The organism is Streptomyces sp. NPDC094032, assembly GCF_040303965.1.
In the GTDB taxonomy this organism is placed as follows: Bacteria; Actinomycetota; Actinomycetes; order Streptomycetales; family Streptomycetaceae; genus Streptomyces.
In genome coordinates this window covers 112,445-224,157 of record NZ_JBEOUE010000011.1, presented here as the reverse complement: position 1 = coordinate 224,157, position 111,713 = coordinate 112,445, and the positions used below count along the sequence as shown (strand labels likewise).

Below are 111,713 nucleotides of genomic sequence, written 5' to 3'. Positions count from 1 at the left end.
CGCTCCGGGTCGGCGGTCAGGGTGAGGGCGTCCTCCGTCACCGGACCGACGCCCTGCACTCGGTGATCGCCGTCCGCGCCTTCGGGTCGTTCGCCGCGCCGCTGAGCTGCAACGGCCTGCCCGGCTCCGGATCCGCCACGTCCAGGCCCTTCTCCCGCAGGCAGCGGGCCAGCCGGACCGCCTTGTCCTGGGCCGTCGCGTCCGTCCCCTCCTTGCCGCCCGCGCCAAGGAGTCCCTGGCACTCGGCGAGCGCCTTCTGGGTCCGCTGGTCGCCCTTGGTGCCCGGCGGCAACTGGACGTTCTCGTCACCCGGGGCCGGGTCGGCCACCTCGATGCCGTGCTCGCGCATGCAGCCCGCGAAGGCCACCAGCTGGTCCTGCCGGCTGCCGCTGGGGGACGCGGACGCGGAGGCCGACGCCGACCGCGTCCCGCCGCCGCTCGCCACCCCCGGCGTCTCGCCGCCACCGCCGCCGCACCCCGTCGCCAGGGCCGCGAGGGCGGCCACCGCCAGGGCTCCGCGCCGGAGCCGTCCCGTGATCGCCATGTGCGCTGCCTTCCTCGGTCGTTCGTTCGGTCGTTCGTGGTTCGCGATTCGTGGTGACAGATCTACCGAGGGCGGGGTTGCCGGGCCGTCTCCGTACCCGCATACGGTGGCGAAACATCGCGGCGGGTATCACGGGCTGCGACGGGCGCCGACGGGTGACGACGAAGGGACACGCACATGCGGGTACTGGTGGCGGAGGACGAACGGATGCTCGCCGAACTGGTCGCGGAGGGCCTGCGCGCCCACGGCATGGCCGTGGACGTGGCCCTCGACGGCGACGCCGCCCTCGAACGGCTCACCGTCAACGACTACGACGTCCTCGTCCTCGACCGCGACCTGCCCGGCACCCACGGCGACGACGTCTGCCGCAGCCTCGTCGCCTCCGAGGCCCGCACCCGGATCCTCATGCTCACCGCCGCCGGGCAGACCACCGACCTCGTCGCCGGATTCGCGCTCGGCGCCGACGACTACCTCTCCAAGCCCTTCGAGTACCCCGAACTCGTCGCCCGCGTCCAGGCGTTGGGCCGACGCGCCACCCGCGCCCTGCCGCCCGTCCTCGAACGGGCCGGGATCACCCTCGACAGCCCGCGCCGCCAGGCCTTCCGCGACGGACGCTATCTGCGGCTCTCGCCCAAGGAGTTCGCCGTCCTGGAGGTCCTGCTCGCCGCCGAGGGAACCGTCGTCTCCACCGAGGAGCTCCTCGAACGCGCCTGGGACGAGAACGCCGACCCCTTCACCAGTGCCGTCCGCATCACCATGAGCAAACTGCGCGCCAAACTCGGCGAGCCGCAGCTCATCGAGACGCTGCCCGGCAGCGGCTACCGGATCTGAGGGCCCGCGCCCATGCGCTTCCTGCGACCCGCGCAGCGCTCGCTGCGGCTGCGGCTCACCGCGCTCTACAGCGGCCTCTTCTCCGTCACCGGGCTGCTCCTGCTCGGCCTCACCTACCTCCTCTTCCGCGAACGCCTCACCGGCACCACGGTCCTCGTGCTCCCCAAGGACGCCCCGTACGCCGACACCGCGCCCTCGCTGTCCAAGTCGCAGATCGCGGCCCTCGCCCAGCGGCTGCGCGCGGACGCCCTCGACCAGCTCCTGCTGATGTCCCTGCTGGCCCTGCTCGTCATGCTCGTCGTCTCCGTCGCGCTCGGCTGGCTCGTCGCGGGCCGCGCCCTGCGCCCGCTGCACACCATCGCCGCGACCGCCCAGCGGCTCTCCGCCGCCACCCTCCACGAGCGCATCGGGCTCATCGGACCCGACGACGAGCTGAAGAACCTCGCCGACACCTTCGACGCCCTCCTCGACCGGCTGCACGCGGCCTTCGAGGCGCAGCGGCGCTTCGTCGCCAACGCCTCCCACGAGTTGCGCACCCCGCTCGCCGTGCAGCGGGCCGCGATCCAGATCCGGCTCGGGCGGGCCCGCCCGGAGGACCTGCCGCGCATCCAGGAGGAGTTGCTCGACACCAACCGGCGCAGCGAGCGGCTGATCGAGGGCCTGCTCACCCTCGCCACCAGCGACCGGGGGCTCGACCGGCGGGAGCCCGCCGACCTGGCCCTGATCGCCGCCGAGGCGGTGGGGCAGAGCAGGCCCGCGATCCACACGGCCGGGCTCCGGCTCGCCCTCGACCTGCGCCCGCTGCCGGTCACCGGCGACCCGGTCCTGCTGCACCAGCTCGTCGGCAACCTCGTGCAGAACGCCGTCCGCCACAACGTGCCCGGCGGCTCGGTCGAGGTCGCCACCGGGCCCGACGGGGCGCTGACCGTCCGCAACACCGGCCCCGTCGTGCCGCCGGGCGAGACCGACGGCCTGCTCGAACCCTTCCGCCGGCTCTCCCGCAGCGGCGACGGCGCGGGCCTCGGCCTGTCCATCGTCCGCTCCATCGCCCAGGCCCACGGCGGCACGGTCGGCCTCACTGCCCCCGCCGACGGTGGCCTTGTGGTGCGGGTGACGGTGCCGGTGTGACGGGGGAGGGGTTACGGGGTGGGGTGTGGGCCGGTTTACGGGACGGCTTACGGGCCGGTTTACGGGACGGCTTACGGGACGATCTTGCCCTTGGCGGCGAGTGCGGCCGCGAGGGCGGCGGCCTTGGCGGCGTTGGGGCCGGGGCCGGGAGCGGTTACGGGGGGAGCGGAGACGGGAGCGGCCCCCGGCGTGTCCGTGTACGCCGACGCCTGGAGGGCGAAGAGGCGGGCGTACGAGCCGCCCCGGCGCATCAGCTCCTCGTGCGTGCCCTGCTCGGTGGCGCGGCCGTCCTCGATGAGGACGATCAGGTCCGCCCGCCGCACGGTCGAGAAGCGGTGCGAGATGTAGACCGTGGTGCGGCCCGCCGCCAGCTCGCGCAGCCGGGCGAACAGCTCGTGCTCCGCCTCCGCGTCCAGCGCCGACGTCGGCTCGTCCAGGACGAGCAGCGCCCCGCGCCGCATGAACGCCCGGGCCAGCGCGACCTTCTGCCACTCCCCGCCGGACAGCTCCACCCCGGTGTCGAACCACTTGCCGAGCGCCGTCCCGTACCCCTGCGGCAGCCGCTCCACGAGCCCGGCGGCCCCGGCGCGCCCGGCCGCCTCGGCGATCCGCTCGTCGTCCTCAAGACCGGGCAGGTCGCCGAGCCCGATGTTCTCCGCGACCGTGGCCTGGTACGTGACGAAGTCCTGGAACATCGCGGCCACTTGGCCGCGCAGCGCGTCCGGGTCGAGCTCGCGGATGTCCGTGCCGTCGAGCAGGATGCGGCCGGAATCGGGCTCGTACAGCCGGCAGAGCAGCTTGATCAGCGTGGACTTGCCGGCCCCGTTGCGGCCCACGACGGCCAGCGTGGACCCGGCCGGGATCTCCAGGCTCACGTCGTCGAGCGCGGGCCGCTCCGCGCCCGGGTAGCGGAACGTGACGTGCTCCAGGACGAGATGCCCGCGCACCGGGCCCGCCAGCGGACGACCGCCGCCGGAGCCGGTGCGAACGGCCAGGAGCTCGTACAGCTTGCGCAGGTACAGATGGTGCTCGTACATGCCGGAGGCGCCGCCGAACATCCCCTGGACGGCGGTCGCCACGGCGGTCGCCGCCGAGGCGTACAGGATCAGGTCGCCCAGGCTCAGCCGCCCGCGCACCGCCTGCACCGCCACGTAGAGGTACGTCAGCGAGCCGACCAGGGTCGTCAGCAACGACCAGGCGTTGCCGACGAGATGACGGGCCGTCACCACTCCGCGCAGAGCCCGGTAGGCCGCCGCGCCGAGCAGCCGGAAGCGCTCGGTCAGGAACGGCGCGAGACCGAAGACCTTGATCTCCTTCGCGTACGCGTCGGTCGACACCAGCCGCGACAGGTACTCCATCCGGCGCCGGATCGGCGAGGACCACAGGGCCACCTGGAAGCCCCGCATCCCGTACCGCGCGTCCGAGACGAACGCCGGGACGGGCGCGAGCAGCGCCACCACCGCGACCAGCGGCCCGAGCCCGAACAGCAGGCCCACCATGCTCGCGAAGGTCACCGTGTGCTGGAGCAGCGTGAACGCCCCGCCGATCATCATCACCGGCCGGGTCGACGCCTCCTGCTGGGCCTGCCGCAGCAGGTCGTACGAGGCGGAGTCCTCGAAGAACGACAGCGGCAGCCGGCCCGCGTGCTCCATCACCCGCACCTGCACGCTCTGCGTCGCCCGCTCCTGGAGCAGTTGCTGCGCGATGCTCCGCACCGCCGTCGCCAGCGCGCTCAGCGCGAACACCGCGCACTGCACGGCCGCCAGCGCCACCAGGGCCGTCACGGTCGTCGTCGCGGGCGGATGCCAGGTGAAGCCCGGCAGGTCCACCGCGAGCGCGACGCGGTCGGGGCGGCCCGAACCGTGCAGCGCGGCACCCCGCACCACCGTGTCGACGAGCAGCCGGGCCGTCATGGCGACCGCCGCCGGGACCAGGCCGACAAGGACCGTGGAGAGCGCGAGCGCCACCGTGAGCCCCGGGCTCGCCGCCCACACCAGGGCCATGACCCTGCCGAGTCCCGCCACCGTACGGGCCGTGGCCCGCCCCGCGCCCCGCAGCGCCGCCACCGGACCGCGCCGCGCGGCCCCCTCCGGGCCCGGGGCGGGGAAGTCGACCGGGCCGGTCAGACCGCTGCCGCCGCTGCTCGCCGCCTCCCGGGCCGTGAACACCATCTGCCGCATCAGCACTCCTCCCGCTCGCCCGCCGCATGGCCCCACACGACAGGACGTGCTCCATGACGACCGCCCCGCCCCCGATACCCCTGATCCCGCGCTCCGTGCTCTTCGGCAACCCGCACCGCATGAGCCCGGCCCTCTCCCCGGACGGCGAACGGCTCGCCTTCCTCGCGCCCGCCGCCTCCGGCGTCCTCAACGTCCACGCCGGGCCGTGGCGCACGGGGGAGTTCCGGCCCGTCACCGCCGACACCGGACGCGGGGTCCGCGCCTTCGCCTGGTCCGCCGACGGGCGGCACATCCTGTACGTCCAGGACCGCGACGGCGACGAGAACACGCACCTGTACGCCGTCGACCCGGCCGGCGACCCCAGCGGGGCCCGCGACCTCACGCCCTTCGCGGGCGTCCAGGCCAGGATCGTCTCCCTCGACCCGCGCCGCCCCGACCGGCTGCTCGTCGGGCTCAACCTGCGCGACCCGGCCGTGCACGACGCCTACCGGCTCGACCCGGCCACCGGAGCGCTCGAACTCGCCGCCGTCGACGAGGGGTTCAGCCGCTGGATCGCCGACGACCGGCTGCGCGTGCGCGGCGCCCTGCGCCCGTATCCCGACGGCTCCGTCGCCCTTCTCGTACGGGACGAGGAGACGGCCCCGTGGCGCGAGGTGCACCGCGCCGGGCCCGAGGACGCCCCGGCGCTGCGCCCGTTCGGCTTCACCACCGGCGGCCGGACCCTGCTCGTCCTCTCCTCCGAGGGCGCCGACACCGCCCGGCTGCTGCGCCTGGACACGGTGACCGGCGCGACGAAGGTCGTGTACGCGGACCCGGAGCACGACGTCGAGGGCGTCGGCGCCCACCCGGCCACGGGGGAGCCGCAGTTCGTCCTCGTCCGGCGCGCCCGCAACGACCTCGAACTCCTCGACCCGGCCCTCGCCCAGGACTTCGCCGTCCTGCGGGCCGCCGCCCCGGGCGACCTGAGCGTCCTGGGCCGCGACCGCGCCGACCGGCACTGGCTGGTCCAGCACAACACCGACGACGCGCCCGCGGGCTACCGGGTGCTGCACCGGGGCGGGGGCGGGCGCCCGGCCCGCCTCGCGTACCTCTTCAGCCATCTCCCGGCCCTGGAGGGCCGCCCGCTCGCCCACATCGAACCCTTCTCCTTCACCGCCCGCGACGGGCTGCGCGTCCACGGCTACCTCACCTTCCCGCCCGGCGCGGGCCGCGACCGGCTGCCGACCGTGCTGTGCGTCCACGGCGGACCCTGGACCCGCGACCAGTGGGGCTTCCGCGCCGAGGCGCAGTGGCTCGCCAACCGCGGCTACCTCTGCCTCCAGGTCAACTTCCGGGGCTCCACCGGCTACGGCAAGGAGTTCACCCGGGCCGGCGACCGGGAATGGGGCGGCCGGATGCAGGACGACCTCCAGGACGCCGTCCGCCACACCGTCGCCCTCGGCCACACCGACCCGGAGCGGGTCGCCATCTACGGCGGCTCCTACGGCGGTTACGCGGCGCTCGCCGGGGCGGCCTTCACCCCCGGCGACTACCGCTGCGCCGTCGCCGTCGCCGCACCCTCCTCGCTGCTCACCTTCATCGAGTCCGTGCCCGCGACCTGGGGCCCGATGGCGGCGATGCTGCGCCGCCGCGTCGGCTCGCCGGAGAACGACGAAGACTTCCTCCGCGCCCGCTCCCCGCTCTTCGCCGCCGACCGCATCCGGATCCCGCTGCTCATCGGCCAGGGGGCGCGGGACCCCCGGGTGCGGCGCGAGGAGTCCGAACAGCTGGTCGCCGCGCTGCGGAGCGGCGGCGTTCCCCATGAGTACCTGCTCTTTCCCGACGAGGGGCACGGCTTCGTCCGTCCCCGCAACCGACTGGCGTTCTACGCGGCCGCCGAGCGCTTCCTCGCGGAGCATCTCGGCGGCCGGTACGAGGCGTAGGGGCCCCACGGCAGGGGGCTCGCCCTACGCCAGTGGGCTCGCCCTCCACCATGGGGCTCGCCCTACGCCAGGGTCAGCAGGCCCTCCTGGAGGAGCCTGCGGACCAGGACCAGGCGGCCCTCGACGTCGAGCCTGCCGGTCACGTCGCGGGCCGTGAACGGGTCCACCGCGTCGAGCACGTACCGCAGCTCGGGCTCGATCCGGGCCGGCAGCCGGACCACCTTGCCGTGGAACTCCAGCTGGAGGCCCGTGTCCTCCGGCCGCAGCGACCACAGCAGCTCGGCCCTGCGCCGCACCCGGGTGTCGGGGCCGAGCGTGCGCAGCCCCTCCAGGTCGAGGAGGTGTCCGTCCAGGACCGGGCGGCGGCCCACCAGGGCCCGGCTCGCGGCCCGCTCGACCAGGTCGGCCGGGTCGACCGCCCCGGCGACCGAGGCGAGCAGCTCCGCGAGGGTCGCGGCGGCCCCGTCCCGCAGCTCCGGGTCGAGCGCGAAGCCGGGCGGCAGGGCGCCCCGGTAGCGCGGGTCGCCCTCGATCGCCCGGTCGAGCGCGTCCTTGAGCACCGTCGACCAGAGCACCGGCAGCACGCCGAGCGTGATGTGCAGCGAGGCCTCGTCGTTGGAGGTGGCGTCGTGCACGGTGCCGCGCGGCATGTACATCAGGTCGCCGGGCCTCAGGTCGAACTCGCGGACCGGGGCGCCGGCACCGTCCTTGGGCCTGCGGTACGGCTGGTTGGCCAGCGGCAGCTCGTCGGGCGACTCGTACAGCCGCCAGTGCTTCGAGCCCCACACCTGGAGCACGAAGACGTCGTGGGTGTCGTAGTGGCTGGTGAGGCCCTGCGCACCGGCCGGGGTCAGATAGGCGTTCGCCTGGAACCCGGCGCTGAACTCGCCCGACAGTGTGCGGCACAGTCGGCCGAGCGGCTCCCAGCGCTCGTGCAGGAACTTGAAGACGACGGTCGAGCCGCGCCGGTAGAGGTCGTAGAGGACTTCGAGCCCATTGCTCGGACCGCCGGGTCCCGACGCCGCCATTTCGACGAGCGGAATCTCCTGCCCGTTCACCACGACTTTGAGTTCGGAGGAACGGACACTGGAAGTCGAAAGAATATGGTCGACGTCGCGGAAACTCAGCGACGACGCGAAATGGTCGGGATTCTCCCGGTGCACGACAAGGGGTTTCTTCTCCCAGTACGCGCGCTTGAACTCGTCCGGGGTCACGGGGGACAGGAGGCTGCTGAGGCCGAGCGAAGGCTGCGCCTGGGGCGCAGCCTTCCACCCGCCGTGGGTCACGGCCATGCGGTCAGATCACCGGGTCCGACGGGTCGTTGTCGGCGATCACGAAGACCGGGTCGGTCGGGTCGTTGTCCGAGATCACGAAGTCGGGCGTCGCGATCGGGGACGGCGAGACCTCGATCTCGTCGGGCCGCAGCGAATTGCGCTCTTCCATGTTCCCTCCCGTTTCCTGGTGTTTCAGGAACTCCGTACAGCTGTGCGGAGCGGCACCGATACTCGTCAGCGCCCCGGAGCGCTGTCAACGCCGCAAGGTTCACTGTCCAATTACCTTCGCGGGTGGGTTCGGGGCGGTGGTCCGTCAGGAGTTCCACGACATTCTTGACACGGTTCCCCCGGAGCGGAGACATCGCTGAAACGTGCCGTGGTCTACACCGATGGGTGGGAGTCGGACGGGAGCACTCCGACACGAGGAGGGGGATCGGTGACCCGACACGCGAGTGCGGCACAGCGCCACCGGGCCGTGCGGGAGGTGCTCGCCGGGCGGCCCGTCGCCGAGGTCGCGCGGCGCCACGGCGTCTCGCGCCAGACGCTCTACGCCTGGCGGAAGCGGTACGCGGCGCACGGCGAGGGCGGTCTCGCGGACCGCTCGCGCCGCCCGCACGAGAGCCCGGCGCGCATCCCGCCCGCCGTGGAGGCGCTGATCTGCTCGCTGCGCGAACGGCACCCCGGCTGGGGCGCGGGCCGCCTCCGCGAGGCCCTCGACCGCCTCGGGGTACCCGACGCCCCCTCCCGGACCACCATCCACCGGGTGCTGATCCGCAACCGCCTCCTGGTCCGCCGGGACCCGGCGGTGGGGGAGGAGCTGGGCGGGCTGATCGCGGCGGCGCGGGAGGCTTTGCGGCGGTTGGGGGCGGCGTTGGACGGGTTGGAGGCGGAGGCGGAGGGGGAGATGGCGGAGGTGGGGTCGGTGTCCGTGGCGGGGCCCGGCGTGGAGCCGTCCGGGCCGGCGGCCGCGCCCGCCCTGTCCGCCGAGTCCGCCGAGTCCGGCGCATCCGACACGCCCGCCCCGTCCGGCGCGTCCGCCGGCCCCGGTGGGGAGCCCGCCGCCGTGCCCTGTGGGACCTGCGGGCTGTGTGCTCCGCCGGTGCGTCTGTTCGAGGGGGCGCCGGCGCAGGCCGCGTCAACCATCTCCCGGTACGGCACCCTGATCCCCACCCCGCGCGAAGTCGGCCGCAGGGCGGGCCCGTTGACCGAAACCGCGCGGTGCGCGTCCGACGGGTGAGACCGGTCGGGCGGGGCTCGCGGGCCGGGGTCAGGTCCCGGCGGGAGCCGGCTGGAGGAGGTCCCAGCGGTTGCCGTACAGGTCCTCGAAGACGGCGACCGAGCCGTAGGGCTCGTGGCGCGGGGCTTCGAGGAAGCGGACACCGGCGGCGGTCATCCGGGCGTGGTCGCGGGCGAAGTCGTCGGTGTGCAGGAAGAAGCCGACCCGGCCGCCCGTCTGGGCGCCGACGGCCGCCGCCTGGACGTCGTCCTTGGCGCGGGCGAGCAGCAGCCCGGTGCCGTGCGCGCCGCGCGGGCGGACGACGACCCAGCGGGTGCCGTCGCCACGGTCGCTGTCCTCGACGAGGTCGAAGCCGAGGGCGCGGGTGTAGAAGTCGACGGCCTCGTCGTAGTCGCGGACGACGAGGGTGATGAGCGCGAGCGCGGGCAGGGGGGAGGGAGACAGGTCGGTCATGGGAGCAACGTAATACGTATGACGCGAGACGCGCCAACGGACGCGCGGTGCGACAATGCCCCGCATGGACGTGACGGCACTGGACCACCTCGCGCGGCGGGCGCGGGCGCTCGCCGAGACCGGCGGACGCCGGGTGCTCGGGATCGCCGGGCCGCCCGGCGCGGGCAAGTCGACCCTCGCCGCCCGGCTGGCGGACCGCCTCGACGGGCTGGCCGTCCTCGTGCCCATGGACGGCTTCCACCTGGCCCAGGCCGAACTGGAGCGGCTCGGGCGGGCCGGCCGCAAGGGCGCCCCGGACACCTTCGACGCCGCCGGGTACGCGGCCCTGCTCGTCCGGCTGCGCGCGGCCGAGCCGGGCACCACGGTCTACGCGCCCGCCTTCGACCGCACCCTGGAGGAGCCCGTCGCGGGATCGGTCCCCGTACCGCCCGAGGTCCCGCTGGTGATCACCGAGGGCAACTACCTGCTGCACGACGAGGGCCCGTGGTCCGCCGTGCTGCCACTGCTCGACGAAGCCTGGTACCTCGACCTCGCCCCCACCCGCCGGGTACCCCGACTCGTCGCCCGCCACGTCCACTTCGGCAAGTCCGAGGAGCAGGCCCGCCGCTGGGTCAACGACTCGGACGAGGCCAACGCCCGGCTGGTGGAACGGGGGAGGGGTCGGGCTCACTTGGTGGTGCGCGGCGAGTGACCCCGTTCATCTGAGGGGACCGGGCCCACCTCGTCGTGGGCGGCGACCGGCCGCGCGGGTACCGTGGGCCCATGACCCACGCGCCGGCGCTCCTCGTCATCGACATGCAGAACGCCCTCGCGGAGATCGCCCACCGTGCCCCCGAGACCATCGCCGTCATCGCCGGGCTGCGCGCCCGGGCCCGCGCCGCCGGGGTCCCCGTCGTCACCGTCCAGCACCACGGCCCGCCCGGCGGCGAGCTCGCGCCCGGCAGCGACGGGTGGCGGATCGTGCCCGAACTGGCCCCGGAGGACGGCGAGTCCGTCATCGCCAAGACCAGCGCCGACAGCTTCCTCGACACCGGCCTCGACGCCGCCCTCGCCGCCCTCGGGACCACCGAGCTCCTCGTCACCGGCTTCGCCACCGAGATCTGCGTCGACACCACCGCCCGCCAGGCCCTCAGCCGCCGCTACGACCTCGTCCTGGTCGCCGACGGGCACACGACCTCGGTGCGCGACGCCGAAGGCCCGTACGCCGAGCCCGACCGCTCCGTCGCCCACCACAACGAGATCTTCCGCCACCTCGACTTCCCCGGCCGCAGCATCCGCGTCATGCCCGCCGCCGACGTCGACTTCGGCGCGCCCTAGCGCGCCGCGTGCGCGACAGCCGCCCGGGCGAGCGCCCGTACCACCGGGTGCGGCCTGCTGCCGTCGCCCGACAGTTCCGGCTGGAACAGGGTCGCCAGGAAGAAGGGGTGCCCGGGCAGTTCGGCGATCCGGATCTGTCCGTCGTCGTCCGTGCCGGTGAAGCGCATCCCGTGCCGCTCCAGGGTGTCCAGATGACGCCCGTCCGGCCCGTACGCGCAGTGGTAGCGCTCGGTCGTCCGTTCGGCGCCCATCACCGACTCCGCCAGCGAGCCGGGCGTCACCCGCACCGCGCCCTCGTGGCCGACGAGGGAGCAGGAGAGCGGGGCGAGCAGCAGGTCCTCCGGGTCCGCCTCGGGGTCGTTCTCGGCGTGCGCGGCCCGTTCGAGCCCGCACACGTTGCGCGCGAACTCGACCAGCGCGTGTTGGAATCCCGCGCAGGTGCCCAGGAAGGGGATGCCGCCCTCGCGCGCCGCGCGGATCGCCGCGAGCGCCCCGGCCTCGCTCGCGTACGGGCTCCCCGGCAACAGCCACACCGCGTCGAACCCGCTCACCGCGCCCGGCTCCGCCGCGTCCCCGGTCGGGATCCAGTAGGCGTCGAGGGCGATCCCGTCCCGGGACGCCAGCGCGTCGAGGAGCAGCGGGACGCGGACATGGGACTTCACGTGCGGGGAGCGGTCGCCGACCAGCGCGATCCGGGGGATGCGCGGGCCGCGGGAGAGGAGGGGGACGTCGGGGCTCTGCGGAGTGCCGTACGGGGCGGTGGAGTTCATGAGGACCATGCTCGGCGCGGGTCCTCGTTCACGTCCAACGATGATTCCTGCACTGTTCATCACGATCACTGATCTCGCGGTCGCTAGGCTGACACCATGACGATCAAGCGCGGCACAGGGGACACCAGGGACACCACCAGCGACACCGGCGACTGGGAACACCGCGTCGGCGCTCTCTGGGCCACGCTCGACACCTTCGACGACCCCGCCGAGTTCCGCGCCCGGATCGCCGAACTCGCCGACGAGCGGCCCGCCGACGACCCCGCCGCCCTCTTCGAGCGCGGTGCCGCCCACGACTCCACCGGGCTTCCCGAGGAGGCCGTACGCCTCTACCGCCAGGCCCTCGACGGCGGCCTCACCGGACTACGGCGCCGCCGGGCCGTCATCCAGCTCGCGAGCAGCCTGCGCAACCTCGGGCGCCCCGACCGGAGCGTCGAACTCCTCACCGAGGAGCGGGCGATCCCCGCCGAGCGGCTGGACGCCGACGAGACCGCCCTGACCGGCGCCGTCGACGCCTTCCTGGCCCTCGCCCTCGCCGACACCGGCCGCGACCGCGAGGCCACCTCCCTGGCCCTAGGCGCCCTCGCCCCCCTCCTGCCCCGCTACAACCGCTCCCTCGCGCACTACGCCCAGACACTCCTGACGACGAAACCCGACGCGTCCTGACCGCCGGAGCCCCGGGGGCCCTGCGGGCCCCCGGCCGCGCGAGCTCCCGGGGCCGCCCGAGCCCCCGAGGTCGCGCGAGCCCTACGGGCCCCGGCCCCCCGAGGTTGCCCGGGCCCCCGAGCCTCCGGGGTCGCGCGAGCTCCCGGGGTCGCGCGAGCTCCCGGGGTCGCGCGAGCCCCGCGGGCCCCAGGCCCCCGAGGTCGCGGGCGCCCGAGCCTCCGGGGCCGCGCGAGCCCCGCGGGCCCCCAAGCCCCCAAGCCCCGAGCCCGCCCCGGGGCCCCCGCCCCCCACCGAGCACCCCCGAGCCCCCCCGAGAGCCCCCATGGACCCCCACCTCCTCCGCACCTACCTCACCGTCGCCCGCCTAGCCTCCTTCTCCGAGGCGGCCCGTACGCTCGGGTACACCCAGTCCGCCGTCTCCCAGCACATCGCCGCGCTCGAAGCCGACCTCGGCCTTCCGCTGCTCAGCCGCAGGCCCGTGCGCCCCACCCCGGCCGGCGAGCGGCTCCTGGAGCACGCGGGGTCGTTGTTGCTGCGGCTCGACGCGGCGCGGGCCGATCTCGCGCGGTTCGCCGCCGCGCCGCGCGAGACGCTCAGCCTCGTCGCCGCGCCGCTGGCCCTGGCCCCGCGTACCCTCGCCGTACTGCCCGCCACCGGGGTCACCCTGCGGACGCTGGCCCGCGACGAGGTGCCGGTCGCCGTCGCCACCGGGGTCGCCGACCTCGGGCTTGTCGACGGGATCGTCGCCCCCAGCGACCCGCTCCGCCTCCCCGACGTCGCCCCCTACACCGCCCGCCGCGTCGCCGAGGAGCCGCTCGCCGTCGTTCTGCCCGCCGCGCACCCGCTCGCCGGGCGCCCCGGGCTGCGGCTCGCCGACCTCGTCGACGCCCGCTGGCTCGACGCCCCCGAGGCGGGCTTCCCGCTCGACCGGCTGCGCGCCGCGCACGCCGGGCCCGCGGGCCACGGCTTCCGCCCCGCCCTGCGCTACGAGGGCACCGACGCCCGGACCGTCGCCGCCCTGGCCGCCGCCGGCCACGGCCTGGCCCTGCTGCCGCTCCCGGCCGCCGCCGGGGTCCCGGGGGCCGCCGCCGTCCCGCTCGTCGCACCGCGCCTCGTCCACCGCACCGAGCTGCTGTGTCCGGGCGGTGAACCGACCGGCCCGGCCGCCGAGTTGATCGCCCGACTCGACGCCACGCCCCCGGCCACTCGCTAGTCTGACCCGCACGGCACCAACGCAACGCACGGCGACGAGAGGCGGACGGACGTGGGGTGGTTCCGGCGAGGGCCCAGGCGGGACGGCGAGGACGCCCCCAGGGACCCGGAGTTCTCGTACTTCTCCGAGCGCGAGGCAGCCCTCTTCCGAGGCCGGGTCCGCGAGTCCTTCGCCGAACTCGGACTCGAAGTGACCGTGTACGCCGACGCCGTGACCGACGACTCCGGCCGCCGCTTCGGCCTCGGCACCCTGGCCGCCGTCTGCCACCAGGACCCGCGCGGCACCCCCGTCTGGCCCGCGCTCGTCCGCCGCCACGTCCGGCTCTGGGTGCGCGCCCTGGACGGTCCCTCCGCCCTCGACACCCTGCCGCCCGACCAGATCCGCGCCCAGCTCTACCCCCGGGTGGTCAGCGGCGAGGGCATCGACCCGGCCGCGTTCGGCTACGCCCGTACGGTCGCCCCCGGCCTGTACGAGGTGCTCGCCCTCGACCTGCCGGAGAGCGTGATGACGCTCACCGACGAGGCCCTGGAACGCCTCGGCGACCCGGCGCGGCTGCGCGAACGGGCCCTGCACAACCTGCGCGACCTGCCCGTGGAGGGCCACGAGACCGTCAAGGACGCCGACGGGATGCGCTTCGAGGTCATCCTCGGCGACTCCTTCTACACCGCGAGCCGCGTCCTCGACCTCGACGCGGTCGTCCGCCGGGTCACCGGCCGGCCGCTCGGCGCGGACGGTGCGCTCGTCGCGCTGCCCTTCCGGCACCAGCTCGCCTTCCACCCCATCCGCGACACCAGCATCGTGCCCGCGCTCGGCGCGATGGCCTCCTTCGCCGCCTCCGGCTACGAGGACACGCCGGGCGCCATCAGCCCGTACGTCTTCTGGTGGCGGGCCGGCACGCTCACCCAGCTCAGCGAGCACGCCGAGGAGGACGGACAGCTCCGGATCGTCGTCGGCGACGACTTCCACGCCCTGCTTGAACGGCTCATCGTGCAGGGCCCCTGACCGGAGGGACAGGTCGCGCCGCCCGCCCCGGCGGGGCAGGATGCTGTACGTCGACGAGGAGATCCCCCATGCCCGAGAGCACCGCGCCCACCCCCTTCACCGCCGAGGACTACCGGGCCAGGATGGCCCGCGCCGCCGACTCCGCCGCCGAGGCGGGACTCGCCGGCGTGCTCGTCGCCCCCGGCCCCGACCTGGTCTATCTGACCGGCTACCAGCCCACCGCCCTCACCGAACGCCTCACCGTCCTCGTCATCGCCCCCGGCCGGGACCCCGTGCTCGTGGTCCCCACCCTGGAGGCCCCGGACGCCGAGAAGTCCGTCGGCGCCCCGGCGCTGACCCTGCGCGACTGGACCGACGGCAAGGACCCGTACGCCGTCACCGCGCCCCTGCTCGACGCCGCCGGGCGCTTCGGCGTCAGCGACAACGCCTGGGCCATGCATCTGCTCGGCCTCCAGCAGACCCTGCCCGGCACCTCGTACGTCTCCCTCACCGAGGCCCTGCCCATGCTGCGGGCGGTCAAGGACGCGCACGAGCTGTCCCGGATCGCCGCCGCCGGGGCCGCCGCCGACCAGGCGTACGGGGAGATCCTCAAGGTCCGCTTCGCCGGCCGCAAGGAGACCGAGGTGGCCGCCGACCTGGCCCGGCTGCTCATGGAGTTCGGCCACTCCCAGGTGGACTTCACCGTCGTCGGCTCGGGCCCCAACGGAGCCAACCCGCACCACGAGGCCGGGGACCGGACCATCGAGCGCGGCGACATGGTCGTCCTGGACTTCGGCGGCCTCAAGCACGGCTACGGCTCCGACACCACCCGTACCGTGCACGTCGGCGAGCCCACCGACGAGGAGCGGCGCGTCCACGACCTCGTACGGGAGGCACAGCAGGCCGGTTTCGAGGCGGTACGCGCCGGGATCGCCTGCCAGGACGTGGACCGGGCCGCCCGTAAGGTCATCGCGGACGCGGGCTACGGCGACTACTTCATCCACCGCACCGGCCACGGCATCGGCGTCACCACCCACGAACCGCCGTACATGATCGAGGGCGAGGAGCGGCCGGTCGTCCCCGGCATGTGCTTCTCCATCGAGCCGGGCGTCTATCTGCCGGGCCGCTTCGGCGTCCGTATCGAGGACATCGTGACGCTGACCGAGGACGGCACGGGGCGCCGCTTCAACAACACGCCTAGGGAGATGGCGATCGTCGAGTGACCGCCCGCAGCCGCAGGTCGCGCATCTCCAGCGTGACGGACGGGGCCAGCCGGCCCGGGTGACCGGGCACGGACTCCAGGCGCCAGCGGCTCGCGAGGGTCGCGAGCACCAGGGTCGTCTCGATCATGCTGAAGGTGTCGCCGATGCACTTGCGGGCGCCCAGCGCGAACGGCAGGAACGCGTGCCGCGGCGGCTGCGCGCGGGCCGGGTCCCAGCGGTCCGGGTCGAAGCGGGTGGGGTCCGGGTACAGCTCGGGCCGGTGGTGGATCAGATAGGGGCTGTACGCGACGCTCGTCCCGCGCGGCAGGCGGTGGCCGCCCAGCTCCGTGTCGGCGGTGACCGCCCGGGTGAAGAACCAGCCCGGCGGGCGCAGCCGCAGCGTCTCGGTGACGACCCGCCCGGTCAGCGGCAGCCGCGGCAGGTCCGCGTGGGTGGCGGGCGCGCCGTCCAGGGCGGCGTCCACCTCGGCGTGCAGCCGCGCCTCGAGCTCGGGGTGACGGGCCAGCAGGTCGAGCGCCGAGGTCAGGGTGGCGGCGGTGCTCTCGATCCCGGCCAGGAAGAAGGAGACCACCGTGTCGACGATCTCGGCGCCGCTCATGCCGGGCCGCTCGTCCTCCGGGTCGTGCGCCGCCACCAGCGCCGAGAGCAGGTCGCCGTAGTCGGTGGCGTCGGCGCGGCGCTCGGCGATCACCCGCTCGACGGCGGCGTGCAGGCGGGCCCGGGCGGCGAGGTGGGCGCGGTTGCCGGGCGTGGGCAGCCGGTCCAGCGGCGGGACCAGGAGCATGCGCCGGTAGAGGCTGTGGACCACGGTGGTCACATCGCCGAGGAGCCGCCCGTGGGCGGCCGGGGGCAGGGCGTCGGAGAACAGCGTGGCGGTGGCGATGGCGGCGCTGACCCGCATCATCTCGGCGGGCACGTCGAGCACCTGGCCGGGGCGCCAGCCGTCGCTCGTCTCCCGGGTGCGGGCGGTCATCGCCCGCGCGTACTCCGGGAGCCGGCCCGCCTGGAAGGCGGGCTGGGACAGCCGCCGCAGCCGCCGGTGGTCCTGGTGCGGGCAGGAGATGACCCCGTTCCCGATCACCTCGCGCAGACGGTCGTAGAGCGGCCCGCCCTTGTCGAAGGTCCGGTCGTCGAGCAGCGCCTGCCGAGTCAGCTCCGGATCACAGATCACGACGACCCCGATCGGCCCGAGCCGGACACGAACCAGCTCACCGAGGGCGGGCAGCCCGTTCAGAAACGCCAGGGGATCCCGCAGCAGCGGCACGACGTGCCCGAGCACGGGCAGGGCACGGGGAGCGGTGGGGATCGATCGGATGTCCTTCATGTCGGATGTGTCTAGCGGGAGGGGGCGGTTCCGCGTCCGGGGGGAGGGAGAAAGGGCAGGTGGGGGGTGGGTCACCCGGGGGCCATGGGGTTGACGCGGGCCCACCGCCCGCCCCGTTCCCGGCCCCCCTGCGCCCTGGCCTCCCCGCCCGCCCCCCTCACCCGTCGGTGAGAACCACCGCCGACTCGGCCGGCAGCCGCAGCACCCCGTCCCGGCCGGGCGCCTCCGTCCGTTCCCACGCGGCGAGGACCCGGTCGCGGCCGTTGGAGCCGAGCGCGATGTCCGCCGGACGGTCGGCCAGGTTGACCGCCACCCGGACGTCGCCGCGCCGGAACACCAGCCAGCGGGCGTCCTCGTCGAACGCCACCTTCACCCCGGCGAGGTCGGGGTCGGTGAGGTCCGGCAGGGTGCGGCGCAGGGCGATCAGCTCCCGGTACCAGGCGAGCAGCCGCTTGTGGGGGTCGCGTTCGCGCTCGGTGCGGTCCAGGACCGAGCGGTCCCGGGTGGCGGGGTCCTGCGGGTCGGGCACGTCCTCCTCCGCCCAGCCGTGCGCCGCGAACTCCCGCCGCCGGCCCCGCCGTACCGCCTCCGCGAGCTCGGGATCGGTGTGGTCGGTGAAGTACATCCACGGCGTCCGCGCGCCCCACTCCTCGCCCATGAAGAGCATCGGCACCGAGGGCCCGGTCAGGACGAGGGCCGCCGCGCAGGCGAGCAGACCGGGGGAGAGGGTGGCCGAAAGGCGGTCGCCGGTCGCCCGGTTGCCGATCTGGTCATGGGTCTGGGCGTAGCCGAGGAAGCGGTGCGCGGGGGTCCGCTCGCGGTCCACGGGGCGCCCGTGGTGGCGGCCCCGGAAGCTGGACCAGGTGCCGTCGTGGAAGAAGACCCGGGTCAGGGTCTTGGCGAGCGCGGCCAGCGGGGCGCGCGCGAAGTCCGCGTAGTAGCCCTGCGACTCGCCGGTCAGGGCGGTGTGCAGGGCGTGGTGGAAGTCGTCGTTCCACTGCGCGTGCACGCCGAGGCCGCCGGCCGGGCGCGGGGTGGTGGTGCGCGGGTCGCCCGCGTCGGACTCGGCGATCAGGAAGTGCTGCCGCCCCTGCTCCCTGGCGAGTTCGTCGACGGCCGCCGACAGCTCCTCCAGGAAGGTCAGCGCCCGGGTGTCGACGAGGGCGTGCACCGCGTCGAGCCGCAGCCCGTCGATCCGGTAGTCCCGCAGCCAGGCGAGCGCGCTGCCCAGGAAGTACGCCCGGACCTCGTCCGAGCCGGGCGCGTCCAGGTTCACGGCGGCGCCCCACGGGGTGTGGTGGGTGTCGGTGAAGTACGGTCCGAAGGACGGCAGGTGGTTGCCGGACGGGCCCAGGTGGTTGTGCACGACGTCCAGGACGACCCCGAGACCGAGCCCGTGGGCGGCGTCCACGAAGCGCTTGAGCGCCTCGGGCCCCCCGTACGGCTCGTGGACCGCCCACGGCGCCACCCCGTCGTACCCCCAGCCGCGCACCCCGGGGAACGGGCACAGCGGCATCAGCTCCACATGGGTGACGCCGAGCCCGGCGAGCTCCCCGAGCCGCGCCGCCGCCGCGTCGAGGGTGCCCTCGGGGGTGAAGGTGCCGACGTGCAGCTCGTACAGCACGCCACTGCGCATCCGCAGCCGGGGGGCCGCGTTCCGCCAGGTGTACGCGTCGTGGTCGACGACCGAGGCGAGGCCGTCCGGGCCGTCGGGCAGGCGCCGGGATCGGGGGTCGGGCAGCGGGTGGCCGCCGTCGAGGGAGTAGCCGTAGCGGTCGCCGTCGGCGGCGGGGACGACGCCGGTCCACCAGCCGGGCCGCTCGGCGTCCCGCTCCAGCGGGTGTCCTTCGCCGTTCAGCTCCAGCGTCACCCGGTCACGGGCGTGCGGCGCCCACACCTCGAACAGCACGGGACGGTCCCCTCGTCGACTGATCAACGGCTACGGGACCATCCTGGCAGTCGGAGCACCGCCCCGCCCGGCGCATCGGCGATCTTGTCCTCACGGCCGCGCCGGGGCGTCCCACACGTAGTTGACGGCCCGCTCGAAGGTGACGTACCCCGCGCGGGCGAAGGAGTTCGCCATGGGGACGTTGCCGAGGTCGGTGGCGGCCCGGATGTTCGGCACGCCCTCGGCGGCGAGGACCCGGGTGCCCTCGGCGAGGATGTCGTCGATGTGGCCCCGGCCGCGGTGGGCGGGCAGGACGCCGAGGTACGCGATGATCGGGTGGTAGTTGTTGCGCGCGGGCACGACGAAGCCGACCGGCTCCCCGGTCCCGGGCAGCTCCGCGATCCGCCACCACTCCCGGGGCGTCGAGAAGCGTCCGAGCTCCTCGTCGTAGTGCAGCTCGGCCGCCTCGCGCGGCGAGAGCCCGGAGGCCAGGTCGGCCTGGCCGTGCGCGTCGAGGGTGCCCTCCATGACCGGGGTCATCAGAGTGAGCAGGTCCTCGCGGTCCCGCACCGGACGGAACACCAGCCGTCCGCTCGGCTCCGGCACGGGCGTGCCCGCCCGCCACTCCAGACGCAGCCGCTCCACGAGCGGGCGGGCGCCCGAGGCGGTCAGCACGCCGAAGAGCGTCTCCAGGGCCGCGCGGGTCTCCGTGACCTCACGCCAGTCCGCCGGAATGAACCGGCTGAACTCCGGGCGGGCCGCGCCCGCCGGGACGACGGCGGCGGTCGCCGTCTCCAGGAGACGCAGACCGACCGCGGCCGCCTCCTCGGCGGGCAGCGCCGGGTCCAGGTCGAAGAAGTCGAGCGCCTGCGGGCCGGCGCCCGCCCGCCCGGTCCACCACGAGATCCGCCCGAGCAGGCGGTCGCCGCGCAGCGCCACCCACATCCAGTCGGGGCGGCGGCGGCCGGTGGCCAGGTCGTCGGCGAGCTCGTGGTCGAGCACGTAGTCGAGCCCCTGGAAGAGCTCCAGCTCGTCAGATCCCGAGAGCGGTCGGACAACGAACGTCATATACGGGTGTCCCCCTGGTAGTAAGAGTCGGCAGACCGTATCAGCGCAGGTGGACGGGGCGCCCGCGAGTTATCGGGGCCCTTCTGGACACCCCGGGGCCGTCCGTCCGACAATCACGGGGTGACCACACCCTTCGAGCTCCCGGCCAACCAGCCGGACGTCCCTCGGCTGACCGACGCCGAACGGGACCGCGCGCTCGCGGTGCTCCGTGAGGGTGCCGCCCAGGGGCGTCTGTCGCACGACACCTTCCTGTTCCGCATGGAGCGGGCCCTGGCCGCCCGCCGCTCCGACGAACTCGCCCTGCTCACCGCGGACCTGACGGCCCCCTCGCCCTGGACCCGGCGGGTGGTGGGCGCGGTGGAGAAGATGTCCGCGTTCACCGTGAGCGTCCGCCGCGCCTGGCGCGCCGAGCGCCTGCCGAAACTGCTCCTGCCGATCCCGGGCCCGCATCCGCTGCGGATCGGCCGCGACCCGGTGAACGGACTGCGCCTCAGCCACGAGACGGTCTCCCGCCTGCACGCCGAACTCTCCCAGCAGGGCGGCCTGTGGGTCCTCCGCGACCTCGGCTCCACGAACGGCACGACGGTCAACGGACGCAGGGTGACGGGCGCGGTGGTGGTGCGGGCGGGGGACATGGTGGGGTTCGGACAGATGGTGTTCCGGCTGTCGCCGGGGTGACCCGGGGTGACCCTGGCCGCCCCGGGCTGGCCAGAACCGGTCGGAACCGGTCAGAATCGATCCGAAACCGTCCTGGCATTGGCCGATGCTGGCCCCACATCGGTCCAGTATCGCCCCCGACTTGACGCGGACCTGACCGAGGCGTGACCCGGACCTGACCCGCCACCCCCTCCACGCGTCACCCGAACGGCGGTATACCTGCTGCGTCCGGGTCTGCCCGGTGATGGGCTGGGGAGACGCGCGCCGCTGACCGACGAGGGGGCGAGATGAGCGACGAGCCGAACCAGTCGCACGCACCGTGGCGGGACCACTGGGCCGCTCTGCCGACGATGACACCCGCCGGGCGGGGACCCGCCGACGGGACGAGGGACCGCGCGGTCCGCCGGATCGCGCCCAGTCCCCTGGAACCGGGCGCCACCCGCGACCCGTACCGCGTCTACCGGGTGCTGCGGGAGCAGTTCCCGCTCACCCACGACCCGTTGCTGCGGGCCTGGGTGCTCAGCCGGTACGCGGACGTGGCGAGCGCCCTCACCGACGCCCGCTTCACCCACGGGCACCGGCCCGGAGACCCGCCCTGCGCGGAGACCCACCGCGACCTCGACGGGCCCGCCGGGGCCGAGCTGCGGGCCGTCACCGAACGCACGGCGTTCGTCCTGGCCCGCCGGATCGCCGACCGGCCGCAGGCCGACCTGGTCGCCGACTTCTGCCACTGGCTGCCGGCCGGCACCGTGGCCGCCGCCGTCGGCGTGCCGTACCGGGACATGATGCGTCTGGTGCGCGGCCGGGCCGCGTCCGCGCTCGTGGGGCAGTGCACGGGCCAGATAGCGGTACGGGAGAAAGCCCTGGCGGCCTTCCTCGCCGCGGTCCTGAGCGACCCCGACCAGGTGGCCGCGCTGCGGGACGCCCCGCCGGGCCTGGTCGCCCGCGCGTGGACGGAGTCGCTGCGCCGCGATCCGCCGGTGCAGATCGTCATGCGCCGTACCCGGGGCGAGGTGCGTACGGGATCGGGCGTCCTGCCCGCCGGGGCCCAGGTCGCCCTCCTGATCGGCGCGGCGGGCCGCGACCCGGAGCGCTTCCGCGACCCGGACCGTTTCGACCCGCTGCGCGACGACCCGGGCCAGCTGACCTACGGTACGGGCCGGTGCCCCGCCGTCGACCTGGCCGCGCTGGAAGCGGAATACGCCCTGCGGGCCCTCTTCCAGGCCATGCCGCGCCTCCGCCTGGCGGACGGCTTCCGCCCGGAGTGGACGGGCGTGATCACCCGGGCGCCCCGGAGCCTGATCGTACGACCGGGAGGCTGAGCCGCTCCGGAGCGGCGAAGGCGCCACGAACAAGCCATCTCTGACGGACCGTTAGATTCCTGTGGCGGGCGTCTGCCAGCATGCGTGACCGAGTCGAGTCATCGAACCGTCATGCTGGAGGACACATGAACGCCCGTCCGATGTTCAGGACCCTCGCCGGCCCGGCCTTGGCGCTCGCCGCCGCGACAGCCCTGCTCCTCGGTACCGGAGCCCCGAGCTCCGCGGCGGGGAGCGCGGCGGAGAGGCAGTCCCCCGCCCCGTCCGCCAAGCCCGTCCCCCGCCCCGGGATCTCGCCCCTCGGCACGACGGCGTACGGCTGGATCAGGAACTACAACTCCAACAAGTGCCTGGCCGTGCCCGGCGCGACCCAGCAACCCGCCGCGCGCCTGATCCAGTGGACCTGCGGAGCGAACACCGACCACTACTGGGAGATCCGGTACGAGGGCGAAGGCGACGGCGAGAGCTGGTACTCGATACGGAACAAGAACAGCGGCATGTGCCTCTCCATCGACGCCGCCCAGACCGGGGACTACGCCCCCGCGACCCAGTACTTCTGCGGCAACGCGACCGAGCACCTGTTCGTCGACCAGTACTGGGCCCTGCGCTACGACAGTGCGAGGCAGGCCAACCAGTTCGTGAACTGGAACAGCCGCAAGTGCCTGGCCGTCCTGGGCGCGGCCACCAACGACGGGGCCTCGGTCATCCAGTGGACCTGCGGATCGAACCCGGACCACTACTGGCGCTGAACCGGGGCGGGGCCTGTCCCGGGTCCCGGCGGCGTCGAAGCGCGTCACCCCGCCCGCACCAGCAGCCCCACCGGCCTCCCCTCGAACAGCTCCGCCAGCTTCACCGGCGTCCCCGGCCCGCCCGTGAACTCCCGGGACCCGTCCAGGAGGTCGAGCCAGCGGCCCCGGGGGAGGGTGAGGGTCGTGTCCCGCCAGCCGCCGGTTTCCGTGAGGCGGAGGGAGAGGCGGGTTACGGCGGTCAGGGTGTGGGTGGAGCGGGTGAAGGCCAGGCAGTGGGGGGCGGACGGGCCTGTGGCGGGGAGGGGGTGGTAGGGGGAGTCGGGGGCGAAGAGGGTCGGGTGGGTGCGGCGGAGGCTCAGGGCGGTGCGGACCAGGTGGGTCTTCTCGTCGTCCGGGCCCGGGGCGAAGGGGGCGCGGTTGTCCGGGTCCACCAGGGCGCGGTACAGGCGCTCCGTGCCCTGGTAGAGCTCCGGTACGCCCGGCATCGTGAGGTGGACCAGGGTCGCGCCGAGGATGTGGGCCTTGATGTGGGGTTCCAGGGTTAGGGCCGACGGGGAGGCGGTGCGGAGGGGGAGGCGGCCGGGGCCTGCCGTCACGAAGTCGGTGACCGCTCGCTCGTACGCCTCGTCCGGCTCCGTCCAGCTGGTGTGGAGGCCCGCCTCCCGTACGGACTTCAGGATCGCCGGGCCCAGCCGCGCCGCGTCCGGGGTGCCGAAGCCGAACGCGGTCTGCCAGGCCGTCCACGCCAGATGGGGGTCGGGCGCGGGCACCCCGGAGGCCTCCTCCAGGAGCTCAGCCCAGCGCTGCGGGCACTGGGAGAGGACCGCGATCCCGGCCCGTACGTCCGCGCTGCGTTTGGTGTCGTGGGTCGTGAGGACCGTTCCCGTGGCCGGCCAGTCGCGCGCGATACGGGCGCAGTACGCGTGGAACTCGTCCGGGGACACCGCCGGACGGCCCGGGTCGCCGCCCACCTCGTTGGCCGAGAGCAGGGGCGTGTAGCGGTAGAAGGCCGTGTCCTCCGTCGACTTGGCCCGCAGCGCGGAGGAGGTCTGGGCGAAACGGGCCCGGAAGGAGCGGTGGTCGGGGCCGTCGCCGCGTGCGCCCAGGGCGAGGTCGCGGATCGTGTCCACCGCCGTCGCCTCCTCCGGCACCGCGAACGCCGCCTTCGCGCCCCGCGCCGCCTCCGGGGTCAGCACCAGCTCGCCGCCGGTGCGGTACGTCCGGTACACCGGCATCCTGACCAGGAGTTCGCGCACCGCCGTGTGCAGCGCCCACGGCGCGTGGTCGCGCAGCTCCGGGTCGGCGGCGCAGATCCGGCCGGCGAGCCGGGTCAGCGCGGCCGTCTCCGAGCCCAGTTCATGGGTCACCACCTTGTACGCCGCGCGGCGCGCGGTTGCCTCCCAGTAGCCGCCCCGGTCGCCCGAGCGGCCTACGAACTCCCGGTAGATGTCAGCGAGTTCGTCGACTCCCAGTGGGTCGGTGAATACGCCGTCCACGTGGCGTAGTGCGTCGTAGCCTGTCGTGCCCGCCACCGGCCAGGAGGCGGGGAGCGGTTCCTCGCCGGTGAGGATCTTCTCCACGACCGTCCAGCACCGCCCGCCCGTCGCCGCCTCCAGGCGCTCCAGATAGCCCTCCGGGTCCGCCAGTCCGTCCGGGTGGTCGATGCGCAGGCCCTCGACCACCCCGTCCGCCACCAGCTCCAGGATCTTCGCGTGGGTGGCCTCGAAGACCTCCGGGTCCTCCACGCGGACGCCGATCAGGTCCGAAATGGTGAAGAAGCGGCGGTAGTTCAGGTCCGTGCGGGCCAGGCGCCACCAGGCCAGGCGGTACCACTGGGCGTCCAGGAGGGCGTCCAGGGGTAGTTTCTCCGTGCCTTCCCTCAGGGGGAACTCCTGGGTGTCCAGGGTCAGTACGCCGTCCGCCACCCGCATCCGGTCCCGTACGTCGGGGAGTCGGCCGGGCAGCACCGGCAGCAGCATCCGCCCGTCGCCCGCCGTCCAGTCGATGTCGAACCAGCGGGCGTACGGCGAGTCCGGGCCGTCCCGGAGCACCGCCCGCAGCGCGTGGTTGTGCCGGGGCGCCGCCGCCATGTGGTTGGGCACCAGGTCGAGCACGAGGCCCAGGCCGTGCCCCCGCGCCGTCGCCGCGAGCGCCCGCAGCCCCGACTCGCCGCCCAGTTCGGCCCGTACGGCACGGTGGTCGGTCACGTCGTAGCCGTGCGTCGAGCCGGGCACCGCCTCCAGGACCGGCGAGAGGTGCAGGTGCGAGACCCCGAGGCCGGCCAGGTACGGCACGGCGCGCTCGGCGGCGGCGAAGGGGAAGTCCGGCTGGAGCTGGAGGCGGTACGTGGCGGTGGGCAGCGTCCGCTCGGACGAGGGGGCTCCGGGCCGGGCCGGCGAAGAGGACGTCATGCGAACGTACGTACCCGGCACGGAGGCTTCTGTGTCATCGACGCATGCGCCCGTTCGAGTGCATCGCGTTACGTTCGCGTGATGCTTCGGATGTATCGCGACACGCTGTCCCTGCTCGGACCGGTCCTGCCGGTCGTCTCGTTCCTCGGGCGGCTGCCGACCGCCATGTGCCAGCTCGGCAGCCTCCTCCTGGTCGCCGAGACCAGCGGCTCGCTGACCACCGCGGGCCTCGCGGGCGGCGCGCTCGCCGCCGGGCAGACCCTCGCGGGACCGCTGATCGGCCGGCTCGCCGACCGGCACGGCCAGCGGCCCGTGGTCCTTGCCGCCGCGCTCGCCAACGCCGTCGCCGTCACCGCCCTCGTGCTCGCCGCCCTCGACCGCTCCGGCACCGGCACGCTCATGCTGCTCGGCGCCCTCGCCGGGGCCACCGTCCCGCAGATCGGCCCGCTCGCCAGGACCCGCTCGGTGAACCTGGCCCGCGCCGCCGGCGCCGACGACCGGGCGGTGGGCACCGTGCTCTCCTTCGAGGGCACCCTCGACGAGGTCTCCTTCGTCCTCGGCCCCGCCCTGGTGGGCCTCGCCGCGTCCGTCGCCCACCCGGCCGCCGCCCTGCTGACCGCCGCCGCGCTCCTCGCGGGCTGCGGCACCGCCTTCGCCCTGCACCCCACCGCCCGCTCGGCGGCCGTCCGCGACACCACCCGTACGAGGGCCGCCGAACGGACGCGGCTGCCCGCCGCCACGTACGCCCTGCGGATCACGATGGTCCTCCAGGGCGCCATGTTCGGCGCCTCGCAGGCCGGGATCACCGCCCTCACCGAACGGCTCGGCACGCCCGACCAGGCCGGCCTGGTCTACGCCGCGATGGGCGTGATGAGCGCCGCCGCCGGGTTCGCGATGGCCGCCGTGCCCGCCCGGATCGGCCTGGGCACCCGCTGGCGCGCCGCCACCGCCGCCCTCGTGGTGCTCGCCGCGCCCCTGGTCCTCGTCGACACGCTGGGCGGGCTGTACGCGGGCGTCGTCGTCCTCGGCGTCGCCTACGCCCCGCACCTGATCACCGTCTTCGGCCTCACCGAGCGCATCGTGCCGCCCGCCCGGCTCGCCGAGTCCATGGCCTTCCTCACCAGCGGGATCGTCGGCGGCCAGGCCCTGGCGCTGGCCGGGGCGGCCCGGCTGGCCGACACGCACGGCGCCCCGGCCGCCTTCGGGGTGGCGGCCGGGGCGGCCGTGGCCTGCGCCGTGCTGTCCTGGGCGGTCCGGGTCCGTACCGCCCCGGTCAGGCGGGCCGTCGCAGCACCGTCAGCGTGAGCGGGGCGAGCGCCACCCGCTCGCCCGCCGCCACCATCGGGCCCACCTCGGGCGGCATGCCCTCCGGATGGGAGGTGTCCACCACGACCTTCCACGACTCGCCGTGACTGTCCGGCACCGCGAACTCCAGCTCCTGCGCGGAGGCGTTGAACATCAGCAGGAAGGAGTCGTCGGAGATCCGCTCGCCCTGCGGGCCCGGCTCCGAGATCGCGTCGCCGTTGAGGAAGACGGTCAGCGCCTGCGCGTGCGCCGCCTGCCAGTCCCGGGAGGTCATCTCCTCGCCCTCGGGCGTGAACCAGGCGATGTCGGTGAGCTCGTCGTGGGTGCCCTCCACCGGCCGCCCGTGGAAGAAGCGGCGGCGCCGGAAGACCGGATGCTCCCGGCGCAGCCGCACCATCGCCCGGGTGAACTCCAGGAGCGTGGCCTCCGGTTCGCCGCCCGGCTTCGGCCAGCGCACCCACGCGACCTCGTTGTCCTGGCAGTAGGCGTTGTTGTTGCCGCCCTGGGTGCGCCCGAACTCGTCGCCGTGGCTGAGCATCGGCACGCCCTGCGACAGCATCAGCGTCGCCAGGAAGTTACGGGTCTGGCGGGCCCGCAGCTCGCCGATCCCGATGTCGTCGGTGTCGCCCTCGACGCCGCAGTTCCAGGAGCGGTTGTGGCTCTCGCCGTCCCGGTTGCCCTCGCCGTTCGCCTCGTTGTGCTTGTCGTTGTACGACACCAGGTCGCGCAGGGTGAAACCGTCGTGGCAGGTCACGAAGTTCACCGAGGCGAGCGGGCGCCGCCCGTCGTCCTGGTAGAGGTCGGAGGAGCCGGTCAGGCGCGAGGCGAACTCGGCCAGCGTGCGCGGCTCGCCGCGCCACAGGTCCCGTACGCAGTCCCGGTACTTGCCGTTCCACTCGGCCCACTGCGGCGGGAAGTTGCCCACCTGGTAGCCGCCCTCGCCCAGGTCCCACGGCTCGGCGATCAGCTTCACCTGGCTGACCACCGGGTCCTGCTGGACCAGGTCGAAGAACGACGACAGCCGGTCCACCTCGTGGAACTGGCGGGCCAGGGTGGCCGCCAGGTCGAAGCGGAAGCCGTCCACGTGCATCTCGGTCACCCAGTACCGCAGACTGTCCATGATCATCTGGAGGACGTGCGGGGAGCGCATCAGGAGCGAGTTCCCCGTGCCGGTGGTGTCCGTGTACGTCCGGGGGTCGTTGCCGAGCCGGTAGTACGACGGGTTGTCCAGGCCCCGGAACGAGAGCGTCGGGCCCAGGTGGTTGCCCTCGGCGGTGTGGTTGTAGACCACGTCGAGGATCACCTCGATGCCCGCCTGGTGCAGCGCCCGCACCGCCGCCTTGAACTCCAGGACCTGCTGGCCCCGGTCGCCCCAGGAGGCATAGGCGTTGTGCGGGGCGAAGAAGCCGATCGTGTTGTAGCCCCAGTAGTTCGAGAGGCCCGCGTCCACCAGCCGGTGGTCGTTGACGAACTGGTGGACCGGCATCAACTCCAGGGCCGTGACGCCCAGTTCCTTCAGATGGCCGATGACCGCCGGGTGCGCGAGCCCCGCGTAGGTGCCGCGCAGCTCCTCCGGCAGGTCCGGGTGGAGCATGGTCAGGCCCTTCACATGGGCCTCGTAGATCACCGTGTGGTGGTACTCGGTGCGCGGCCGCCGGTCGTCGCCCCAGTCGAAGTACGGGTTCACCACGACCGAGGTCATGGTGTCCGGCGCCGAGTCGAGGTCGTTGCGGGCGTCCGGCCGCCCGAAGGGGTAGCCGTACACCGACTCGCCCCACTTCACCGCGCCCGACACCGCACGCGCGTACGGATCGAGCAGCAGCTTCGCCGCGTTGCAGCGCAGCCCGCGCTCCGGCGCGTACGGGCCGTGCACCCGGAAGCCGTAGCGCTGACCGGGCATCACGCCCGGCAGATAGGCGTGCCGCACGAAGGCGTCGGTCTCGCGCAGCTCCACCGCGGTCTCCGAGCCGTCGTCGTGGAGCAGACACAGCTCGATCCGGTGCGCGGCCTCGGAGTAGACCGCGAAATTCGTTCCCGCGCCGTCGTAGGTGGCGCCCAAGGGGTACGCCTGACCCGGCCAGACCTGCATAGACGAACTCTTCCACTTCTGATCCGGGTGCAAGGGGTGTACTTCGGCCAGATCCTGCCCGAAAGAGGGGCAACCTCCTAGGACTTCGCACCGTCCTACCGGGTGACCACAGATAAATAGGGGAAATCCTGCTTCAAGGGGAGAAGTGTGTACGAAATAGTGCGCCGTCACCTGGGGAAGGTGGTGGCCGGCACGGCCATGGCGGTGACGGGGACCGCCATCGCCGTCGCCGTCGCGGTACCCGGCATCGCCGGGGCCGACGAGTCTCCGCCGGGCCGCGCCGCGGCCCAGGGCGCCCAGGGCGCCGGCGGGGGCGGACAGCAGGGCGGGGGAGCGGGGGAGCGCGGATCCGAGCCGGGCCCGGCGGCCCTCGCCTCGGCGCCGCCCGAGGGGGCGAAGGGGATCGGCACCGACCCGCTCACCGACGACGAGCTGCGCCGGGCCGAGGCGCTGGCGCTGACCCCGCCCGGCGCCGCCGCCCAGAAGAACGTCGAGGGCGGCCGAGGCCCCCAGCACCTCGCCACGGAACTGGCCGATCCTCTGCCCGGCGAGCCGTCCTCCGGCCCGCGCCGCGCCGAGGTCCGCTTCTACGACTACGGGCGCGACGAGCTCATCACCCGTACGGTTAACCTCGACACCGGCAAGGTCGAGCAGTCCGGCGCCCAGCGCGGGGTGCAGCCCTCCGCCCACCCCGAGGAGCTGCGCGAGGCCCTCGGGCTCATCCTGGCGAGCCCGCTCGGCAAGGGCGTCAAGGAGGACTACAAGGACGCCACGGGCAAGGAGCTCACCTCCGCCGGACAGCTCTGGTTCAACGGCGACGTCTACCGCACCTACCGCGAGGCGAACGTCCCCGCCCAGCTCGCCAAGTGCGGCGAGCACCGGTGCGTTCGGCTCGTCACCAAGGTCCTCAACGGCGCCTGGATCGACACCCGGAACCTGATCGTCGACCTCAGCGCCAGGACCGTCACCCGCGTCGGCTGACCACCGGCCCGCACCACCCCGCGTCGGCCGACCACCGGCCGGGGAGACCATCCGCACATCCGTACCGAGGGAGTACGCACCCATGTCCGAACCGCGACTTCGGCGTGCCCGCAGGCGGGGCGCCGTCCTCGCCGCCGGCGCCCTGCTCGGCACCACCGTCGCCACCACGACCGCCGCCACCCCTGTCAGCGCCGCCCCCGCGCCGCCCGCCCCCGACTGCTCCGCCGCGTACCGCATCGAGCAGAAGCTGGACGGCGGGACCGTCTGGCGCATGTGCTGGCGCTACGACACCGACTCCGGGCTCGTCCTGGACAAGGTCACCTACCAGCCGCCCGGCGAGCCCGCCCCGATCCGGGTGCTCAACAGCGCCAAGCTGGCGCAGATCCACGTCCCGTACGACGACGGCAACGCCGAGTACGACGACCTCACCGGCGCCGGCTTCGGCTGGGGCCTCCAGGGCCTGAAGCCCGGCGAGTGTCCCGGCGGCACCATCACCTCGGTGAAGGTCCCCGAGATCGGCAAGGTCGACGGCCTGTGCACCACCACCCGGGCCCGCGGCCACGCCTACCGGATGGCCGCCGACGAGCCCGGCAAGGTCTGGCAGGCGCAGGGCAAGGACCTGCTCGTCTACACGGTCAACAAGGTCGGCTGGTACGAGTACATCACCGAGTGGCGCTTCTCCTCCGACGGCACCATAGGCGCCAACGTGGGCGCCACCGGCAGCCTGTCGCCGGTCGACTACAACGCCACCGACGGGCGCGGCTGGCCCATCGGCAAGGGCGCCCGCGACTACGCCACCAGCCACGCCCACAACGTCTTCTGGAAGCTGGACTTCGGCCTGGACGGCAACTCCAAGGGCCGGATCGAGCAGTACGACTCCAAGGTCACCCCGCCCGCCCGGGACGGCAGCCCGACCGTGAAGACCACCCGCACCCCGGTCACCAAGGAACTCGCCGGCGACGCCAAGAACATGCGCTGGTGGCGGGTGGTGAGCGCGACCGGCAAGAACAAGGACGGCCACGCCCGCTCGTACGAGATCGTGCCCGGCCACACCAACAGCTACGCGGGCCGCCCGTTCACCCAGCACGACATCTACTTCACGCAGGCGCGGGCCTGTGAGCAGTTCGCCAGCAACAACATCCTCAACTGCGGCCCGAACGCGCCGAACAGCGTGGACAAGTGGGTCAACGGCGAGACGCTGACCAACCCGGCGGTGTGGGTCAACATCGGCTTCCACCACATCGCCCGGGACGAGGACCAGCAGCCGATGCCGGTCCACTGGCAGGGATTCCAGCTCGCCCCCAGGGACGTAACCGCTATGAATCCGCTCACTCCGGCCGAACTCGCCGGGCAGAACGGAGCTCCCGTTCCCAGCAGTTGAGCAACGGGCCGGTCGATCCTGCTGCACCGCCTCCCGCTCCCGGAGTACCCTTCCTTGATCGTTGTGTCCGGGAGCAGAAGGCGGTGCGCGGGTGAGCTCGGGAGGTCTGGAGCTGCCCCCAGGGGAGGCGGGCCACGAATCGGAGCCCGCGGACGCGCCGCCGGGCGCGGTCTCCGTGGCCCGCCCGGTGGAGATCGGGGCCGAGCTCGACTGGGGCGCGGACGCGTGGAGCGAGGTGCGCACCCGGGCCCAGCGGGCCGGCCGTGCCTACATCTGGCTCAACCTCGTCGAGCAGCGGCTGCGGGCCGTCGTCGCGGCGGTGCTGCGGCCGGTCTACGAGCCGGTGCACGGCGAGGAGTGGGTGGTGGCCGCGGCCGGGCCGGCCGGCCAGGAGTGGGTCCAGCGGGCGGTGGCCGTCCGCGAGGTCTCGCGCCGCAAGGGCTATCTGCTCGACCCGGCCGACGACAACGTGCTCAGCTTCCTGACCCTTCCGCAGCTGCGGGAGCTGATGGTGCAGCACTGGCCCTGCTTCGAGCCGTACTTCGACGACCGGCGCGAGGTCGAACTGGCCCTGGACGAGCTGGAGGTGACCCGTAACGTCGTCTCCCGCAACCGGGCCCTCTCGCTGACCGTGCTCGCCCAGTCCGAGCGGGCCTCCGCCCGGCTCCTGGAGATCCTCGGGAGCGGGGCGGGGGTGCCGTCCGCCGACCGGCTCCCGGTGGACGCCGTCGAGGACCTGGTGGGCGACCGGTACGCCGATGTCGTCTCCGTCCACCCCGACCGGGTCAGGCTCCAGCGGCAGCTGCCCGCCGAGGACCTGTTCGGCGGGGCCCGGCGGCTCGACGCCACCGGCATAGGCCTGAATCTGCTGGTGCAGAACTTCTCCGGGCGCCGGATGATCCGGCTCGCCGAGTCCGGCTGCCGGATCCGGCTGCTCTTCCTCAACCCGGCCAGCAGCGCGGTCAAGCGGCGCGAGCGGGAACTCGGCCTCAAGAAGGGCGAGCTGAGCCGCGCGGTGGAGATGAACATCCTGCACATGCGCAGGGTCCGCTCCAAGCTGCGCGACCCGGGCGCCTTCCAGATCCATGTCTTCGACGAGACCCCGCGCTTCACCGCCTACCTGGTCGACGGGGACGGGCCGGACGGGGTGGCCGTCGTCCAGTCGTATCTGCGCAAGGCGCGCGGCATGGAGGCGCCCGTGCTGGTGCTGCGCGGCGGCGGGCGGACCGTGGTGCGGCCCGGGCACGGCCCCGATCGTGACGGAGAACACGGACTTTTCTGGACATACCGGGAGGAATTCGAGTCCGTGTGGCTCGATTCCCGGCCTGTCTCCTGACCGCTCGGGCCGCCCCCCGGCCGGATTGTCAGTGGCGCGTGCGAGGGTGTTCAGCACCACGGGGGAGATCACGTAAGGAGGACCCGATGGCTTGGCACGCGGAACCGCTGGTCGGCTTCGACCTGGAGACCACCGGCACCGAACCGCTGGAGGCCCGGATCGTCACGGCCTCGGTCGTCGGCGTCCACGGCGGCCGGGTGGTCCGCCGGCACGACTGGCTCGCCGACCCCGGCATCCGCATCCCGGAGCAGGCCTCCGCGATCCACGGCATCAGCAGCGAGCGCGCGGCGGCCGAGGGCCGGCCCGTGCGCGAGGTCGCCGACGAGATCGCCGAGACCCTGACGGGGTACTGGAAGGAGGGCGTCCCGGTCGTCGCGTACAACGCCTCGTTCGACCTGACCCTGCTCTCCGCCGAGCTGCGGCGGCACGGGCTGCCCTCGCTCACCGAGCGCCTCGGCACCCCCTCCATAGGCCCGGTCATCGACCCGTACACCATCGACCGGGCCGTCGACCGCTACCGGCGCGGCAAGCGCACGCTGGAAGCGGTCTGCGCGGAGTACGGGGTGGAGCTCACCGCCGCCCACCAGGCGGCCGCCGACGCGCTGGCCGCGGTGGGGGTGGCCGTCGCGATAGCCGAGCGGCACGCCTCCGTCGCCGCCCTGGCCCCGGCCGAGCTGCACGAGCGGCAGATCGGCTGGTACCGGGAGTGGGCCGAGGACTTCCAGTCCTTCCTGCGCCGCAAGGGCAGCGCGGACGCCGTCGTCGACCCGTTCTGGCCGCTGCGCGCCCCGGCGCCGGTGGCGGGCTAGATCCGCTGGAGCTATCCGTTCTCCTTCAGGAAGGAGAGCAGCAGCTCGTTGACCTTCTCCGGCTGGTCCAGCTGGAGCCAGTGGCCCGCGTCCTCCACCCGCTCGTAGCGCCAGGACCCGGCGACGAACGCCTCCGTGCCCGTCATCTGCGCCTCGGTGAGGAAGCGGTCGCCGGTGGACCAGACGCCCATCACCGGGATCTGCTCCGACAGCGGCGGCAGCGGCAGCACCGGGGCGAACTGGACCTCCGCCGGCAGGCCCGAGCGGTAGATGTTCAGCGCCGCCGTCAGCGCGCCCGGCGCCCGCAGCGGCTCCAGCACGGCCTCCGCGTCGGGGTGCTCGCCGAGCATCTCGCGCAAGTGGGCGAAGTCGTCGTGGGACAGCCAGTTCTCGGCCAGCTCCGGCAGCTGGAACAGCAGCATGTACCAGGAGCGCTGCCGCTGCTCCCAGCCCGCGTCCCGGATCGCCCCGAAGTGCCCGACGGACAGGATCGACAGGCTCCGCACCAGCTCCGGCCGGACCTGGGCCAGGCCCTGCACGATGCCCGAGCCCCAGTCGTGGCCGACCAGATGGGCCCGGTCGATCTCCAGACGGCCGAGCAGCTCCACCAGGTTCGCCGCCGACGCCGCCGGGGAGTACGCCTCCGGGCCGCCCTCCGGCCGGTCCGAGGCGCCGAAGCCGCGCAGCGTCGGCGTGATCGTCCGGTATCCGGCGGCGTTGAGCACCGGTACCTGGTGCCGCCACAGCTCGCGCGAGTCGGGGAAGCCGTGCACCAGCAGCACGGCCGGCCCCTCGCCGCTCACCTCGACGTCCAGCGTGACGTCCGAAAGCTCCATCCGCATCACAACACCCCGTTCCCGGCAGCCGTTTCGACAGGGGGCCATGATGTCAGGACGACTCTCAGAAGGGGTACCAGCACACCTCCGGGTCGCCGTCCCGCAGCGAGGCGACCCGCCGCTCGAACTCGGCGAGCGCCTTCGGATTGGCCGGCGCGTGCTGGGCCACCCAGGCGCAGCTCGCGGTCTCCCGCGCCCCGCGCAGCACCGCGCAGCCCTCCCAGTCGCGCACGTCCCAGCCGTACGCCTCCGTGAAGGCCTCGTACGCGGCCGGGTCGAGGCCGTAGCGGTCGCGGGACAGGGCCAGCACCACCAGGTCGTGCTCGCGCAGATCGGAGGAGAAGGTCTCCAGGTCCACCAGGACCGGCCCCTCGGGCCCGACATGCACATTGCGGGGGAGCGCGTCGCCGTGGATCGGGCCCGGCGTCAGACGCGGGGCGAGGGCGGCGGCCGCCGGGGCGAAGGAGTCGCGCCGCTCGCGCAGGAAGGCCGCGTCCGCCGGGTCGATCGCCTCGCCCGCCAGCCGCAGCCAGCGCTCCACCCCGCCGAGCAGCTCCCGGCGCGGCAGCGTGAAGCCGGTCGGCTCGGGCAGCGCGTGCACCTGCCGGAGCAGCGGCGCCAGATCCCGGGGCTCGGTGGGCCGGACCGCCTCCGGCAGCCGGTGCCACAGGGTCACCGGGTGCCCCTCGGCCACCAGCGGCTTCGGCTCCGCCGCCCGCACGGCCGGGACACCGGCCTCCGCGAGCCAGCCGGCCAGGGCCAGCTCCCGCTCGGCGCGCGGCAGCAGCTCGGCGTCCCGGCCGACCTTGACCACCAGCTCGCCGAGGGCGAACACCGCGTTCTCGCCCAGCGCCAGCAGCGTCGCGCCGTCCGCCCGCAGTCCGGCGGCGGCCAGGATCTCCCGGGCCCGTGCCTCGTCCATCGTTCTCTCCCCACAGCCGTCGCTATCGCGCCAAAGTCTCGCATCCGCGCAGGTCGCCTTGACGAACCGACGGCCCCTCAGGACGATGACCGCCCTGGACAGGGTGACCGACGCGAGGCGGCGCACCGGACGGACCGGCCGGGCCGGGACCGTCGGGTGGGCCGGGCGAAGGGGGCGGGCCGGTGAGTACGACGACCGCGGACAGGCGGCCGGCGGGGCGCCGGACGCCCGCCCGGGACCCCGGGCCCGGCCGCCCCCGCCCCGGCCTCTTCCACAGCCCCTGGTTCCTGGTCCTCCCGGCCCTCCTGCCCATCCTGCTGCTCAGCGTCGGCCCGATCCTCTACGGCATCGCGCTGGCCTTCACCGACGCCCAGTCCGGCCGCACCCAGGCCACCGGCTGGATCGGCGCCCTCAACTTCCGGGACCTGCTCCACGACACCCTCTTCTGGGACTCCTTCCGCATCGGCCTGCTCTGGGCGGTGGGCGTCACCGTCCCGCAGTTCCTGCTCGCCCTCGGCCTCGCCCTGCTGCTCGACCAGAAGCTGCGGCTGCGCTGGCTGGCCCGCGCCCTCGCGATCGTCCCCTGGGCGATGCCCGAGGTCGTCGTCGGCATCATGTGGCGGCTGGTCTACAACCCGGACGCGGGCATCCTCAACGAGACCCTGCGCGACCTCGGCCTCGGCGAGGGCACGGTCTGGCTCGGCGGCCTCGCCACCGCCCTGCCCGCCGTGCTCGTCGTCGGCGTCTGGGCCGGGATGCCGCAGACCACCGTCGCCCTGCTCGCCGGACTCCAGAACACCCCGCGCGAGCTGCACGAGGCCGCCGCCCTCGACGGCGCCGGAGCCTGGCAGCGCTTCCGCACCGTCACCTGGCCCGCGCTGCGCCCGGTCGCCCTCGCCATCAGCGCCCTCAACCTGATCTGGAACTTCAACTCCTTCGCCCTGGTCTACGTGCTGACCGGCGGCGGACCCGGCGGCCGGACCCGGCTGCCCATGCTCTTCGCCTACGAGGAGGCCTTCCGCTACGGCCAGTTCGGCTACGCCGCCGCCATGGGCTGCGTGATGGTCGCGGTGATCTCGCTCCTCCTCGCCCTGTATCTCGTCGGACGCCTGAAGGGGGACCAGGACCGGTGAGCGCCTTCCGCACCAGCGGGCCCGCGCGGTTCGGCCAGTACCTCGCGCTCCTCGCGTACCTGGTCTTCCTCGCCTTCCCGTTCCTCTGGCTGATCTCCACCGCCTTCAAGCCCGCCGCCGAGCTCGGCTCCCCGCACCCCACCTGGATCCCGCGCGACCCCACGCTCGACAACTTCCGGCAGGCCTTCGACGAGCAGCCGCTGCTCAGGGCGGCCGGGAACAGCCTGCTCGCGGCGCTCGCCGCCGCCCTCGTCGCGGTCCTGGTCGCCACCCCGATGGCCTATGTGCTGGCCCGGCACCGCTCCCGGCTCACCTCCGCCGCCACCGGCTGGGTCGTGGTCAGCCAGGCCTTCCCCTTCGTGCTGCTGATCATCCCGCTCTTCCTCGTCCTGAAGCACCTGCGTCTGGTGAACAGCCTGGCCGGCCTGACCGCGGTGTACGTGGTGTGGTCGCTGCCCTTCGCGCTGTGGATGCTCACCGGCTACGTCCGCGCCGTCCCCGTCGAGCTGGAGGAGGCGGCGGCCGTCGACGGCGCCGGACGGCTGCGCGTGCTGGTCTCCGTCACCGCCCCGCTGCTCGGCCCCGGCATCGTCGCCACCGCGCTCTTCGCCTTCATCACCGCGTGGAACGAGTTCTTCTTCGCGCTCGTCCTGCTCAAGACCCCCGAGAAACAGACCCTGCCCGTGGTCCTCACCCACTTCCTCGGCGCCGAGGGCGTCGCCGACCTCGGCCCGCTCGCCGCCGCGGCCTTCCTCGCCACCCTCCCCTCGCTCGTCGTCTTCGCCCTCATCCAGCGGCGGATCACCGGCGGCATGCTGGCCGGGGCGGTGAAGTCATGAGGTACGCGCGCCTGCTGACCGCCGCCGCGACCGCGCTCGTCCTGCTCCTCACCGGCTGCGCGGCCACGGGAGACCGGACACCCGACGGCGTGGTCCGGCTCCGCTTCCAGTCCCTGGCCTGGCAGCCGGAGTCCGTCGACGCCAACAAGCGGCTGGTGCGGGAGTGGAACGCGGCCCACCCGGGCATCCAGGTCGACTACGTCCAGGGCAGCTGGGACTCCGTCCACGACCAGCTGCTCACCTCCTTCGAGGGCGGCGAGGCGCCCGACCTCATCCACGACGCCTCCGACGACCTGGCCGACTTCGCCTACGGCGGCTACCTCGCCGACCTGCGCGGGCTGCTGCCCGACCGGCTGCGCGCCGACATCCCCGCGCGCTCCTGGCAGAGCACCACCTTCGGGGACGGGATCTACGGGGTGCCGTTCCTCCAGGAGCCGCGCATGATCATGGCCAACCGGACGATTCTGAAGGACGCCGGGGTCCGCGTCCCCACCGCCGAACACCCGTGGACCTGGGAGGAGTTCCGGCAGGTCGCCAAGGACCTGACGGCCGCCATGGGGGAGGGGCGGTACGCGGTCGCCTGGCCGCTGCGGGAGCCGGTGTCCGTCTCGCTCAACCTCGGCCTCTCGGCGGGCGGCCGGCTCTTCCACCGGGACCCCGACGGCAAGGCCGTGCTGCGCTTCGAGGCCGGGGACGCGGTCGTGCCGGGCACCATCCGCGCCATGGTGGACACCGACCGCACGGCTTCCCCGGCCACCCTCGGCAGCGGCGGCTCGGACACCCTGCCCGGCTTCTTCGGGGGGAAGTACGCCATGGTCCCGCTGGGCTTCTCGTACCGGCAGCAGATCGTGCGGCAGGCGCCGAAGGACTTCGACTGGACGGTGCTGCCCGCCCCCGCCGGGGCGGCGGGGCTCGCCCAGGGGGTCAGCCCGCAGACCCTCTCCATCGCCGAGGACAGCCCGCACAAAAGGGAGGCCGCGCTCTTCCTCGACTTCTTCCTCCAGCCGCGCAACACGGTCCGGCTCGCTCTCGGGGACTGGATGCTCCCCACCTCGACCGCCGCCCTCGCCGACCCGGCCCTGCGCACCCCCGCGTACGGCTGGGCCACCGGCGTGGCCGTCGCCCGGCAGCTGAGCCCGGCCCCCGCCCAGTCGGTGCGCGGCTATCCGGAGTGGAAGGACAAGGTCGCCACCCCCGCGTTCCAGGAGTACTACAGCGGCGCCATCGACACCGCCGAGCTGCGCGCGCGCCTGGTGGGGGACGGCAACCGGGTGCTGGCGCGCTACCAGCGCGGATGAGGAGGGGGATCAGGAGGAGAGGAATTAGTTAGACGAGACGTATCGTCTCACTTATGGTGGGGTGCATGACCACGCACCCCCGCTCCCACATCGCCATGTTCTCCATCGCCGCGCACGGGCATGTGAACCCCAGCCTCGACGTGATCCGCGAGCTCGTCGACCGGGGCCACCGGGTGAGCTACGCGATCCCCGCCGCCTTCGCGGAGAAGGTCGCCGCGACCGGCGCCACCCCCGTCGTCTACGGCTCGACCCTCCCCACCGACGACGACCCCGACGCCTGGGGCGCCGAACTCATCGACAACATCGAGCCCTTCCTGGCGGACGCGATCCAGGCGCTCCCGCAGCTCGACGCGGCCTTCGAGGCCGACCGCCCCGACCTGGTCCTGCACGACATCACCTCGTACCCCGCCCGCGTCCTCGCCCACGCCTGGGGCGTCCCCGCCGTCTCGCTCTGGCCGAACCTCGTCCCCTGGGAGGGGTACGAGGAGGAGGTCGCCGAGCCGATGTACGCGGAGCTCAAGGCCACCGCGCGCGGCATCGCGTACTACGACCGCTTCACCGCCTGGCTCACCGCGCACGGCGTCCGCACCCACCCCGACGCCTTCGTGGCCCGCCCGCGCCGCGGCCTCGTGCTCATCCCCCGGGCGCTCCAGCCGCACGCCGACCGGGTCGACGAGTCCGTCTTCACCTTCGTCGGCGCCTGCCGGGGCGAGCGCGCCGAGCCGGGGGAGTGGCGCCGCCCCGAGGGCGCCGGGAAGCTGCTCCTGATCTCGCTCGGCTCCTCCTACACCAAGCAGCCGGGCTTCTACCGGGACTGCGTCGAGGCCTTCGGCGGGCTCGACGACTGGCATGTGGTGCTCCAGATCGGGAAGTTCGTCGACCCGGCCGAACTCGGCGAGATCCCGGACAACATCGAGGTGCGCTCCTGGGTCCCGCAGCCGCAGATCCTGGCGCAGGCCGACGCGTTCGTCACCCACGCGGGCGCCGGCGGCAGCCAGGAGGGCCTCGCCACGGCGACCCCGATGGTCGCCGTGCCCCAGGCGGTCGACCAGTTCGGCAACGCCGACATGCTCCAGGCCCTCGGCGTCGCCCGCCATCTGCCGATGGAGGAGGTCACCCCCGCCCGGCTGCGCGAGGCCGTGCTCGGCCTCGTCGCCGACCCCGAGGTCGCCCGCAGGGCCCGGGCGATCCAGGAGGAGATGGCCCGCGAGGGCGGGACCCGGCGCGCGGCCGACCTGATCGAGGCGGAACTCCGCTGACCCCGGCCGTCCTCGCGTGCCGACGGCCCGCACCCGATCGGGGGTGCGGGCCGCCGGGTGCTCGTGCCGGGTCAGACCGTGGTGGCCAGCCAGCCGACGGTCTCGGTGGCGTGGAGGCCGTCGCTGCGGAAGGCGCCGCCGTTGAGTTCGTTGAAGCGGATCTTGAAGCCCGTCACGGTGACGTCGTGGACCCGGATGCCGGGCGTCTCGGGGCCGTTGAAGGTCTGCGTCAGCGGCAGGACCACCACCGAGGAGCCGGCCGGGAACGGGGTGGGGAACGTGACCTGCGTGAAGGTCGACGTGTCGCCTCCGACGGTCGCCACGGGGTGCGTGGAGTTCAATTCGATCCTGCCGGTCTGGATCATGCTCATGGTCCCGCCTCCTGGGTCGAGAACTTCGCGTCGGGCCGTCGGCGGACGGCCCAGGAGAGGCTCACCGCCCCGGACCGGCACCATGCCGAGTCACCTGATCGAGCGATGCCGAACCAGTCAGTCCCGCCCTCCCCGGAAGTCCCGCCCACCCCACGCGCCCCGGTGCGACCGGCCGGACCGGCACCGGGAATCGGACGGCTCGTCCTGATTCCTCATTACGAAACGTCGTTGAATAAGTCACAGCTGCGCGGAGCCCTTGATTCGGCCCCTCCCATCGGCCAGGGTTTCGGCGAGCTACCGGAGAGTCCGCTTCCGGTGGCCCCACGGCCGGCGGCCGTCGCGCCCTCCCCCACGGGGCACGGCGGCCGTCCTAGGGTGTGGACATGACGACGACCTACGCGGCCCTGCTCCGTGGCATCAACGTGAGCGGACGCAACAGAGTCCCCATGGCGGAGCTCCGTTCCGTCCTCGAAGGACTCGGCCACCGCGAGGTGCGGACCTATCTCCAGAGCGGCAACGCCGTCTTCACCACCGACCGCGAGAACGCCGAGGGCGCCGAGGGTGCCGAGGACGAGCTCGCCGCCGCTCTCGAAGCCGCGATCGAGCGGCACTTCGGCTTCCGCGTGCCCTGCCTCGTCCGCGACCACGCGTACCTCGCCGCCGTCGCCGGGGCCTGCCCCTTCCCCGCCGTCGAACTGGAGGGCAAGCAGCTCCACGCCCTCTACTTCTCCGGGCCCGTCACGGCGGACCGTTTCGCCGGGATCGACCAGGAGGCCTTCCTGCCCGAGGCGTTCGCCCTCGGCGACCGGGTGCTCTACCTCTACGCCCCCGGCGGCCTCGGCACCTCGAAACTGGGGGAGGCCGTCTCCCGGCCCTCCCTCCACAAGGACCACACTGTCACCGCCCGCAACTGGAACACCGTCGCCAAGCTGGTGGAGCTGACCGCGCCCGGCGCGTGATTGGCCCAGTCCCGTGCAGCGCGAATGGCCCGGGCCCTCGGGCCATCCGCTGACTAGGGTTGCTCCCATGACGACCACCGTGGACTTCTACTTCGACCCCGCCTGCCCCTTCGCCTGGATCACCTCCCGCTGGATCCTCGAAGTCGAGCGGCACCGCGACCTCGACCTGCGCTTCCGCGTGATGAGCCTCTACTTCCACAACGAGGGCAACGAACTGCCCGACTGGTACCGCACCCTCGTGGACGCCTCCATCGGCCCCGTCCGGGTCGCCGCCGCCGCTGCCGAACAGCACGGCGAGGAGATCCTGCGCCCGCTCTACACCGCGTACGGCACCCGCATCCACGAGCGGAAGAACAAGGACTTCGACGCCGTGATCGCCGAGTCCCTCGCGGAGCTCGGCCTGCCCGCCGCGCTCGCCGAGGCCGCCCACGACCCCGCGTACGACGAGGCCGTCCGCCGCAGCCACGACGCCGGCAAGGACCCCGAGGCCGAGGCCTACGTGGGCACCCCCACCCTGCACGTCGACGGCACCGCCTGGTTCGGCCCCGTGCTGCGGGCCATCCCGCGCGGCGAGCGGGCCGCCGAGCTCTTCGACAGCTACCGCGTGCTCACCGGTCACCCCGACCTCTTCGAGATCAAGCGCACCCGCACCGGCGGACTCGACTTCGCCTGACTGTCGCGAAAGTTCAAGACCGGGCCCGGCGGCCCTCCGTAGCGTCGACGGCATGAACGAGATCCACGCACACCTCACCGCCTGCGCCGCCGAAGCCGCCCGCGTCACGCGCGGGATCACCCCGGGGCAGCTCGCCGCGCCGTCCGTCTGCGCCGACTGGACGGTCCGCGAACTCGCCAACCACCTCGTCCTCTACAGCGCGCACGGCCTCGAACACCGCGCCCTGCGCACCCCGTTGCCCGAGGAGACCGTCCAGCGCGACTTCACCGCCGACGCCGACTGGCCCGAGCGGTACGCCGCCCAGCTCGACCGGGCGCTTGCCGCCTGGGCGAAGCCGGAGGCGTGGGAGGGCGAGGTGGACCTCGGCGGCAGCTCCGTCGCCGCCCCCGAGATCGCCTCGATGCTCGTCAAGGAACTCGCCCTGCACGGCTGGGACCTGGCCACCTCCACGGGCCGGCCCTTCGGGATCCCCGAGGACACCGCCGTCTTCCTGCTCGACGTCGTCGAGCGCTACGCCGAGGTCTTCCGCCAGTACGACGGCTTCGCCGAGCCGGTCACCGTCCCCGCCGACGCGGACGCCTTCACCCGAGCCCTCGCGCTGAGCGGGCGTACGCCGAAGGCCTAGCCGACGGCCGTCAGCCGGTCGGCCGCGGCGCCCACCGCCGCCCCGTACCGCTCCAGGAGCAGCCGGGCCAGTTCCGGGGCGGGGCCCAGGACGTCCGCGAGGACGTCCGCCTCGGCCGCGCCCGCCGCGATGCGGTCCGGGAGGCGGCCCGGCGCGATCACGTACGGGGCCACGGCCACCCGGCGCACGCCGGGCTCCGCGCGGAGCGCGCGTACCGCCTCGTCCGTGCGCGGGAGGGATGCGGAGGCGAACGCGGGCCGCACGGAGCACCAACCGGTGCGCCGCAGCTCCCGCGCCGTTTCTGCGATCACCGCGATCGCCTCCGGGTCACTGGAGCCCGCCGAGGCCAGGACGACCCCGGTCGAGCCCTTGTCGCCGGGCGCGAGCCCGGCCTCGTACAGCCGCCGTTCGACCGCCGCGAGCAGCAGCGGCGAGGGGCCGAGGACCTCCGCCTGCCGGACCCGCAGGCCCGCCGGGGCCTGCCGCAGTACGGCGGGGATGTCGGCCTTCGCGTGGAAGGCGCGGGTCAGCAGCAGTGGCAGCGCCACCACCTCCCGCACCCCGTCGGCGGCGAGCCGGTCGAGCACCCCCGGTACCGAGGGCAGGTTGAAGTCCAGGAACGCCGTCTCCACCCGCAGCCCCGGCCGCAGCGCACCGGCCCGGCGCACCAGCGCGTGGACGGTCGCCGCGTGCCGCGGGTCGCGGCTGCCGTGGGCGATGACGAGGAGGGTCGGGGCGTTCATGGTGCTCAGGCCTTCACCAGCAGGCCGCGGCGGCGCAGGACGGCACGCTCCACCGGGCTGAAGATCAGCAGGTCGATGGCGACACCGACGAGCAGGATGAGGAAGATCGCCAGGAAGATCCCCGGCATGTCGAAGTTGTTGCGCCCGTTCTCCAGGAGCTGGCCGAGGCCGAGGCCCAGGTCGGGCGAGGAGGCGATGATCTCCGCCGCCATGAGTGACCGCCAGGAGAACGCCCAGCCCTGCTTGAGGCCCGCGAGGTAGCCGGGCAGCGCGGCCGGCATCACGATGTGCCAGGCGCCCTTGAGTCCGGTCGCGCCGAGCGTGCGCCCGGCGCGCAGGAACAGCGGCGGCACCTGGTCCACGCCGGCCACCAGGCCGTTGGCGATGGACGGGACCGCGCCGAGCAGGATCACCGCGAACATCATGCTGTCGTTGAGGCCCAGCCACAGCACCGCGGGCGCCACCCAGGCGACCGAGGGCAGCGACTGGAGTCCGGACAGGATCGGGCCGATCGCCGTGCGTACCACGCCGACCCGGGCGACCAGCAGGCCCAGCGGCGTGCCGATCGCGAGGGCGAGCAGGAAGCCCAGCAGGGCCCGGGAGACGCTGGTCCACAGGACTTCGAGGAGGGTGCCCTCCAGCCACATCGTGGACAGGCTGTCCCAGACGGCGCCGGGGGAGGGCAGCTTGCCCTCGTCGGCGACCTTCGCGGACACCAGGATCTGCCACACCACCAGGACCAGCACGATGGCGAGGACCGGCGGCAGGACCTTCTTCAGGAGGACCTCGCGCACCGGGGCCCGGCGCAGCTGCACGCTGTCGAGCGCGTCCAGGCCGGCCTCCAGACCGGCGAGGTCGTCGGTCTTGGCCCGGGCGGCGGGCGGCGTCGTGTCAGTGCTGGCCATGGCGGCGGATCTCCCCACGCAGTTCTTCGGTGATCTCGACGGACAGCTCCGCCACGGCGGCGTCCTCGATGCGGCGCGGCTGCGGAATGTCGATGGTCCACTCGCGGGCGATCCGGCCCGGCCGGGAGGACAGCAGGACGACGCGCTCGGCCAGCCGCACGGCCTCGCGCACGTTGTGCGTGACGAAGAGGACCGAGAGCCGGGTCTCGCGCCAGATCCGGGTGAGCTCGTCGTGCAGGACGTCCCGGGTGATCGCGTCGAGCGCGGCGAACGGCTCGTCCATCAGGAGCAGGTCGCTGGCCTGGGCGAGCGCCCGGGCCAGCGCGACGCGCTGGCGCATGCCGCCGGACAGCTCGTGGACGCGCTTGCCGTACGAGCCGCCGAGCCGCACCAGGTCGAGCAGCCGCTCGGCCTCCGGGCGGCGCTCGGCCTTCGGGAGCCCGCGCAGCTTCAGCGCGAGCTCGATGTTCTTGCCCGCGGTGAGCCACGGGAACAGGGCGTGCTCCTGGAACATCAGGGCCGGCCGGCCGCCGGGGGTCTCGATGGACCCCGCGGACGGCCGGTCGAGCCCGGCGACCAGGTTGAGCAGCGTGGACTTGCCGCAGCCCGAGGCGCCCAGGAGGGTGACGAACTCGCCCGGGGCGACATCGAGCGAGATGTCGTCGAGGACGAGCTGTCCGCCGGCGGGACCGCCGAAGGACTTCGAGACGTGCTCGATGCGCGCGGCGTGACCCACCGCGCCGACGCGGTCCTCGGCCTTGGCGAGCGTCGTGGTCGTGGCCATGGTCGTCACCTCCTGGGAGAAAGCTGCGGCTGGGTTACTTCGCGCCGAGACCGGCGTCGGAGACCTCGGGCTTGCCCGCGGCCTTCAGGACCTTGTTGAGCGGCTTCAGGTCGTAGATGCCGTTCAGGTCGGGCTGCTTGAGGAGACCGGCCTTGACGGCGTGGTCGGCCTGCGCCTGAAGGGTGGCCGCCAGCGGGTCGTCGATGAACTGGATCGACGGCCAGGCGCTGTCGATCACCTTCGCGCCGAGCGGCTTGCCCGACAGCTCCTTCAGCTTGGCGTTGGCCGAGGCCTTCGCCTTGTCCTGGTTGGCGTTGATCCACTCGTTGGTCTTCACCGAACCGCGCAGCACCGCCTCCACCACGTCGGGGTGCGCCTTCAGGAACTTCTGCGACACGATGATGTTGGTGATGACGAACTTCTTGTCCGGCCACAGGTCGGACTCGTCGAGCAGCACCTTCGCGCCCTCGCTGACCAGCTTGGACGCGGTCGGCTCCGGCACCCAGGCGCCGTCGATGGAGCCGGACTTGTAGGCGTCCGGGGTGATCTTGTTGTCCGTGCGGACCACCGAGACGTCGCCCTTGCCGCTCTGGGCGTCGACGTTCCAGCCCTTCTCCGAGATCCAGTTGAGGAAGGCCACGTCCTGGGTGTTGCCCAGCTGCGGGGTGGCGATCCGCTTGCCCTTGACCTCGTCAAGCGACTTGATCTTCGCCGGGTTGACGACCAGCTTCACGCCACCGGCGGCCGAGCCGCCGACGATGCGCAGGTTGGTGCCCTTCGACTTCGTGAAGCCGTTGATGGACGGCGAGGGGCCGATGAAGCCGATGTCGATCGAGTCGGCGTTGAGCGCCTCGATCTCGGAGGGGCCGGCGTTGAAGGTCGACACCTTCAACTGGGTGCCGCCCAGCTCCTTCTGGAAGATGCCCTCCTGGTCGCCGACCAGCGCGGTGGCGTGCGTCAGGTTGGGGAAGTACCCGAGCCGTACGGTGTCGGCGGAGAGCTTCGCGCCCTCGGCGGCCACCTTCTTCTCGTTGTTCGCGGAGTTCTTGCTGTTCTTGGCCTCGGAGCCATAGCCGCAGGAGGCGAGCGCCCCGATGAGCAGGGGCAGGGCGGCAGCGGCGGCCAGGCCGCGGCGCAGGGTGGTACGGGTGGTGGCAGGCACGGGAGGTGTTCCCCTCGGATCAGCTTCTGCGAAGTCTGCGTCTATGTCGATGTCGTACGGGGTGGAGCGGGTCGAGCATCGAAGCGCCGCGACAGCGGCGCGCGGAGGTCAGCACGCACATCGCGCGACACCTCCCCGGCCCGCGCCGAGCGCACCGGAACCCACCCGGCCGCCCTCCTTCGCGAAGGTGGCCCAGAAGTCCTGAATCATCGTCAGAAGTCCCATCCTTCTTCGGTGTCCGCAGCCTCGGCGGCGGCCACGGGCTTGGCCGAGGCGAACGACTCGCCCGCCATGCCGGCCGCGAGCGTCGTGCCGTCCGCGGGGTCGATCAGCAGGAACGAACCCGTACGGCGGGAGTCGGCGTACGCGTCGAGCGCGAGCGGCTCGGCGGTACGGACCCTGACCCGGCCGATGTCGTTGGCGACCAGCTGCCCGGGCTCCGGGTGCTGGGAGAGGTCGTCCAGGGTGAGCCGGGACGGGATCTCCTTCACGATCGCCTTGACCGTGCGGGTGGTGTGCTTGAGCAGGACGCGCTGCCCGACCGACAGCGGGGTGTCCGCCACGTGGCAGACGGTCGCCTCGACGTCCTGGCTGGTGGCCGGGGCGTCCCCGGCCGGGGCGAGCAGGTCGCCGCGCGAGATGTCGATGTCGTCGGCGAGCCGGATCGTCACCGACTGCGGCGCCCAGGCGATGTCCACGGACTCGCCCAGCGCGTCGATCCCGGTGATCGTCGTGGTCTTCCCGGAGGGCAGTACGGTGATCTGCTCGCCGACCCGGAAGGCACCGGCCGCGATCTGGCCCGCGTACCCCCGGTAGTCGGGGTGCTCGGCCGTCTGCGGGCGGATCACGTACTGCACCGGAAAGCGCGCGTGACAGGCCGTCAGGTCGTGGCTGACCGGGACGGTCTCCAGGTGCTCCAGGACCGTCGGACCGCCGTACCAGTCCATGTTCGCCGACGGCTCCACCACGTTGTCACCGGCCAGCGCCGAGATCGGGATCGCGGTGATCTCCGGGACGCCCAGCTCGGAGGCGTACGTCGTGAACTCCTCGGCGATGGACGCGAAGACGGACTCCCGGTACTCGACCAGGTCCATCTTGTTCACCGCGAGCACCACGTGCGGCACCCGCAGCAGCGCCGCGACCGCCGCGTGCCGGCGGGTCTGCTCCACGACCCCGTTGCGGGCGTCGACCAGGACCACGGCCAGCTCGGCCGTCGAGGCGCCCGTCACCATGTTCCGGGTGTACTGCACATGCCCGGGGGTGTCGGCCAGGATGAACCGGCGCCGGGGCGTCGCGAAGTAGCGGTACGCCACGTCGATCGTGATGCCCTGCTCCCGCTCGGCCCGCAGACCGTCGGTCAGCAGCGCCAGGTCCGGCGCCTCCTGACCACGCGAACGCGAGGCGTGCTCCACGGCCTCCAGCTGGTCGGTGAGGACCGACTTGGAGTCGTGCAGGAGCCGGCCCACCAGCGTGGACTTGCCGTCGTCGACGGAGCCGGCGGTGGCGAAGCGCAGCAGGGTGGTCGCCGAGACGTCGGCGAACTGCTCGGTGGACGTGCTCATTAGAAGTACCCCTCGCGCTTGCGGTCTTCCATCGCGGCCTCGGACATCTTGTCGTCGGCGCGGGTCGCGCCCCGCTCGGTGAGCCGGGAGGCGGCGATCTCGGCGATCACGGCGTCCAGCGTCGTGGCGTCGGAGTCCACCGCGCCCGTGCAGGACATGTCGCCGACGGTGCGGTAGCGGATCAGCCGCGTCTCGACCGTCTCGGTGTCCTTCGGGCCGCCCCACTCGCCCGCGGTCAGCCACATGCCGTTGCGGGCGAAGACCTCCCGCTCGTGCGCGAAGTAGATCTCCGGCAGCTCGATGCCCTCGCGGGCGATGTACTGCCACACGTCCAGCTCGGTCCAGTTGGACAGCGGGAAGACCCGGACGTGCTCACCCGGCGCGTGCCGCCCGTTGTACAGCTGCCACAGCTCGGGGCGCTGCCGGCGCGGGTCCCACTGGGAGAACTCGTCGCGCAGGCTGAACACCCGCTCCTTGGCGCGCGCCTTCTCCTCGTCGCGCCGCCCGCCGCCGAACACCGCGTCGAAGCGGTGCTGCTGGATCGCCTCCGTCAGCGGCACGGTCTGGAGCGGGTTGCGGGTGCCGTCGGGGCGCTCGCGCAGCTTGCCCGCGTCGATGTACTCCTGCACGGAGGCCACGTGCAGCCGCAGCCCGTGCTGGGCCACGACCCGGTCGCGGTACTCGATGACCTCGGGGAAGTTGTGCCCCGTGTCGACGTGCAGCAGCGTGAAGGGCACCGGCGCCGGGGCGAAGGCCTTCAGCGCCAGGTGCAGCATGACGATCGAGTCCTTGCCGCCGGAGAACAGGATCACCGGCCGCTCGAACTCGCCCGCCACCTCACGGAAGATGTGGACGGCCTCCGACTCCAGGGAGTCGAGGTGCGACAGCGCGAACGGGCTGTCGGTCGCCTCGTGGACATGAGCGACAGTGGTCACAGCAGACCCCTCTCGGTGAGCAGCGCGTGAAGCTGCGCCGCGGACTCCTGCACGGTCTGGGTGTGGGACTCGATCCGCAGATCCGGGTTCCGCGGCTCGTCGTACGGGTCGTCGACGCCGGTCAGCCCGGAGAGCTCACCCGCGGCCTGCTTGGCGTACAGCCCCTTCACGTCCCGCACCGAGCACACCTCCACCGGAGTGGCGACATGCACCTCGACGTACGGGGTGTCCTGGGCGGCGTGGCGCTTGCGGACCGCCTCGCGGCTGTCCTCGTACGGCGCGATGACCGGGACCAGGACCGTGACGCCGTTCGAGGCGAGCAGCTCCGCGACGAAGCCGATGCGCTGCACGTTGGTGTGCCGGTCCTCGCGGCTGAAGCCGAGGCCCGCGGAGAGGAACTCGCGGATCTCGTCGCCGTCGAGGACCTCGACGCGCTGCCCCTCGGCGCGCAGCCGGCCGGCCAGCTCGTACGCGATGGTCGTCTTGCCGGCGCTCGGCAGGCCGGTGAGCCAGACGGTGGCACCGGTCACGTGGTTCTCCTGGGAGGTCTCGGTGTGGGGGGTGGTGGTCATCAGGCGTGCAGTCCGCACTCGGTCTTGGCCCGCCCGGCCCAGCGGCCGGCCCGCGCGTCCTCGCCGTCCTCGACCCTGCGGGTGCAGGGGGCGCAGCCGACGGAGGCGTAACCGTCCATCAGGAGCGGGTTGGTGAGCACGCCGTGCTCCAGGACGTACGCGTCGACGTCGTCCTGGGTCCAGCGGGCGATGGGGGAGACCTTGACCTTGCCCCGCTTCTCGTCCCAGCCGACGACCGGGGTGTTCGCCCGGGTCGGGGACTCGTCGCGGCGCAGGCCGGTGGCCCACGCGGCGTACGCGGTCAGGCCCTCCTCCAGCGGCTTCACCTTGCGCAGCGCGCAGCACAGGTCGGGGTCGCGCTCGTGCAGCTTCGCCCCGTACTCGGCGTCCTGCTCCTCGACCGTCTGACGCGGGGTCAGGGTGATGACGTTGACGTCCATGACGGCGTCGACCGCGTCACGGGTGCCTATGGTCTCGGGGAAGTGGTAGCCGGTGTCGAGGAAGACCACGTCCACACCGGGCAGGGCGCGCGAGGCGAGGTGGGCGACGACCGCGTCCTCCATGGAGGAGGTGACGCAGAAGCGCTCGCCGAAGGTGCCCGCGGCCCACTGGAGGATCTCCAGCGCGGAGGCGTCCTCCAGCTCGCGGCCGGCCTGCTCGGCGAGGGCCTTGAGCTCGTCCGCCGTGGTGTCCCGCGTAATCCGAGTGCCCGTCATATCTGTTCCCTCCCAGGGGTGTTGCCCGAAGTCTCCGGGGCGAGGAGCCCCAGGAACTTCAGCTGGAAGGCTCGACTGCAGGCCCGGCATTCCCACGCGCCGTGACCGGTCTCGTGCGGACGCAGGTCCTCGTCCCCGCAGTAGGGGCAGTGGAAGGGGGCGGCTCGCTCGCTCACGACAGCTCCTCCTCCGACGCGCGCGCCGCCCAGGTGGCGAAGCGCTCGCCGTCCTCGCGCTTCTCCTGGAAGCGCGTGAGGACCCGCTCGACGTAGTCGGGCAGCTCGGCCGAGGTGACCTTGAGGCCGCGGACCTTGCGGCCGAAGCCCGCCTCCAGACCGAGCGCGCCGCCCAGGTGCACCTGGTAGCCCTCGACCCGGTTGCCGTCGTCGTCCAGGACCAGCTGGCCCTTGAGACCGATGTCGGCGACCTGGATACGGGCGCAGGCGTTCGGGCAGCCGTTGATGTTGATGGTGATCGGCTCGTCGAACTCCGGGATGCGGCGCTCCAGTTCGTCGATGAGCGAGGCGCCGCGCGCCTTGGTCTCGACGATGGCCAGCTTGCAGAACTCGATGCCGGTGCAGGCCATCGTGCCGCGCCGGAACGGCGAGGGGGTGACCCGCAGGTCCAGGGACTCCAGGGCGGAGACGATCGAGTCGACCTGCGCCTCCTCGATGTCCAGGACGATCATCTTCTGCTCGGCGGTGGTACGGACCCGGCCCGAGCCGTGCGCCTCGGCGATCTCGGCGATCTTGGTCAGGGTGGTGCCGTCGACCCGGCCGACGCGCGGGGCGAAGCCCACGTAGAAGCGCCCGTCCTGCTGCCGGTGCACGCCCACGTGGTCGCGCCACTGACCGGCCGGCTGCGCGGGCGCGGGCCCGTCGGTCAGCTTGCGCTTGAGGTACTCGTCCTCCAGGACCTGGCGGAACTTCTCCGGGCCCCAGTCGGCGACGAGGAACTTCAGGCGGGCGCGGGTGCGCAGCCGGCGGTAGCCGTAGTCGCGGAAGATCGAGATGACGCCCTCGTAGATGTCGGGCACCTCGTCGAGCGAGACCCAGGTGCCGAGCCGGACGCCCAGCTTGGGGTTGGTGGAGAGGCCGCCGCCGACCCAGACGTCGAAGCCGGGGCCGTGCTCCGGGTGCTCCACGCCGACGAAGGCGATGTCGTTGATCTCGTGCGCCACGTCGAGCAGCGGCGAGCCGGAGACCGCGGACTTGAACTTGCGGGGCAGGTTGGAGAAGTCGGGGTTGCCGACGATGCGGCGGTAGATCTCCTCGATGGCGGGGGTGCCGTCGATGATCTCGTTCTCGGCGATGCCGGCGACCGGCGAGCCGAGGATGACGCGCGGGGTGTCGCCGCAGGCCTCGGTGGTGGACAGGCCGACCGCCTCCAGGCGGTTCCAGATCTCCGGGACGTCCTCGATCCGGATCCAGTGGTACTGGACGTTCTGCCGGTCGGTGAGGTCGGCGGTGCCGCGCGCGAACTCCTGCGAGATCTCGCCGATCACCCGCAGCTGCTCGGTGGTCAGCCGGCCGCCGTCGATGCGGACGCGCAGCATGAAGAACTCGGCGTCCAGCTCCTCCGGCTCCAGGACACCGGTCTTGGTGCCGTCCAGACCCTCGCGGCGCTGGGTGTAGAGACCCCACCAGCGCATCCGGCCGCGCAGGTCGTTGGGGTCGATCGAGTCGAATCCGCGCTTGGAGTAGATCGTCTCAATACGTGTCCGTACATTGAGACCGTCGTCGTCCTTCTTGAACTGCTCATTGCCGTTCAGCGGGGTGAAGTGCCCCGCGGCCCACTGACCCTCGCCGCGGTGGCGCCCGGTCTTGCGGCGAGCGGCTGCGGGAGTGGGGTTTTCCGGGGTGGCGGCCATGGCGATATGTCCTTCGGGACTGCGGGAGGGCGGCTCTGACCTGCACACTCGCGCTCAGGATGGAGGGCGGCGCGACAGTGCGCAGAGAAAGGGACTGCAGGAAGATGCGCGGCGGTGCTGGTTCGATCAGCGCGCCGAACAGATGGCGCTGGACATGCGGCCGAGGTCGACGTGCCGCCGACTCACCAAGGCAATTCCAGTTCCAGACATGACGGAAGCGTGTCACGGGACTTTGGACCCAGTCCAGCATTATCCAGAATGTGGACATAGGTGTCTCGCTGTGCGAGATGGTGTGGTCTGGGTCACGCGAAAGGGGCCCAGTTCAGGGCCCCTTCGGTGGGTGTTCTTCGGGTGCTTCGGTTGGCCGAAGCCGACGAATCAGGCGTTCGCGCCCGGCCACGGCCCCGGGTTGGCCGGTTCCTCGATCTCCTCGACCTTGGTGTCGAACAGCCGGAAGCCCCGGCGCTCGTAGTTGGCCATCGCGTGCGGACCGTCCAGCGAGCAGGTGTGCAGCCAGACCCGCTTGGTCGGCTCGCGGTCCGGCCAGCGCTCGGCCAGGTCCCAGGCGCGCTCCACCCCGTACGAGAGGAGACGGCCGCCGATCCGCCGGCCCCGGAAGGCGGGGATCAGGCCGAAGTAGACGATCTCCACGACCCCGTCGTCCTGCGGGTCGAGCTCGACGTAGCCGGCCGGTGTCCCGTTCTCGTACGCCACCCAGATCTCGGCGCCCGGCTTCTCCACGATCTCCCGCCACTGCGGGTAGGTCAGCGACAGCCGGTCGGTCCAGCGGATGTCCCCGCCGACCGCGGTGTAGAGGAAGCGGCTGAACTCCGCCGAGGGCACCCCGGCCCGCTCGATCCGCAGCTCGACGCCCTCGGGCGGGGCGACCGGGTTCAGATCGGACGGCGAGGTCTGTTCCAGCGACCAGGTGGTGAGAGTGATGCTCATGGGCTTATCGCATCACGCGGAGCGTGGGATTCCTACAGGTGACGGGGGCGGACCTGGTGTCCTCGGACACATTGTCCGACATGCGGACGGACGGTGGACGCCGCTCTCCCCTTACTGCGACCCCAAGGCCGCGCGGGCGGCCAGCACCGCGGGGGCCGTCGACCGGGGCAGCAGGTCCGCCGGGTGGTCAGGGCGGCGCAGCTCCACCTCGACCTCCTCGCTGAAGCGGTACGGGCGGTGCGCCAGGACCCCCGCCAGGTTCCGCCGCACCCGCGACATCTCCGCCCGTACCGTCACCGTCCGCGTCCGGTCCCCGAACACGTCCTCCGCCAGCTCCGCCGCCGTCCGGCCCTCCGGGTGCAGCGCCAGCACGTACAGCAGCTCGGCGTGGCGCGGGCTCAGCTCCTGCGACCAGCTGCCCGCCGCGCCCGCCACCGACACCGTGCGGCGGCGCGGCCCGCTCAGGTCCAGCACCACCCGGCTCGCCGCCCCCGAAGCGGCGTCGGCGGGCCGCGCCTCCTCCTCGGCCCGCAGCAGCCAGCCGCCCGGCAACGGCTCCACCGCGCACATTCCCAGCGACGGCAGCCACACCCGGCCCGCCCGGAACGACTTGGGCAGCGCGAGCCGGTCCACCGGCGCCATCCCGGTCACCGCCGCCGTCCAGCCGTGCGTGTCGACCGCGATGGCCCGGCCGCCCACCCGGCACAGGATCGGCGCCGCCACCGAACGCAGCCGCTCGATCGACCGCAGATGGCGCTGGCGCATCTCCGCCTCCGCGAGCTGCGCCACCGAACCGACCAGCGCCAGCGTCGCCGGATGGAAGCTGGACGCCGGGCCGCTCACGTCCACGATGCCGAGCAGCCGCTGGTCGCGCGGGTCGTGCACGGGCGCGGCGGCGCAGGTCCAGTTGTGCAGGGTGTGGACGTAGTGCTCGGCCGAGTGGACCTGCACGGCCCGGTCCATCGCGAGCGCCGTGCCCACCGCGTTCGTCCCGGTCGACTGCTCGCTCCAGGCCGCGCCCTCCTCCAGACAGATCCCGTTCGCCTGCCGCAGCACCCCCAGGTTGCCCTCGCGCCACAGCACCCGGCCCTGCTCGTCCGTGACGACCATGATCTGGAGCGAGGCGTCGGCGATCCCCGCGAGACCCGCGCTCAGCGTCCGCATCACCTCGCCGAGCACCGTCGCCCGGCGCCGCTGCTCCAGCTCCTCGCGCTCCAGGAGCACACTGCTCGTGGTCTGGTCCGGGTCCAGGCCGATCCGGAACATGCGCTGCCAGGACGCGTCGATGACCGGGCGCGGCGCCACCGGCGGCGTCCGTCCCGCCAGGGTCGCCTCGCGCACCGTGTGCAGCAGCCGGCTCGCCTTTCCGGCGTCCATCGCGGCGAGCCGGTTCAGGTCCAGCTTCGTGTTGTTCATCGGTCCCTCCCAGCTCCCCCGCGGTGCTGACTCCGTGCTGTGTCTGTGCTGTGTCTGTGTCTGTGGCTGTGCTGTATCGGTTCTGCGCCCGGGTCGTGTCCGGCCAGGACCGCTGCCGCCCATCGTGCCGCTCCACAGAGCGACGCGCGGGGTGCTTGGGGTAATCCTGCAACCCCTTGCAACTCTGGCGACCCCCGCCCCCGTCGACGAGTCTGGAGCCGAAGCGGGGGGTGGTGCCGTGTCGGCGCAGCACCACCCTCGGCTTTTCCGCGCGTGCCGACCTCCCCGGAGCGCCCGCCGACCGGCGGACGCACCCTCGGGTCCACCCCTGGGCACGCGCGGACATCACTCCCAGGACGGGCCGACCGCACGCGAGTTCAGGCCACCGGACGGGCCCGCTCCACCACCGCGGCCAGATCCAGCGTGTGCGGCAGCGTCCCGAACGACGCCCCCCAGTCCCCGCCCAGCCGCGAGGCGCAGAACGCGTCCGCCACCTCCGGCGGCGCCCACCGCACGAGCAGCGCCCCCTGGAGCACCCGCGCCATCCGCTCCACAAGGCGCCGGGCCCGCGCCTCGATGCCCTCCAGGTCCGCCAGTTCGGCCAGCATGTCCCGGATCGCCCGGTCCAACCGGTGATCCGCGCCCCGCGCCCGCCCCACCTCCACGAGGAAGGCGTTCAGCGCCGCCGGCTCCCGCCGCAGCACCCGCAGCACATCGAGCGCCTGTACGTTCCCGGCGCCCTCCCAGACCGAGTTCAGCGGCGACTCCCGCAGCAGCCTCGGCAGCCCCGACTCCTCCACGTACCCGTTCCCGCCCAGGCACTCCAGCGCCTCCGCCACCACCGGCACACACCGCTTCGTCACCCAGTACTTCGCCACCGGCACCGCGATCCGCAGCAGCGCCCGGTCCGCCTCGCCCCCCTCGTCGTACGCCGCCGCGAGCCGCAGCCCGAGCACCGTCGCCGCCTCCGACTCAAGCGCCAGATCGGCCAGTACGTTGCGCATCAGCGGCTTGTCGACGAGCAGCCCGCCGAACGCGCTGCGATACGAGGCGTGGTGCACCGCCTGCGCGACCGCCTGCCGCATCAGCGCCGCCGAGCCGAGCACGCAGTCCAGCCGGGTCGCCGCCACCATCCCGATGATCGTGTGGACCCCGCGCCCCTCCTCGCCGACCCGGCGCGCCCAGGTCGAGCCGTCGAACTCCACCTCGGCGGAGGCGTTCGACCGGTTGCCCAGCTTGTCCTTGAGCCGCTGGATCGCGAACGCGTTGCGTGTGCCGTCCGGCAGTACGCGCGGCACCAGGAAGCACGTCAGCCCGCCGGGCGCCTGCGCGAGCACCAGGAAACCGTCCGACATCGGCGCCGAACAGAACCACTTGTGCCCCGTCAGGACGTACGCCCCGTCCTCGGCCAGCGGCTCCGCCCGGGTCGTGTTCGCCCGGACGTCGCTGCCGCCCTGCTTCTCCGTCATCCCCATCCCGAGCAGCACCCCGCTCTTCTCCAGGGGAGGCCGCAGCCCCGGCTCGTACACCCGCGAGGCGATCAGCGGCTCCCACGCCGCCGCGAGCTCCGGATCCGCCCGCAGCGCCGGCACCGCCGCGTGGGTCATCGACAGCGGACAGCCGTGCCCCGCCTCCACCTGAGAGGCCAGCAGAAAGCCCGCCGCGCGCCGCACATGCCCGCCCGGACGGTCCCAGGCGTCCGTCAGACCCGCCGCCACCCCACGGCCGAGCAGCCGGTGCCAGGCCGGATGGAACTCCACCTCGTCGATCCGGTTGCCGTACCGGTCATGGGTCTTCAACCGGGGCGCACACGCGTTCGCCAGGGTCCCCCACTCCAGTGCCTGTGCCGAGCCCGCCGCGAGGCCGGACGCCACGAGTTCCGCGCGCGCCTCGGCGTACACCTCCGGTGGCAGATGCCGTTCCACGGCCTCCGCCAGGGCCCGGTCGGCCGAGAAGACGTCATAGCCGACCAGGGGCGGAGCCTGGTTGGTCACGGTGTGGGTGCCTGCGGTCATGCCGATACGGTAAGGAGGTGCAGGCAGCAAACGAAACACCCGAAAGGCCCGAGCGGCGGCCCTGGAGCAAGCTCCACCGCGCTCGCGTCCTCTACCGCAACGTGTCGAAGCGGAAGATGGTCTGGCTGCTCCTCAAGGACACCGTGAACTCGTGCATCGAGTACCGCATCCTCGGGCTCGCCGCCGAAGCCGCCTTCTTCACCCTGCTGTCCCTGCCGCCGCTGCTGCTCGGCCTGATCGCGCTCCTCGGCTACGCCGACGAGTGGACCAACACCAACACCGTCGCCAGCATCGAGGAGAACATCCTCCACGCGGCCGGAACGGTTCTCTCCGACCGGGGCGTCAACGAGTTCGCCCGCCCCCTCCTGGAGGGCGTCACCCAGGGCAAACGGCCCGAGCTGATCTCCCTCGGCTTCGCCATCGCCCTCTGGTCGGGCTCCCGCGCCGTCAACGTCTTCATCGACACCATCACCGTCATGTACGGCCTCGACGGCCACCGCGGCATCGTCAAGACCCGGCTGCTGTCCTTCCTCCTCTACATCGTCGCCCTGCTGATCGGCGCCGTCGTCCTGCCGCTCGCCGTCGTCGGACCCGACCGGATCGTCGAATGGGTCCCCGGGGGCACGGAGGTCGTCTCCGTCCTGTACTGGCCGACCGTCGTCCTGCTCTCCATCGCCTTCCTGACAACCCTGTACCACGTGTCCGTCCCCGTCCGCTCGCCGTGGATCGAGGACATCCCCGGCGCCCTCGTCGCCCTCGGCATGTGGTTCCTCGGCAGCTTCCTGCTCCGCATCTACCTGACCAGTCAGGTCGAGGGCCCCACCATCTACGGCTCCCTCGCCGCCCCCATCGCCGTCCTCCTCTGGATCGGCATCTCCGCCTTCGCCGTCCTCGTGGGCGCCGCCGTCAACGCCGCCATCGACCGCGTCTGGCCCTCGGTGGCCACCGCCGCCGCCCGCGAGGCCAACGAACGCGCCCGCGCCGTCCAGGCCGCCGACCTCGTCGCCCGGCTGCGCGCGGAGGCGGACGAGGTGGACGAGGACGACCCGGACATGCCGTCGGAGTTCCCCGAACGCTGGTCGAAGTTCCTGCCGCCGGACGATGTGAAGGCGCGGCTGCACGCGGGGTGGGACAAGGAGGCGCCTTAGGGCGACTCGCCGGGCCAGCGGGGTGGGAACCGGCGGGACAGATAGCTCTGGGGGCGGTCGGGAGGCGGGGTCTCGGGCGGGAGAGCCTGGGGCGCGACCACATCGAGCCACTGCCAGGCCTCCAGACCCGGCAGGGGCCGCGCGAGGGCCCGGAGGCGGTCCGGGAGAGCGTCGTGCAGCCACCGCGGAAAGCCGAGCATCAGCCGTAGCCCCTGGACGCTCGTTTCCCCGGCCTGCCGAGCCAGCGCCACGGCCACCTCGGCGAGGTCGGACTCCGGGGCCGCACTCTCGGACACGACGAGCCGCAGGGTGACCGATGGCTGGCGCTCCGACGGGAGCCAGACAGGGGGGACGGCCGCCGTGGCCATGCGGACCGCCACCTCGGGCGGGAACTCCGTGGTGACGGTCCGTCTCGCGGAGCCGATGCCGGCCAGCCCCAGGGCCTGCAGTATCGGACCGAACTCCTCCGCCACGGCGGCCTCGTCGTCCGGGCCGGAGAGCACGGCCATGAGCCGTGCACCTCGCGGAGCCTTCTCCTCCTCGGTCTTGCCCCCCATCGGGTTCATCAGCCAGTCCATCCGGATCACCTCGTTCCCCCAGCGCGCCTGAAGGTTCAGCAGTTCGCGCCGCTGCTCCTCCGCCCACGGCCCGGGGAGGCCCGCCAAGGGCTCCGAGCGCCACAGGGCGAGCGCCGCCCGGTACAGCAGACCGCTCGTCGCGTAGTCGCGGCTCCGCCCGGCCTCGGACGCGCGCGTCGCGAGCCGCTCTGCGGTGGCCAGGTCGAAGCGCACGTCGGACAGGTCGATACGCGCCGACATCGCCTGGGTCAGGACGGGGTGGCCGTCGGCCTTCAGCTGCTCCAGATGGGCCAGCACACCGGCGACGTGCCCCTGCTCGCCCGCGCTCCCTTCGTAAGGCAGGCTCTCCACATCGACGAACTCCCCCCGGGCCAGCAGCAGCGCCGCCAGCACGAGCCCGTCCCGCTCGGACAGCGGGTCGAACCAGGCCTTCACCGGGCCGAGGATCCGGTAGTTCGGGCGGGGTACGGCACCCCACGGGCGCGGTCCGAGGGCGCGGGCCATCCCCGCCAGCCGGCGCAGCGCGTCGTGGCGGTGCGCGTGATGGTCGGACAGCAGGCCGAGGATGCCCTGGTCGAGGTTGAGCGGCACGTCCGGCCGCACCTGGCGCGGGGACGGCAGGTCGTCGCCGTCGTCCGGCGGGGTCCGGCCCGTGGCCATCTCGTACAGCAGCCGCCCCAGGTCGTGCAGGTCGTCCTCGGGGCGCTGCTGTGGCACCAGGGCGGGCTCGCCCAGGAGGGGTTTGTCCTGCGTGTCCATCAGGACGCGGTCCGCCCGGACGGCGCCGTGCACGAACCCGGCGTCGTGCAGCGCGAGAAGCGCGGAGGCGAGCTCCCCCGAGCTGTTCAGCGCGCGGAACGCCGGGAGACCCTCGGGCGAGCCCCGCAGCTCGTCGCGCAACGTCCTGCCGCCGAGTCCCTGGAGCACGACGGCGCACCGGTCGTCGTCGAGCGCGAAGCCGTCCAGGACGCGGACGAGATGGGGGTGGCCGGCGTCGCGCAGGGCGTCCACGCGGGCCGTGAAGTTCGGCGGCGCGGGGAAGGGGTGGACGCGGATCAGGACCTCGCGGTCCTCTTGGTGGTCGTGGGCCGACCACAGTTCCTCGCGCGCCGGTAGGGAGTCGACCCCCTCCAAGAGCTCGTACCGCCCGGCCAGCCGCACCGCGTCCGGCCGCAGGACAGGCCGCCGTTCCGGCCCCCGCAGCAGCCGTACGCTCTCCTCGCTCACCAGCGCGAACGGGCGCCCCACCGCACGGTCCCGGCCCCGCCCCTCCAGGCTCGCCACCAGGGCGCGGAACTCGCCGGGCACGGCGCCCGCGCGGGCGTCGATCTCGGCGCTGACGCGGGCCAGGAGTTCGGCCGTGCGGACCAGGGACGTGCGGGGGAGGGCGCCGAGGAGGACCTCGCGGACGCCGGGGCGGAACTCGTACGCGCCGGGGTCCGCGCCCGGGTCGGCGCGGAGCATCCCGCTGAGCACCACCTCCGCCAGGTGCTGCGGCTCCGGGCACGCCTCCACCGCCGCCTGGACCAGCCGCATCACCGGCAGCCGCGCCGAGCCCACCGCCAGATGCGCGGCGAGCCGGAAGGCCTGCGGCGAGGCCAGGGCCCGGAAGCGCAGGACCAGTTCCTCGGGGCCGGTGTCCGCGGGGACGAGCGCGTCGTCCGGGGCCACCGGCCCGCCGGGCGTCACGAAGGCCGCCGCGCCCGGCACCTCCGTACCGCCGGGGGAGGCGACCAGGGCCGCCCAGTGGCCCAGCCACACGTCGGTCGGCTCCAGGACGGGCAGCGGGACGCCCGCCCGGCCCGGGGCGGCGTCGTACGGGGTGAACTCCAGCGCCGTGTTGGGGACGCCCCCGGCGGGCGAGGCGAACCGGCCCGGCACGGCGGGCGCCGCCGTGTGCCGCCACAGGCGCTCCGGCAGCGGCTGGAGCAGCGCGACCGGCGCCTCCCCGGCGAGCGCCGCGAGCGTACGGCGCCAGCGCAGCCCCGCCGGTCCCTCGTGCCACTGCGGCCCCATCGCGTCGCTGACCACGAGCACCGCCGTACGGCCCCGCTCCCGGTGCCGCCGGGGCAGCCGCCCGTCCTCGCCGAGCCGCAGCGTGTCGAGCGTGCGGAACGCCCCCGTCTGCGCGAGGACCGTGTGCAGTTCGCGGGCCAGCGGGCGCCACATCGTCATCGTCGGGCCCGTGTCGACGACGATCCGCAGGTGGAGCCACCTCTCCTGCCGGGGCCGCAGCACCGGCAGCCACAGCCGCGGGCCCGCGCCCAGCGCGGCGATCCGGTCGGCCGTCGCGGCCTCGTCCAGCTCCCGCCCCACCGGGCTCGGCACCGTGCGCCGCAACGGGCGTAAGGAGCGCTGGAGGGCGAGCGGGCGCGCCAGCATCGGCGGCGCGGGCGCGAGCAGCGGAGTGTGCCCGGGCGCGGCGGGCTCCGGCCGGGGCGCGACGGGCGGCGCGGGGCCGGGATCGGGCGCGGCGGGGGTGTGCAGCGGGACCCGGGGCGGCGGGGCGGGCGCGGGGGGCAGCGCCGGGGGCAGGGCGGCGGGCGCGGACATCGTGTCCCAGACGGAGGGAAGGTGCGTGAGATCGAACTCCCGGCGCAGCTCCCGCGCCCCCTCCTCGCCCGGCCCCGGCGCCCCCATGCGCCGCGCCAGCCACAGCAGTTCCGCCAGCTCCCGACCGGTCGGCGGCTCCTGCCCGGCCGCCCCCAGGATCCCCGCGAGGGCGGTCAGCGCCTCCCCGGCCGTCCGGTCAGACGTCATCGACGTCCCACGACTCCGCCGCCCGCCCCAGATACGGCATCAGCGCCTTCGCCAGTTCCTCGCGCGACCCGGCGTCCAGGCCGGCCGTCCGGGTCAGATAGATCGCGTTGAGCAACTGGTCCGTGGCGAGCTCGCCCGCGCTGCCCCGGCGCAGGAAGGTGTCGACCAGCGCGTGGTCCCGCTCGTCGAGCTCGCCCAGATGCGCCCGCACGATGTCCTCCAGCTGCCGACGCGGCGGCTGGTGCAGTTCGAGCCGCACACAGCGGCGCAGGAACGCCGGCGGGAACTCCCGCTCCCCGTTGCTGGTGAGCACGACGAACGGGAAGGCCCGGCACCGCACCTCCCCGTGCCGCACCGGCACCCGCTCCTCCGAGTCCGCCACCATCACCTCCGCCACCGGGTGCGCCCGCGCCGCCCGCACCAGCTCGGGGATCTCGTACTGACCCTCCTCCAGGACGTGCAGCAGGTCGTTGGGGAGGTCCAGATCGCTCTTGTCGATCTCGTCGATCAGCAGCACCCGGGGCCGCTCGTACGGCAGCAGGGCGGTGCCCAGCGGGCCGAGCCGCAGATGGTCCTCGATCGCCGCCTCCCCGGGCAGCGGCTCACTGGCGACCGCCCGCCCGGCCGCGTACAGCCGCGACAGCGGGTCGTAACGGTAGAGGCCGTCGGCCAGCGCCGTGCGGCTGGTCACGTTCCAGCGCAGCACCCGGCCGAGCCGCAGCTCGCGCGCCACCGCGTACGCCAGACTGGACTTGCCGCTCCCCGGCGGGCCCGTCACAAGCAGCGGACGCCGCAGGTGCAGCGCCGCGTTGACCAACTGCACCGTCTCCGGCGTCGGCTGGTACGTCCGGGCCCGGTGCACCCGGCCCGGCGCGCCGCCCGCCGCGTCCTCCTCCCGGGCCGCCGGCAGCGCGGGCCCGCCGTCGAACGCGCGCCACGGCGGCGGGGCGGGCAGCGCGTCGACGCCGTCGTGCGGCGCGCTCGATCCGGTGTAGACGGGCCAGAGGGTCATGCCTGCTGCTCCAAGCGGTGGGTACGGGGAGGATGTTCAGCCGACGGGCGAGTGACGCAGGGGACGGACCTCGGGAAACCGGCGCGGGTCCTCCCACACCAGGGACAGCTGCGCCGCCCAGTGCGGCTCGGGCCCCTCGTGCAGGAAGGCCTCCTTGCGCAACCGGAAGACGACGTCCGGGAGTTCGGCCGGAGGCAGCCGGGAGATCCGCTCCGCGATCCGGTCCAGGAAGCCCGAGCCCGAGCAGGCCCCCGCGCACGGCCCGCCCGGCGGGCAGCCGTTGCGCGGCCACAGCACGATCGGCGCGGGCGCGTCCAGGGCCGCGCCGTACAGACTGCGCTCCCGGGACGCCGTCGGCGGGCGGGCGAAACCCACCGCGCCGCGCACGTCCTGGAGGAGCACCGACAACTGCGCCGCGCCCTGCGGGGTGGCGCACGCGACCCGGTGCAGCGGCGAGCCGTCCTGCAGGTCCAGCTCCTCCCACACCCGCTTGAGCGCGAACTGCTGCCGGCCCTTGGACCGCCGGTCGTGGTCGAGCACCACCACCGGCGAACTACAGCCAAGCGGCGGCTCCTTGCCGCGCCTTCGGGTCCACTGGTCGACGTCCTTGTTGAGCCAGGACCGGGGCAGCGCGAACGCGATCAGCGGACGCCCGTCGACGATCTCCTCGTACGCCTCGTCGATCCGGTCGAGGACCCAGCCGCGCAACCGGGCGGCGGTGAGCCGCCGTTGGCTCACGAGCAGCCGGTCCCCGCCCCGGTAGACGGACACCTCGGCGATCACGGTGCCGCCGTCGGCCCCGCTGCGCCGCACCTCGACGAGGATCGGCGCCCACGGGGGCGGGTCATCGGGCGCGGGTGCGGCGGGACGGGTGCGGGCGCGGTCGTGCGGGGCGAACGGCGCCGCCTCGTGCCGGGGTTCGTCGTCGTGCGGGAGCGCGTGCCGGGCCCCCTGGTGCCGCTCCCGGTGCTCCCGCGCCCACGCCCGGAACGCGCGCCGCAGCTCCTCGTCGTCCATCAGGTCGGCCACGCGCAGGGCGAGTTCGGCGAGCGGCACCCGGCCGCGCCCCGGGGTGGTCTCGGTGACCAGGTGCCACACGCCCTGCCACAGGTCCCGGGGCGGGGCGGGCGGCAGCGCGGGCCCCAGCGGGCCGGTCGCCGCCGCGAGCAGCCGCTCGACCGGGACGGGCAGCGGCCCGGCCCGCTCCACCAGTTCGAGCAGCCCGCGCTTCTCCTCGGGGGAGCAGCCCGGCGTCGGCACGAGCGCGGCGAGGGCGGGGACGTACCGGGCCAGGATCCGGGCGGGGATGATCCGCGCGTTGCGCACCACCGGGTCGTACGAGGCGACCATCCCGACCACGGCCCCGTCGGCGGCGCGCATGGCCGCGGCCCCGCTGAAGCCGTGCGAGGGCTCCTGGCCGTAGCCCTTCCAGTACTCCGCCTGCTGCCACTCGTCGTGGATCAGCTGCCCGGCCGAGGTCGTCCGCAGCTCCGTCTGGGCGCCCTCCCGCGCGTACCCCTCGGGGAAGCCGTACGCCACGAGACGCGGCGGCTCCCGGTCCTCGCCGACGCCCTCGGGTCCCGCGAACGCGATCGGCGGGACGGACACCGGCCGGTCCAGGGTGAGCAGCGCGACATCGCCGGGGTCGGTACGGCCGCCGGCCCAGGGGCCGCGCCGGGCGACCCGGGCCGGCACCTCGCCGAGGCCCGGCGCGCCGGGGAACCAGACCGTGGCGTCGGTGAGGTCCTCGACGACATGGGCGCAGGTCAGCACGGTGTCGGCGGCGACGAGGAACCCGGAGCCCAGCACCAGACCCGCGCCGTCGACCCGCACATGCCAGGCGGGGGAGCCCATCAGCGCGGGCCCGCGACGACTCCGGCACCCGCCTCGGTGGCATCAGCGGCATCTGCGGTACCAGCGGCGGCCGGGGCCTCGTTCGCGGGCGCGCCCGCCGTTCCGTTCGCCCCCGCGCCCTCGGGGACCGTGACCGTGGTCTCCGGGCCCGCGCCGTCCGGTGTCCAGGACAGCTTCACCGTCAGATGGCCCTCGACCGCCGTCTTCGCGATGACCGCGCCCGCCTCGGCCGTCAGCTTCACCCCGAACTCCAGCTCCACGGCGTCCGGCCGGAGCGATCCGCCCCGGAAGACGGCGAGCGCGGACTCGGCGGCCGAGCGGATCCCCACGAGCGCCTCGTCGAGCGTCTGGCCCGCCCGGACCAGCGAGTTGCCGCCTCGGGAGACCGGCCGGGCACCCGGCTGATCGCCGTCCGCCTCGACCAGGACCGCGCCGTTCCCCGTACCGAACTCCATGAGTGTGCCCACAACTACCCCCGCGACCCGAACAGTTGGTTCAGGCACCATTCTGTCGGACGGTCCCGCCCGTGTCAGCGGATCGGCGGCAGGGCCGGGCCCGGCCTACCCTGGAGGGGTGTACGAGGAACGCCCCGCCCGGCTCGCCGGAGCGGTCGTCTGGACCCGCGCGACCGTGCCCGCCGACCCGACGGGCCAGTCAGGTCCGTCGGGCCGCCGCGTCCGCCCGGTCCTGCCGGACGGCTGCATGGACCTGATCTGGGCCGACGGCCGGCTCCTGGTCGCGGGCCCGGACACCCGCGCGTACCTCCCGGAGAGCCCCGCCGCGCACTACGCGGGCGTACGGTTCGCCCCCGGCGAGGCGCCGGGCGTGCTCGGCGTCGAGGCGAGCGCCCTGCGCGATCTGCGGGTCGACCTCGCCGACCTGTGGGGCGCCCGCGAGGCCCGCAGGCTCGCCGACGGCGTGACCGGGGCCGCCGACCGCGCCGCCGCCCTGGAGGGCCTGGTGCTGCGCAGGGCCGCCGGGGCGCCGGACCCCGACCCCCTGCTGCGGGCGGTCGTCGCCCGGCTGCGGGCGGGCGACGGCGTCGGGGCGGCCGCCGACGCGGTCGGGCTCGGCGCCCGGCAGCTGCACCGGCGCTCCCTCGCCGCCTTCGGCTACGGGCCGAAGACGCTGGCCAGGATCCTGCGGCTCCAGCGCGCGCTCGCGCTCGTGCGCGCGGGGGTGCCGTACGCGGCGGCGGCGTACCGCGCGGGCTGCACCGACCAGGCCCATCTGGCCCGTGAGATGCGGGCCCTGACGGGGACGACCCTGACGGACTACACGGCGTCGGCGTCGGCGTCGGCGTAGAGCGACACCGCCGCCCCGTCCGGATCGAGCACCACCGCGTACCGCTGGCCCCACACGGCGTCCCAGGGCTTCAGATGCCCGCGGTGTCCGGCGGCCGTCAGGGTCTCGTACACCGCGTCGACCTGCTCCGGGTCCGCGCACCGGAAGGCGAGCGCGACCCGGTCGCCGCCGGAGGGGCGGGTCCAGGACGGGTCGTAGGAGCGGACGGTCTCCTCCGTGTCCCACAGCACCCGCGCCCCGCCCGGCAGGGCGAGCTCCACGTGCGGGGCGTGCTCGGCGCCGGGCGGCAGATCCAGGCCGAGCAGCCGGTAGAAGGCGAGGGAGGCGCCCATGTCGGAGGTGACGAGGCCGATGACGTCGAGGCGCGGGGCGGGTCGGTTCGTGTCCATGGCACCGAACGTAGACGGCCCCGGGCCGACCCGTCTTGTACGGATCGGACACCGGGGCCGGCGCTCGGCGAGGGCGCGTTACTTCAGGTGCACGAGCCCGTCCGTGGTCACCGTCGGGCGGCCCGCGGTGCCCACGACCACGATCTTCACCGTGTGCTTCCCGCTGCCCGCCCAGGTCTTCGTCCAGACGACGTCGCGGTACTTGGTCGTGGCCGACTTCAGGTCGACCGTGGCCGCCTTGACCCCGTCGACGTACACGTACGCCTGACCGGACGTGCTGCTCCGGGAGACCACCCAGGCCGCCGAGCGGCCGGTGAAGGTCCAGCTCAGGGAGGCGTTCTTGGTGCCGCTGGAGTACGACTTGCCGCCGAGGTAGGAGGTGGAGGACTTAGCGGCCCAGGCCCCGGAGCGCGCGGCGGCGGTCTCCTGGAGGATCACCGGCGTGGCGGAGACTCCGGCCGAGGCCTTGTTGCCCGCCCGGTCGTACGCGGTGAGCGTCCAGCCGGTGGCGGTGCCCGGCCGGGCACCGAGGGTGCCGGAGAGCGTGGTGGCCGGGCCGTAGGTGACGGCGGGCGCGGTCAGGCGCACGTCGCGCAGGGAGACGGCGTCGGTCGCCTTCCAGCGCAGCTTCACCGGGGCGGAGGTCGCGGTGACCGTGCCGGTGCTGAGCTCGGCGGTGGGCGCGGTGGAGAAGCGCGGCGCGGTGGTGTCGCCGACGACCTTCAGGGCGGGGGCGGTCGCCGCCTTCCCCGACTGGTGGACGGCCCGCAGCTGGAGGGTGTGGGGGCCGGCCGGGACGGTCGTGGCGGCCGACAGCGCCGTGCCCCGGGCGGTCGCGACGACCTTGCCGTCGAGCAGCAGCTCGTGACGGGTGATCAGGGCCCCCGGAGTGGTGGAGCTCCAGCCGACGGTGACCGGGCCGCGCGTGACGTACGCGCCGTTCACCAGGCTCGCGCCGGTCACGCTCTTCACGGTCAGGCCGGTGACGGGGCCGGCCGCCCAGGACCGGATCGTGGCCAGCTGGGCGTAGAGGGCGTTGCCGGGGCACTGGGTGTTGTAGCCGTCGCGGTGCCCGTGGATCGTCGGGAACGTCATCCTGGCGCCGGCCGCCCAGGACTTCTTGAAGTAGTTGGTGCCCGCGGACCCCGCGGTCAGGGTGGTGGTGCCCTTGGGGTCCACCCCGTACTGGCCCAGCTTCCAGGCGGCGATCCGGGCCACCGAGGCCATGGCGGCGGTCGGCGGGGCGCTCTGGGTGTAGGTGCCGAGCACGGAGACACCGGTGGTCTCGGCGTTGAAGCCGAAGGCGTGCGCGCCCATGACGGGGCGGTCGACGCCGCCCTTGCGGCCCTCGTAGACGGTGCCGCACTTGTCGACGAGGAAGTTGTAGCCGACGTCCTTCCAGCGCAGCGTCTTCACGTGGTACGTGTAGATGCCACGCACCACGCGGGCGGCGTCGGCGCAGGAGTAGTCGTTGGACTCGGCGGTGTGGTGGACCACCACCGCCTTCACCTTCCCGCCCGGCAGATAGCCCGGGGCCTCGGGGCTGATCGACTCGTCCGCGCCCCACTGGGCGCGGGTCAGGATCGCCGGCCGGGGCGCCGTGGACGGCGGACCGGTCACGGTGGGCGTGGGGGAGGGCGTCGTGGTGGCCGAGGAGGTGGCCGGGGCCGGGGAGGTGGTGGCGGTCTCCGGTGCGGACGGGGTGGCCGCGGTGCCGGTCGGCTCGGCAGCCGGGCCCGTCGGGGTCGCCGAGTCGCCCGGCGACGCCGTCGTGGCGTCCGGCGTCGGCTCGCCCGTCGGGGCGCCGGTCTCGGGCGGAGTGGCGCTCGGGTCGGCGGTCTCGGTGCTGTCGGCGCCCGCCGCGCTCTCGACGGCGTACGCCGCCGGGTCCAGGGAGGTCGCCTTCGAGCGGCCCGGGTCGATCATGTCCAGGCGCAGCCCGGACGGCAGCGCGGCCGAGGCCCGGCCGCCCGCGACGACCCGCACCTCCACGCCGTCCGAGTCGCCGACCCAGGCCGGCTCGGTGCCGCCGCGCCCCGCGCCCCGCTCGCCCTCGCCGCTGTCCCCGTCCAGGCGCACCCAGCGCCCCCACCGGTCGGTGCCGGCCGCGCGGGTGCGGGCCTCGACGGTGCCGGTGATGCGGGCGGACGGGTCGGTCCAGGTGACCCCGAGCATGCTGAAGGGCTCGGTGTCCCGCTGCCCCAGGGTCGCCGCGTGCCCGCCGTCGGAGGTCGTCAGGCCCAGCGACCTGGCCTCGGCGCGGACCGGGGCGCCGCCGCCCCGCGCGTCGGTGGAGCCGTCGGTGTCGCCGGTCACCCCCTGGAGGACGAGCACCCCGGTCAGACCGGCCACGACGGCCGCGGCCGTCCCCCATATTCGACGCCGCCGCATGCGGCCCACCCCATCGCTCTTGTTCTGTCGCGTACGTACCGGCCACACCGACGGTTTTCGGCAGGCGGCGGCTTGAAACCTACCCGAGTGCCGGTGCCGCGCCACCACCGGGAGATGGCCGCCCGGAAAATGCTTGGCGCCCCTCGCCGGGCCTCCCTTACGGTGAGCGCACCGCGAAGAAGCGCGGTCAGGAGACCATCACGACCGGAGGTGTGACCGATGGCTGTCGTCACGACGGGCGCCGCCCGCATCCAGATGCTTGTCCACTCCACCTCCGTGGCCACCGGCTGACGTTCTCCACCGGCTGACGTCTCCCACCTTCCGCGCGCACCGCCGCGCGACGCCGGGGCCACCCCTGTGAAGGGTCCCCCTTGTCTTTCCCGTCTTCCTCGCCGTCCCGTTCCACCCTCTCCTCTCCTTCGACGCTCGCCCCGTCCTCCCTCCTCGCCTACGGCTGGGACGACGCCTGGGTCGCCGCGTTCGCCCCGTACGCCGCGCAGGGCCTGCTGCCCGGCCGGGTCGTCCGGGTCGACCGGGGCCAGTGCGACCTCATGACCGAGGCCGGACTCGTCCGCGCCGACACCGCCTTCGTCACCCCGCACGACCCGCTGCGGGTCATCTGCACCGGTGACTGGGCCGCTGTCGACCCCGAGGGCGCCGGCGACCCCCGCTACGTACGGGCCTGTCTGCCCCGCCGTACCGCGTTCGCCCGCTCCACCTCGTCCAAGCGGTCCGAGGGGCAGATCCTCGCCGCCAACGTCGACCACGCGATCATCACGGTCTCGCTCGCCGCCGAGCTCGACCTCGGGCGCATCGAGCGCTTCCTCGCGCTCGCCTGGGAGTCCGGCGCCCAGCCGCTCGTCGTCCTCAGCAAGGCCGACCTGGTGCCCGACCCCGTCGGCCTCTCCTACCTGGTCGAGGACGTCGAGACGGTCGCCCCCGGCGTCCAGGTGCTGCCCGTCAGCTCCCTGACCGGGGAGGGGCTCGACGTGCTCCACGCGGTCGCCTCGGGCGGCACCAGCGTGCTGCTGGGGGTCTCCGGCGCCGGGAAGTCGACCCTCGCCAACACGCTGCTCGGCCAGGACGTCATGGAGGTCCAGGCCGCCCGCGACGTGGACGGCAAGGGCCGCCACACCACCACCACCCGCAACCTGCTGGTGCTGCCCGGCGGCGGGGTGCTCATCGACACGCCGGGGCTGCGGGGCGTCGGCCTCTGGGACGCGGAGGCGGGGGTCGGCCAGGTCTTCAGCGAGATCGAGGAGCTGGCCGCCGGCTGCCGCTTCCCGGACTGCGCCCACGAGACGGAGCCCGGCTGCGCCGTCGCCGCCGCCATCGAGGACGGCACGCTGCCCGAACGCCGCCTCGACAGCTACCGCAAGCTGATCCGCGAGAACCAGCGGCTGGCCGCCAAGACCGACGCGCGCCTGCGCCACGAGATCCTGAAGGACTGGAAGCGCAAGGGCGCCGAGGGCCGCGCGGCCATGGACATCAAGCGGGGCCGCTACAAGTAGCCCCCACCCCAGGCCCCGGCTCGGCGTCCGAAAACCGCCAGCCGGGGCCGGGGCGCTCCCGCACACTGGGAGACATGACGGAGACGCTCACGCCCCGGCCCGGGAGCACGCAGGCTGGGAGCGGCACCCAGCCCTCGGGCACCGACGAGGACACCCGCTACGAGGCGGTCAGCAGCCGGGACGCCCGCTTCGACGGTGTGTTCTTCTTCGCCGTCGCCACCACCGGCATCTACTGCCGCCCCAGCTGCCCCGCCGTCACCCCCAAGCGGCGCAACGTCAGCTTCTTCCCCACCGCCGCCGCGGCCCAGGGCCACGGCTTCCGGGCCTGCCGCCGCTGCCGCCCCGACGCCGTGCCCGGCTCCGCCGAGTGGAACGTCCGGGCCGACGTCGTCGGGCGCGCCGTCCGCATGATCGGCGACGGCGTCGTCGACCGCGAGGGCGTGCCCGGGCTCGCCGTACGCCTCGGCTACAGCGCCCGGCAGGTGCAGCGCCAGCTCACCGCCGAGCTCGGCGCCGGGCCGGTCGCCCTGGCCCGCGCCCAGCGCGCCCACACCGCGCGGCTGCTCCTCCAGACCACCGGCCTGCCCGTCACCGAGATCGCCTTCGCGGCCGGATTCGCCAGCGTCCGGCAGTTCAACGACACGATCCGCGCGATCTACGCCCGTACCCCCACCGAGCTGCGCGACGAGTCCGGCACCGGCGCCGGACCGCGCACCGCGCTCGCCGCCGGGGTGCCGCTGCGGCTCGCCCACCGGGGCCCGTACGCCGCGGGCGAGGTCTTCGACCTGCTCGCCGCCGAGGCACTCCCGGGCGTGGAGGAGGTCGTCGGGACCCCCGGCGCCCGCACCTACCGGCGCACCCTGCGCCTCCCGTACGGCACCGGGATCGTCTCGGTCGACGAGCGCTCCCCGGGCCGCTGGCTGGAGGCCCGTATCCACCTCACCGAGCTGCGCGACCTCACCACCGCCGTCCAGCGGCTGCGCCGCCTCCTCGACCTGGACGCCGACCCGTACGCCGTCGCCGAACGGCTCGGCGCCGACCCCGCCCTCGCCGCCGAGGTCGCGGCCCGCCCCGGGGTCCGCTCGCCGGGCACGGCCGAACCGGAGGAGTTCGCGGTACGGACCCTCGTCGGCCCCGCCCACGCCGCGCGGCTCCTCGCGGCGTACGGCACGCCCCTGGAGACCGCCTGCGGCACCCTCACCCATGTCTTCCCCGAGCCCGCCGCCCTGACCGGCGACCCGGTCGCGGGCCCGCTCGCCGCCCTGCTGGCCGACGGCACGATCCGGCTCGACCCCGGCGCCGACCGCGCCGCCACCGCCGCCGCCCTGGCCGCCGTGCCCGGCCTGACCGCCCGCGCCGCCGCCGTCGTCCGCACCCGCGCCCTCGGCGACCCCGACGTGGCCCCGGAGGGCCTCCCCGACCACCCGGAGTGGCGGCCCTGGCGCTCGTACGCGGCGCGGTACCTGCGCCGCGCCGACGGGAGCGCGCCGGCGGTCGGGAGCTCGTAGCCTTGGTTCATGGCGGAAGCCGCATCCGACAGGGGGCCGGACACCGGCCACGAGGGCGACGCCGAGGCCGACCGGCTCCCCACGTGGACCAAGGCCCTCGGCTGGTGCGGTGTCGCAGGCCTCATCTACCTGCTGATCTGCGCCGTGAGCATCATCAGCCGGGGCTTCGCGGGTCTCGGCAGCGACGCGGCGCACACCATGTTCGCCTTCGCCGCGAACCCATGGGTCGGGCTGAGCGTCGGCATCCTCGGTACGGTCCTGATCCAGTCCTCGACCACGACCACGGCCATCGCCGTCACCGCCGTGGGGTCGGGCGCGCTGCCCATCCAGGGCGCGATCCCCATCATCCTGGGCGCGAACGTCGGCACCACCGTGACGACGAGCCTGGTCGCGCTGACCTTCATCGGCGACCGCGTGGAGTTCCGCAGGGCGCTGGGCGCCTCGACCGTCCATGACTTCTACAACTGGCTCGCGCTGCTGATCTTCTTCCCGATCGAGCTGATCTGGCACCCGCTCCAGCGCATCAGCGGGAGTCTCACCGACGCCCTGTACGGCACGGACTGGCTGCCGAACCCGGCCCACTTCAACGTCATCCGGGTGGCCACCCGGCCCGTGGAACACGCGGTGATCCACGCGACCTCGCACATCAGCAGCACCCTCGGCCCGCTGTTCACCATCGTGATCGGCGCCGCCCTGATCCTGGTCGCCGTCCGCTACCTCGGGAAGCTGCTCCGACTGCTCATGGTCGGCAGGGCCCGCGACGTCCTGATCAAGGCCGTCGGGCGCAACGAGTACCTCGCCATGGCCTCCGGCATGGGCGTCACCGTCGTCACCCAGTCCTCGACCATCACCACCTCCGTGCTGGTCCCCTTCGCCGGAACGGGCATCCTGACACCGGCGCAGGTCTATCCGGTCGTCGTCGGCTCCAACCTGGGCACCACCTTCACGGTGGTCTTCGCGGCGTTCGCGGGCGTCGGGCCGGACGCGCGGATCGGGCTCCAGGCGGCCTTCGTGCACCTGGTCTACAACCTCTTCGCGATCGTCGCGATCTACGTGATCCCGCTGCTGCGCCCCGTACCGCTGTTCTGCGCCGAGAAACTCGCCCGCGTCGCCTCGGAGCACCGGTGGGTGCTCGCCGTCTACCTCGGCACCGTCTTCATCGCGCTGCCCGTCCTGGTCATCGTGCTGGTGGGCGTCCTCTGAGCGCCCTCAGCCCCGGATCTCAGCCCCAGATCACCGCCCCCGCCCACGCCCCCACGATCAGGAGGCAGGCGAAGAGCTCCACCAGGACGCTCGTCCCGGCCGCCCGCATCACCGTGCGGGTGGCGGCCCGTGCCTGGCCGTGGCCGCCGAGGCGCAGCCGCTCGGAGAGGTAGACGCCGCCGACGAAACCGGGGATCGCGCCGACCACCGGCACCAGCAGGAAGCCCAGGAGCGCGCCCGCCCCCGCGTACCCGACCATCCGCCGCGTGATGCCGACGCCCCGGAAGCGGCGCGGCGGCAGCTGCCACACGACCACCTGGGTGAGGAGCAGCAGGCCCGTCGAGGAGACCAGGAGGATCCAGGCGAGCCCGGTCTGCTCGTGGAGCGACCACCAGAGCATGGCCGCCCACACCAGCCACGTCCCCGGCACGCCGGGCGTCAGCACCCCGAACAGTCCGAGCAGCATCACCATCGCGATCAGCAGGAGCTGCCACACACCCATCTGCCAAGGGTGCAGGAACTCGCGCGTTCCCGCAGGTCGCGGGGGACGGGCGGGTCAGGCGGCGAGCGGTATCGCGGCGGCGACGAGATTGCGGGCCGCGCGGTCGATCAGCGGGAAGATGATCTTCAGTGAGGTCTCGCTGTACGGCGAGGAGAGCACGAAGGACGAGTTGAGGAACCGTTCCTTGATCTCCGAGCGGAAGAGATGGGCGCGCTGGATCGTCATCGTGTGCCCCACCGGCTTCGCGAAGGTCGGGTCCGCCCGGAAGATCAGCAGCCGCCGGTCGGTCATCGCGAGATACATCGGCGTCGGCACCGGCACCACGGTGAGCGCCCCGCCGCTCGCTATCGCCGAGGCGACCCCGAACGCGGCGGTACGGCGGACCGACACCGAGCTCAGATTGACCAGGGAGGTCACCTCCACCCGCTCCCCGGGCTCCAGCATCGGGGTGACGGTGGCCAGCAGGGCGCGACGGCGCCTTCCGTTCATGGGGGGCTCCTCGGCAGGAAGGGGGAGGGGAAGGGGGGCGTGAATCGGCCGTCAGATTACGGCCACCCCCGCCCCCGCCCACCACCGGCCCCGCCGCCCGCCCGTACGCCACCCCGCCCCCGCCTACCGCCGGGCCACCCACCCCTTCTCGTACGCGTGCCAGCCCAGTTGCAACCGGGTCGTCACCCCGGTCAGCTCCATCAGGCCCTTCACCCGCCGCTGCACCGTGCGCAGGCCGAGCTCCAGCTGCTTCGCCACGCTCGCGTCGGTCATCCCGGCCAGCAGCAGCGAGAGGATCTCCAGGTCCGTCGGGTCCGGCCCCGGTGTTTCCTCCTCCGTCACCTGCGCACCCGCGCCCAGCCGCAGTGGCAGCGCCTCCCGCCAGACCGACTCGAACAGGCCCATGAGCGATTCGAGCAGTCCGCTGGCGTGCACCACGAGCGCGGCCGGCTCCGCGCCGCGGCCGGTGAGCGGCACCATGGCCAGCGAGCGGTCGGCGACCACCAGCTTGGTCGGCACCCGGTCCACGATCCGGATCCGCTCCTCGCGGCCGAGCGCCGCCGACAGCTCGATCAGCCCCGAGGGCAGCGTCAGCACCTCGCGCTCGATCACCACCCGGTAGCGCACGCCCCGCTCCGCGGCCTGCGCCTCGGCGTCGTTCTCCATGCCGGACACGGCGATCGGCTTGCCCGTCACCAGCGCGCAGACCTCCTCGGTGGCACCGAGCTGGAGCTGGAGGAAACGGTGCGTGACGGCACCGGCGCCGGTCACCACCTCCACCAGGTCGTGCACGGCGGGCTCGGTCGCCTCCGCCCGGTACTCCTGGGCGAGCAGCGCCGCCGCCAGCTCCGCCTGCTCCAGCTCGTGCCGCTGCTGGGTGAGCAGCGCGCCGAGCGCCACCCCGGGCGGCGCGGCGACCCAGCGCCCGGTGCGCGCCGAGGACTGCGCGGCCAGGCCCTGCGACTCCAGCCTGCGCAGGGCCCGTTCGGTGTCGTTCTCCGGGAGCGCGAGCCGGTGGGCCAGGTCGGAGACCTCCGCCGCGCCCAGGGCGACGAGCGCGCGGTAGGCGGACTCCTGCCGTTCGTCGAGACCTATCGCACCCAGCATCCCTGACCCCACCCCTCGCCGGACGTCCCCGGACGACCCGGGCATTCCCCGGACGTCCAGCGGACGCGTTCGTTCCGTTGGTGCATTGGCGGGAAACGGCCACGGCGCATTCCCGCCTCGCCCATCCTGCCCGCACCACCCTCACCTCTGCCAATGTGGCGCAACCGCAGCACCAACAGCCTCCGGACATAAGGGCTTTATGCCCTCATAGCCGGAATCAGATGGGGAGAGCGATGCGCCCGATTTCGCGTACGGCCCTGGGGGCGGCGACCGCCGCCGTCCTGGCCGTCACCGCGGTCGCGGCGTCCGCGGCCGCAGCGCCGCAGGACGCCCAGGCGACCGGCAAGCGACCGCTGGTCGGCAGCGAGGCCGCCGCCCGCGCAGGGCAGAAGCCCGCCACCGTCACCCTGGTGACCGGCGACCGGGTCCTGCTCACCCGTGACGCCGAGGGGAACCCGGCCGCCGCCGCGCTGCCCCGCGAGGACGGCACCGTGCCGCTCGTCCAGACCCGCCGCTCCGGCCAGGACCTGTACGTCTACCCCGAGGGCGCCACCGCCGCGCTGGCCGCGGGCCGGGTCGACGAGGAGCTGTTCAACGTCACCGGCCTGGTCCGCCAGGGCTACGACGACGCCGGCTCCGCCACCCTGCCGCTGATCGCCGTCTACGGCACGGACCTGGCCACCGCCCGCTCGGTGCCGCCCGCCCCGCGCGGCGCCACCCGAGGCCAGGTCCTGAGGACCGTCGACGCCGTCGCCCTCAAGGCCGACAAGAAGCAGGCCGCGACCTTCTGGGCCGACGTCACCGCCCCCGCCGCCCGCTCCGCCTCCGGCGGCGTGAAGAAGCTGTGGCTCGACCGCAAGGTCCAGGCCACCCTGGAGCGTTCCACCGCCCAGGTCCACGCCCCCGAGGCCTGGGCCGCGGGCTACGACGGCACCGGCACCAAGGTCGCCGTCCTCGACACCGGCGCCGACGCCGAACACCCCGACCTCAAGGGCCGGATCGTCGCCGCCGAGAACTTCACCGACTCCGACACCACCGACGACCGCCAGGGCCACGGCACCCACACCATCTCCACCGTCGGCGGCACCGGCGCCGCCAGCGGCGGAAAGAAGAAGGGTGTCGCGCCCGGCGCGGCCCTCCTCAACGGCAAGGTCCTCAACGACTCCGGCTCCGGCGCCACTTCGTGGATCATCGCGGGCATGGAGTGGGCCGTCGCCCAGGGCGCCGACGTCGTCTCCATGAGCCTCGGCAACCCCTCCGAGACCGACTGCACCGACCCGATGAGCGTCGCCGCCGAACAACTCGCCCAGAACAAAGGCACGTTGTTCGTCCTCGCCGCCGGAAACTCCGGCCCCGGCAACAACACCGTCTCCTCGCCCGGCTGTGCGCCCGGCGTCCTCACCGTCGGCGCCGTCGACCGCTCCGACTCCACCGCGTACTTCTCCAGCCGCGGCCCCGCGTCCGACGCCGCCCACACCCTCAAGCCGGAGATCGCCGCCCCCGGCGTCGCCATCTCCGCCGCGGCGGCCGGCGGCCGCGGCGTCTACGCCTACCAGTCGATGTCCGGCACCTCGATGGCCACCCCGCACGTCGCGGGGGCCGCCGCCGTCGTCAAGCAGCGCCACCCCGACTGGACCGCCCAGCAGATCAAGGCCGCCCTGGTCTCCTCCGCCGACAGCGGCGTCCCCGGCGACGCCCGCGAGGTCGGCGGCGGCCGTCTCGACGTCAAGGCCGCCGTCGACCAGACCGTCCTCGGCGCCCCCGCCGTCCAGGGCGGCACCTTCAACTGGCCGCAGGACGGCAGCGACCGCACCACCGTCGCCGTCCCCTACACCAACACCGGCGACCGGCCCGTCACCCTGACCCTCGCCGTCGAGCGGCTCACCGGCAACGACGGCTCCGCCGTCCGCTCCCCGATGGCCCGGCTCGGCGCCCGCACCGTCACCGTCCCGGCCGGCGCCACCGTCCAGGTCCCGCTCCGTCTCGACCCGGCCGCCCACCTGGACCGCGCCCAGTACGGCGACATCACCGGCCGCGTCGTCGCCACCGGCCCCGGCGGCACGCACGTCTCCACCCCGTTCGCCCTGTACGTCGAGCCCGAGACCGTCACCCTGCGCGTCAAGCTGATCGACCGCCAGGGCAAGCCGGCCGCCGGCTCCTCCTCGCTCGACGTCATCGGCACCGACGACGCCACCGGCTCCCGCCGCTTCAACGAGGGCTCCGCCGACCAGGTCTACCGCCTGCGCGCCGGAAGCTACTTCCTCTCCTCCTTCGTCACCACCGCCGACCCCGGCGAGGGCGCCACCCTGACCGACTCCATCAGCTACCTGGGCCGCCCGCAGCTGGAGCTGAGGAAGGACACCACCGTCGTCCTCGACGCCCGCCGCGCCCACCGGCTCTCGGTCCGCACCGACAAGCCCGCCGAACCCCGGGGAGCCACCCTCGCGTTCGCCCGCTCCTGGGACGACACCTGGCGGCACTCCGGCACCGCCACCGGACCGCGCACCATCCGCGGCTACTACGCCTCCGTCGAGGGCCGTGCCGCCGACGGCGCCTTCGAGTTCGGCAGCTACTGGCGCGCCGCCGCCCCGCAGATCGAGCGGCTCGCCACCGGCGACGGACTGCGGCTGCACCCGCTGACCGCCTCCATCGCCTCCGACAACCTCGACGGCACCGGCTCCGCCCGGCTCGTCGACGCGGGCACCGGCACCCCCGACGAGCTCAAGGCCGCGGGCGTGAAGGGCCGGATCGCCCTGGTCCGCCTGCCCGACACCAGCACCAACGCGGGCACCCTCGCCCGCGACGCCAGGACCGCCGGAGCCGTCGCCGTCGTCACGTACCACCAGGCCCCGGGCCGCTGGTACCCCGGCGGCGGATTCACCGGCCTCGGCCTGCCGGTCCTCTCCGTCCCCGCCGACGAGGCCGCCGCGCTGCTCGGCAGGCTCGGCGCCGGCGAGGTCACCCTCTCCTGGAAGGCCACCGCGAAGAGCCCCTACCTCTACAACCTGGCCTTCCCCGAGACCCGCCCGATCCACGACGACCGCAGCTACCGGGTCGAGGACCGCACCCTGGGGCGTACGGAGTCCCGCTACGGCTCCTCCGGCATCGCCACCGACTTCATCGAGTTCCCGGCCGCCTACCGGCCGGACGGCACCGCCGTCGCCTTCGGCTCGCTGGAGACCGTCCCGGCGCCCGGCACCCGCACCGAGTACTACACCGCGGGCGACACCTCCTGGCGCCAACTCATCGGCAGCAGCTTCCCGTTCGGTGAGCTCATGGTCGGCGCCCGGCACGCCTACACCCCCGGCGAGCGGCGCACCGAGCAGTGGTACGACGGTGTCATCGCCCCCACCGCCCCCCGCGACGCCACCGGCAGGCCGGTCCTGGCCGCCGAGCGCCAGGGCAACCTCATCGGTTTCGCCGACGCCATGTGGGGCGACGCCACCCACCACGCCGAGCCCGGCTCCTTCGGCGACATCGGCAACCTCCGCCTGAGCAAGGACGGCAAGCTCATCGGGCGGACCGGATGGCCGTTCGGTGTCTTCGAAGTGCCGTCCGAGCCCGGTACGTACACACTCGAACAGAACACCACGAAGATCGGCAGCAAGGTGTGGGCCCGCTCCACATCCGTCAACTCGGCCTGGAAATTCACCTCCAAGGACGACCCGAGCGTCTATTCTCAGGGCATCCCGATTCTCTTCCCCCGGTACGACCTTCCGGAGGACGGACTCAAGACCCTCGCCGCGGCGGACGGCCAGCGGATCGGCCTCAGCGCGACGGGTCACGCGGGCTACACCCCCGCGGCCCTCACATCGGCCAGGCTCTCGTACTCCTACGACGGGGGCGAGACCTGGACCGAGGCCCGGGTCTCCCAGCAGGGCGGCGGCTGGACCGCGACCGTGAACCACGCGGGCGCGACCGGTGAGCAGGTCACCCTGAAGACCGAACTGACGGACGCCAACGGCAACTCCGTCACCCAGACCGTGGTCCGCGCCTACGACGTGCGCTGATCACGCCGGTCCGCCGGGCGTCCTTCCCGTGGGGGGTGGGGTCGCCCGGCGGACCACCCATGTCCGCCCCCGCGCCCCGAGGTTTTCCACGACACATTTCCGGATGTCCCGTTTTCGGACGGCCTGTGCGGTGGACAATAAGGGCATGACTCAGCAGGGGGACAACTGGTGGGACAAGCTCTACGACGCGTCGGCCCCGGACACCGGGCCCGTCCCGACGCCCGACAGCCTTGACGAGCGCTTCGACTCCGCGTCCAGGACGACGACCCTGGAGCCGCCCGCCGAAGAGGCACCGCCCGACCTCCAGGTCCCCGCGCCCCGCCCCCGTACCGGACACGTCGGAAGCCGGCCGCCCACCTACGAGCCCGAGCCCACCGCCCTGCCCGCCGCCCGGCCCGGGGAGCTCGACGAACTCGTCGCCGACACCGTGCTCGACGGCGCCCGCTACGGCGCCTACACCCTGCGCGCCGCCTCCGTCCGCGGCGACTCCGCCCGCTTCCGGGGCGAACCCCGCCGCGACGCCCTCCTCACCGCCCGCTTCGGCCAGGGCGAGGCCGCCCTCGTCCTCGTCGCCGTCGCCGCCGGACGGCGCGCCGCCGACCACGCCCACCTGGCCGCCGCCGACGTCTGCCACTGGATCGCCGAATCCGTCGGCCGCAGCCACGCCCGGCTCTCCGAGGACATCCGCTCCGGCCGCCGCGACGACCTCAAGTCGGGACTCCACCGGCTCACCTACCGCACCTACGGCCGGCTCCGCTCCCGCGCGGCCGAACGCGGCCTCGACCCCGAGGAGTACACGGCGGGCCTGCGCTGCCTGCTGCTCTCCGCCGACCCCGGCTGCCGCACCCGGGTCTTCTTCGGCATCGGCACCGGCGGCCTCTTCCGGCTGCGCGACGGCGCCTGGCAGGACATCGAGCCGCTCCTCCCCGAACCCCCGGCCACCGCGGGCGCACCCGGCCCTCTCGTGGAGAGCCCCGGTACGGCCCCCGCCGAACCGTTCCGCTTCCGCGCCTCCGTCGCCCGGCCGGGCGACACCCTGCTGCTCGCCTCCCACGGCCTGGCCGAGCCGCTGCGCGGCGAACCCGCCCTCGCCCACGAGCTCGCCACCCGCTGGGCCGGCACCGGACCACCCGGGCTCGCCGCCTTCCTCGCCGACACCCAGCTGCGCGTCACCGGCTACGCCGACGACCGTACGGGGGTGGCGGTCTGGGAGGCGTAACCTCCCCGCCCATGGGTTGATGGACCCATGGCCAAACAGAATGTCGCAGAACAGTTCGTCGACATCCTCGTCCGCGCGGGCGTCCAGCGCCTCTACGGAGTGGTCGGCGACAGCCTGAACCCGGTCGTCGACGCGATCCGCCGCAACTCCGCCATCGACTGGATCCAGGTGCGGCACGAGGAGGTCGCCGCCTTCGCGGCCGGTGCCGAGGCCCAGATCACCGGCAGGCTGGCCGCCTGCGCCGGCTCCTGCGGCCCGGGCAACCTGCACCTCATCAACGGCCTGTACGACGCCCACCGCTCCATGGCCCCCGTCCTCGCGCTGGCCTCCCACATCCCGTCCAGCGAGATCGGCCTCGGCTACTTCCAGGAGACCCACCCGGACCAGCTGTTCCGCGAATGCAGCCACTACAGCGAGCTGATCTCCAACCCGAAGCAGATGCCCCGGCTGCTGCACACCGCGATCCAGCACGCGGTCGGCCAGAGCGGCGTCAGCGTCGTCTCGCTGCCCGGCGACGTCGCCTCCGAGCCCGCGCCCGACAAGGCCGCCGAGATCGCCCTCGTCACCTCCCGGCCCACCGTCCGCCCCGGCGACACCGAGATCGACGCCCTCGTCCGGATGATCGACTCAGCCGAACGGGTGACGCTGTTCTGCGGCAGCGGCACCGCCGGCGCCCACGAGGAGGTCATGCGGTTCGCCGAGCGGGTGAAGGCGCCCGTCGGACACGCGCTGCGCGGCAAGGAGTGGATCCAGTACGACAACCCGTACGACGTCGGCATGAGCGGACTGCTCGGCTACGGCGCCGCCTACGAGGCCACCCACGAGTGCGACCTGCTGATCCTGCTCGGCACCGACTTCCCGTACAACACCTTCCTGCCCGACGACGTCAAGATCGTCCAGGTCGACGTGCGGCCCGAGAGGCTCGGCCGGCGCTCCCGGCTCGACCTCGCGGTCTGGGGGGACGTCCGCGAGACGCTGCGCTGCGTCACCCCGCGCGTCCGGGCCAGGACGGACCGCCGCTTCCTGGACAAGATGCTGAAGAAGCACGCCGACGCGCTGGAGGGCGTCGTCAAGGCGTACACCCGCAAGGTCGAGAAGCACACCCCGATCCACCCCGAGTACGTCGCCTCCGTGATCGACGAACTCGCCGACGACGACGCCGTGTTCACCGTCGACACCGGCATGTGCAACGTCTGGGCCGCCCGCTACCTCTCGCCCAACGGGCGCCGCCGCATCATCGGCTCCTTCAGCCACGGCTCCATGGCCAACGCCCTGCCGCAGGCGATCGGCGCCCAGTTCACCGACCGCGGCCGTCAGGTCGTCTCGATGTCCGGCGACGGCGGCTTCTCCATGCTCATGGGCGACTTCCTCACCCTGGTCCAGTACGACCTGCCGGTGAAGGTGATCGTCTTCAACAACTCCTCGCTCGGCATGGTCGAGCTGGAGATGCTCGTGGCCGGACTTCCCTCGTACGGAACCACGAACAAGAACCCCGACTTCGCCGCCATCGCCCGCGCGGCCGGCGCCTACGGCGTCCGCGTGGAGAAGCCGAAACAGCTCGCGGGCGCCCTCAAGGACGCCTTCAGGCACAAGGGCCCGGCCCTCGTGGACGTCGTCACCGACCCCAACGCGCTCTCCATCCCACCCAAGATCAGCGCCGACATGGTCACCGGCTTCGCCCTCTCCGCCAGCAAGATCGTCCTCGACGGGGGAGTCGGCCGGATGCTCCAGATGGCCCGATCCAACCTGCGCAACGTGCCCCGGCCCTGACGTCCGGCCGCGCTCATGAATGCGCGCCTCCCCAGGGGGCATGCATCCCCGTGAGCCTGTTCGATGCGACGCAGGGGTGGGGGATATGGCCGGCGAGGCGCGACAGCCGACTCAACTGCTCAGAAGGGTGGGGTGCGCGGATCTCACCGCGGTGCCGGAAGTGCGGCACGCGTTACGCGCGATGCTGGGGACGTGGGGCGCGCCGGGCGCCGGTGACGTCGCCGAGCTGCTCACCAGCGAGCTGGTGACCAACGCCCTGATCCACACCGACGACGGGGCGGTCGTGACCGCCACCGTCGTCCCCGACCAACTGCGGGTCGAGGTACGGGACTTCGTCCCGGGACTGCACCGTACCCGCGCCCGCGTACCGCACGCCGACGACGGTACGCACGGCAGGGGACTGGTCCTGGTGCAGGCGCTCGCCGACTCCTGGGGGGTCGAGAACCACGGGATGGGCAAGGTGGTCTGGTTCGAACTGAACGGCGGGGCCGCCTGAGGGCGGCCCCGCCGTTCAGTCGGGACTGGCGTCAGCCGAACTGCTGTTCCAAGTCCGCCAGTTTGCGCTCCAGGGAGTCGAGCCTGGGCAGCGTCTGGGTGTCGTCCTCGGCGGTGAGGTCCACCGTCCGGGACTCGCCCGTGCGCGGCTCAGTGCCCTTCACGGCTTGCAGGGAGGGCCGGGTGCGAAGAGGCAGCTGTCCGGGGTCGGCTATGGCGGGCTCCGCGACGGCGGCCTGCACCGGCGTCGCGGAGCCCGCACCCGTGCCGGTCCCGAGGGCCGACACCTCCACCTGACGGCCGCCGCCGCGCCCGAAGGCACGGTGCTGCCGGTTGAGCGCCTTCAGCCGCGCCCGGTCCAGCTTCGCCTGCTCCCGCCTGCGGATCCGGTCGGTCTCCTTCTCCTTCCGGTCCTCGCGCACCTCGTCGACGGCCTCGTCGAGGGTCCGTACGCCTTCCAGGAGCATCAGCGACCAGGCCCCGAAGGTCTCCCGGGGCGCCCGCAGCCACCGGACCATCCGGATCTGCGGCAGCGGCCTCGGGATCAGGCCCTGCTCGCGCAGCGCCGCCCGCCTGGTCTGCTTCAGCGCCCGGTCGAACAGGACTGCCGCCGACAGGGACATGCCCGAGAAGAACTGCGGGGCGCCCGCGTGGCCCATGCCCCGAGGGGCGTGCACCCAGTTGAACCAGGCCGCTGCCCCCGCGAACGTCCACACCAGGAGGCGCGAGCCCAGGGCCGCGTCGCCGTGGCTGGCCTCGCGGACGGCGAGCACCGAGCAGAACATCGCCGCGCCGTCGAGGCCGAACGGGACCAGGTACTCCCAGCCCCCGGTGAGGTTGAGGTTCTGCCGGCCGAAGCCGACGAGGCCGTGGAAGGAGAGTGCCGCCGCGACCGCCGCGCAGCAGAAGAGCAGGACGTACGAGGCGGTGCCGTACACCGCCTCCTTGCGTCTGCGGCGCTCCTCGCTGCGCTCCCAGGAGTCGTCGGCCGCGGCCTGGTCACCGGCGCGCTTCCCGCGCGCGAGCACCGCCACCGCCGTCAGGACTCCCGCCACCATCACGCCGCCCGGGAGCAGCCAGTCCAGCGATATGTCGGTCAGTCTCATTGCGGTGTCCCTTGCCTCGCAGTAGTGCCTCGCAGTTAGGGCGATACGGGCGCCCATACTGGCCGACCTGACGAGGCGGGCACGGGGTTTCGGGACAAGAGCACGCCATCGGGGGCGCACTGCATACGAATAGGTGCGATCTGGTCGAACTGGTGGGTGAGGTGGGGGAGTTGTGTTCGAGTCGTGTCACCCCTGGGGGTGGCGTAGGCGGGGCGGGGGGTCAGGCCGTCGCCGCGAGTCTGCGGACTCGTTCCGGGTCCGCCGTGCGCGGGCAGGTCAGGCACGTGTCCTCGGGGCGCAGCGTGTAGAAGAAGCAGCAGGTCGCCCGGTCGCGGGTGGAACGGATCGCTCCGCAGGCCTCGGCCGAGCCCGCCAGCTCACGGAAGCCCGCGGCCCCCACGTACGGCTTGGCCGTGCCCGGCATCAGCAGCTCCAGCTCCGCCATCGCCCGGGTCTCCTCGCCGAGCAGCTCCCCGATGTACCAGAGCCCTTCGACGATCTCGTCCGTCACCATGCCCCACAGCGCCCGCCGGCCCCGGCGCATCCGCGGCCCGAAGCCGGTCAGCAGCTCCTCGAAGTGCTCGCCGAGCGAGGCCCGCACCTCGGCGCGCAGCGCCTCCTCGTCCGGGACCACCCGGGCGCCGGGCAGCGCGGCCGCGGGGTCGTCGGGCAGGCAGGCGAACTCCTCGACGCGGACCGCCAGCCGGCCCAGGGCGCGGTGGAAGGCCACGTTCCGTGCGGGCAGGCGGGGGACCCTGCGGTGCAGGAACCAGGGGAGCGTGACGAGGAGGCAGGCGGGCCAGGCGTACCGGTGCAGTCCGAAACTCGCCACCACGTCGGGCCGGGCGGCGCGGCCGTAGTCGCGGCGTACCTGTGTCTCGTCCCAGGCCAGGAAGGTGTCCAGGGCCTCGCCGCCGGCGGCCAGCTCGTCCGCGCCTACCCAGCCGGTGCCTCGGGGCATCCGTTCGTCCAGGGCGCGTTCGTCCACCTCGTCGATGCGGAGGCCGGAGAAGACCTCGCCGAGTCGGGCGTAGGAGGCCGCGACGGGCGAGGTGGGAGCAGACGTCAGCAAGGTGGGGACGGCCATACGGGGACCACCGAATCGCGATCGTTAGCAGGTTAGCCTTACCTTACCCGATGCGTTCGGTGTTTGAACTGCGACGTCGTCCGCCTATCGTGCACGGGGGACCCCGGCGACGCGAGCCGGGCCCGGCACCGAAGCGCAGGAGGACCCGGGTGGAGCAGGGCAGCACGCGCGAGCGGACCACGGACCGCTCCGCCGCTTCGCCGTACGGTGACGTGGCGCGGGTTCCCGAGCAGGGGTGCGGGCGGGACGGTGGGGGCGGCGTTCGAGGGGAGCACACGCACAGTGAGCCGCCTGCTCCCGGGCTTGTGCCTCGTGCTGTACGGCGGCATTCCGTTCGGGCTCAGATTCTTGATGCCTTGCGTACCGCTCTCGTCGGCGGCGAGCTCGTGCCCGGTGAGGTCTACTCCGCGCCCGTCCTCGGTGAGCGCTTCGGCGTCTCCGCCACCCCTGTGCGCGAGGCCATGCAGCAGCTCGCCACCGAGGGCGCCGTCGAGGTCGTGCCCAACCGGGGGTTCCGGGTCGCCGAACGCACCCCCCGCGAGCTCGCCGAGCTCGCCGAGGTCCGCGCGCTCATCGAGGTCCCCGTCATGCTGCGGCTCGCCCGCACCGTCCCCGCCGCCCGCTGGGCCGAGCTCCGGCCGCTCGCCGAGGCCACCGGGATCGCCGCCGCCCGTGGCGACCGGGCCCACTACGCCGAGGCCGACCGGGCCTTCCACCGGGCCGTTCTCGCCCTCGCCGGCAACGAGCAGCTCCTCGTCATCGCCGACGACCTGCACCGGCGGTCCCAGTGGCCGCTCGTCAGCGCCCCCGCCACCCGGCACGGCGAACTCGTCGCCGACGCCGCCGAGCACGGCGCCCTGCTCGACGCGCTCGTCGCCCAGGACCTGGCCGTCGTCGCCTCACTCGTACGGGAGCACTTCACCGGAGCGCAGGACTGACGACTCCGGCGCCGTGTCCGACTAAGGTCGACAGCGTCAGCACGACAGCCGTCGCCACCGCGCCGACCGAGAGGTGCCCATGCCGTCCGTCCGCGCGGAGCGCCCCGGGGCCTCGGCCCTGCTCGGCTGGCTCACCGATCCCGAGGCCCCGCGCCTCTGCCTCGTCACCGAAGCGCCCGGGCTGCTTCCCTGGCTCGCCGCGCAGGGGTCCCGCGCGGGTGGGCGGCGGCGCGCGGCCCGTGTGCTCGTTCCGCTGAGCGGTCAGACCGCGCTCGGTGCCGCCTGGGCCGTCGCCGGGCGGCTCGGTGTCGTCGCCGGGTCGGCCGGTGACCTCGTCCGGGTCCTCGCCACCACCGAGACCGGGCGGGTGCCCCGGACCGTCCTGCTGCTCTCCGGGCTGCATGCCGCCGCCGAGCCTGTCCGGATCGCCGAGATGGTGCGGGATCTTGCCTCGCTGGGGCGGGTTCGGGTTGTTGTCGAGGTGCGGGCCGACAGTGCCGAGTACGCGGTGCTCTCGGCGGGGCGGGTCGCCGTTGTCGAGGCGGGGGGTGGCGGGGGTGGCGGGGGTGGGGTCGAGGGCTCGGTGCCTCTTGTGCCGGATCTGTCCGATCCCGTTGCTGTGTGTGCCGGGGATCCTGTCGCCGTCACCACCGGGTACGTGCTCGACGACGAGCCGCACGGCGGGCTCCGTGCCGCCTGGCTTCGTGCCGGGCAGGCGCTCTGTGCCGCCCGGTCCCCTGCCGAGCGGGCCCTCGGGCTGCTCGCCGTCCTGGGTGACGGTGCTGATCCCCGGCTGCGGCCGGCTCTTGAGTCGGCCGCCGCGTCCGCGCCCTGGCGGGTGCGGTGGAGTCGGGTCGTGGGGGATGTCGCCCCGCCCTGGCCCGGGGCCGTCGCCGCGCTCGCCGCGCAGGGCGGGACCCTGCTCGCCGCCGACCTCGGCGGTGTCGTGCGGGTGTTCTCCTCGGGCGACGCCCGGGCGCTCGGGCGGCTCGACCATGCCGTCTCCGGGCGGGTCATGGCCCTCGCGCCCGCGCCCGACGGGACCGTGTTGCTGCTCGACGAGCGGGGGCGGCTGCATACGGTGCGGGGGCGGGAGGCTCGTGCGCCCTATCTGGAGCGGCTCACCGAGGCTGTTGCCGCTACTTTGACGCGGCATCCTGGGACTGCGCTCGCTGCCATTTCCGGGTCTGTCGTCGTGGGGGATCGGCTTGGGTCCGTGCACGCTTTCGGGTTGACCGGGCTCCATCAGGCCGCCCTGCACAGCGGGCGCGTCACCGCGGTCGGCGCGGTGGAGTCGGAGACGCCCTTCGTGTGCAGCGGGGGTGCTGACGGAACGGTTCGGCTCTGGACTCCTGGGCGGGATCCCCTGCCGGACGCTCTTGTTTCGCGGGGCTCGCCGGTTGTCTCGCTTCATGCTGCCGAGACGCCGTTCGGGGCGTTCGTCGCCGTCGCCTGGGCTGATGGGGGCGTCGAGCTGCACGACGTCGAGTCTCGGACCCGTCTCGCGTTCCGGCCCGGCCCGGCTGTGCGGGCTGTGGCGGTGACCGCCGACCGGGGGCTCGTAGTAGGGATGGATGAGGCCGTCGTGTGTCTGGAGCGGCGGTGAGGGGCGGTCGGGGCCGCGGTGGCGGGGCCTCCGCGGGGGTGGGGGTGTCCGGACTGCGACCTTCACTTCGCTTCGCTCGTTACGGGCGCCGCCACGTCCGGACACCCCCACCCCCGCTCCGGCACCGGCCCCCTTCCCGCCGTCGTCGGGCTCGCCTTGGTGCGGGGTTATGCCTTGCGGTACGTGTATGCCTCCTCGGCCGCTGCTGTCACCGCTGCCAGGTCGGCGCCTGCCGTTGCCGTTACGAGGGCTGCCACCGCGCCCTCGACGAAGGGGGCGTCGATGAGGCGGGCGTTCGGTGGTAGCTCGTCCTCCTCGGCCAGGAGGGCCTTCACCGTGAGTACGGCGCTGCCCAGGTCGACCAGGAGGGCCACGCCCGCGCCCTGGTCCGCTGCCTTCGCCGCCTCGATGATGAGGTCCGCGCTGGTGCCCAGGCCGCCGTCGGGGGTGCCGCCCGCCGGCACGATCGGTGCCGTGTCGCCGCCGCCCGTCAGGCCCCGGGCCAGCTCGGCCACCGCCGTGGCCACGGCGGCGCTGTGCGAGACCAGGACGATGCCCACGCGCCTGCTCACGCCGCCACCTCCGCGAGTGCGGTGACGAGCAGTGCCGAGGAGGTGGCGCCCGGGTCCTGGTGTCCGATGGAACGCTCGCCGAGGTAGCTCGCCCTGCCCTTGCGGGCCTGGAGCGGTACGGTCGCCAGCGCGCCCGCCTCAGCGGCTTCCCGGGCCGCCTCGAACGACGTGCCGAGCGCCTCGGCCGCCGGGACGAGCGCGTCCAGCATCGTCTTGTCGCCCACCTGCGCCCCGCCCAACTGTGCTACGGCGGCCACGCCCGTCCGTAGCGCTTCGGCGAGCTGGGCGCGGGAGACCCGCTCCGCGTCGCCGAGCGCCTTGCCCGTGCGGCGCAGCAGCGTCCCGTACAGCGGGCCCGACGCGCCGCCGACGGTGGAGATGAGCTGGCGTCCGGCCGTGACGAGTACGGCGCCGGGGGTGGCGGGTGTCTCCTTGGCCAGGGTCGCCGTCACGGCGGCGAAGCCGCGCTTGAGGTTGGCGCCGTGGTCGGCGTCGCCGATCGCGGAGTCCAGCTCGGTCAGCCGGTCCGCCTCGCGCTCCACGGCTGCCGCGGCCGTGTCCAGCCAGGTGCGGAAGAACGCGGCGTCGTAGTCGGTCTCGTCAGTCATCGCCGTTCACCGGCCCCAGCGCAGGGCGGGCGTCTGTACCGGGGCGTCCCACAGGCGCAGCAGTTCGTCGTCGGCCTCGCACAGCGTCACCGAGCAGCCCGCCATGTCCAGCGAGGTCACGTAGTTGCCGACGAGGGTGCGGGCCACCGCCACGCCGCGCTCGCCGAGCAGACGCTGGACCTCGGCGTTGAACCCGTACAGTTCGAGGAGTGGTGTCGCGCCCATCCCGTTCACCAGGGCGAGCACGGGGCCCTTGGGGCGCAGGTCCTCCAGGATGACGTCGACCGTGTAGTCCGCGATCTCCCTCGCGGTCATCATCGGGCGCCGCTCGCGGCCCGGCTCCCCGTGGATGCCCACGCCCAACTCCAGCTCCCCTGGGGGGAGATCGAAGGTCGGTGAGCCCTTCGCCGGGGTCGTGCAGGCGCTGAGCGCCACCCCGAAGCTGCGCGACCGTTCGTTCACCCGGCGCGCGATCGCCTCGACCCGCTCCAGCGGCGCGCCCTCCTCGGCCGCCGCGCCGGCGATCTTCTCCACGAACAGCGTGGCCCCGGTGCCCCGTCGGCCCGCCGTGTACAGGCTGTCGGTCACCGCCACGTCGTCGTCGACGAGCACCTTGGCGATCTGCACGCCCTCGTCCTCGGCGAGCTCGGCGGCCATCTCGAAGTTGAGGACGTCACCCGTGTAGTTCTTGACGACGAAGAGCACGCCGGCACCGCTGTCCACCGCGGCCGCCGCCCGCACCATCTGGTCGGGCACCGGCGAGGTGAAGACCTCCCCGGGACAGGCCGCCGAGAGCATCCCCGGCCCCACGAACCCCGCGTGCAACGGCTCATGCCCCGAGCCCCCGCCCGACACCAACGCCACCTTCCCGGCCACCGGCGCGTCCCGCCGCACGACGACCCGGTTCTCCACATCGACGTTCAGCTCGGGATGCGCGGCGGCGATCCCGCGCAACGCGTCCGCGACGACGGTCTCCGGAACATTGATCAACATCCTCACGGGTACCTCCTGGCGAGATGGGCAGGCAAGAGAATGAGCGGGGTGGCCTGGAAGGGTGGTCCGGGCGTCCTGAGCGGTCCTGATGACGATAGATCGGTCAAGGATCAAGTGGGCGGGCTTTGCCTGTGCGCGGCATCGAGAATTTGTCGACGTCCGACCGTGTGCAGGCACAGGTGCGGAAGTGGCCCCAACGGGCTCGCCCGTACGATGTTTCAGGACGACCGTGAAGATCAAGCGCGTACGCATCGAGAACTTCGACGAGATCACCTCGTTCATCGGTCCGACCGGTGTCGCCAAGTCCACCGTGCTCTGCGCTCTCGATTGGTTCTTCAACGGTGAACGGTCGGTCGCCCTCACCACTGAGGACGTCCACTCGGCGGTTGCGGCCGACGACGGCGAGCGCATCTCCGTCGAGGTCGAGTTCGACAGCCTGACCGAATTCGATCGCACCGCTCTCGGCCGGTATGGACAAGATCACCGGCAAGGCCCTCGCGTACGCGCCCTTCGAGGAGATCCGCGGCCTGGCCGGCGGCGCGATGCCGAAGCGCAGGGCGTACAACGCGCTTCAGGCGGCCGACCCAGGCCTCGGCCTGCCGAGCGTCGGTAGCGAGAAGGCCATGAACGAGAGGAAGCGGACGACCAGAAGGCCTCGGTCATCGCCCGTATCCTGGATCACGCCGTCGATCGCACCGAGGCTGACGCACAGCTCGGCGACATCGAGGACGCAGCTCAGCTCGCCCGCCAGCTCGTCCACGACAACGTCTACGGACCAGCCCTCAAGGACGTCTCCGCTGCCCTCTCCGCCGAGGTTGCCATGCTCACCGCCGGACGGCAGGTCATCGTGTCTTCGGTCGTACGGGTGCCGAGGCCGGCCAGGACAGGCTTCCAGGTGAGCATCAAGGACGGCGCGGCCGAGACCTCCGTGTCCCGGCAGGTGCACGGTTTCCAACGCGCTCTGATCATTGCGGCGCTGAAGTATCTGGCCGACCGCAGACGGCCGGAGAGCGGGACACGGACGCTGTGCCTGGCGGTCGAGGAGCCCGAGCTGTTCCAGCATCCGCCGCAGGCGCGGACCTTTGCGAAGGTGTTGCGCGACCCTGCCGGCTACCACCAGGTCCGCCGGCTCACTCGTGACGCCGGAGCCGAGCACCCGGTCACCAAGGTGAGACAGGTGACAGAGGACGAGCTGTGCCGGTCCTTGGAGGGGTTGGTGAAGGAGGAGGCTGAGGGCCGTGCTGAGCGGAACGGGGTGAACCTCGGCGCCGAGGGAATCACCTTCGTCGACGTGACCGGCAGAGACAACCTGCTGCTGAGCCGCAAGCGCGAGTCGGTCCGGAACCTCGGTGAGGAGCAGCGGAGGGAGAAGGAGACAGCTTTCGAGCAGCAGGCGCGCAAGATCTCGGGGAGAGTTGGCCCTCCTGGGGAGAGCGGAAGCGTCAGCTGATAGACGCGGGAGAGGGCGCTTCGGACAAGAACGCGGCCACGTACCGGGAGGCGGCGCGCACGGCCGCTGTGGATCCGCCGTACTTGCTCCAGGCGATGCTGGAGAACGTCAGGGGGATGGTTCGCTGACACCTGGAGTGGAAGCGGTAGGGGCGTAGACCGGTTCCTGCTCAGCTCGACCTCGACGACGCGGGCGTGCCGAGTGGCGCACCGGTACGCGGCGTGGGTCGCGTCTGGTCCAGGGTGGTCGCCCCCGCCCGGGTCCTCGGTGTCATCCACCTCATGGACGTCGTCAGGGAAGGCGTGCGCGCTGCTGAGCCGGCACCCGGACAGGGCGGTCAGCTCTTCGCGCCGGGGCCGCGCCGTTGGGGCCCCGGCGCGGCCCCCTGCCGGGTGAGCCATGCTCCGAGGGTCACCGAGCCGACCAGGACCGTCGCACCGGCGGCTGTGGCCAGGATCGGATACGAGTTGTCCCAGTCGGCGGACTTCTCCTCGTAGGTGTACTGCACCCTGTTGGATCCCGCGCGCATCACGCAGGTGTCGCCGGGAGCCATCCTGCGGTTCACGCAGTAGATCGTGGTGCCGTCGCGCAGGTCGATCACGCCCCTCCAGAGGGTGACCGAACCGAGCGCGATCAGGAGGAGGGTCAGCCCGCAGCCCAGGTCGCGAAGTGAGTTGTCCATGGGGCGAGCGTGGACAGCGGAGTGAAGACGCGGCGCCGATCCCGTGGAATCCTGCCGCCGCCCTGACGCGGAGGTGTCAGAAGGGTGTCAATTGCGGGGGCCACCCGTCGATTTGGCAGCTCCGAGCTCCTAGATTCCTCTTTGGCCGTCGAAGGGCCGGAACACGGTAGCCGGAACTCCCGGCGAGAGGAACGCGCATGAGGGGCACGACGTCCGGGGGAGCCGACGACTCCGGTGGACTGCCGAGACTGACGATCCTCGGCGGTCGCCATCAGCTGACGGTCGGAGGGCTGACGCTCGCTCACGACTCGTTCACGATCCGCTACACCATCACTCCGCCCCTGCCCGCCGACGCCGACGCGCCGATGATCCTCCTGGTGTTCGAGGCGGAGGACGACCTCGGGCGGGAGTACGTCGACTGGGGAGGCGCCTACGGGCCTGGCGTGGACGGCACGTTCACCGATGGAAGCGTCACGGGGCAGCCGGCCGTCCCCTCCGGTGTGCACACACTGCGGGCCCGGATCACCTTTCTGCGCGGCGGCGAGGAGTTCCCGTACGAATTCACGCTGCCCGTCCCGCTTCGCTGACGGCGGCCGCGTCCCTCGGACCGTCGACAACCCGTGAAAACGCGCGTGATGGGCGTCAGAGACACGTCAGATAGACGCTGCCGGCCTCAACCTCGGCCTCAATGACATGGACGCCTCGGGTCGCCCGGCGGGACGCCTTCGACTCGGTCGTCGCCCTCTCCCGTGCCCTCGTGTACGGCGCGAACGCATCAACCGGGATGCCGGCGAGTCCAGACACACTGGGAGTTTGGAGCCTTGATGGCCGCGGGAGTCGTGACCGTGCTCGGCTTGCGACCCCGCCAGGCCGAGTTCCGTCGAGCGGTCCCCGACCGCGGCTCCTCGCGGGCGGCGGGAACCTCGTATCTCATCCATACGAAACCTTGACGCCGAACTCACGTACGAAGGGAGCTTGCCGGGCCCCGATCGGCAATCTTGTTCGACGTGACGTCAACCATGCATCTTCGTCTGCCACTTGGGCAGCGCTCGCAGCACATGGTGATATGCGGGGACGACGGTCTCGCGCACCGTCTCGCCGTCGAACTCGACGCGGTCTGCGGCGAGACGGTCACCGTGGTCCTACCCTCGCGGCGCGACGGATACGGGGCGGAGATCGCCGACCTGCATCGCGACCCCCGATCGCCGGTCGAGCTGTTGGTGTCCGCGAGGCCGGACGAACAGACTCTGCGCGCGGCCGGGGTCGAACGCGCCGCCGCCCTCGCGCTGACGTACGGCGACGACCAGGTCAACATGACCGCCGCACTGCTCGCGCGCAGCCTGAACCCGTCCGTACGCCTGGTCATCCGCATGTACAACCGCGAACGCGGGCGCCATCTGGAACGCCTCCTCGACCGGGCCGCGGAGGTCGCGGGAGAGACGGACGACGCGTCCCTGGACGCCTCCACCACCGTCCTGTCCGACACCGACACCGCCGTTCCGGAGCTCGTCTCGGCCGCCGCCGTCGGACAGGGGCACACGCTCCAGGTCGAAGGCAAGGTCTTCCGAGGCGTCGTACGCCCGGCGGGAACTCCTGGCAGGCCGACGGATCTGGCCACCCTGGCCGTGCTGTCCGGGGCGCACCAGGACGACCCGGCGAGCGAGGACAGCGCGGAGACCCCCGGCGAGGACGGCACCCAGCTGCTGCCGGACACCCGCACCGCGTACCACCGCCAGTTCACCCACGGCCGGCTCATGCTGGAGGAGGTCACCCACCACCACGCTCCGGAAGCCCCGAAGGCCTCCCGTGGCTACAAGGACCTGCTGTTCGGTCATCTGGCCCACCTGCCGTGGAAGGTCTTCGTCTCCAAGGAGGTCACCGCCGTCTTCGGGGCACTCGCCGCGATCGTCGTCCTGCTCTCCGTCGCCACCGCCCTCGTCCTGGACGGCCCGCTGTGGAAGGCCGTGTACCTGCCGCTGCTCGACATCTTCACCATGGGGGACCCGGCGACCGACGAGGGACCGGCTCGCCGGATCCTCCAGCTCATCGCAGGGTTCGTCGGCTTCGCGATCCTCCCGCTGGTGGTGGCCGCGACCATGAACGCCACCGAAGCCTTCCGTACCGCCTCCGCGAACCACCCTCCGGCCGGGGACCTGAGCGACCACATCGTCCTGGTCGGGCTCGGCAAGATCGGTACTCGGGTCCTGGCCCGGCTCGTGACCACCGACCACAAGATCGTGGCCGTCGAGCGGGACTCCCAGGCCCGCGGTGTCGCGCTCGCCCGCGAGCTCGGGATACCGCTCCTCCTGGAGGACGCCACCGCGCCCGGCGTCCTCGACCGGGCCCGCATCGGACAGAGCAAGTCCCTGCTCGTCCTGACCCGGGAGGACGGCGAGAACCTGGACATCGTGATGGCCGCGCGGGAAGCCAACCCGGACGTCAGGGTGGTGATGCGCCTGTACGACGACGACTTCGCGGCCACCGTCTCCCGCACCATGAGGGCCTCGTACCCCGGTGCCCTGACCCGCAGCAGAAGCGTCTCCGCACTCGCCGCCGCATCCTTCGCCGCGGCGATGATGGGGCGGCACGTGCTGGGAGTGATGCCGGTCGAGCGCGGCTCGCTGTTGTTCACCGTGGTCGACGTGGCCGGCCATCCGGAGCTGGAGGGCCGCTCGATCCACGAGGCGTTCCGTGAGAAGGAGTGGAGCGTCCTGGCCGTCGGAGCGGCGGGAACCCGGTTCTCCTCGTCCTCGATGGACACGCTCGCGGGGCTGCGCCTCGACCGGCAGGGCCTCGACTGGCGACCGCCGCACGGGCGTGTGCTGCGCGCGGGGGACCGGGTCGTCCTCGCCACGACCCGAAGGGGACTGGACTTCCTGATGGCCGGGGTGCAGCCGCACCCTCCGGGACGGAGGTCCTGAAGACGGCGCGGCGGCCTCGCCGTCGACCGTGCCGGACCCGGCGGGCGTCGGCGTCGGCGTCGGCGTCGGCAGGACCCGACCTCGCGCGTATGCGGCGCGTAAGACGGTGGCCGAACCGCGTCAGGAGGGCGCGAAGGTTTCGTTCCGGGACGGTCAGGGTGCCCGGAGGTGGCGAAGATCGTTCCTCATGAGAGTCGAGGTTCGGTGACGGCACAGGTCATGGCATGGACGGTGGAAGGTGGTCTGGAGGGCTCGGCCCATTGGTACTCGGCCAACGGCGGTCCACCCCCGGAACACGTCGTGAGCGTCGCCGACACCATCAGCGTCGCCACGGCGCACCGTCTGATGGCCGAGGGCACCGCTCTGCTCTGGACGGGCGACTATCCGTCGGCGCGCCGGCTCCTGGCAGCCGTCGGGCGTCGCGCCGAGCGCGCGGGCTCGCCCAGGGCGCAGAGCCCGGGCGACGCCTTCCGCCTGCACCGCGGTGACCGAGCGCGCCGGGCACGTCTGCTCGGCAGGCTGCTCGTCCCGTACGGCGACGGCTGGACGATTCCTCTACGGCGAGCGCCCGGGGTCGGGGAGGCGTGCCTCCACGCGTACGGACCGAGCGCGGGCGCCGGAGTGGGTTCGCTGCGGGAGCTGCTCGGTGTGATCGGGGCACACGAATGGCGGAGGAAGGGAGTGGAGATCCCGGCGCTCGGGGGCGACCGCATCCACCCGCACTACGGTGTCTTCTCGCCCGTCCGAGGCGAGTACGTGGACCTCGTGGCCGAGGCGGAACTTCCGCCGGGAGCCACGGCCTTCGACATCGGCACCGGAACGGGCGTCCTCGCCGCGGTGCTCGTCCGCCGGGGCATGCGCCATGTCGTCGCCACCGACCACGACATGCGCGCCGTGCACTGCGCCCGGGACAACGCCGCGCGCCTCGGCCTTGCGACCAGGATCGCCGTACGCCACGCGGACCTCTTCCCGGCGGGCCGCGCCCACCTGGTCGTCTGCAACCCGCCGTGGCTCCCGGCGGACCCCCGCACGCCCCTCGACCAGGCGGTGTACGACCCGGACAGCCGGATGCTGCACCGTTTCCTGACCGGGCTGCCGGACCACCTTGAGCCGGGCGGTGAGGGATGGCTGATCCTGTCCGATCTGGCCGAGCGGCTCGGGCTGCGAGGCCGTGGCGACGTCGAGGGCGCGATCACGGCCGCGGGGCTGCGCGTCCTGGCGCGCACGACCACGCGGCCCCGCCACCCGCGTGCGAAGGATCCGTTGGACCCCTTGCACCGAGCCCGCTCGACGGAGACCACCTCACTGTGGCGCCTCGGCACCGCCTGAGTCGCCTGAGGAATCCTCGGCGACGTCCTCCGGTGTGGGACCCGCCCGGCCCCGCTCCACCGGCATCATGGTGCGGGAGTCCGCTCGTAGGGAGGTCGTCGTCGTGGCGCAGTCGGTCAGGCATCCGCTCTTCGCCCGGTTCTACGCCCGGTTCGCCGGGCCTGCCCTGGATCGGGCGGGCATCGCCGCGCACCGGCGGCGGCTGGTGGCCGGGCTGTCCGGTGAGGTGATCGAGCTCGGTGCGGGAAACGGGCTGAATTTCGCCTACTACCCGCCCGAGGTGGTCCGGGTGCGTGCCGTCGAGCCGGAGCCCCGCCTTCGCGCCGAGGCCCTGCGGCGGGCCGGGGCGGCAACCGTTCCTGTGGAGCTTGTCGATGCCCGCGCCGAGGAACTTCCTTTCGCGGACGCCTCGTTCGACGCTGCGGTGGTGTGCTTGGTGCTGTGCTCCGTTGCCGATCCGCAGGCAGGACTTGCTGAGCTCCGCCGAGTTCTGCGGCCGGGGGGTCGGCTTCGATTCTTCGAGCATGTCCAGGCCGACTCGCCGGGGACGCGTCGTCTTCAGCGGGGGCTCGACGCCACCGTCTGGCCCCGGCTGATGGGCGGCTGCCACACGGGGCGCGATACCGAGCGGGCCATCGGCGGCGCCGGATTCACGGTGACCGAGATCGAACGCTTCGCCTTTCCGGAGACCCGGATTCCCTCGCCGTCCGCCGTCCATGTCCTGGGCACCGCCCTTCGGTAGGTCGGGAATTCCGTGGACGGGGCGTTGGTGAGCAAGTAACGTTCCGTTCGGATCACGCCGCGTGACACGAACGGAAGGAGGCGAGTGCCGTGCAGTTGTCGATTGTCCAGCGCTCCCTTTCCGCTACCCCGGTGTGGTACCTCTGATCCGACCGGGAGCGCTTCTGCCGTACGCATCCCGGAGGAATCCATGACCGATACGGTCATCCGCGCGCTCGACGAGAGCGACGCGCACCTGTTCGACGTACACCCGGACCCGCTGCACGCCCGTGCCGGGCATGAGCGGACCACGCACCGGCCCCAGTGGAAGCGGGTGGCGCTGCGCGACGGCAGCGTCGTCGCCCGTGGTGCCTGGTGGGGCGGTCCCGATGACGTCGAACCCATCAACATCAACTGGTTCGACGTCGCCGAAGGCGAGGTCGAGGCGGGGGCCGAGCTCCTGCGCTCCGGCCCGTGGCGGGTCGAGCTGGAGCTGAACCTGCCCGGTGACTGGCGCGAGCACCCCGCCCTGGTCGCGGCCGCCGAGACACGCTTCGCCGCCGCCCGGGCCGCCGGCTACGAGCTTCTGGTGGAACGCTTCCTTTATCGCTGGACCCCGGAGCGCGGGCTGCCCGAACGGCCCGGGCGTCTCGTCTACGGTCCCGAGCCCGACGACGCGGTCTTCTTCGACGCGCTGCGCCGTATCCACTCGGTCACGCTGGACGCCCACGCGCTGAAGACCATCGAGGAGCAGGGGCTCGACCAGGCCGCCCGGGAGGAGCTGGACTTCTTCCACTGGTGCCCGTCCCCGCGGGAGTGGTGGCAGCTCGCCCGTACCCCGGAAGGCGAACTGGCCGGCATTCACATCCCGGCCCACAACCCCTCCGGACCGACCATCGGATTCATCGGCGTCCTGCCCGAACACCGCGGTCGGGGTTATGCCTACGACCTTGTCGCCGAATGCACCCACTTCCTGGTGGAGCAGGGCGCGGACTTCGTCACCGCGGCCACGGACCGGGGGAACTTCCCCATGGCCGCGAACTTCGCCAAGGCGGGCTTCCCCGTGGTGCGCGAGCGCGTCAACTTCCATCCCGTCGCTTAGCCGACCGTCCCGGGGCCCGAAGAACGGGCCCCGGGGCGGGGGCGGGGGCGCGTGGTGTCCGCCGCATTGGCGTTCGGTTAGGCTTGCCTTGCCTGGGCGTGGGCCCAGGTGTGCGGGTTCGGGCCGACGGGCAGAGGCGGGCGCAGGTGAGAGACAGTGACCGGGCTTGTGCGCGTTCGTATGCCCGCTGGAGCGGGGCGCCCATGAGTGCGAGGCGTCGTGGATAAGATCGCGATGACGGCCGGGGCCCTCTATCTGATCATCCTGCTCCGCGCCGGAGGGACCTTCGCCGTCGGCTGGCTCGCCGGTGCCGGTGCCCGGCGCAGCAGGTTCTCCGGGCGCATCTCCTCGGCCAAGTTCCTCCGCGCCGAGCGGGCGATCCAGCGGTGGGGCGCGCCGGTCGTGGCCGTCTCGTTCCTGACGGTGGGGTTCCAGACCGCCGCCAACTTCCTCGCGGGCAGCATGCGCATGCCGCTGCCGCGCTATCTCCCCGCCCTCTTCGTCGGCGGGGCCGCCTGGGCGCTGATCTACGCGACCGCGGGGCTCGGCGTGCTCTCGGTGCTCGGCAGGCTCTTCGCCGAGCGGACGGCCCTCGGGGTGTCCGCCGTGGCCGTTCTTCTTCTCGCGGTGTGCGGTGCGGTGGTGTACCGCCGGAGGAAGGCCGCCCTGTCCTCCGGCGAGGTCGCGGCCGAGGAGTCGTAGGTCGTCGACCGGCGCGGCGACGGCTGTGTGCGCCGTCGCGGAATGGACAATCCGGGCATGATCTACACAGTGGGGATCTGGACCGCCAAGGCCGGGCACGAGGACGCCTTCGTGGTGGGATGGAACGCGCTCGCCGCCTGGACCCTGTCGCGTTTTCCCGAGGCGCACGGCACCTTGTTGCGGGACCGGTCGGCGGGCAATCGGTTCATCAGCTTCGGGCCGTGGCCCGACGAGGAGACCATCGCCGCGTGGCGCTCCGATCCCGGGTTCGGGGAGCGGGTCGCGCTTCTGCGGGAGCACCTCGACGACTTTCAGCCGGGTACGTTCGACGTGGCCGCCCAGGTGCCGCCCGCCTGACCTGAGGTGGTGTCAGGCGGGGGCGATGGCCGCCTCCGCCGCCCCCTTGATCCGGGCCCCGAAGTTGTCCGCGTCCTTGCGTGCGGCGGCCAGTGCCACTCCCACCAGGAGCTTGCCGAGGCCGTGGCCCTCCAGCACGTTGTAGATGCGGACCCGGGTCCCGCCGCCGGGCAGGGCCTCCAGGTCGTAGCCGCCCTCCGTCGCCGTCACGCTGTTCTTGGACACCTCGGCCCAGCGCAGCTTCACCGGCGCTTCGAGGGCGGTGATGCGAAACTCCCTGGACGTCTTCATCCCAGCGTCCTTGACCGTGCTCCGGAAGACCGTGCCCACCTCCGTAGGGGTGTCGGGCATCCGGTCGATCCGGAGGACCCGGGGGCTGAACTCCGGATCGTTGCGCCCGTCCGCGAGGAAGGCGAACACCGCGTCGATGGGGCGGTCGACCACGACCGTCGCTTCGAACTGTCCTGACATGGGGCGCTCCACTCTGCGTACTCTCCGCGCGGCGCCGCGCCGCGTCGTCGTGCCAGCATCGCTACCCTACGTGAGCGCCGGGTGGCGTGCGCGGTGGCGGCCGGTCCGGGGGCGGGTCAGCCGCGCTGGAAGAACTCCACCTCCGCCAGGGCCAGATGGCGGCCCCGGGACAGGCCCGCGGGCGCGTCCAGGACCAGGCGGATCGTCGTGGCGTCGCTGATCCCCGTCGGGAAGGTCTGCGGGCCGGCCTTGTCGCTCAGGGCGAGCGTCCTGCGCACCGTCCCGCCGTCCTTCGTCGTCACCTCCATCTCGATCCTCAGGGCACGCCCCTGGAGCGCGTACTTCTCCGGGTCGGGCGAGGCGCCGTTCGTGACGATCACGTCGACCAGACGGAACGGCTTCCCGAAGGTGTACGTCACCGAGGCCCCGGCCCCGGGCGCGCCCCAGTAGCGGTTGCTGAGCCCGTCGGTCGTGTCGGACGCCGGGTGTCCGGCGAGCTCCGCGCTCGCCCGGACGCGGGCCGGTGTCACCGCCTTGGCCTTGCCCAGCTTGTCCCTGGTGTCCTCGATCAGATGCCGCCCGGCCGGCAGGAGCAGCAGGCCCGCCGCGCACAGGGCCAGCACCACGATCAGGACCGTCAGGAACCGGGTCAGCCGACCTGATCCGCCCCGGGTGCGACGGTGGCGGAAGGGCCAGACCGTCCGCCACCAGGGGAGCGCCTCGGGCGGCGCGGCGGGCGTCAGCGGGGCCGCGCACCGGCGGCAGAAGCGCCGGTCCGGCGCGTTGGGCGTGCCGCAGGCCGGGCACGGCACGCCGCTCGGCGTGTCGTCCACCGGCACCGTCCGCACCACCGGGCGCGCCGCGACGGCCTTGGCGGGCTGGACCGGGCGGGGGGAGGGGGCGGGCGGTTCGGGGGCGGGTCGCGAGGGTGTGGGGTGGGCGGGCCCCGGTCGTTCGGGCTCGGCCGTCGGGCGCGGCTCCTGCCCGGGCTCGGGCCCGGGCTCAGGTCGTACGGGCGGGGCGGGAGCCTCTTCCCCCGGCGGCGTCTCCCGTCGGGTCGGGCGCTCCTCCGGAGTTCCGGGCGTCTCCCGGGCCGTAGGCCCCCGCGTCCCGGCCTCCGCCGCCGAGTGCCCCCTGCCCGGAGGGCCGGCAGGCTGCCCCGTCCTCCCGGCGGGCCGCGCCTCCTCCGACCAGTCCAGATACGCGCCGCAGTTGCCGCAGAAGTCGTCCGTCTCCCCGTTGGGCGACCCGCACGCTGGACACTCACGCACGGTCCTCACCTCCCTCGCCGCCGCCCGACGGGGGGCCGGACAGGATCTCGACCCGGCAGGTCGTGTGGACCGGGCACAGGGCGCGGACGAGTGTGCGGACCCGGTCGGCGTCCACCGTCGTGTCGCGGAGCGGCCACACCCGTACGAGGATCTCGTCCGACGGAGGGGGCGGCAGTTCGGCGCCGGGCGTGCGGGACCAGAGGGCCGCGCCGTCCCCGGTGACCTCGGCGGAGACCCCGAGGACCAGGCGCAGGGCCTCGATCAGGCCGCGCCTTGTGCCGCGCAGGCGGTGCAGTTCGACCGCTCGTGCTACCGCCTCCCGGCGCAGTCCGGCCGGCCAGCGGGGGTCGTGGGCGCCGCCCACCCAGGACGCCAGCCAGGACAGGAAGTCGGTGGGGGCCAGGCGTGGGTCGAAGTAGGAGGGGAGGCTGTCCAGTGTCGCGAACACCGGGGCCAGGACCGTGTCGAGCCCCGCCGTGAAGCGCTGCGCGAGGTCGTCGTCGGCGTACATCGCGGGCAACTGCCCGCCGATCGGGTAGCGGCTCGGCAGGCCGGGGACGGCGGCCCGGCTCATGCCCGGTCCTCCGCCGCCTGGGCCGTCACGACCACCTGGTGCTGGTACGAGAAGACCAGCGCGCCCGCGTCGAGGTCGATCCGGTCGACCGGCGCACCGCGCCGCCCGGTCACCGGGTCGGCGGCGAACATGCGGATCTCCTCCACCAGGACGTCCCCGACGGCGCGTTGCAGGACGCCGAACACCTCTCCGTACTGCACGGGCCGCCCGAACGGCCAGCCCGTGCCCTCGGGCCCGCCGTGCAGAGGATGCAGATGCCGGAACAGCGCGGCGAGCGCCGCCTCCCTGACCCGGTCGGCCTCCGCCTCCGGCGCCGACAGCCGGGCCACCACGGTGACGCCCTGGTAGAAGGGCGGCTCCACGACGAGCCGGGTGCCGATCAGCCGCCGCTCGTCGAGCGCCGCCGTGATCGTCGTGAGCACCTGGTCCGAGGGGATCAGCTGCTCGAAACGGAGCCGGTCGCCGTCGTCGGCCACCGCGTCCGGCACCACCAGGACCCGTACCGCGCCCGCCCCGCCCCCGGCGGGCAGGCACCGTACCCGGCGTACCGAAGGGGCCGCCTGGCGGGCGATGATCTCGTGGTCCTCGGCGGTCACCGCCCGCTCCTGCGTGCGCAGCGCCTCCGGGGCCCGCAGCCTGGCGTTGTCGACGGTCTCCCCGGCGACCCCGCCGCGCGCCGCCTCCCGGTTGGCGACCCTGGCGACGTACGGGACGGAGCTGCGCAGCACCGAGATGGCGCCCCGGGCGACGTTGCCCGCCGGGCCGCCGCCGGTCCGATAGCGGGCCACCCGGACCTGGGCGCCCTTGGGCGGCACGGCCCCCCGGGAGGCCAGCGTGCCGTCGGGCTCCCGCAGCACCGGCGGGAACAGGAACTCGCCGAGCGTCGCGTCGATCCGCACGTGCCGGTCCCCGGGGCCCGAGCGGCCGAAGTGGTCCACCACCTCCCAGCGCTGCCACCCCTCGGGCGACGACACCTCCACCACCGGCGGCTCCCCGTCGAGCAGGACGGGCGGGCGGCCCAGCCGGAAGCTCTGCCCCGCGACCCCCTCCGAGGTGCCGAGCGGCACGTCCGTCACCGTCTCGGCGTGCTCCACGGTCATCGTCCCCCCGACGGTGAAGACGGCCGCCTCCCGCACGGTGGGCGACTCCGAGTAGAACGGCTGGCCCGGCTCCGCCTCCGTCACCCGGCAGCGCAGCCAGCCCGCGCGCGTCCCCGCGATCACCGACGCGGTGTGCCCCGCCGGCACGTACACGACGACCTCGCCCGGCCGGTTCAGGCCGCCGGTGCTGTCCTCGCCCGTCTCGCAGCGCCGCCAGCGTCCGCCGTCCCAGGCCTCCCAGACCAGCGGGGGCTGGCGCGGGTCGACACCGACGCCCTGCACCCGGCTGTCCAGACGCACCGCGACCACACAGCGCGGCACCGCCGTCGGCAGCCCGAACAGCAGCGCGTCGCCGGGCTCCGGGGCCGCCTGGAAGCACGGGATGTCCCGCCCCTCGGCGAGCCGGGCCGTCATGTCGGTCTGCCCGCCGGTGCGGGGCGCGGCCACCAGGCGGGTCAACTCGCTCGGAATGATGCGGAGTTGGTCGACCGTCGCGAAGACCACGCCTTCGTCGGGCTCGTCGGGTCCGCCCGCCGCGGTCGTCACCTCGGTGCCCGCGGGCAGCACCACCGCGTCGGGCTGCGGAGCCGACAGCCAGAAGTCGACCTCCGCCGACGCGGCCGACGGCGGGAAGAGGCGGATGCCCAACAGGTCCAGAAAGGCGAGGTAGTTCTTGTCCGGGACCCGGTTCAGGCGGTACAGCAGCTGGTCCACGAGGTAGGCGAAGGTCTCGATCAGGGTCACGCCCGGGTCCGACACGTTGTGGTCGGTCCACTCCGGCGCGCGCTGCTGCACGTACCGCTTCGCCTCGTCGACGAGCTGCTGGAACCGTCGGTCGTCCAGGTTGGGGGAGGGCAGGGCCATCAGTCGGCGACCATTTCCTCGGCCCCCTCCTCGGAGGGGATCGTGTAGAAGGGGAAGACCAGATTGCGCCGGTCGTTGGTGCTCCGCACGGTGTAGCGCACGTCGATGTAGAGGGTGCCCGCGTCCACGGAGTCGAAGGCCACGACGACCTCGTCCACCACGATCCGCGGCTCCCACCGCTCCAGCGCCTCGCGCACCCGCTGCGCGACTCGTCCCGCGGTGTCGCCGTCGCCCGGGGCGAAGACGTACTCGTGGATGCCGCAGCCGAACTCGGGCCGCATCGGGCGCTCGCCCGGCGCCGTCCCCAGGATCAGCCGGATGGCCTCCTCCAGCTCCCGCTCCCGCTCGACCATCACGATCCCGCCGGTCGGACCGACCCGCAGGGGGTACGCCCAGCCGCGTCCGATGAACCGCTCGCTCATCACACACCGCCGATCAGCACGTCGGACGCGCCGGTCAGGATCATCGCGCCGCACGCCGTCTGATCGCGCGCCCGCGCGGCCGGCAGCCCGCCGATGAGGACCGTGCCCGTGGCGAGCCCCGCCGGGTTGGGCAGCACCACGTTGGCCGGTCCCAGGGCGGCGTGCGGCGGGACCACGCAGACGTGCAGGCTGCCCACGACGGCGGCGGGCAGCCCGCCGATCAGCACCGTCGCCACGGTCACGGCGGCACCGGGGGGAGGTGTGGCGATCCGCCCGCCGTGGTTGGTCGGGTCGCCGGTACGGGCCGCGGCTGGCATCAAGTACTCCTGAGGGTAGGGGTGTTGTGGAGATCGAGGGGGTCTCAGTTGATCCGGACGAGCCGGGCCTTCAGGACCGCGAGCAGGCCGCCGTCGACGGTGACGTCCGTCGTTCCCGCCAGCCGGACCGTCCGGCCGCCGACCCGCACCCCGGCGGTGCCGTCGATGTCCACCTGGCGGCCCGTCACCTTCACCGTGCCCTGCCGGGCGTCCAGCGTGATGCCGTTCCGGTCCAGCACGACCGAGCTCAACGGGCGGTTCCGTCCCGCGTACACCGTGATCTCGATACGGTCCCGCCGGTCGTCCATACGGACTTCGAGCCGCTCGTCGCCGGTCACCAGACGCAGCCCCGAAGGGCCCGGCGCCGGCGCGTCGAGCAGCTCCACGCGATGGCCCGAACGGGACACCACCGAACGCCGGTTGACCTTGCCACTGGTCCGGTCGACCAGCGGCACGTCGTGCGGCGACGGCTGGTCCACGCCGTTGTACAGCCCGCCGATGACGTACGGACAGTCCAGCAGCCCCTGCTCGAAGCCGACGAGCACCTCGTCGTTCACCTCCGGGCTCACGACACCGCCGCCCCCCTTGCCGCCCCACTGGACCGTGCGCACCCAGTCCGTGACATAGGTGTCGTCCAGCCAGGGGAAGCGCAGCCGCACCGCGCCGCGCTGCGAGCCGTTCGGCTCCCGCACGTCCGTCACCACGCCGATGGCGAGACCGGGGATACGCGGACCGCGCCCCGGCGCGTTGGCGCCGGTCACCAGGCCGGTCAGCGAGCGGTCCGGGCTGGCGCTGACCCACACCGTGGTGCGGTAGCCGCCGTGCGGCTCCAGGACGTGCTGCACGGCCGTCGCGGTGTACCGGCCGGAGAACGCGGGCCCCACGTTGCCCAGCGCCACCGGCTTGCCCGCCCGCAGCAGCGGATTGCCCTCGGCCACCGCCTCCAACTCGCCGAAGCCCGCGCTGATCTGCGCCGCCGTCGCCCCCGCCGCCGCCGTCGTCTCCGCCTGGGTACGGTACGGCGTGTCGGTCACGGTCACGGCCGCCGCGCCGAACCGCGCGGCGGCCTGCGGGCCGAGCCCCGGGACCACCGTGTCGCTCACCACGGAGGGCTTCTCGGCGACCAGCGGGCGCTTCGTCGTCACGTCCCAGCCGCGCACCCGGACCGACGCCGCCCCGTCGGCGGCCGACAGCGAGGCCCGCAGCGCCAGCAGGTTCCGCCCGTACTCCAGGACCATCGGATGCCGCGTCGCCGAGGTCGAGGGGGCGGGCGCCCCCGACGCCGGTACGGGCCTGGTGAACTGGAGCAGCCCCTTGTCGTCCACCCGCACCCGCGCCCCGCTCTCGCCCGCGAGGAACTGAAGGAACTCCCAGTCGGAGACGTTCGCCTGGGACAGTTGCCGGTACGTCACGGGCGCGGCCTCCACCTTCCCGACCGCCAGCCCCGCCCCGGCGGCCACCTTGCGCACGATGGCCGCCGCCGTCATGTTCCGGTACGCCACGACCTTCCGGCCCCGCTGGAGCCGGTGGGCCTTCGAGTAGGCGCGGACGACGGTGAACGATCCCGTACGGTCCCGGTCGATCTCCAGGGCCGTGACCTCGCCGTCGAACAGGCGCTCCCGGCCCTGTCCCTTCGCGGTCACCACCGACACCCGCAGCGGGGTGCCGATCGTGATGCCGGTGCCGCCCAGGAACTCGTGGTCGGGGTCGCGGTACGTGAGCACCGCCGTGTCGGGCAGCGCCACGTTCTCGTCGACCACACAGCTCACCAACTGCGCGGCCCAGACCGGCGGCAGCTCACCGGGCGCCTCCACGATCGGATCGGCCGCGAACGACCGGCCCCCGGCGTCGGACGTGCTCATCGCCCCTCCTCCTCGTCGTCCGCGTGCCGCGTCCCCGGCACCACCAGCTCGGTGCCGGGGAGCAGCGCCATCGGGTCGTCGATGCCGTTCGCCTCCGCGATGACCCGCCAGGCCGTCGCGTCGCCGTACTCGTGCCAGGCCAGCATCGCCAGGCTGTCGCCCGCCACCACGGTGTGGGTGCTGCGCGCGGTGCGCGCGCCGGACGTCGGGTTCTGGCCGGCCGGGTCGACGCTCGCCTCCTCGATGGACAGCGCGCAGGTCGCCCGTAACGGCTTCCCGTCCACGTCGAACAGCGTGTACGTCACCGACAGGCTCGACAGCACCCCGTCGAACGACGTCGTCCGCGCGTTGCCCCACTCGAAGCGCACCCACGGGCTGGCCGGCTTCTTGCGGCCCAGACTGGCCGGGGTCGGCACGCACGCCTTCATCAGCTTCTCCACCGCCTGCTCCACCGAGTTGTCGTGCGTGGCGGTGGCGTCCAGGAAGACCTCCAGGCTGAGGGCGCGCGGCCCACTGCCCACGAACTCGGGCAGCGCCGACTGCCCGGCCATCCGGGACGGCGACCGGCGCCACTCGGTGGTCTTGCGCAGCTCCAGGGACGACGGGTTGAACTGGAGGTCGAGCCGCGCGATCGTCCCGCCGGGCTTGGCCCCGACCGAGGCGGGCGGCTCCTTGAGGGTGAGCTGCGCCCTGGCGCGGCCGGCGCGAGCCGAAGTGGCCATGGCGTGGACTTCCTTCCGGAACGGGGTGTGTACGGGGTGGTGTGCCGGGTCAGGAGGGGAGGAGGCCCGCGTGGGCGATCTCCAGGGTCTCCACCGCGGCCTCCGAGTTGGCGGGGTCGAAGGAGGGCCCCTGCCAGCGCACCGGCACGATCCCGAACACCTGCCAGCTGATGATCCGGCTCAGGTCCGGCCGCAGCGCCACGATCTCGCCGTCCTTCGGCTCGACCCTCCGCAGCGTCTCGTCCAGCCAGCGCCCGATCTTGGCCGTGTCCGCTGTGACCGGCCGGGTGAGCGTGATGTTCGACCAGGTGACGCGCCCCGGCAACTGCCAGGTGAAGCCGTTGTTGCCGCCCTCGGCGTAGCTCTCCATCTCGACCTCGGCGCCCATGCCGGAGCAGGTGTGGAACGCGCCCAGGTCGTTGCCGCCGATCGCCAGCCGGAAGAACACGCTGGTCGCGAAGATGCTGTCGGTCATCAGTCCGCCGCCCGTCTCTCGTTCTCTCGTCTCGTCCGTGTACTCAGCGACGCCCGTCGAAGGGCCTGCCCGCGCGTTCCCGCCCGCGCCGCAGATCGGTGCGCAGCAGCCGCGACACGGGGTCGAGCAGCCGCCGGGCCAGCTCGTCCAGGTCCGGTTCGGCGCCCTGCGGCGGGGTGTCGGGCGGCCGCCGGGCCCTGCCGGGCGCCGCGGCCGCCTGGACCGGCCGCGCGCCGCCGGACACCGGTTCCGGCCCCGCCTCGCCGGGTGGCCCGGTCGCGGAACGCTGCACCGGCGCCGTGCGCGCGGCACCGCCTCCGCCCGCCGGGGCCCTGGGCGTCACCGTGGGAACCGTGCGTGCCGGTGACGCCCCGGAGGGGGCGGGCTGGACGACGGGCGGCGGGGTCCAGGGGCCGGTGACCGGCAGGGGGGTGCGGTACGGGCCGGATTCCGGAGCGGCGTTACGGACGGAGGTCGACCGGGTAGGAGCCTGCGCCCCTGTCCCTGTCCCCGTCCCCGTGCGCTGCACCTGCGGAGTCGCGGGCGGTGCGGGCCAGCGGGCGGGGACCACCGGACGGGGCGCCGGACCGCCGGACGTGGTGGAGGATCCCGCGTCACCCGCGTCCAGGCCCAGGTCGAGCGGGCGGGCGGCCAGCAGTTGGAGAGCGTGGGTCGTGCCGCCGTGCGGGTGGCCGTCCGGACCGGTGACGGGGTCCGGTACGACGAGGGGGAGTGTCGTACCGGCCGCCGGACTCCGCCGCACGAGCGGGGGAGCGGTGGGCGTGGACGACGATCCGGTGGTGGGGTGTTCGTGGCCGCCGTCCGCTCCCAACAGGGGGGTGTGGGCGGGTGGTTGTCCGACTGCCCGCTGGAGGGCGGCGGGGCCCTCGCCCCGGTGGGCCGCGCTCGGCGGCAGCGCGGGCAGGGGAGCCCCGAGTCCGCTTCGTGGGCGCGGGCCGTGCGGGGACGGCGACACGGGGGCGCCGTCCTTCCGCCGGGAAGGTCCGGCGCCCGTGCGGGCGTTCCCGGCGGTGCCGGTGGAGAGGTCCGGCTGGCGCTGCACGACGGGCATGCCCGGGGCGGATGCGGAGTCCGGTGCCGTCGGGGTGCCGCCCAGGCGCTGGGCGGTGGACGGCAGTTCGGCCAGGGGAGCACCGAGTGGCGCCCTGCCCTCCCGCCGTACGGCGGGCGCGGTGCGGTCGGGCGGCGCGTCCGAGGATGGGCCGCCCGGGGCGACCGACGGAGGTAGGACGGTGACCCGGCGGCGGGGCATCGCGGGCGTCCGCGCGACGGTCTGTGCGCGCCCCACGGCACGCGGGCGCACCGCGGCCCGCGCTCCTTCCGGGGCGGAGGCGGCGGGCGGGGACGTGTGGGCGCGACCCTCTCCGGCGTGCCCGGCCCTCCGGGCGGCCGCGTCCGAGCCCGGCGGGGAGTGGGGTACGCGCGGGCCGTCCGTGCTGTGCCGGGACGGGGTGCCGCTCGTGGTCCCGTGGGTCCCGGTGACCGGCGGGGAGTTCTGGGCGCGGCTGCCCGCGCCCTCCTGTCGGGACGTGGTCCTGCGGGCGGTGGATCCGCCGCCCGAAGGGGAGTCGAGCACGCGAGTGCCCGCCGGGCTGCCGACTCCGGCCCGCTGGGCGGAGACGGCGCCCCGTCCTGCGGACGTTGCCTGCGCTCGGGCACCGGCCGTCGGAGTCTCGGGAACGACCGCGATCCGGCGGACGAGCGGGAAGTCCGGGAGCGCGTGGGCACGGACGGACGTGTGCCCGGTCGCGCCTCCACCCGTCGCCTCGGCCCGCTGCACGGCGCCGCCGGGCATGCCGAGGGGCGGGGGCGCCAGGAGCCCCCGGTCGGCGCGCGAGACGTCGTGCGCGCCCGCCCCCGCCGCCCGAGTGCGCCCCGAGGACGAAGGCGCCGGGGCCACCCCACCAGCCACCGGGCTGCCGCCGCCAGCGACCGGGCTTCCGCCGTGTCCCGACGGGGTTCCCCCGTGCCCGGTCGGGGTTCCGCCGTGTCCCGACGGGGTTCCCCCGCGCCCGGTGGGGGGTGCGCCGTGCCCGGTGGGGGTTCCCCCGCGCCCGGTCGGGGTTCCGCCGTGTCCCGACGGGGTGCTGCCGTGTCCGGTGGGGGTCCCGCCGTGTCCGGTCGGGGCCCCTCCGTGCCCCGTCGGGGTGCCCCCGGGCCCCGTCGAGGTGCCCCCGTGCCTCGATGGGGTTCCCCCGGGCCCCGTCGAGGTACCCCCGTGCCTCGACGGGGTTCCCCCGTGCCTCGATGGGGTTCCCCCGTGCCCCGACGGGGGCACGGGCTGCCCTGTCGGACTTCCCTCCCGGCCCGTCAGGCTTCCGTTGCGATGTGTCGGGGTCCCTCCACGGCCTGCCGGGCCTCCCTTCGGCCCTGTCGGTGTGCCCTTGCGGCCCGCCTGGCTTCCCCTCGGCCCTGTCGGGGTCTCCCCACGCCCTGTCGCGCTTCCCCCGTGCCCTGTCCCGTTCCCCCCACGCCCCGTCGGATTCCCCCCACCCCCCGACGCGCTCGCCTCCGTGGCCCCCGGGCGGCCCCCCGCCCCCGCGCCAGGGCGTCGCGAACCGCCCTCCGACCCCCGCCCCGTACCGTCGGCAAGCGCCCGTGCCACCACGGGACCCGGCGGTCCGCCAGCCGAATCCGGCCCCGTGGCGCTCGCAGCGGAAGCGCCGGGCGGCGGCGCCAAGGTGCTCGCGCTCGGACGGCCGATCTCCGTGCCGGGCGCGCCGGACAAGGGCGCCTCGGGTGCGGTGGCCGGGCGGGGCCGGACCGTGGGGCTCCCTCCGGGCGTCGCCGTGGTCCGCTGTACGGGGCCGGCTGCCGTGGCCCTCGGGGTCCGCTCGGCGTTCGGTTCCGGGGTCCGCTCGGCGTCCTGCCCCTGCGAGGCGAGGGTGCGTAGGAGTAGGGGGCCGCCGCCGCTCCGGGTGGGGGCGTCGGCCGGGGGGCGGGCTACCCCGCGTACGACGCCGGACGGGGCGGTCGGGGTCAGGGCGTGGGCCAGGCCGGTGTCGAACGACGGGTCCTGCCATGCCGTCAGGCCGTCGCGGAAGACGAGGCCGTCGCTGACGCCCAGGGGCGCGCGTGACACGGTCAGGCGCGGAGCCGTCGTCGCGCGCCAGCCACCGTCCCACCCGGGGGGTACGCCGATGTCCCCGGAGGCGGCGGCAGCCGGGGGCTCGGGCTCTCGCCGGGCGGCGCGGCGGCGTAGCCTGTCCCGCCATGTCATGGATCAACCGCCTTCGTTCACGCGGGTGTTGATACGGGCGATCTCGGTGACCCAGTCCTGGCGCTCGCCGTGGGTCAGGTCGAGGATGGTGTCGCGCTGCCAGTGGAAGTGGTAGGCGATGTACGCGATCTCCTCCCGCAGCCGGGGGAGGGCGTACGTCACGATTCCCCCAGGCGCCCACCGGAGAGGTCGACCTCGAAGCCGCCGTCGCAGTGCGGGCAGGTGACCGCCGCGCGGGTGTGGCCCTCGCTGTTGACGCGCCGGTAGAAGTCCTGGAGGAACGCGACGTCCGTCGCGTACATCCGCTCCACGACCCCCGCGTGCACGTCGCCGACCGTGCCCAGCCGGGTGATCACCTGGCTGAGCAGGACCACGCTCAGGTACGCGGGGTTCTCCTTGACCCGCAGGTCGATCTGGGGCCGCAGCTCGTCCCGCGCCGTCGCCAGACGCATCGCGCCGTGCCGGTGCACGGTGCCGTCCTCGTCCACGTATCCGCGCGGCAGCTCGAACTCGAACTCGGTGTGCTGTCCGGGGTTCCCGCGTGGTGCCCGCGCGGCGGCGGGACCCGGCTGGTCCTGGGGCGTGGCGGGCGCCGTGGCCTGGAGGATCTCCTCCAGGTTGCCCGCCGTGACCGTACGGCGCCTCATTCGACGATGATCTCCTCGAACACGATGGTCACGGTCTCGGTGGCGCCGGAGGACTCGCCCGCCTTCAGCGAGGGGCCCTCCCACTTGGACGCCCACCCCTGCATCAGCTGGATCCGCCGGACGGTCGCGCCCGTGCTGTCCTTGATCTCGATGGTGAGGTTCTGCCGAGCGGTGTCGACGGCCCCGTTGTTCAGGGTCTCCTTGATCCACTTGGTGAACTCGCTGCTCTTGTCGAGTCCCCGGGTGATCGTGATCTCGCCCGCCTGCCGGGCGCCGGGCTGCTTGCGGATGATCTGCTTGCCCGTCGCGCTGACCTGGCGGACCTCGACGACCTCCTCCTCGACGCTCAGGCCGCTGATCTCCTGGATCGACTCGACCAGGTAGCCGCCCAACTGGACGCCGAAGACATGGGTGGAAAGAGCATCGCCCTCTGCCATGACTGCCTACACACCTTTCACTCGTCTCACTCGTCGATGAGGCTGGTGCTGTCCGAGAACTGGGCCAGCCGGAACACCACGAACTCGGCGGGCTTCACGGGCGCCACGCCGATCTCGCAGACCACACGGCCCTGGTCGATCGACTCCTGCGGGTTGTTCTCGGCGTCGCACTTGACGTAGAACGCCTCCGCCGCCGTCCGGCCGAACAGGGCACCACGGCGCCATTCCTCGGTGAGGAACGCCGTCACATTGCGCCGGATACTGGACCAGAGCCGGTCGTCGTTGGGCTCGAAGACCACCCATTGGGTGCCCAACAGGATGGACTCCTCCAGGTAGTTGAAGAGGCGGCGCACGTTCAGGTAGCGCCAGGCCGGGTCGGAGGAGAGGGTCCGGGCGCCCCAGATCCGGATGCCCCGGCCGGGGAACGCGCGCACGCAGTTCACGCCGATCGGATTCAGCAGGTCCTGCTCGCCCTTGCTGAGCCTCAGCTCCAGGTCCACGACACCGCGGATCACCTCGTTGGCGGGGGCCTTGTGCACCCCGCGCTCGGCGTCGCTGCGGGCCCACACACCGGCGACGTGACCGCTCGGCGGGACGGTCGCGTTGCGCCCGGCCGCCGGGTCGAAGACCCGCACCCAGGGGTAGTACAGCGTGGCGAACCGCGAGTCGTAGCCCGCCTCGTCGTTGCGCCAGCGGCGCACCTGCTGCGCGGAGAGCCCGGGCGGCGAGTCCAGGACGGCCACCCGGTCGCCCATCTGCTCGCAGTGCGAGATCACCGCGAGCTGGACGGTGCGTACGCCCTCGTCGTCGATGTCGCCGCGCTCGTACGCGCTCATCAGGTCCGGCACCGCGACCATGGTGATCTCGTCGATCGTCTCCAGGCCGGCGAAGCCGGTCCGCGCGTCCGCGTCGCCGACGTACTCCGCCGGGTCGAGCCGGCCCGCGGCGCCCCGCGCGGGCGCGGCGGGCGCGGCGGGGGCGTCCGGCAGGGCGAGGGTCTGCGCGGCGGGCCGGGTCTGCGCGGTGTCGCGCTGCTCGACGACCTCGATCAGCCGCGAGCCGCGCGTCTGCGTGACGAAGTAGCCCTTGACGCTCTTGCGGATGGACACGTCGTACGACTCGGCGACCTGGTCGCCCTGGCGGACAAGCACCCTGAACCGGTCCTCCGGAGGGTTCTCGCCCTCGACGTCGGCGACCTCCACCGACACACCCGTCACGCCGGGCCGGGCCGCGACCAGGAAGCCGCCGAGCTCGACCGGCCGGGCCGCCGGGAGCTCCGCGGGCCCGCCGGAGCCGGGTGCCGCGGCGCCGCCCTGGGCGGAGCGCCCGACCCGCACGATGTACGCGGCGCCGCCGCCGTTGGCGAAGTACCCGTAGACCGCGTGGGGCAGATAGGCGCCCTCCATGAAGCCGCCGAACTGCTGGGTGTACTGGTCCCAGCTGGTGACCAGGACCGGCTCGTGGAAGGGCCCGTTCTGCGCGAACCCCAGGAACGCGGCGACGGCGGTGCCGACACCCTCGATCGGGCGAGCACCGGACTGCACCTCCTCCACGTACACACCCGGGGTGAGGTACGTCGGCATGCTCGCTCCTTCGTTCGGCTTCTCGGCCACGGGTGGCGCCGCGCGGTGATCAGGGCCAGCCCAGCCTTTCCGGCGGGCGCCGACGGCGGCAGGGGCACACGGACCTGTACGGGGGCACGCGCGCTGCCCTCCCCGGGCGCCCCGGCCGGCTCACCCGTGCGTGACCTGCGACAGGTACGGTCCGAACTCGCCCTCCAGGACCAGACGGCCCAGCTTCCGGTACTCCTGGGCGACGGCCGTCACCAGCTGGACCATGGTCAGCGGGCCGCCCTCGGCCGCCGCCGCGTAGGCGGCGGTCACCGCGCAGGCCCGGATGGAGCCGCCGGCCAGTTCGAAGCGGTCCGCGCAGAAGCCGAGGACGAGGTCGTCCGCGCGGGGCAGGCGGTCGCCCAGGCACCGTTCCCACAGGGCAAGCCGCTGGGTGGCGTCGGGCACCGGGAAGTCGGCGATCACGTCCAGGCGGCGGGTGAACGCCTCGTCCAGGTTGGCGCGGAGATTGGTCGTCAGGACGGCGATGCCGTCGAAGGACTCCATGCGCTGGAGCAGATACGCCGACTCGATGTTGGCGTGCCGGTCGTGGGCGTCCTTCACCTCGGCGCGCTTCCCGAAGATGGCGTCGGCCTCGTCGAACAGCAGGACGGCGTTGACGGCCGCCGCCTCCGTGAAGATCCGCTCCAGGTTCTTCTCGGTCTCGCCGACGTACT

103 protein-coding genes and 1 pseudogene (2 of these 104 running past the window's edge) are annotated in these 111,713 nt (G+C 73.6%); 45 read left to right on the top strand and 59 right to left on the bottom strand.

Annotated elements, in window-relative coordinates:
• Window positions 1–41, bottom strand: the beginning of a protein-coding gene (locus tag ABTZ54_RS18270) for a peptidoglycan-binding protein (protein WP_351664172.1). Its footprint begins 1,120 nt before the window's first position; only the first 41 of its 1,161 coding nucleotides appear in the window; it begins with the start codon at window positions 39–41; the stop codon falls past the left edge of the window.
• On the bottom strand, window positions 38–544 hold the full coding sequence (locus ABTZ54_RS18265) for a hypothetical protein (RefSeq protein ID WP_351664170.1): 507 nt from the start codon (window positions 542–544) through the stop codon (window positions 38–40). The genes ABTZ54_RS18270 and ABTZ54_RS18265 overlap by 4 nt, the downstream gene beginning before the upstream one ends.
• A gap of 177 nt (window positions 545–721) precedes the next feature.
• On the opposite strand from ABTZ54_RS18265, the gene ABTZ54_RS18260 reads away from it, so the two are divergent.
• Window positions 722–1,375, top strand: a complete 654-nt coding sequence (locus ABTZ54_RS18260) for a response regulator transcription factor (protein ID WP_351664168.1) — start codon at window positions 722–724, stop codon at window positions 1,373–1,375.
• Between the two features lie 12 nt (window positions 1,376–1,387).
• Complete coding sequence (locus ABTZ54_RS18255) at window positions 1,388–2,503, top strand: sensor histidine kinase (RefSeq protein WP_351664166.1); 1,116 nt, start codon at window positions 1,388–1,390, stop codon at window positions 2,501–2,503.
• 71 nt (window positions 2,504–2,574) lie between these two features.
• Here ABTZ54_RS18255 and ABTZ54_RS18250 read toward each other — a convergent pair whose 3' ends face one another.
• Entirely contained in the window at window positions 2,575–4,683 is a 2,109-nt protein-coding gene (locus ABTZ54_RS18250; protein WP_351664164.1) for an ABC transporter ATP-binding protein, read from the bottom strand.
• A 53-nt stretch (window positions 4,684–4,736) separates the two neighbouring features.
• On the opposite strand from ABTZ54_RS18250, the gene ABTZ54_RS18245 reads away from it, so the two are divergent.
• Complete coding sequence (locus ABTZ54_RS18245) at window positions 4,737–6,605, top strand: S9 family peptidase (RefSeq protein ID WP_351664162.1); 1,869 nt, start codon at window positions 4,737–4,739, stop codon at window positions 6,603–6,605.
• Window positions 6,606–6,667: 62 nt separating this feature from the next.
• On the opposite strand, the gene ABTZ54_RS18240 is transcribed toward ABTZ54_RS18245, so the two are convergent.
• Both ABTZ54_RS18240 and ABTZ54_RS18235 read right to left on the bottom strand, forming a co-directional pair.
• On the bottom strand, window positions 6,668–7,633 hold the full coding sequence (locus ABTZ54_RS18240; RefSeq protein ID WP_351664160.1) for a cupin domain-containing protein: 966 nt from the start codon (window positions 7,631–7,633) through the stop codon (window positions 6,668–6,670).
• A gap of 268 nt (window positions 7,634–7,901) precedes the next feature.
• The gene (locus ABTZ54_RS18235) at window positions 7,902–8,048 is read right to left on the bottom strand and encodes a hypothetical protein (RefSeq protein WP_165590942.1); all 147 of its coding nucleotides are present in this window, start codon (window positions 8,046–8,048) and stop codon (window positions 7,902–7,904) included.
• A gap of 267 nt (window positions 8,049–8,315) precedes the next feature.
• Between ABTZ54_RS18235 and ABTZ54_RS18230 the strand changes: the two genes are divergently transcribed.
• Window positions 8,316–9,116: a helix-turn-helix domain-containing protein gene (locus ABTZ54_RS18230; protein WP_351664158.1), complete on the top strand. Its 801-nt coding sequence runs from the start codon at window positions 8,316–8,318 to the stop codon at window positions 9,114–9,116.
• 30 nt (window positions 9,117–9,146) lie between these two features.
• Here the strand turns inward: ABTZ54_RS18230 and ABTZ54_RS18225 are convergent, their stop codons facing one another.
• On the bottom strand, window positions 9,147–9,569 hold the full coding sequence (locus ABTZ54_RS18225) for a VOC family protein (RefSeq protein WP_502997264.1): 423 nt from the start codon (window positions 9,567–9,569) through the stop codon (window positions 9,147–9,149).
• 55 nt (window positions 9,570–9,624) lie between these two features.
• Between ABTZ54_RS18225 and ABTZ54_RS18220 the strand changes: the two genes are divergently transcribed.
• Window positions 9,625–10,260, top strand: coding sequence for a nucleoside/nucleotide kinase family protein (locus ABTZ54_RS18220; protein WP_502997263.1), 636 nt, complete (start codon window positions 9,625–9,627; stop codon window positions 10,258–10,260).
• Between the two features lie 71 nt (window positions 10,261–10,331).
• Window positions 10,332–10,886, top strand: coding sequence for an isochorismatase family protein (locus ABTZ54_RS18215; protein WP_351664154.1), 555 nt, complete (start codon window positions 10,332–10,334; stop codon window positions 10,884–10,886).
• On the opposite strand, the gene ABTZ54_RS18210 is transcribed toward ABTZ54_RS18215, so the two are convergent.
• On the bottom strand, window positions 10,883–11,656 hold the full coding sequence (locus tag ABTZ54_RS18210; protein ID WP_351664152.1) for a CTP synthase C-terminal region-related (seleno)protein: 774 nt from the start codon (window positions 11,654–11,656) through the stop codon (window positions 10,883–10,885). The two genes, ABTZ54_RS18215 and ABTZ54_RS18210, sit on opposite strands and share 4 nt — an antisense overlap.
• 96 nt (window positions 11,657–11,752) lie before the next feature.
• Here ABTZ54_RS18210 and ABTZ54_RS18205 point away from each other — a divergent pair, with 96 nt between their 5' ends.
• The 4 genes from ABTZ54_RS18205 (at window position 11,753) to ABTZ54_RS18190 (ending at window position 15,739) form a co-directional block, all read left to right on the top strand.
• A complete protein-coding gene (locus tag ABTZ54_RS18205; RefSeq protein WP_351664150.1) occupies window positions 11,753–12,322 on the top strand; it encodes a tetratricopeptide repeat protein in 570 nt (189 codons plus the stop codon).
• A 322-nt stretch (window positions 12,323–12,644) separates the two neighbouring features.
• Window positions 12,645–13,535 carry a LysR family transcriptional regulator gene (locus ABTZ54_RS18200; protein ID WP_351664144.1) on the top strand — a complete coding sequence of 297 codons (891 nt, stop codon included), beginning with the start codon at window positions 12,645–12,647 and terminating at the stop codon, window positions 13,533–13,535.
• 51 nt (window positions 13,536–13,586) lie between these two features.
• Window positions 13,587–14,537 carry a DUF1444 domain-containing protein gene (locus tag ABTZ54_RS18195; RefSeq protein WP_351664142.1) on the top strand — a complete coding sequence of 317 codons (951 nt, stop codon included), beginning with the start codon at window positions 13,587–13,589 and terminating at the stop codon, window positions 14,535–14,537.
• Between the two features lie 68 nt (window positions 14,538–14,605).
• A complete protein-coding gene (locus ABTZ54_RS18190; RefSeq protein WP_351664140.1) occupies window positions 14,606–15,739 on the top strand; it encodes an aminopeptidase P family protein in 1,134 nt (377 codons plus the stop codon).
• On the opposite strand, the gene ABTZ54_RS18185 is transcribed toward ABTZ54_RS18190, so the two are convergent.
• The 3 genes from ABTZ54_RS18185 to ABTZ54_RS18175 form a co-directional block, all read right to left on the bottom strand.
• Complete coding sequence (locus ABTZ54_RS18185; RefSeq protein ID WP_351664138.1) at window positions 15,714–17,063, bottom strand: cytochrome P450; 1,350 nt, start codon at window positions 17,061–17,063, stop codon at window positions 15,714–15,716. The two genes, ABTZ54_RS18190 and ABTZ54_RS18185, sit on opposite strands and share 26 nt — an antisense overlap.
• A gap of 157 nt (window positions 17,064–17,220) precedes the next feature.
• A complete protein-coding gene (treZ, locus tag ABTZ54_RS18180; protein ID WP_351664136.1) occupies window positions 17,221–18,972 on the bottom strand; it encodes a malto-oligosyltrehalose trehalohydrolase in 1,752 nt (583 codons plus the stop codon).
• Window positions 18,973–19,062: 90 nt separating this feature from the next.
• Complete coding sequence (locus ABTZ54_RS18175; protein WP_351664134.1) at window positions 19,063–20,019, bottom strand: GNAT family N-acetyltransferase; 957 nt, start codon at window positions 20,017–20,019, stop codon at window positions 19,063–19,065.
• A gap of 120 nt (window positions 20,020–20,139) precedes the next feature.
• Here ABTZ54_RS18175 and ABTZ54_RS18170 point away from each other — a divergent pair, with 120 nt between their 5' ends.
• The 3 genes from ABTZ54_RS18170 (at window position 20,140) to ABTZ54_RS18160 (ending at window position 22,744) form a co-directional block, all read left to right on the top strand.
• The gene (locus tag ABTZ54_RS18170) at window positions 20,140–20,697 is read left to right on the top strand and encodes an FHA domain-containing protein (RefSeq protein ID WP_351664132.1); all 558 of its coding nucleotides are present in this window, start codon (window positions 20,140–20,142) and stop codon (window positions 20,695–20,697) included.
• Window positions 20,698–20,963: 266 nt separating this feature from the next.
• Entirely contained in the window at window positions 20,964–21,998 is a 1,035-nt protein-coding gene (locus tag ABTZ54_RS18165; protein ID WP_351664130.1) for a cytochrome P450, read from the top strand.
• 125 nt (window positions 21,999–22,123) lie between these two features.
• Window positions 22,124–22,744 (top strand): RICIN domain-containing protein, encoded by a 621-nt coding sequence (locus ABTZ54_RS18160; protein WP_351664128.1) that lies wholly within the window; start codon window positions 22,124–22,126, stop codon window positions 22,742–22,744.
• A gap of 44 nt (window positions 22,745–22,788) precedes the next feature.
• Here ABTZ54_RS18160 and treY read toward each other — a convergent pair whose 3' ends face one another.
• Entirely contained in the window at window positions 22,789–25,155 is a 2,367-nt protein-coding gene (gene treY / locus ABTZ54_RS18155; RefSeq protein WP_351664126.1) for a malto-oligosyltrehalose synthase, read from the bottom strand.
• Between the two features lie 90 nt (window positions 25,156–25,245).
• Between treY and ABTZ54_RS18150 the strand changes: the two genes are divergently transcribed.
• Entirely contained in the window at window positions 25,246–26,460 is a 1,215-nt protein-coding gene (locus tag ABTZ54_RS18150; RefSeq protein WP_351664269.1) for an MFS transporter, read from the top strand.
• Here ABTZ54_RS18150 and glgX read toward each other — a convergent pair.
• Window positions 26,429–28,549: a glycogen debranching protein GlgX gene (gene glgX / locus ABTZ54_RS18145; RefSeq protein ID WP_351664124.1), complete on the bottom strand. Its 2,121-nt coding sequence runs from the start codon at window positions 28,547–28,549 to the stop codon at window positions 26,429–26,431. The genes ABTZ54_RS18150 and glgX overlap by 32 nt on opposite strands.
• Window positions 28,550–28,696: 147 nt before the next feature.
• Here glgX and ABTZ54_RS18140 point away from each other — a divergent pair, with 147 nt between their 5' ends.
• From ABTZ54_RS18140 to ABTZ54_RS18125, 4 genes are all read left to right on the top strand, one after another.
• Window positions 28,697–29,530, top strand: a complete 834-nt coding sequence (locus ABTZ54_RS18140; RefSeq protein WP_351664122.1) for a Tat pathway signal sequence domain protein — start codon at window positions 28,697–28,699, stop codon at window positions 29,528–29,530.
• Window positions 29,531–29,612: 82 nt separating this feature from the next.
• Window positions 29,613–30,911 (top strand): copper amine oxidase, encoded by a 1,299-nt coding sequence (locus ABTZ54_RS18135; RefSeq protein WP_351664120.1) that lies wholly within the window; start codon window positions 29,613–29,615, stop codon window positions 30,909–30,911.
• A gap of 91 nt (window positions 30,912–31,002) precedes the next feature.
• Complete coding sequence (locus ABTZ54_RS18130; RefSeq protein WP_351664119.1) at window positions 31,003–32,247, top strand: DUF5919 domain-containing protein; 1,245 nt, start codon at window positions 31,003–31,005, stop codon at window positions 32,245–32,247.
• Between the two features lie 86 nt (window positions 32,248–32,333).
• A complete protein-coding gene (locus ABTZ54_RS18125) occupies window positions 32,334–33,056 on the top strand; it encodes an exonuclease domain-containing protein (protein ID WP_351664117.1) in 723 nt (240 codons plus the stop codon).
• A gap of 11 nt (window positions 33,057–33,067) precedes the next feature.
• Here ABTZ54_RS18125 and ABTZ54_RS18120 read toward each other — a convergent pair whose 3' ends face one another.
• On the bottom strand, window positions 33,068–33,892 hold the full coding sequence (locus tag ABTZ54_RS18120; protein WP_351664115.1) for an alpha/beta fold hydrolase: 825 nt from the start codon (window positions 33,890–33,892) through the stop codon (window positions 33,068–33,070).
• Between the two features lie 64 nt (window positions 33,893–33,956).
• A complete protein-coding gene (locus ABTZ54_RS18115; protein WP_351664113.1) occupies window positions 33,957–34,814 on the bottom strand; it encodes a phosphotransferase enzyme family protein in 858 nt (285 codons plus the stop codon).
• 182 nt (window positions 34,815–34,996) lie between these two features.
• Here ABTZ54_RS18115 and ABTZ54_RS18110 point away from each other — a divergent pair, with 182 nt between their 5' ends.
• From ABTZ54_RS18110 to mgt, 4 genes and pseudogenes are all read left to right on the top strand, one after another.
• Window positions 34,997–35,947, top strand: a complete 951-nt coding sequence (locus ABTZ54_RS18110) for a carbohydrate ABC transporter permease (protein ID WP_351664111.1) — start codon at window positions 34,997–34,999, stop codon at window positions 35,945–35,947.
• A complete protein-coding gene (locus tag ABTZ54_RS18105) occupies window positions 35,944–36,786 on the top strand; it encodes a carbohydrate ABC transporter permease (protein ID WP_351664109.1) in 843 nt (280 codons plus the stop codon). The genes ABTZ54_RS18110 and ABTZ54_RS18105 overlap by 4 nt, the downstream gene beginning before the upstream one ends.
• Entirely contained in the window at window positions 36,783–38,084 is a 1,302-nt protein-coding gene (locus tag ABTZ54_RS18100) for an ABC transporter substrate-binding protein (RefSeq protein ID WP_351664107.1), read from the top strand. The genes ABTZ54_RS18105 and ABTZ54_RS18100 overlap by 4 nt, the downstream gene beginning before the upstream one ends.
• A gap of 28 nt (window positions 38,085–38,112) precedes the next feature.
• Window positions 38,113–39,343: pseudogene (mgt, locus tag ABTZ54_RS18095) on the top strand (macrolide-inactivating glycosyltransferase); the annotation flags it as partial.
• A gap of 71 nt (window positions 39,344–39,414) precedes the next feature.
• On the opposite strand, the gene ABTZ54_RS18090 reads toward mgt, so the two are convergent.
• Window positions 39,415–39,714, bottom strand: a complete 300-nt coding sequence (locus ABTZ54_RS18090; RefSeq protein WP_351664103.1) for a gp53-like domain-containing protein — start codon at window positions 39,712–39,714, stop codon at window positions 39,415–39,417.
• A 383-nt stretch (window positions 39,715–40,097) separates the two neighbouring features.
• On the opposite strand from ABTZ54_RS18090, the gene ABTZ54_RS18085 reads away from it, so the two are divergent.
• The 3 genes from ABTZ54_RS18085 to ABTZ54_RS18075 all read left to right on the top strand — a co-directional run bounded on the left by ABTZ54_RS18085 (window position 40,098) and on the right by ABTZ54_RS18075 (window position 41,971).
• Entirely contained in the window at window positions 40,098–40,673 is a 576-nt protein-coding gene (locus ABTZ54_RS18085) for a DUF1697 domain-containing protein (protein ID WP_351664101.1), read from the top strand.
• A gap of 67 nt (window positions 40,674–40,740) precedes the next feature.
• Window positions 40,741–41,346: a mycothiol-dependent nitroreductase Rv2466c family protein gene (locus tag ABTZ54_RS18080; protein ID WP_351664099.1), complete on the top strand. Its 606-nt coding sequence runs from the start codon at window positions 40,741–40,743 to the stop codon at window positions 41,344–41,346.
• A gap of 52 nt (window positions 41,347–41,398) precedes the next feature.
• Window positions 41,399–41,971 (top strand): TIGR03086 family metal-binding protein, encoded by a 573-nt coding sequence (locus ABTZ54_RS18075; RefSeq protein ID WP_351664097.1) that lies wholly within the window; start codon window positions 41,399–41,401, stop codon window positions 41,969–41,971.
• Here the strand turns inward: ABTZ54_RS18075 and ABTZ54_RS18070 are convergent.
• From ABTZ54_RS18070 to ABTZ54_RS18005, 14 genes are all read right to left on the bottom strand, one after another.
• Complete coding sequence (locus ABTZ54_RS18070) at window positions 41,968–42,714, bottom strand: sirohydrochlorin chelatase (protein WP_351664095.1); 747 nt, start codon at window positions 42,712–42,714, stop codon at window positions 41,968–41,970. The two genes, ABTZ54_RS18075 and ABTZ54_RS18070, sit on opposite strands and share 4 nt — an antisense overlap.
• Window positions 42,715–42,719: 5 nt before the next feature.
• On the bottom strand, window positions 42,720–43,619 hold the full coding sequence (locus ABTZ54_RS18065; protein ID WP_351664093.1) for an ABC transporter permease: 900 nt from the start codon (window positions 43,617–43,619) through the stop codon (window positions 42,720–42,722).
• Window positions 43,606–44,403 (bottom strand): ABC transporter ATP-binding protein, encoded by a 798-nt coding sequence (locus tag ABTZ54_RS18060; RefSeq protein ID WP_351664091.1) that lies wholly within the window; start codon window positions 44,401–44,403, stop codon window positions 43,606–43,608. Before ABTZ54_RS18060 ends, ABTZ54_RS18065 begins: the two co-directional genes overlap by 14 nt.
• Before the next feature lie 34 nt (window positions 44,404–44,437).
• On the bottom strand, window positions 44,438–45,565 hold the full coding sequence (locus tag ABTZ54_RS18055; protein WP_351664089.1) for an aliphatic sulfonate ABC transporter substrate-binding protein: 1,128 nt from the start codon (window positions 45,563–45,565) through the stop codon (window positions 44,438–44,440).
• A 212-nt stretch (window positions 45,566–45,777) separates the two neighbouring features.
• Window positions 45,778–47,127, bottom strand: a complete 1,350-nt coding sequence (locus tag ABTZ54_RS18050) for a sulfate adenylyltransferase subunit 1 (RefSeq protein ID WP_351664087.1) — start codon at window positions 47,125–47,127, stop codon at window positions 45,778–45,780.
• Window positions 47,127–48,062, bottom strand: a complete 936-nt coding sequence (gene cysD / locus ABTZ54_RS18045; protein ID WP_351664085.1) for a sulfate adenylyltransferase subunit CysD — start codon at window positions 48,060–48,062, stop codon at window positions 47,127–47,129. The genes ABTZ54_RS18050 and cysD overlap by 1 nt, the downstream gene beginning before the upstream one ends.
• Entirely contained in the window at window positions 48,059–48,634 is a 576-nt protein-coding gene (gene cysC / locus ABTZ54_RS18040; RefSeq protein WP_351664083.1) for an adenylyl-sulfate kinase, read from the bottom strand. Before cysC ends, cysD begins: the two co-directional genes overlap by 4 nt.
• Complete coding sequence (locus ABTZ54_RS18035; RefSeq protein ID WP_351664081.1) at window positions 48,634–49,350, bottom strand: phosphoadenylyl-sulfate reductase; 717 nt, start codon at window positions 49,348–49,350, stop codon at window positions 48,634–48,636. Before ABTZ54_RS18035 ends, cysC begins: the two co-directional genes overlap by 1 nt.
• Window positions 49,347–49,526: a hypothetical protein gene (locus ABTZ54_RS18030; RefSeq protein WP_351664079.1), complete on the bottom strand. Its 180-nt coding sequence runs from the start codon at window positions 49,524–49,526 to the stop codon at window positions 49,347–49,349. The genes ABTZ54_RS18035 and ABTZ54_RS18030 overlap by 4 nt, the downstream gene beginning before the upstream one ends.
• Window positions 49,523–51,220: a nitrite/sulfite reductase gene (locus ABTZ54_RS18025; RefSeq protein ID WP_351664077.1), complete on the bottom strand. Its 1,698-nt coding sequence runs from the start codon at window positions 51,218–51,220 to the stop codon at window positions 49,523–49,525. The genes ABTZ54_RS18030 and ABTZ54_RS18025 overlap by 4 nt, the downstream gene beginning before the upstream one ends.
• 126 nt (window positions 51,221–51,346) lie before the next feature.
• The gene (locus ABTZ54_RS18020; protein ID WP_351188065.1) at window positions 51,347–51,430 is read right to left on the bottom strand and encodes a putative leader peptide; all 84 of its coding nucleotides are present in this window, start codon (window positions 51,428–51,430) and stop codon (window positions 51,347–51,349) included.
• A gap of 168 nt (window positions 51,431–51,598) precedes the next feature.
• Window positions 51,599–52,168: a GNAT family N-acetyltransferase gene (locus ABTZ54_RS18015; RefSeq protein WP_351664075.1), complete on the bottom strand. Its 570-nt coding sequence runs from the start codon at window positions 52,166–52,168 to the stop codon at window positions 51,599–51,601.
• Window positions 52,169–52,279: 111 nt separating this feature from the next.
• On the bottom strand, window positions 52,280–53,584 hold the full coding sequence (locus ABTZ54_RS18010) for a GAF domain-containing protein (protein WP_351664073.1): 1,305 nt from the start codon (window positions 53,582–53,584) through the stop codon (window positions 52,280–52,282).
• Window positions 53,585–53,961: 377 nt separating this feature from the next.
• Window positions 53,962–55,599 (bottom strand): acyl-CoA dehydrogenase family protein, encoded by a 1,638-nt coding sequence (locus tag ABTZ54_RS18005; RefSeq protein ID WP_351664071.1) that lies wholly within the window; start codon window positions 55,597–55,599, stop codon window positions 53,962–53,964.
• Between the two features lie 17 nt (window positions 55,600–55,616).
• On the opposite strand from ABTZ54_RS18005, the gene ABTZ54_RS18000 reads away from it, so the two are divergent.
• Window positions 55,617–56,747 carry a YihY/virulence factor BrkB family protein gene (locus ABTZ54_RS18000; protein WP_351664069.1) on the top strand — a complete coding sequence of 377 codons (1,131 nt, stop codon included), beginning with the start codon at window positions 55,617–55,619 and terminating at the stop codon, window positions 56,745–56,747.
• Here ABTZ54_RS18000 and ABTZ54_RS17995 read toward each other — a convergent pair.
• The 4 genes from ABTZ54_RS17995 to ABTZ54_RS17980 are packed head-to-tail and all read right to left on the bottom strand — an operon-like array spanning window position 56,744 to window position 63,406.
• Window positions 56,744–60,085: an SAV_2336 N-terminal domain-related protein gene (locus ABTZ54_RS17995; protein WP_351664067.1), complete on the bottom strand. Its 3,342-nt coding sequence runs from the start codon at window positions 60,083–60,085 to the stop codon at window positions 56,744–56,746. The genes ABTZ54_RS18000 and ABTZ54_RS17995 overlap by 4 nt on opposite strands.
• Window positions 60,075–61,097, bottom strand: coding sequence for an AAA family ATPase (locus ABTZ54_RS17990; protein WP_351664065.1), 1,023 nt, complete (start codon window positions 61,095–61,097; stop codon window positions 60,075–60,077). Before ABTZ54_RS17990 ends, ABTZ54_RS17995 begins: the two co-directional genes overlap by 11 nt.
• Before the next feature lie 36 nt (window positions 61,098–61,133).
• Window positions 61,134–62,951, bottom strand: a complete 1,818-nt coding sequence (locus ABTZ54_RS17985) for a VMAP-C domain-containing protein (RefSeq protein WP_351664063.1) — start codon at window positions 62,949–62,951, stop codon at window positions 61,134–61,136.
• The gene (locus ABTZ54_RS17980) at window positions 62,951–63,406 is read right to left on the bottom strand and encodes a CU044_2847 family protein (RefSeq protein WP_351664061.1); all 456 of its coding nucleotides are present in this window, start codon (window positions 63,404–63,406) and stop codon (window positions 62,951–62,953) included. Before ABTZ54_RS17980 ends, ABTZ54_RS17985 begins: the two co-directional genes overlap by 1 nt.
• Window positions 63,407–63,524: 118 nt before the next feature.
• Here ABTZ54_RS17980 and ABTZ54_RS17975 point away from each other — a divergent pair, with 118 nt between their 5' ends.
• Window positions 63,525–64,256: a helix-turn-helix domain-containing protein gene (locus ABTZ54_RS17975; RefSeq protein WP_351664059.1), complete on the top strand. Its 732-nt coding sequence runs from the start codon at window positions 63,525–63,527 to the stop codon at window positions 64,254–64,256.
• On the opposite strand, the gene ABTZ54_RS17970 is transcribed toward ABTZ54_RS17975, so the two are convergent.
• Both ABTZ54_RS17970 and ABTZ54_RS17965 read right to left on the bottom strand, forming a co-directional pair.
• Complete coding sequence (locus ABTZ54_RS17970; RefSeq protein WP_351664057.1) at window positions 64,226–64,645, bottom strand: VOC family protein; 420 nt, start codon at window positions 64,643–64,645, stop codon at window positions 64,226–64,228. The genes ABTZ54_RS17975 and ABTZ54_RS17970 overlap by 31 nt on opposite strands.
• A 78-nt stretch (window positions 64,646–64,723) precedes the next feature.
• Window positions 64,724–67,036, bottom strand: a complete 2,313-nt coding sequence (locus ABTZ54_RS17965) for a peptidoglycan recognition protein family protein (protein ID WP_351664055.1) — start codon at window positions 67,034–67,036, stop codon at window positions 64,724–64,726.
• Window positions 67,037–67,407: 371 nt separating this feature from the next.
• Here ABTZ54_RS17965 and rsgA point away from each other — a divergent pair, with 371 nt between their 5' ends.
• The 3 genes from rsgA to ABTZ54_RS17950 all read left to right on the top strand — a co-directional run bounded on the left by rsgA (window position 67,408) and on the right by ABTZ54_RS17950 (window position 71,258).
• On the top strand, window positions 67,408–68,547 hold the full coding sequence (gene rsgA / locus ABTZ54_RS17960; RefSeq protein WP_351664053.1) for a ribosome small subunit-dependent GTPase A: 1,140 nt from the start codon (window positions 67,408–67,410) through the stop codon (window positions 68,545–68,547).
• A 74-nt stretch (window positions 68,548–68,621) separates the two neighbouring features.
• Window positions 68,622–70,055 carry an AlkA N-terminal domain-containing protein gene (locus ABTZ54_RS17955; protein WP_351664023.1) on the top strand — a complete coding sequence of 478 codons (1,434 nt, stop codon included), beginning with the start codon at window positions 68,622–68,624 and terminating at the stop codon, window positions 70,053–70,055.
• 9 nt (window positions 70,056–70,064) lie between these two features.
• Window positions 70,065–71,258: a Na/Pi symporter gene (locus ABTZ54_RS17950; RefSeq protein ID WP_351664021.1), complete on the top strand. Its 1,194-nt coding sequence runs from the start codon at window positions 70,065–70,067 to the stop codon at window positions 71,256–71,258.
• Between the two features lie 19 nt (window positions 71,259–71,277).
• Here the strand turns inward: ABTZ54_RS17950 and ABTZ54_RS17945 are convergent, their stop codons facing one another.
• From ABTZ54_RS17945 to ABTZ54_RS17935, 3 genes are all read right to left on the bottom strand, one after another.
• A complete protein-coding gene (locus ABTZ54_RS17945; protein ID WP_351664019.1) occupies window positions 71,278–71,760 on the bottom strand; it encodes a DUF456 domain-containing protein in 483 nt (160 codons plus the stop codon).
• A gap of 54 nt (window positions 71,761–71,814) precedes the next feature.
• Window positions 71,815–72,249 (bottom strand): hypothetical protein, encoded by a 435-nt coding sequence (locus tag ABTZ54_RS17940; protein ID WP_351664017.1) that lies wholly within the window; start codon window positions 72,247–72,249, stop codon window positions 71,815–71,817.
• Window positions 72,250–72,372: 123 nt separating this feature from the next.
• Window positions 72,373–73,356 carry a helix-turn-helix domain-containing protein gene (locus ABTZ54_RS17935; RefSeq protein ID WP_351664015.1) on the bottom strand — a complete coding sequence of 328 codons (984 nt, stop codon included), beginning with the start codon at window positions 73,354–73,356 and terminating at the stop codon, window positions 72,373–72,375.
• Window positions 73,357–73,589: 233 nt separating this feature from the next.
• On the opposite strand from ABTZ54_RS17935, the gene ABTZ54_RS17930 reads away from it, so the two are divergent.
• The 4 genes from ABTZ54_RS17930 (at window position 73,590) to ABTZ54_RS17915 (ending at window position 80,851) form a co-directional block, all read left to right on the top strand.
• Window positions 73,590–77,366 carry a S8 family peptidase gene (locus ABTZ54_RS17930; RefSeq protein ID WP_351664013.1) on the top strand — a complete coding sequence of 1,259 codons (3,777 nt, stop codon included), beginning with the start codon at window positions 73,590–73,592 and terminating at the stop codon, window positions 77,364–77,366.
• 145 nt (window positions 77,367–77,511) lie between these two features.
• Window positions 77,512–78,585, top strand: coding sequence for a protein phosphatase 2C domain-containing protein (locus ABTZ54_RS17925; RefSeq protein ID WP_351664011.1), 1,074 nt, complete (start codon window positions 77,512–77,514; stop codon window positions 78,583–78,585).
• Window positions 78,586–78,612: 27 nt separating this feature from the next.
• A complete protein-coding gene (locus ABTZ54_RS17920) occupies window positions 78,613–80,355 on the top strand; it encodes a pyruvate dehydrogenase (RefSeq protein WP_351664010.1) in 1,743 nt (580 codons plus the stop codon).
• Between the two features lie 85 nt (window positions 80,356–80,440).
• On the top strand, window positions 80,441–80,851 hold the full coding sequence (locus ABTZ54_RS17915) for an ATP-binding protein (protein ID WP_351664008.1): 411 nt from the start codon (window positions 80,441–80,443) through the stop codon (window positions 80,849–80,851).
• Between the two features lie 31 nt (window positions 80,852–80,882).
• Here the strand turns inward: ABTZ54_RS17915 and ABTZ54_RS17910 are convergent, their stop codons facing one another.
• Together ABTZ54_RS17910 and ABTZ54_RS17905 are read right to left on the bottom strand one after the other, a co-directional pair.
• The gene (locus ABTZ54_RS17910; protein ID WP_351664006.1) at window positions 80,883–81,956 is read right to left on the bottom strand and encodes a DUF2637 domain-containing protein; all 1,074 of its coding nucleotides are present in this window, start codon (window positions 81,954–81,956) and stop codon (window positions 80,883–80,885) included.
• A 220-nt stretch (window positions 81,957–82,176) separates the two neighbouring features.
• Window positions 82,177–83,043, bottom strand: a complete 867-nt coding sequence (locus ABTZ54_RS17905) for a (2Fe-2S)-binding protein (protein ID WP_351664004.1) — start codon at window positions 83,041–83,043, stop codon at window positions 82,177–82,179.
• 149 nt (window positions 83,044–83,192) lie between these two features.
• Between ABTZ54_RS17905 and ABTZ54_RS17900 the strand changes: the two genes are divergently transcribed.
• Both ABTZ54_RS17900 and ABTZ54_RS17895 read left to right on the top strand, forming a co-directional pair.
• On the top strand, window positions 83,193–83,981 hold the full coding sequence (locus ABTZ54_RS17900; RefSeq protein ID WP_502997262.1) for a GntR family transcriptional regulator: 789 nt from the start codon (window positions 83,193–83,195) through the stop codon (window positions 83,979–83,981).
• 79 nt (window positions 83,982–84,060) lie between these two features.
• The gene (locus tag ABTZ54_RS17895; protein WP_351664002.1) at window positions 84,061–85,587 is read left to right on the top strand and encodes a WD40 repeat domain-containing protein; all 1,527 of its coding nucleotides are present in this window, start codon (window positions 84,061–84,063) and stop codon (window positions 85,585–85,587) included.
• Between the two features lie 167 nt (window positions 85,588–85,754).
• On the opposite strand, the gene dhaM is transcribed toward ABTZ54_RS17895, so the two are convergent.
• The 3 genes from dhaM to dhaK are packed head-to-tail and all read right to left on the bottom strand — an operon-like array spanning window position 85,755 to window position 87,766.
• Window positions 85,755–86,159: a dihydroxyacetone kinase phosphoryl donor subunit DhaM gene (dhaM, locus tag ABTZ54_RS17890; RefSeq protein ID WP_351664000.1), complete on the bottom strand. Its 405-nt coding sequence runs from the start codon at window positions 86,157–86,159 to the stop codon at window positions 85,755–85,757.
• Window positions 86,156–86,767: a dihydroxyacetone kinase subunit DhaL gene (gene dhaL / locus ABTZ54_RS17885; protein ID WP_351663998.1), complete on the bottom strand. Its 612-nt coding sequence runs from the start codon at window positions 86,765–86,767 to the stop codon at window positions 86,156–86,158. The genes dhaM and dhaL overlap by 4 nt, the downstream gene beginning before the upstream one ends.
• A 6-nt stretch (window positions 86,768–86,773) precedes the next feature.
• Entirely contained in the window at window positions 86,774–87,766 is a 993-nt protein-coding gene (gene dhaK, locus ABTZ54_RS17880; protein ID WP_351663996.1) for a dihydroxyacetone kinase subunit DhaK, read from the bottom strand.
• A 223-nt stretch (window positions 87,767–87,989) separates the two neighbouring features.
• On the opposite strand from dhaK, the gene ABTZ54_RS17875 reads away from it, so the two are divergent.
• Window positions 87,990–88,373, top strand: coding sequence for a hypothetical protein (locus ABTZ54_RS17875; RefSeq protein WP_351663994.1), 384 nt, complete (start codon window positions 87,990–87,992; stop codon window positions 88,371–88,373).
• A gap of 282 nt (window positions 88,374–88,655) precedes the next feature.
• Complete coding sequence (locus tag ABTZ54_RS17870) at window positions 88,656–89,210, top strand: AAA family ATPase (RefSeq protein WP_351663992.1); 555 nt, start codon at window positions 88,656–88,658, stop codon at window positions 89,208–89,210.
• Window positions 89,211–89,547: 337 nt separating this feature from the next.
• On the opposite strand, the gene ABTZ54_RS17865 is transcribed toward ABTZ54_RS17870, so the two are convergent.
• Window positions 89,548–89,892 carry a hypothetical protein gene (locus tag ABTZ54_RS17865; protein WP_351663990.1) on the bottom strand — a complete coding sequence of 115 codons (345 nt, stop codon included), beginning with the start codon at window positions 89,890–89,892 and terminating at the stop codon, window positions 89,548–89,550.
• Between the two features lie 197 nt (window positions 89,893–90,089).
• Here ABTZ54_RS17865 and ABTZ54_RS17860 point away from each other — a divergent pair, with 197 nt between their 5' ends.
• The 7 genes from ABTZ54_RS17860 to ABTZ54_RS17830 all read left to right on the top strand — a co-directional run bounded on the left by ABTZ54_RS17860 (window position 90,090) and on the right by ABTZ54_RS17830 (window position 97,023).
• The gene (locus ABTZ54_RS17860) at window positions 90,090–90,479 is read left to right on the top strand and encodes a hypothetical protein (protein WP_351663988.1); all 390 of its coding nucleotides are present in this window, start codon (window positions 90,090–90,092) and stop codon (window positions 90,477–90,479) included.
• 432 nt (window positions 90,480–90,911) lie between these two features.
• Window positions 90,912–92,813, top strand: coding sequence for an NAD-binding protein (locus ABTZ54_RS17855; RefSeq protein ID WP_351663986.1), 1,902 nt, complete (start codon window positions 90,912–90,914; stop codon window positions 92,811–92,813).
• Window positions 92,814–93,032: 219 nt separating this feature from the next.
• The gene (locus tag ABTZ54_RS17850; protein ID WP_351663984.1) at window positions 93,033–94,142 is read left to right on the top strand and encodes a methyltransferase; all 1,110 of its coding nucleotides are present in this window, start codon (window positions 93,033–93,035) and stop codon (window positions 94,140–94,142) included.
• A 67-nt stretch (window positions 94,143–94,209) separates the two neighbouring features.
• The gene (locus ABTZ54_RS17845; RefSeq protein ID WP_351663982.1) at window positions 94,210–94,884 is read left to right on the top strand and encodes a class I SAM-dependent methyltransferase; all 675 of its coding nucleotides are present in this window, start codon (window positions 94,210–94,212) and stop codon (window positions 94,882–94,884) included.
• A 189-nt stretch (window positions 94,885–95,073) separates the two neighbouring features.
• Window positions 95,074–95,964, top strand: coding sequence for a GNAT family N-acetyltransferase (locus ABTZ54_RS17840; RefSeq protein WP_351663980.1), 891 nt, complete (start codon window positions 95,074–95,076; stop codon window positions 95,962–95,964).
• 219 nt (window positions 95,965–96,183) lie between these two features.
• Window positions 96,184–96,666 carry a DedA family protein gene (locus ABTZ54_RS17835; protein ID WP_351663978.1) on the top strand — a complete coding sequence of 161 codons (483 nt, stop codon included), beginning with the start codon at window positions 96,184–96,186 and terminating at the stop codon, window positions 96,664–96,666.
• Window positions 96,667–96,723: 57 nt separating this feature from the next.
• The gene (locus ABTZ54_RS17830; RefSeq protein WP_351663976.1) at window positions 96,724–97,023 is read left to right on the top strand and encodes an antibiotic biosynthesis monooxygenase family protein; all 300 of its coding nucleotides are present in this window, start codon (window positions 96,724–96,726) and stop codon (window positions 97,021–97,023) included.
• 12 nt (window positions 97,024–97,035) lie between these two features.
• Here the strand turns inward: ABTZ54_RS17830 and ABTZ54_RS17825 are convergent, their stop codons facing one another.
• The 15 genes from ABTZ54_RS17825 to ABTZ54_RS17755 all read right to left on the bottom strand — a co-directional run.
• On the bottom strand, window positions 97,036–97,494 hold the full coding sequence (locus ABTZ54_RS17825) for an SRPBCC family protein (protein ID WP_351663974.1): 459 nt from the start codon (window positions 97,492–97,494) through the stop codon (window positions 97,036–97,038).
• A 116-nt stretch (window positions 97,495–97,610) separates the two neighbouring features.
• Complete coding sequence (locus tag ABTZ54_RS17820) at window positions 97,611–98,327, bottom strand: NADase-type glycan-binding domain-containing protein (protein ID WP_351663972.1); 717 nt, start codon at window positions 98,325–98,327, stop codon at window positions 97,611–97,613.
• A 430-nt stretch (window positions 98,328–98,757) separates the two neighbouring features.
• Entirely contained in the window at window positions 98,758–99,339 is a 582-nt protein-coding gene (locus tag ABTZ54_RS17815; protein WP_351663970.1) for a phage tail protein, read from the bottom strand.
• Window positions 99,336–101,303: a putative baseplate assembly protein gene (locus ABTZ54_RS17810; protein WP_351663968.1), complete on the bottom strand. Its 1,968-nt coding sequence runs from the start codon at window positions 101,301–101,303 to the stop codon at window positions 99,336–99,338. Before ABTZ54_RS17810 ends, ABTZ54_RS17815 begins: the two co-directional genes overlap by 4 nt.
• Window positions 101,303–101,725: a GPW/gp25 family protein gene (locus ABTZ54_RS17805; RefSeq protein WP_351663966.1), complete on the bottom strand. Its 423-nt coding sequence runs from the start codon at window positions 101,723–101,725 to the stop codon at window positions 101,303–101,305. Before ABTZ54_RS17805 ends, ABTZ54_RS17810 begins: the two co-directional genes overlap by 1 nt.
• Window positions 101,725–102,042, bottom strand: a complete 318-nt coding sequence (locus ABTZ54_RS17800; protein ID WP_351663964.1) for a PAAR domain-containing protein — start codon at window positions 102,040–102,042, stop codon at window positions 101,725–101,727. Before ABTZ54_RS17800 ends, ABTZ54_RS17805 begins: the two co-directional genes overlap by 1 nt.
• A 44-nt stretch (window positions 102,043–102,086) precedes the next feature.
• Entirely contained in the window at window positions 102,087–103,904 is a 1,818-nt protein-coding gene (locus tag ABTZ54_RS17795; protein ID WP_351663962.1) for a VgrG-related protein, read from the bottom strand.
• Window positions 103,901–104,626, bottom strand: a complete 726-nt coding sequence (locus ABTZ54_RS17790) for a CIS tube protein (RefSeq protein ID WP_351663960.1) — start codon at window positions 104,624–104,626, stop codon at window positions 103,901–103,903. Before ABTZ54_RS17790 ends, ABTZ54_RS17795 begins: the two co-directional genes overlap by 4 nt.
• A 49-nt stretch (window positions 104,627–104,675) precedes the next feature.
• Window positions 104,676–105,101 carry a phage tail protein gene (locus tag ABTZ54_RS17785; protein WP_351663958.1) on the bottom strand — a complete coding sequence of 142 codons (426 nt, stop codon included), beginning with the start codon at window positions 105,099–105,101 and terminating at the stop codon, window positions 104,676–104,678.
• A gap of 43 nt (window positions 105,102–105,144) precedes the next feature.
• A complete protein-coding gene (locus ABTZ54_RS17780) occupies window positions 105,145–106,425 on the bottom strand; it encodes a hypothetical protein (protein WP_351663956.1) in 1,281 nt (426 codons plus the stop codon).
• Between the two features lie 1,920 nt (window positions 106,426–108,345).
• Window positions 108,346–108,504: a DUF6760 family protein gene (locus tag ABTZ54_RS17775; protein WP_351663955.1), complete on the bottom strand. Its 159-nt coding sequence runs from the start codon at window positions 108,502–108,504 to the stop codon at window positions 108,346–108,348.
• Window positions 108,501–108,989 carry a hypothetical protein gene (locus ABTZ54_RS17770; RefSeq protein ID WP_351663953.1) on the bottom strand — a complete coding sequence of 163 codons (489 nt, stop codon included), beginning with the start codon at window positions 108,987–108,989 and terminating at the stop codon, window positions 108,501–108,503. Before ABTZ54_RS17770 ends, ABTZ54_RS17775 begins: the two co-directional genes overlap by 4 nt.
• On the bottom strand, window positions 108,986–109,426 hold the full coding sequence (locus ABTZ54_RS17765) for a phage tail protein (protein WP_351663951.1): 441 nt from the start codon (window positions 109,424–109,426) through the stop codon (window positions 108,986–108,988). Before ABTZ54_RS17765 ends, ABTZ54_RS17770 begins: the two co-directional genes overlap by 4 nt.
• Window positions 109,427–109,452: 26 nt before the next feature.
• The gene (locus tag ABTZ54_RS17760) at window positions 109,453–111,009 is read right to left on the bottom strand and encodes a phage tail sheath family protein (protein WP_351663949.1); all 1,557 of its coding nucleotides are present in this window, start codon (window positions 111,007–111,009) and stop codon (window positions 109,453–109,455) included.
• Between the two features lie 150 nt (window positions 111,010–111,159).
• Window positions 111,160–111,713, bottom strand: partial view of an AAA family ATPase gene (locus ABTZ54_RS17755; RefSeq protein WP_351664265.1) — the final stretch only. The gene runs 1,528 nt beyond the window's last position; 554 of the gene's 2,082 nt are visible here — the last part of the coding sequence; the start codon falls outside the window, past its right edge; its stop codon occupies window positions 111,160–111,162.

Excerpts from the sequence above, each read along its gene's own strand:
- ABTZ54_RS18185 (WP_351664138.1), bottom strand. The coding sequence starts at position 17,063 with ATGAAGGACATCCGATCGATCCCCACCGCTCCCCGTGCCCTGCCCGTG.
- ABTZ54_RS17790 (WP_351663960.1), bottom strand. The coding sequence starts at position 104,626 with ATGGCCACTTCGGCTCGCGCCGGCCGCGCCAGGGCGCAGCTCACCCTC.
- ABTZ54_RS17840 (WP_351663980.1), top strand. The coding sequence starts at position 95,074 with ATGACCGATACGGTCATCCGCGCGCTCGACGAGAGCGACGCGCACCTG.
- ABTZ54_RS18215 (WP_351664154.1), top strand. The coding sequence starts at position 10,332 with ATGACCCACGCGCCGGCGCTCCTCGTCATCGACATGCAGAACGCCCTC.
- ABTZ54_RS17785 (WP_351663958.1), bottom strand. The coding sequence starts at position 105,101 with ATGACCGACAGCATCTTCGCGACCAGCGTGTTCTTCCGGCTGGCGATC.
- ABTZ54_RS18050 (WP_351664087.1), bottom strand. The coding sequence starts at position 47,127 with ATGAGCACGTCCACCGAGCAGTTCGCCGACGTCTCGGCGACCACCCTG.
- ABTZ54_RS17800 (WP_351663964.1), bottom strand. The coding sequence starts at position 102,042 with ATGCCAGCCGCGGCCCGTACCGGCGACCCGACCAACCACGGCGGGCGG.
- ABTZ54_RS17815 (WP_351663970.1), bottom strand. The coding sequence starts at position 99,339 with ATGAGCCGGGCCGCCGTCCCCGGCCTGCCGAGCCGCTACCCGATCGGC.
- ABTZ54_RS17965 (WP_351664055.1), bottom strand. The coding sequence starts at position 67,036 with ATGCGGCGGCGTCGAATATGGGGGACGGCCGCGGCCGTCGTGGCCGGT.
- ABTZ54_RS18065 (WP_351664093.1), bottom strand. The coding sequence starts at position 43,619 with ATGGCCAGCACTGACACGACGCCGCCCGCCGCCCGGGCCAAGACCGAC.
- ABTZ54_RS17980 (WP_351664061.1), bottom strand. The coding sequence starts at position 63,406 with ATGGAGTTCGGTACGGGGAACGGCGCGGTCCTGGTCGAGGCGGACGGC.
- ABTZ54_RS18175 (WP_351664134.1), bottom strand. The coding sequence starts at position 20,019 with ATGACGTTCGTTGTCCGACCGCTCTCGGGATCTGACGAGCTGGAGCTC.
- ABTZ54_RS18085 (WP_351664101.1), top strand. The coding sequence starts at position 40,098 with ATGACGACGACCTACGCGGCCCTGCTCCGTGGCATCAACGTGAGCGGA.
- treY (WP_351664126.1), bottom strand. The coding sequence starts at position 25,155 with ATGACGTCCTCTTCGCCGGCCCGGCCCGGAGCCCCCTCGTCCGAGCGG.
- ABTZ54_RS17905 (WP_351664004.1), bottom strand. The coding sequence starts at position 83,043 with ATGGCCGTCCCCACCTTGCTGACGTCTGCTCCCACCTCGCCCGTCGCG.
- ABTZ54_RS18015 (WP_351664075.1), bottom strand. The coding sequence starts at position 52,168 with ATGAGCATCACTCTCACCACCTGGTCGCTGGAACAGACCTCGCCGTCC.
- ABTZ54_RS17925 (WP_351664011.1), top strand. The coding sequence starts at position 77,512 with ATGACTCAGCAGGGGGACAACTGGTGGGACAAGCTCTACGACGCGTCG.
- ABTZ54_RS18070 (WP_351664095.1), bottom strand. The coding sequence starts at position 42,714 with ATGAACGCCCCGACCCTCCTCGTCATCGCCCACGGCAGCCGCGACCCG.
- ABTZ54_RS18080 (WP_351664099.1), top strand. The coding sequence starts at position 40,741 with ATGACGACCACCGTGGACTTCTACTTCGACCCCGCCTGCCCCTTCGCC.
- ABTZ54_RS18025 (WP_351664077.1), bottom strand. The coding sequence starts at position 51,220 with ATGGCCGCCACCCCGGAAAACCCCACTCCCGCAGCCGCTCGCCGCAAG.
- ABTZ54_RS17855 (WP_351663986.1), top strand. The coding sequence starts at position 90,912 with ATGCATCTTCGTCTGCCACTTGGGCAGCGCTCGCAGCACATGGTGATA.
- ABTZ54_RS17825 (WP_351663974.1), bottom strand. The coding sequence starts at position 97,494 with ATGTCAGGACAGTTCGAAGCGACGGTCGTGGTCGACCGCCCCATCGAC.
- ABTZ54_RS18250 (WP_351664164.1), bottom strand. The coding sequence starts at position 4,683 with ATGCGGCAGATGGTGTTCACGGCCCGGGAGGCGGCGAGCAGCGGCGGC.
- ABTZ54_RS18035 (WP_351664081.1), bottom strand. The coding sequence starts at position 49,350 with ATGACGGGCACTCGGATTACGCGGGACACCACGGCGGACGAGCTCAAG.
- ABTZ54_RS18075 (WP_351664097.1), top strand. The coding sequence starts at position 41,399 with ATGAACGAGATCCACGCACACCTCACCGCCTGCGCCGCCGAAGCCGCC.
- ABTZ54_RS17895 (WP_351664002.1), top strand. The coding sequence starts at position 84,061 with ATGCCGTCCGTCCGCGCGGAGCGCCCCGGGGCCTCGGCCCTGCTCGGC.
- ABTZ54_RS18090 (WP_351664103.1), bottom strand. The coding sequence starts at position 39,714 with ATGAGCATGATCCAGACCGGCAGGATCGAATTGAACTCCACGCACCCC.
- ABTZ54_RS17805 (WP_351663966.1), bottom strand. The coding sequence starts at position 101,725 with ATGAGCGAGCGGTTCATCGGACGCGGCTGGGCGTACCCCCTGCGGGTC.
- ABTZ54_RS17760 (WP_351663949.1), bottom strand. The coding sequence starts at position 111,009 with ATGCCGACGTACCTCACCCCGGGTGTGTACGTGGAGGAGGTGCAGTCC.
- ABTZ54_RS18220 (WP_502997263.1), top strand. The coding sequence starts at position 9,625 with ATGCCCCGCATGGACGTGACGGCACTGGACCACCTCGCGCGGCGGGCG.
- ABTZ54_RS17930 (WP_351664013.1), top strand. The coding sequence starts at position 73,590 with ATGCGCCCGATTTCGCGTACGGCCCTGGGGGCGGCGACCGCCGCCGTC.
- ABTZ54_RS17850 (WP_351663984.1), top strand. The coding sequence starts at position 93,033 with ATGGCATGGACGGTGGAAGGTGGTCTGGAGGGCTCGGCCCATTGGTAC.
- ABTZ54_RS18115 (WP_351664113.1), bottom strand. The coding sequence starts at position 34,814 with ATGGACGAGGCACGGGCCCGGGAGATCCTGGCCGCCGCCGGACTGCGG.
- dhaL (WP_351663998.1), bottom strand. The coding sequence starts at position 86,767 with ATGACTGACGAGACCGACTACGACGCCGCGTTCTTCCGCACCTGGCTG.
- ABTZ54_RS18135 (WP_351664120.1), top strand. The coding sequence starts at position 29,613 with ATGTCCGAACCGCGACTTCGGCGTGCCCGCAGGCGGGGCGCCGTCCTC.
- ABTZ54_RS18255 (WP_351664166.1), top strand. The coding sequence starts at position 1,388 with ATGCGCTTCCTGCGACCCGCGCAGCGCTCGCTGCGGCTGCGGCTCACC.
- ABTZ54_RS18160 (WP_351664128.1), top strand. The coding sequence starts at position 22,124 with ATGAACGCCCGTCCGATGTTCAGGACCCTCGCCGGCCCGGCCTTGGCG.
- ABTZ54_RS18100 (WP_351664107.1), top strand. The coding sequence starts at position 36,783 with ATGAGGTACGCGCGCCTGCTGACCGCCGCCGCGACCGCGCTCGTCCTG.
- ABTZ54_RS18210 (WP_351664152.1), bottom strand. The coding sequence starts at position 11,656 with ATGAACTCCACCGCCCCGTACGGCACTCCGCAGAGCCCCGACGTCCCC.
- ABTZ54_RS17910 (WP_351664006.1), bottom strand. The coding sequence starts at position 81,956 with ATGAGACTGACCGACATATCGCTGGACTGGCTGCTCCCGGGCGGCGTG.
- ABTZ54_RS18010 (WP_351664073.1), bottom strand. The coding sequence starts at position 53,584 with ATGAACAACACGAAGCTGGACCTGAACCGGCTCGCCGCGATGGACGCC.
- ABTZ54_RS18120 (WP_351664115.1), bottom strand. The coding sequence starts at position 33,892 with ATGGAGCTTTCGGACGTCACGCTGGACGTCGAGGTGAGCGGCGAGGGG.
- ABTZ54_RS18190 (WP_351664140.1), top strand. The coding sequence starts at position 14,606 with ATGCCCGAGAGCACCGCGCCCACCCCCTTCACCGCCGAGGACTACCGG.
- ABTZ54_RS18260 (WP_351664168.1), top strand. The coding sequence starts at position 722 with ATGCGGGTACTGGTGGCGGAGGACGAACGGATGCTCGCCGAACTGGTC.
- ABTZ54_RS18240 (WP_351664160.1), bottom strand. The coding sequence starts at position 7,633 with ATGGCGGCGTCGGGACCCGGCGGTCCGAGCAATGGGCTCGAAGTCCTC.
- ABTZ54_RS18235 (WP_165590942.1), bottom strand. The coding sequence starts at position 8,048 with ATGGAAGAGCGCAATTCGCTGCGGCCCGACGAGATCGAGGTCTCGCCG.
- ABTZ54_RS18245 (WP_351664162.1), top strand. The coding sequence starts at position 4,737 with ATGACGACCGCCCCGCCCCCGATACCCCTGATCCCGCGCTCCGTGCTC.
- ABTZ54_RS17845 (WP_351663982.1), top strand. The coding sequence starts at position 94,210 with ATGGTGCGGGAGTCCGCTCGTAGGGAGGTCGTCGTCGTGGCGCAGTCG.
- ABTZ54_RS17915 (WP_351664008.1), top strand. The coding sequence starts at position 80,441 with ATGGCCGGCGAGGCGCGACAGCCGACTCAACTGCTCAGAAGGGTGGGG.
- ABTZ54_RS18020 (WP_351188065.1), bottom strand. The coding sequence starts at position 51,430 with ATGTCTGGAACTGGAATTGCCTTGGTGAGTCGGCGGCACGTCGACCTC.
- ABTZ54_RS17985 (WP_351664063.1), bottom strand. The coding sequence starts at position 62,951 with ATGGGCTCCCCCGCCTGGCATGTGCGGGTCGACGGCGCGGGTCTGGTG.
- ABTZ54_RS18165 (WP_351664130.1), top strand. The coding sequence starts at position 20,964 with ATGAGCGACGAGCCGAACCAGTCGCACGCACCGTGGCGGGACCACTGG.
- ABTZ54_RS17955 (WP_351664023.1), top strand. The coding sequence starts at position 68,622 with ATGACGGAGACGCTCACGCCCCGGCCCGGGAGCACGCAGGCTGGGAGC.
- ABTZ54_RS17865 (WP_351663990.1), bottom strand. The coding sequence starts at position 89,892 with ATGGACAACTCACTTCGCGACCTGGGCTGCGGGCTGACCCTCCTCCTG.
- ABTZ54_RS17830 (WP_351663976.1), top strand. The coding sequence starts at position 96,724 with ATGATCTACACAGTGGGGATCTGGACCGCCAAGGCCGGGCACGAGGAC.
- ABTZ54_RS17770 (WP_351663953.1), bottom strand. The coding sequence starts at position 108,989 with ATGAGGCGCCGTACGGTCACGGCGGGCAACCTGGAGGAGATCCTCCAG.
- ABTZ54_RS17970 (WP_351664057.1), bottom strand. The coding sequence starts at position 64,645 with ATGGACACGAACCGACCCGCCCCGCGCCTCGACGTCATCGGCCTCGTC.
- ABTZ54_RS18205 (WP_351664150.1), top strand. The coding sequence starts at position 11,753 with ATGACGATCAAGCGCGGCACAGGGGACACCAGGGACACCACCAGCGAC.
- ABTZ54_RS17810 (WP_351663968.1), bottom strand. The coding sequence starts at position 101,303 with ATGGCCCTGCCCTCCCCCAACCTGGACGACCGACGGTTCCAGCAGCTC.
- ABTZ54_RS17940 (WP_351664017.1), bottom strand. The coding sequence starts at position 72,249 with ATGAACGGAAGGCGCCGTCGCGCCCTGCTGGCCACCGTCACCCCGATG.
- ABTZ54_RS18225 (WP_502997264.1), bottom strand. The coding sequence starts at position 9,569 with ATGACCGACCTGTCTCCCTCCCCCCTGCCCGCGCTCGCGCTCATCACC.
- ABTZ54_RS17950 (WP_351664021.1), top strand. The coding sequence starts at position 70,065 with ATGGCGGAAGCCGCATCCGACAGGGGGCCGGACACCGGCCACGAGGGC.
- ABTZ54_RS18060 (WP_351664091.1), bottom strand. The coding sequence starts at position 44,403 with ATGGCCACGACCACGACGCTCGCCAAGGCCGAGGACCGCGTCGGCGCG.
- ABTZ54_RS17945 (WP_351664019.1), bottom strand. The coding sequence starts at position 71,760 with ATGGGTGTGTGGCAGCTCCTGCTGATCGCGATGGTGATGCTGCTCGGA.
- ABTZ54_RS17995 (WP_351664067.1), bottom strand. The coding sequence starts at position 60,085 with ATGACGTCTGACCGGACGGCCGGGGAGGCGCTGACCGCCCTCGCGGGG.
- ABTZ54_RS18200 (WP_351664144.1), top strand. The coding sequence starts at position 12,645 with ATGGACCCCCACCTCCTCCGCACCTACCTCACCGTCGCCCGCCTAGCC.
- ABTZ54_RS18005 (WP_351664071.1), bottom strand. The coding sequence starts at position 55,599 with ATGACCGCAGGCACCCACACCGTGACCAACCAGGCTCCGCCCCTGGTC.
- ABTZ54_RS17920 (WP_351664010.1), top strand. The coding sequence starts at position 78,613 with ATGGCCAAACAGAATGTCGCAGAACAGTTCGTCGACATCCTCGTCCGC.
- glgX (WP_351664124.1), bottom strand. The coding sequence starts at position 28,549 with ATGCAGGTCTGGCCGGGTCAGGCGTACCCCTTGGGCGCCACCTACGAC.
- ABTZ54_RS18265 (WP_351664170.1), bottom strand. The coding sequence starts at position 544 with ATGGCGATCACGGGACGGCTCCGGCGCGGAGCCCTGGCGGTGGCCGCC.
- ABTZ54_RS17935 (WP_351664015.1), bottom strand. The coding sequence starts at position 73,356 with ATGCTGGGTGCGATAGGTCTCGACGAACGGCAGGAGTCCGCCTACCGC.
- ABTZ54_RS18125 (WP_351664117.1), top strand. The coding sequence starts at position 32,334 with ATGGCTTGGCACGCGGAACCGCTGGTCGGCTTCGACCTGGAGACCACC.
- ABTZ54_RS17765 (WP_351663951.1), bottom strand. The coding sequence starts at position 109,426 with ATGGCAGAGGGCGATGCTCTTTCCACCCATGTCTTCGGCGTCCAGTTG.
- ABTZ54_RS17860 (WP_351663988.1), top strand. The coding sequence starts at position 90,090 with ATGAGGGGCACGACGTCCGGGGGAGCCGACGACTCCGGTGGACTGCCG.
- ABTZ54_RS17990 (WP_351664065.1), bottom strand. The coding sequence starts at position 61,097 with ATGACCCTCTGGCCCGTCTACACCGGATCGAGCGCGCCGCACGACGGC.
- ABTZ54_RS18150 (WP_351664269.1), top strand. The coding sequence starts at position 25,246 with ATGTATCGCGACACGCTGTCCCTGCTCGGACCGGTCCTGCCGGTCGTC.
- cysC (WP_351664083.1), bottom strand. The coding sequence starts at position 48,634 with ATGACCACCACCCCCCACACCGAGACCTCCCAGGAGAACCACGTGACC.
- ABTZ54_RS17795 (WP_351663962.1), bottom strand. The coding sequence starts at position 103,904 with ATGAGCACGTCCGACGCCGGGGGCCGGTCGTTCGCGGCCGATCCGATC.